Below are 114,248 nucleotides of genomic sequence, written 5' to 3' on the forward strand. Positions count from 1 at the left end.
GATTTGTTGTAATAACAACAGAAAAATTTTCGAAGACCAGCTAAACTTAAATCAAGAAATAAAAAACTTGAAGGGAGAAAATTATGAATAGACAAGATAGAATTGATTTAATTAAATCCTATTTAAAGAGACTAGGAGCAGGCGAAGACTTAAAAGTTTTAAGAAAAGAATTTAGGAATAACTTTAAGGATGTTGACCCAAGTGAAATCTTAGCAGCAGAAGAAAGCCTAATAAAAGATGGAGCGCCAATAGAAGAATTACAAAAACTTTGTGATCTTCACTCAGCCCTTTTCCACGAAGAAGATGACGATGAAGTCAAGGGCCAAGAAGAAAGACAAAAGACCTTTGAAAATAAAGATGAAATTACTGCAGAGTTAATTAAGGAAGACTTTCATCCCCTAAATACCTTTGAGCGTGAAAATCAAGCCCTTAAAAAATTAATTGCTCAGGCCAAGGATGCATTTGAAAATGGAAAAGATTTTTATCCAATATTTGCAGAGATGAAAGATTTAAGTATCCACTATGCAAAAAAAGGCGACCTTCTCTATCCGCTTTTAGAAGCAGGCTACGATATAGTTGGCCCATCAAATGTTATGTGGACAGTTGATGGAGAAATAAGATCAGACATAAAAAGACTTCTTAGAAATAAAGACCAGGCCAACGACAATATAGAAGACTTTAAAGACCTCTTAAATAGAATAGAGGAGATGATCTTTAAAGAAGAAAAGATTTTATTTCCAAACTGTGCCGTAAACTTTACAGAAGACCAGTGGATTGGAATTTATAAGGACATGAAGGACTACGATCCAGCCTTTGGAGTAGAGGGAACTTGGGCCAAGGGAGAAGAAGCAATAGATGATACTAAATTAGATTTTGCAGGTGAAGAGGTCCACCTATCTGGAGGATCTTTAAAGATAAATGAATTAAACGCCCTTTTAAATACCATTCCAGCTGAAATAACCTTTGTAGACAAGGACAATATAAACAAATACTTTAATGACGGCGAAAAATTAATGAAGAGACCAAAGATGGCCCTAGGTAGAAATGTTATGACCTGCCATCCACCTAAGGTCCAAGTTATGGTAAATTCAATAATTGAAGACTTTAGAAATGGCCTTAGGAACAATGTGCCTGTTTGGATGGAAAAAGCTGGCAAGACTCTTTATATAAACTATATAGCTGTAAGAGATGAAGAAGGTCAATATGTAGGAACCTTAGAACTAGTTCAAGATATGACTTTTGCCAAAGACCACTTTAAAAACTGCTAGACATAGCAGTTTTTTTCTGTCCTAAAATAATTTTATTTGATAAAATAAGCCTAGGTGATCTTATGAAAAGAGACGACTTATTAAAAAGAGAGAAGTATAAAAGTGATCTGTCAGGGGCAGAGAGATTGGAAAAATATTTACAAGGAGAGCCTGTAGACCACCAACCACTTTATCTCCACTATCCAGACTATGCCCTAGCCAATGTTTTAGGATTTTCAACTAGAGACTTTGAAGAAGACTTTGAAGTTTTTGAAAGTGTTATGGTCTACAATGCCAGAGAATATTTTAGTCCCTGGGCCAATGTTAGGCTGTCCTTAAGGACCCTAGGCCAGGCAGCAGGTTCAGACCTAGTATTTCCAAAAAATGGCATTGACTATGTAAGTTCATATTTTTTAGAAGACTATGACAGACTTAAAAATTTAAAGGACTTAGATCCTTATAAGGACAAGGTTTTAAGTAGAATTTTATCTCGAGCCTACAAGTTAAAGGAGAGAAATCCAGACTTAAATGTGACAACAGGAGTAGCTGGGCCTTTAACAACAGCTGTTTCACTTAGGTCCTATGGCAAGTTAATGGAAGACTTAAAAACAAATTCGGAAAATTTAAAAAGTCTTTTAACTTGGTCTGTAGAAAACTCGCTCAAATGGATTGAAGTTTTTACTAGAGAACTTGGTCCAGGTCTAGTTAGCATTTCTGATCCAATGTCTTCTTTAGATGTTTTAGACTTGAAAGACTTTAAAAAGTTTTCCTATCCCTATTTAAAAACTTTAGTTGATGAGACGAAAAAAATTTCAAAGGAAAAAGCCTTTGTCCATATTTGCGGAAAGACCCAAGGCCTTTGGCCTGATCTTTTAGATTTAGACCTAGGTTACTTTAGTCTAGGCAACACAGAAGACCTAAAGGCAGGAGCGAAAATTCTTGGAGAAAAATTTATTCTAGTCGGAAACATTGATCCAATTAAAGTGCTAAGAGATGGAAATCAAGATGAAATTATCCATGCAGTAAAAACTTGTTTGGATTTTGGAGCTGAAGCCAAGTCAGGTTTTATTCTTGCACCAGGCTGCCAAGTTCATTTGGAAACAAGGGAAGAAAATCTTCTGGCCTTTAAAAATGCAGTTTTAAAATATGGAACTAAGGCCCAAAGAGGATTGAAACCTCAAGGTTTAGACAAAGAAAAAAGCAGGCTATAAAAAAAGTCTGCTTTTTATTTTTACTTTTATTGGGGACATTCCTTTAGGTTTGTCTCCATTATATTTTGACTTAGGTGACATTCCTTTAGGTTTGTCCCCATTGTTTTTTTATGAAATTAATACAAAGGCCCTAAAGCCTCTAGACTCAAAATATGAATCGGCCTTGTTGTAGTAGAAAAAAGTTCTGCCATAGTGTTTGTTTGCAAAAATTGCTCCGCCTTTATTTCTAAAGTCATCTTCAGTCTTTAACCAAGATGTGGTTTTAGTATCAAAGTCTTCGACTTCTTGCATAAGAGAATATATTTTTTCATCAACTAAGTCCACTTGCATGTCTTCACACATTTCTTCAACGGAAGAAAGGGCAGGGCGGACTTTTCTATTTTCCCTAGCAGCCTTGTCATAGCAAAGAGACCTTCTCCCTTCAGGACTTTCTTTGGAACTATCAATAAAATAAATACCATCTTCAAGAACAAAGACATCAGGTTGGCCGCCAGTATCTTCCATGCCAGCAACTTTTTCTATTAAACTTGGATCGTTAGAAAAATATTCTTCAACTAAATCCCAAGTTAAGGACCTGTGCCTTTGCATGTTGGTTTCAAATCTATTTTTAAGTGTCTCAAGTAAATTTTCTCTAGTCATTTTCTCATCTCCTAGGTCTAGTATAACAAAAAAATTTAAATTATTGTGAAATTGTGAAAATCTTTTAAAAGCTAAGTCTTAAGAATTTTTTTACAAGTTTTTCCAAGCAAGATAGGCCTTGATGTGCTATAATTATAAAGATATGAAAACTAAAATTATTAAGGTTAAGGATGACAATTTTAATATTTTATCTCAAGCTGTAGAAATTTTAGATCGTGGAGACCTAGTGGCCTTTCCAACTGAAACAGTTTACGGCCTAGGAGCTGACGGCCTAAATCCTCAGGCAGTTGAAAAAATTTTCCTAGCCAAGGGCAGGCCCCAAGACAATCCGCTGATTTTACACATAAGCGATTTTAGAATGCTAGAAGATTTATCTTCAGGGGATTTAACCAAGGCGAAAATCTTGGCAGAAAAATTTTGGCCAGGGCCAATGACCTTGGTCTTGAAAAAATCAAATTTAGTGCCAGACATTATTACTGGAGGCCTAGACACAGTTGCCCTAAGACTTCCTGCAAATGAAATTGCAAGAAACTTAATTAGAAAACTTGGCAGGCCAATTGCTGCTCCATCTGCAAATATTTCTGGCAGACCTTCGCCAACTGATGCAAGGACTACCTTTGAAGACTTAGATGGAAAGATTCCACTAATTATTGATGGCGGTAGTACAAGAGTTGGCCTTGAGTCTACAGTAATTGATCTTACAGAAGATGAGCCAGTAATTTTAAGACCAGGGGCTATAACCCTAGAAATGTTAAGAGAGATTTTTCCATCTAGCTCAATTGACTTGTCCCTAGTTAGTGCCGACCAAGTTCCAAAGTCACCTGGACAAAAGTACAAGCACTATGCACCTAAGGCTGAAGCCTATTTGTTAAAGGGATCCCTTTTAGAAAAAGTCAACAAGCTTTCTGACTTTATAAAAGAAAATTCTGATAAAAAAATTGGCATCATGGGATCTTCTCAACTTCTTAGCCTCTTTCAGGCTAGTCAAATTGAAGCCATTGACCTAGGACCTTGGGAGGACTTGGACCAAGTCGCCTCAAAAATTTTTAAGGGCCTTAGAGACCTTGATAGAAAAAATGTAGACATTATTGTTGTAGAAGCTTTTTCAGAAGCAGGCCTAGGCCTTGCAATTATGAACAGGCTAAAAAAATCTACTGGAAATAAATATTTATAGGAGATGAAAATGAAAATTTCAATTGGCAGTGACCACGCAGGTTTTGATCTTAAAGAACAATTAAAAAACTATTTAGAAGAAGAAGGCTATGAAGTTATTGACGAGGGATGCTATTCCCATGAGTCAGTTGACTATCCAGACTTTGGAAAAAAAGTTGGCAAGAGGGTAGCAGACAAAGAAGCTGACAGAGGCCTAGTTGTATGTGGGTCTGGAATTGGAATTTCCATTGCAGCCAACAAGGTTTCAGGAATTAGGTGTGCACTTGTCTCTGAACCACTTTCAGCAAGACTTGCTAGACAACACAACGACGCAAATGTTCTTGCCCTAGGCGGCAGGTTAACTGGCCTAGAAATGGCCAAAGAATGCCTAAAAGTTTTTTTACAAACAGACTTTGAAGGCGGCAGGCACCAAAGACGTATTGATAAATTAGTGTAAAGGAGTAAATTATGTCTAATGTAATAGTATTTGACCATCCCTTAATCCAACACAAACTTTCAATTTTAAGGGACAAGGAAACAACATCTAAAGAATTTAGAGAATTAGTTACAGAAATTTCAACTTTAATGGCCTATGAAGTAACAAGAGACCTTGAACTTGAAGATGTAGAAATCACTACAGCCATGGGAGAAACAATTACTACCAAGAAAATTTCAGGCAAGAAACTTGGTATAATTCCTATCCTAAGAGCAGGTCTTGGAATGGTTGATGGATTTTTAAATATTGTTCCAAATGCCAAGGTAGGCCACATTGGTTTGTACAGAGACCCAGAGACCCTAGAGCCAGTTGAATATTATTCAAAACTTCCAAAAGACGTTAAAGATAGAACCCTTTATTTAATTGACCCAATGCTAGCAACTGGAGGATCTTTAATTGCTGCCATTGACGTCTTAAAAAAAGCAGGTTGTAAAAATATTAAAAGTGTAAATATAATAGCTGTTCCTGAAGGAATAGAAAAAGTTAAGGCTGCCCACCCAGATGTAGATATTTATGTGGCAGCAGTTGACGACCACCTAAACGACCACGCCTATATTATTCCAGGTCTTGGAGATGCAGGAGACAGACTATTTGGTACTAAATAGAAATAAAGAAGGAATATGTTAACTTATTTAAAAATATTTATTTTTGCCTTTGCTTGCTCTTATCTTTTGACACCATTAGTTAAGGCGCTGGCAATAAAATTTGGAGCCATAGATGTTCCTAAGGACAATAGAAGAATGCACAAGGAGCCAATTCCTCTTTTAGGGGGCTTGGCTATTTATGGTGGATTTTTATTTGCGACCTTGCTCTTTATGAGACCTCTTTCTAAGGAAGTCCAAGCTATAATTTTTGGCTCAGCTGTAATTGTAGTTTCAGGTTACTTAGATGACACAAAAGGCCTTAGTCCTTCAATGAAAATTATCTTCCAACTAATTGCTGCCTTTATAGCAATTTATGGCGGCCTCTATGTAGATAGTTTTTCTAATCTCCTTGGAGAAAGGGGTTCCACTATTAGTCTTGGATTTTTAGGCTATCCATTTACTATTCTTTGGATTGTTGGAGTGACCAATGCAGTAAATTTAATTGACGGCATGGACGGACTTGCAGATGGAATTTCACTAATAGGTGCAATTTCACTTTCTATTACTTCCTTTTTATTTGGCAATGCCCAAGTGGGAACTATGTTTTTAATTTTAGCAGGAGCTTGTTTAGGTTTTTTGCCTTACAACTTCAACCCGGCAAAAATTTTTATGGGAGACACAGGAGCCCTATTACTTGGCTACTTGTTTTCTGTTTTAACTATAGAAGGAGTTATGAAAACTGCAGCGACAGTGGCTATAGTTGTTCCGATTTTAGTCCTAGCTGTTCCAATTTCTGACACTCTCTTTGCCATAGTTAGAAGGACTTTAAGCGGCCAGTCATTTGCAGTAGCAGACAAGGGCCACCTCCACCACAAAATTTTACAAAGAGGCTACACTGTTAAACAGACAGTTTTGATCCTCTACATTATGGCAGCAATTTTAGGTATGTTAGCAATATTAGTAAGCCTAATTGGAGGCTTGTATGGCAACCTCTTAGCCCTTGGAATTATAATTTTAATAATTGTTGCAGCCAAGAGGATAGGAATTTTTCAAACAGACGATAAAAACAAAGAACAAACAAAGGAGCGAAAATGAAAATAGCTTTAATTTTTGGAACTAGACCAGAGGCAATTAAAATGGCCCCAATAGTTAAAGAACTAAAAAGACAAGATGACATTGAAACTATAGTTTGTGTAACTGGCCAGCACAGGGAAATGTTGGACCAGGTTTTAGATGTATTTAATATTGAGCCAGACTACGACCTAGATATTTTTAAACCAGGCCAAAGTCTAACAGATATTACAGTAAATTCCCTTCAAGGAATTGAAAAAGTTTTAGAAAAAGAAAATCCAGATGTGCTTTTGGTCCAAGGAGATACGACCACAGTATTTTCTGGAGCCCTGGCTGCCTTTTACCAACAAATAAAAATTGGCCACGTTGAAGCAGGACTTAGAACTGGAAATATTTATTCACCATATCCAGAAGAGGCCAACAGAAAAATGGTAGGAACAATTACCAACTACCACTTCTGCCCAACAGATGCCAACAGACAAAACCTTTTAAAAGAAGGCTACAAAGACGAAGACATTTATATAACAGGTAACACTGTAATAGACGCCCTTAAATACACAGTTAAAGACGACTATGTCTTTGCAGATGAAAAATTAAACGCCCTTGACTATGAAAATGAAAAAATAATTTTACTAACTTCCCACAGAAGGGAAAATCTTGGCCAGCCGATGAAAAATATTTTCTCAGCTGTTAGAGATGAAATAAAAGATAGAAAAGATGTAAAAGTAGTCTTTCCAATCCACCTAAATCCAAAGGTTAGAGACATAGCTCATGAAGTATTTGACGGCATTGACCAAGTTATTTTCATTGAGCCACTAGACTACCTGCCATTTACAAATCTTATGAACAAGGTTTATTTAGTAATGACAGACTCAGGAGGAGTCCAAGAAGAGGCACCATCACTGGGAAAACCAATTTTAGTTTTGAGAAATGAAACTGAAAGAATGGAAGGCATCGAAGCAAACACAGCCCGTCTTGTAGGCACAGACTATGAAGTCATTAGAAAAAATCTAAGAGAACTATTAGACGACAAGTCCGCCTATGATCAGATGGCTCATGCTCAAAATCCTTATGGAGATGGAACAGCCGCCGAGCAAATTGTAAAAATATTAAAAGACCTAGCTGCTAAATAAGGCAGCTTTTTTCTTTTTTTGGGGACATTCCTTTAGGTGTGTCCCCATTTCTTGGGAAAATTTTAAATTCAACTTTAAAAACTTTTCTCACTTTGTTATATTATAAAGAGAATGGAGGACCTATGAGCATATTAGAAGTTACAAACTTAAACCACTCTTATGGTGGCAGAGATATATTAAAAGACGTAAACTTTAGACTTTTAAAAGGCGAACACGTTGGACTAATTGGACCTAACGGCGAAGGCAAGTCGTCTTTTTTAAATATAATTACAGGCAAACTTCAACCTGACCAAGGAGAAATTGAGTGGGCCAAGAGAGTTCGTGTAGGCTATCTTGACCAGCACACATCTTTAAAGGCAGACATGACTATCAGAGATGTTTTAAAAGATGCCTTCTCTTATCTTTACGATATTGAAAGTGAAATCAACGACATATATATGAAAATGGGAGACTTAGACCAAGATGATCTTGACAAAATGTTAGAAGAAGTTGGAACTCTGCAAGACTACTTAGACCACCACGACTTTTATTTAATTGATGCAAAAATTGACGAAGTCTCAAGGTCCATGGGAGTTGATAAACTTGGCCTAGACAATTTAGTAAATGAACTATCAGGCGGACAAAGGTCCAAGGTTTTGCTTTGTAAATTACTTTTAGAAAAGCCAGACATTTTACTTTTAGACGAGCCCACCAACTACCTAGACGAAGAGCATATTAATTGGCTAAAGAGATACTTGCAAGAATATGAAAACGCCTTTATCTTAATTTCCCACGACATTTCATTTTTAAATTCAGTAATAAATTTAATTTATCATTTGGAAAACAACGAACTTAATAGATATGTCGGAGACTATGACGAATTTAAAAGACTTCACGCCCAAAGACAAGCCCAACTTGAAGCGGCCTATAAAAAACAGCAGCAAGAAATTGCCGACCTTGAAGACTTTGTAGCTAGAAACAAGGCCAGGGTTGCAACGAGAAATATGGCCATGTCCCGCCAAAAGAAGTTAGACAAAATGGATCTCATTGAACTTCCCAAAGAAAAAGTCAGGGCGTCTTTTGACTTTAAAGACAAGGCAGCTCCAGGCAGATTAATTTTTGAAACCAAGGATTTGGTCATTGGTTACGACAAGCCACTAACACGCCCATTAAATCTTAGAATGGAAAGAGGCCAGCGAATTGCAGTTGTAGGAGAAAACGGCTTAGGAAAAACTACTTTTATAAAAACTATCTTAGGCTATATAGAAGAGCTTTCTGGAACTATTGAAAGGGGACAGAATATTGAAATAGGTTACTTTGAACAAGAAGACTTGTCAGATAACAACAGAACTTGCATAGAAGAAGTTTGGGAAGAATTTCCATCTTATAACCAGGCTCAAATTAGAGGCATGTTAGCCAAGTGCGGCTTGACAACTGATAACATTGAAAGCAAGGTCAAGGTCTTATCAGGTGGCGAACAAGCCAAGGTCCGTCTCTGTAAAATTATGAACAAGGAGACCAACATCCTTATGCTAGACGAGCCTACCAACCACTTAGACCCTGAGGCCAAAGAAGAATTAAAGAGGGCCTTGAGAGCCTACAAGGGCGGCATCTTTTTAATTTCTCACGAAAGAGATTTTTATGAAGACATAGCTACAGATATTTGGAGAATGGAAGATTTTAAAGAATAGTTGAATTAGAAATAGTGGAAGATTAATTTCTCCACTATTTTTTAAATGAATGGGTATAGTAACTTTAAGAAAAGAAAAAGGAGCAGTTATGGAAATTAAAAAAATTAAGGGAGCCCTTCCCTATGGATTTTCAAATATTGAAGGGACAGACAGATGGATTTATCAAGTTGACACAACAGTTGATTTTTATGACAACAATATGCTGGCCCAAATTGGCCAGGACCTTCTAGGATCAGAAATATTATTTATTTCCTTTCCTGAGGGCAAAATTTACAAGCCCTTTGAAAGGGAAAGGGGAATTTACTATGACAAGCCAGCCTACTTTAACGGAAGATTGTTTTTTATAAAAGTTGATTTCAATAAGAGGGAAGTTTTCTTATTAAAATATTTTGTAGAAGAAAATACATGCCAGGAACTTTTTACAGCAGCCATAGATGAAATAGACCTTTATAATTTAAACTTAGCCAAGTCGCCGATAATGCTTTACAGCCAAGGCCAAAGTGTCGAAATCTATTATCCTCAAAGACTAAGCCTAAAAAAAGAAGCCAACGAATCCTTTATAATGAGAAAAGATGATGACTTTTATTTTTATAGCTGGGTTGAAGAAGGACTAGAGAGGTCTGGATCCTTAGGTGAAGACTATAAATACTATGAAGAAATAATAATTAAAGACAAGAACTCAAAAGTTTTGAAAAAAGAAAAAGGCAATATTTTTCAAATGCCAAATGGAGACTACTGGGCCTTTACAGAAGAATAAAAAAACAAGGTGGAGGAAAAATCCTTCACCTTATTTTTATTCCATATCCAATTCTTTAAACTTCCTTATATAAAGGCGAGTCAAAGGGAAAAATATAATTTCATAAATTGTCTCTAAAAGAGTCATTGAAAAAGCCATATAAATAATTTGAGTCACTTCCATTACTCCCAAGAAGGCAAGCGATGCAAAAATTAAATTGTCAGCAAGCTGGCCGACCATAGTGGAGACAACCGCTCTTGAAAAGAGTGAAGATGATCCCTTGTCTTTCATCTTAGCCATAATTTTTACATTTAAAGTTCCACCAATAAGATAGGCAGTTAAACTTGCAAACAAAATTCTCGGAACATTGCCTAAGATAATTTCAAAAGCCTCTTGGATAATAGGGGCAGAAGCATAAGGCAGGGCAATTGCAATTTGACAGGCCAGGGCCACAATGAGATTTAGAAAAAAGCCCCAGTAGATCATTCGCTTTGCGGAAATGTATCCCCGAGTTTCTGTCTCAACATCTTGGGCAATAAAGGTCACTGGCTCAAAAATATAGGCAGCAGGCGCAGTTAAAAATCCAATTTTCCAAGTCTTAGTTGCTAAAATATTTTTCATAATTACTGCCACAGCATAAAAAGACCAAAGCATTAGCCTGTAATAAATTTTTTTCTCTTCCTTAGTTTTTAATTTTAATGAATCCATAATGAACCCCTATCTATTGTCTACTTTTTCTGGGTAGAGGTCGTGGTGCTTTAATCTTTCCCAGGCTAGGTGTTCCCACTTGGTGCCCTTCATTCCATAATTGCAATAAGGGTCAATGGAAATTCCGCCACGAGGAGTAAACTTGCCCCAGACTTCAATGTACTTTGGGTCCATTAGCTTAATTAAGTCCTTCATAATAATATTCATACAGTCTTCGTGAAAGTCTCCGTGATTTCTAAATGAAAAGAGATAGAGCTTTAAAGACTTAGACTCAACCATTTTTATATTTGGCACATAGGAAATATAAATTGTGGCAAAGTCTGGCTGGCCAGTAATAGGGCACAGAGATGTAAACTCTGGACAATTAAATTTTACAAAATAGTCATTGTCAAGGTGCTTGTTGTCAAAGGCCTCTAAAACATTTGGGTCATAATCTGTAGGATATTTAACCCCTTGGTTGCCAAGAAGGCTAAGGTCATCCTTTAATCTTTCTTCATTTCTCATAAATTCTCCTTCTGACTAAGAGCAAAGAAAAAAGAGATGCTTATTACATCTCTCTAGAAACCAAATTAACTACAAAAATGCCAAAAAACTTTTCGGCTCTTTGCTTTCTTTACAATTAGTCCCTAGTTTTATTTTACGATAGGATGGTTACGAACTATCGGTCCTTGCTATTATAAGTTAAATTAAAATGATATTCAAGGAGGGAAGATGAAAATTACAAAATCTTAAAGACACCGACATTTTAAAAGTTGACAATTGTGGTATAATAGTTCAAGTTATTAATTTAAAAAGGAGAATGTACCTTGGAAAATAAGGAAATTGTATATATAAGCGGCCACAGAAACCCTGACTCAGATTCAATTTGTGCTGCTATTGCCTATGCAGATTTAAAAAACAGACGAGGCAAGGTTGAAGCTGTACCAATTCGCCTAGGAGAATTATCTAGGGAGACAAAATTTATTTTAGATTACTTTGGCATCGAGCCGCCTCTTTTAAAAGAGACTATGAAACCTCAAGTCAAAGATTTAAATATCGATCCGCCTTATAGGATTGCGCCGTCAACAACCTTGAGCAAGGCTCTTAACATAATTAAAAACGAAAAGATTTCAGCCTTACAAGTAGTTGATGAAAGCGACCAGCTTCTAGGAATAATTACCCTATCAAATTTAACAGACGGCTATATGGATATTTGGGACGACAATATTTTAGGAAGATCTGAAGCCACAATTGACAACATAGTTGAAGTCATGCGAGGAGAAATTCTCTATCAACCAGAAGACCCAAGGCCCTTAGACGGAAGAATGGCAGTTTATGCCATGGAACAAGCCAAGGACAACATTGATGAAGCTGACATAGTAATTGTCGGCAACAGAGAAGACGCCCAAAGAGATGCCATTCTTAAAAATGTTTCGGTTTTAATTTTAACAGTAGGCTCTCACATCTCCAAAGAAAACATTGAACTTGCAAAAAAACACGGAGTGACAATACTGACAACAGAGCTAGATTCATTTTTAGCAGCCAGGTTACTTCCACTTGCAGTTCCAGTTTCTTATGTAATGACAAAAACAGACCTAGTAGAATTTAAAATAGATGACTTTGTCGACGACATAGAAAACATAATGGGAAACACCAGGTACAGGTCCTATCCAATTATCGACCACAAAAACCAAGTTGTCGGATCAATATCCAGATACCACTTGCTTTCAAATAAGAAAAAGCCACTGATTTTAGTTGACCACAACGAGAGAAACCAATCAGTGCCAGACTTGGAATACGCAGAGATCATAGAAATAATCGACCACCACAGGGTGGCAAATGTTTCAACCTCACAGCCAATATTTTTTAGAAATATTCCAGTAGGATCAACATCTACAATAATATCCATGATGTACTTTGAACAAGGAGTTTCACCAGCAAAAGAAATAGCAGGCATCCTCTGCGGAGCAATAATATCAGACACCCTTCTTCTACGTTCACCAACAACAACAGATGAAGACAGAAGAATGTTAGACAGGATGGCAAAAATTGCAGGCATAGACATAGAAGACTTTGCAACTCAAATGTTTAGGGCAGGAACTTCCCTTGAAGGAAAAACCCCAAAAGAACTTCTGTCCCAAGACACAAAGGACTTTAACATCGAAGGCGAAAAAGTAAAAGTCGCCCAAGTCTTTACCATGGACAAGGACAACCTAGGCACAATAGAAGCAGACCTAATAGCAGAAATGAAAGAAGCAGTAGACCAAAAAGAAGTCTCAACCTATCTATTATTATTTACAGACATCCTAGAAGAATCATCAGAAATAATAGTAGTAGGCTATTACAAAGAACAAATCGCCTCAGCATTTGGCGCAAAATTAAAAAACAACTCCTTTACAGCCCCAGGAGTTTTATCTAGGAAAAAACAAGTAATCCCAACCCTGACCAAAGCTTTAGCAGCAAACGGCCAAGGAGCGTAGAAAAATAAGACGTCGCGATGGCGTCTTTTTTTAGTTTTGGGATATTGTAAGTGGGCCTTATATAAGGTAAGATAAAGTTAAATCTTTATTAGAAAAACAGAATTTAAATAATTAGTGCAAGTAAGAAAAAATATTTTCAGGAGATTTAAATGAGTAAATGGAAAGAAACTTCAAAGATTGATGCCCATATCCATCTGACACCAGATGATGTTATAGAAGCAAATAGTGATTTTGATGGAAAGTTTATTGTAAATGGATCCGCTAAAGACTATTTAAATCTTATGGAGAAATATAAAATTGAAAAAGCCTTCATTATGCCATTTAATGATCCATATATGCTTTCAATGGAATTTACAATTGAAGCAGTTCATAACAACTTGCTAAAAATAGCCAAGGAATATGAAGGAAAATTCCTATGCTTTGCTGATATAGACATTAGAAGAGATATTTTTGAAACGTTAAATGAATTTGACCGTGTTTTTAAAAATGAAAACTTTATTGGCATTAAAATTCACCCAACAAATACAGGCTATCCAATAGATGGACTTTATTATGATAAGATTTTCGAATATGCAGAAAAGAATAATCTTCTTTTAGAAATTCATTCATACCCAAGAGAATCCCTATTAGATGATGTATGTTCGCCACTAAGAATAAAAAAGATGTTAAGGAAATATCCAAATGCAAGAGTTTCAATAGCCCATCTAGGAGGATTTCAGTTTAATGAATTGATTGGCAGCGATATTTATGCAAATATTTCTGCAGTACTTCCAGATTTAGTTAAGCGACTTGGTTTAAAACAAACAAACAATATTCTACGATCATTTGGAGTCGAAAGACTGATTTTTGCAACTGATTATCCAGATAATAGGATATTAAAAGCAGAAGAAATATATGATAGCTATTTTGAGATTCTAGATAGTATGGATTTTAGTCAGGAAGAAATCATGAAAATCTGTAAGACAAATGCATTAAAGATGATAGGGAAATGATTAAAATTTAATGTTTGCTGATTATATTGGCAGAACATCTATAGAGCGTGAAACTGGATATACAATAAAAGTTACAAAAAGATAAAAGAATAAATGAGGTGTTTGAATATGGCGAAAATAAAAAATATCGCAACTATTATAATTATAATGTTGATGTTGGTAGGATGTAATGCAACTGAGAAAGATCAATTGAGAGTATATTCATTTGAAGGGGAAAATGAAAACTTTACAGTCTCTAATGGTATTATTATTTTGCATGATTCAGAAGAAATCTTTGATGGGGGCAAACTAAATACAACAGATAATTTTTTCAAAAATATAATATCATATACAACGACATTTTATACTGCTTCTGATAAAGGCAAGGAAGTTATTATGAAAAATAGTGTAGAAGATATGACTGGAGAAGCACTTAATGCTCCAAATGCTTTAGGTGGAATATCAGGAAATAGCATAATAAATTCAAAAGATGATTTAAACAATAATCTGTATTTTGAACTTGTTACAAAAGACAAAGATAACAATGAAAAAAGTTATCAAATACAATTGATTTTATCGGAAATAACAAAAAATGATAGCATTGAGTAAAGGACAAATACTTATTAAAGCATAAATAATTTTTATAGAAAAAAACAAGTAATCCCAACCTTGACCAAAGCTTTAGCAGCAAAGAGCCAAGGAGCATAGAAAAAATAAGACGTCGTGATGGCGTCTTTTTTTAATTTTGGGATATTGTAAATGGATGTTTTATAAGGTAAGATAAAAATAAGTTAAATAGAAAATTGAAGCAGAGATTAGAAATTATGTGAGGAATAAAATGAAATTTACAGCAGAAAATTTCGAACTAAAAGATGGAAGAGTTTGCATAGTTCGAGAGATTGAAGTTAAGGACGCTGCAGAAACAGTTGAATATTTAAAAACCATTATGGGAGAATCTGATTTTTTAAATTCTTATCCAGAAGAAATAACTATGTCTGCTGAAGACGAAGCAAAAATGATAAAGGCTTTTAATGATTCAGATGATATCCTTATGCTTGTTGTTGAAATGGACGGAAGACTTATAGCAAATGGAACTCTTGAAAGACTAAGAAAAAAGAAGATGCGCCATAGAGGTAATATTGCTGTCGCTGTCTTGAAAGAATTTTGGAATTTGGGAATAGGAAAAAAGATACTTCTTTGTCTAGAAGCATATGCAAAGGAATTGGGAGTCTCTCAGCTTGAGCTAGATTATTACTCAGGCAATGAAAGAGGCAGGGCTCTCTATGATAAAATGGGTTATATTCAAGTAGGCCAAAGTCCTAATGCCATAATTTTAAAAGACGGAAGATCATATAGCGATATAACAATGGTGAAGAGTATTTAAAAAACTAATTGAAAAAATTCAATATCACATTAAAGACTAGGATCAAAACCCTCCTAGTCTTTTTCATTTGCTCTTTCCTCTTATAATTTAATAAAACTATTTAATATGGGTATAAATAAAAGTATGAGAGGTGTCTTATGGAAAAAGGAAAAAATTTATTTGTAAACTATTTTAAAAGTAAAGAGAAAACTAAGGATGACCTGATGTTAGGTCCGGAGTTTGAACATATTATTGTTGACAGAAAGACTTATAAGTCTGTTTCTTATTATGGGGACAGAGGAGTTGAGTACATTTTTAAGCGTCTTGTGGATGCTGGTTTTGTTCCTGAGTATGAGGGAGACCATATTTTAGGTCTGGACCTTGATGATTTAAATATTGCAACTGAACCTGGTGGCCAAGTTGAACTTTCTATTGACAAAAAAGCCACTGTTATGGATATTGAAAAGTCTTATAAGAGATTTTTCTCCATTCTTCTTCCGATTTTAGATGAGGAAGATTATGACATTTTAGCAATTGCCTACCACCCTGTTACAAAAATTGACGAGATTAAACTTTTGCCTAAGAGCAGGTACGATTCTATGTTTGAATATTTTAAAAACCATGGAACAATGTCTCACAATATGATGAAGGGAACTGCTGGCTTACAACTTTCTATTGACTATGTTTCTGAAGATGATTTTAAGAAGAAGTTTTTCTTAGCCAATGTCCTTACAAATATTTTGTATTCAATTTTTGACAATGGCTATTTCTTTGAAGGGAAGCCAACCCACCACAACATCAGGGCTTTGATTTGGGAAAATACAGATCCAGCAAGGTCAGGGATTGCAAAAAATGTCTTTGAAAATAATTCTTATGAAGGCTATGCTGAGTATTTACTAAAGACTCCAGCAATTTTTGCCTACGTTGATGGAAAACTTCAAGCTGTTGGCGATAGACTTATTGGAGAATTTTTAGATGACAAGTCAACTAAAGAAGAAATTGAACATCTAATGACCATGGTCTTTCCAGATGTTAGACAAAAGGGCTATATTGAAATTAGAATTATGGACGCTGTTCCTTATCCTTATAATATGGCAGTCTTTGCCTTGATCAAGGGAATTTTTTATAATCAAATGAACTTAGATGCTCTGTACCAGCTTTTTGCCGATGTCAACTATGAAGATATGGAAAGAGTTAGGAAGGACATGTACACCCACGGCAACGAAACTATTTTTATGGAAAGGTCATTAAAGGCCTGGTCTTTAGCCTTAATTGATATGGCAAAAGACGGCTTGAGTGACGAAGAGGGAAAATATTTAGATCCTCTTAAGGACTTTATTATGACTGAGTCTAGTTTCTATGACAAGACTGAAAAACTTTATAAGGAAACAGGAGATGTAAAAAAAGCTGTGTCCTTTAATAAAATATCAATTGACTAAGAGATGGAGGAAAAATGCACGCAAGTAAAATAATTAATGAATACATTGACCTAATTAAGTCAGACCCAGAAAAATACTACAAGGACTTTTTAGTGACCAAGGAAATGGTAAAGAACTCTACAGCCTATTACAAGGGCCTGCCAGTTCCCTTTACCTACCAACCATTTTTTATAGATTCTCATGACGAGGAAAATTTTCAATATATTTTAGACATGATTCTTGGAATTTCAAAAAAGGTGACCAAGGAATATATTGCAAATCCAGAATACAGAAAGCTCTTTGGCTTTCCAAAGTTTATTGAAGACATGATCTTAGTTGACAATGGCTATGGAGTTGAAATTCCCATGGGCAGGTTTGATATTTTCTACGACAGCAGGGACAACTTTAAGTTTTGTGAAATAAATACTGACGGCTCTTCTGCCATGAACGAAGACATGGTTATAGGAAAAATTTTAAGCCAGTCTAAGGGGCTAAAGGATTTCTCAAAGACTTATAATCTTTCAACCTATGAACTTTTTGATTCTTGGGTTGCTGAATGTCTAGAACTTTATTCTAAATACGATCCTGATAACAAAAATCCAAATGTTGCCATTATGGACGTTATGGAGTCAGCTTCATCAAATGAGTTTAAAGAATTTAAAAGGGCCTTTGAAAGGGCTGGTTTAAACTGCGAAATTGTCGATGTTAGAAATTTAGAATACAGAGATGGCGCCCTTTACCATGAAGACTATAAAATCGACTTGATCTACAGAAGGCTGGTAACCTTTGAACTTATTAATTACAAGGATGAGTGCCAGGCCTTTATTGACGCCTACATGGACCAAAAGGTTTGTACCATTGGCTCAATTCAGTCTCAAGTTGTTCACAACAAGATCTTCTTTAAGATTTTATTTGACGAAGAGACCAAGGCTTTGTTAACTGACGAAGAAAATGATTTTGTCAAAAACCACATTCCTTATACGGGAATTTTAGGCGGTGATCGTAATGTTTTAGAAAAACTTAAAAAAGATAAGGATGCCTATATTATTAAGCCAATGGATAGAAATGCCTCAACTGGTGTCTATGTTGGCCTAGACCTTAGCCAGGAAGAATGGGAAAAAAATATTGAAAGAGACTTTGATCAGGACTTTATCTACCAAGACTTTGTAGACGATATGGACATTCCATTTATATTTTTTGACGAAGACGGAAAGCCTTATGTAAAAGAACTAATGAACACAACTGGAATTTTTGCTTATAACGAAAAGTTTGCTGGCCTTTATACTAGACTTGGTGACGAAAATATTATCTCTGGCCTAACTGACTACATTACTGGGCCAACAGTTTTAGCAGTTAAAAGGGACATGGACGACATCCTTCCAAGGATTAACGAACTAGCTAAAATCGCTAAGGAAAGACAGCTTACTGCTGAAGAAACCTTAGAGAGAGAAGACCTTAGAAAAGAATATATTTTTAGATTTAGGTCAGGTTTTAAATCTTCAATGAAAAACGTAAAAGTTGTGGACGAGGAAGGCACAGATGTGACCCCACAAAAACTAAAGGACTTAAAAGATAAATGATAAGTGATAAAATTTTGGCCCTAGCAGTTGGAAAAAATCCCAACTACAATGACACAATAATTAGAACTAGGCTAGGGTCTGTTGCTGGCCTTATTGGCATATTTTTAAATTTAGCCTTAACTGCCTTTAAGGCCACAATTGGTTTAGTAACTGGGTCTCTTTCAGTTTTTGCAGACGCCATGAACAATCTTACAGACACCCTTTCTTCAATTGTTTCCCTTGTAGGCATAAGAATGTCAGCCAAGGCCAAGGACGAAGACCACCCCTACGGCCACGGACGTATTGAATATGTGGCGACACTAATAGTTTCTCTTGGCGTTATTTTTGTTGGAGCTAGTTTATTTAAAAGTTCAATTGAGGGAATAATTAATCCCAAAGCTTTAAAGACAAATTTTATTGGACTTGTAGTTTTAATTCTTTCAATTGCAGTTAAGTATTGGATGTTTATCTTCTACAAAAAAGTTGGCAAGAAAATCAATTCAACAACCTTTATTGCAACTTCTGTAGATTCTCTAGGAGATGTTTTAGTTACTAGTTTAGTTTTAGTTTCCTACATTTTATCTAAGTTTTTAAGTTTTCCAATAGATGCAATTGGCGGAGCAGTAGTTTCAGTTTTTATTTTAAAATCTGGCTACGACCTAGTTAAAGATACAATTTCAGACCTAGTTGGCCGTGGACCTAATGAAGAATTTATCTCAGCCATTGACGAAATTTTTTCAAATAGAAAGTACATTCAGTCTACCCACGACCTGCAAGTCTATGACTTTGGCCACGGAAATTCTTTTGCAACAATTGACGTCGTTGTAGACAGGGACTCTGACATTGTCAGCCTCCACAGGATTTTTACAGAAATTGAACACGAGGTCTTAGACCGTTTTGGAATTCTCCTTACCATTCACATGGACGTCGATGTTGTTGAAGGTGTAGAAGACAAAAAACTTTGCAGGCTTTTAGATGAATTTTGTAAAATCGACGAGGCCGCAGTTTCCTATCACGACCCAGCAGTTTTAAAAAGAGATGGCAGGACCCATGTCCTTGCTCATCTAGTTGTCGATGGAGAAAAAATCGTCTCCTTAGAAGAAGAACATGCAAAAATTAAAAAATTACAAGACTTTTTGGACCAAGACTTTAAAGATTCAGAATACAATATTATTTTAGACAGACACTACGCCAGCTAAAATTTGTTTATAAAAATTTTCTTAAAGAAGCCTTAAAAAATTTTAGCCAATGGGTTATAATATAGGCGAAGAAAATGTTTTACTAATATATAAGATTAATGGAGGAAAAAATGGACAAAACAAAATTTAGGTTAGAACATGACTCTATTGGAGAAATGGAAGTTCCAAAGGATGCTTATTATGGAGTTCATGCCCTTAGAGGAAAAAACAACTTCCCAATAACTGGAGCCCACATGGACTCTTATATGATTAGGGGAGCAGCAGAAGTTAAAAAAGCAGCAGCTCTTACAAATGCAGCAGTTGGAAGAATGGACGAAAAAATTGCAAAGGCAATTGCAGAAGCTGCTGACAAAGTTATTACAGGTGACTATGACGACCAATTTATAGTTGACCCTGTTCAAGGTGGAGCTGGAACATCTTTTAACATGAACACAAACGAAGTTATTGCCAACCTTGCCATAGAAATTCTTGGCGGAGAAAAAGGCGACTATTCTCTTGTTCATCCTAATGACCATGTAAACTTTGGCCAATCAACTAACGACTCCCTTCCATCAGCTGGAAAAATTGCAATCCTAAGACACTTAATAGACGTTGAAGAAGAAGGTAGAAAACTAGTTGACGCCTTAGACAAAAAATCCAAAGAATTTGATTCTTATATAAAAATGGGTAGGACCCACTTACAAGACGCTGTTCCAATTAGACTTGGCCAAGAATTTGCTGCCTACAGAGATGCAGTAAAGAGAAATGTTGACCTTATTGAATCAGCAATTGCTGCAATGAGCGTAATGAACATGGGAGCAACTGCAGTTGGAACTGGCCTTAACGCCGACCAAAACTATGTAAAACAAGTTGTTCCAAAGCTTGCTGAAGTAACTGGACTTGACCTTGTTCAAACTGACAACCTAGTTGACGGAACTCAAGGAACAGACTCCTATGTTTATGTTTCTGGAATTTTAAAGGCCCTTGCCATGGCACTTTCAAAAATGTGCAACGACCTAAGACTTATGGCATCAGGACCAAGAACTGGCCTTGGAGAAATTAATCTTCCAGCCAAACAAGCAGGATCTTCAATTATGCCAGGTAAGGTAAACCCAGTTATAGCTGAAGTTACTAACCAAACAGCCTTCTTAGTAGCAGGAAATGATTTGACAATCACAATGGCTATGGAAGCTGCCCAATTTGAACTTAATGTAATGGAACCAGTTTTATTCTACAAGATGTTTGAATCCTTAAAGGCTTTAAGAGGAGCTATGTACACTTTAAGAGTTAACCTAGTTGAAGGCCTAGAAGCAAATGTTGAAAGAATGGAACATTTAGTAGAAAATTCTGTTGGAGTAATTACAGCAATTGTTCCTCACGTTGGCTACGAAAACGCAGCTAATATTGCTAAGAAGGCAATTAAAACTGGCAGACCAGTAAGAGAACTTGCCCTTGAATCTGGATTATTATCAGAAGAAGATTTAAATAAGATTCTTGACCCAATGGGAATGACTGAACCAGGAATTTCAGCAGCAGAATTATTAAACAAATAAAGATTTAAAATCAAGCCTAGGAGCCTTTGAGCTTTTAGGCTTTTTTTATTTTATAAAATTTTAACTCTTTTGCAACTTTTTTGCTTTAGAATAATATATAATTAAAACATGAAAAAGATTATTTTAAGCTTGTTGGTTCTGATGTTTATTTTAACAGGATGTTCAAAGACAAGGGTCATTGACTTTGATGAGAGCGGAGATTTAAAAGTCCAAGTCCTTGGGACAGATAAAACTTTTGGAGAGAAAATCCAAATTACAACTAAGGACCAGGATTTTAAAATTGATGTTAAAGGAATGAATCCTTGGAAAATAGAAATTTGTAATATAGATGGCGGCGATTTAGAACTTGCCATTGGCGTCTACAAGGAAAGTCCCCACCACAGAGAAAAGGCCAAAAGAGTTTTTCTCTACAACATCGACTATAAAAAGAAAAGACTCCAGCCGAAAATTAGAATTTCAAGGCTTAACAATCCTCTAGAAGATTTTATCATGAAAGACATTGACGAAAACGGCCAGGACAATATTATCGCCTTAGAAAAATTAAAAGACGGAACTTATCAGCTGGCGGCTTACAAGTGGACCAATTTTTCCTTTGACAGGCCCTACACCAGCGAAAATTTTTTAGAAAAAATAATCTTTTTAGACAAAGACGGAAGAATACAAATAGGAGAAGAAGAAAAAAACCTATACTTACAAGGAGGTCAAATACTATGGAAGTAAAGAAAAAATTAGCCCTAAGTCTTAGTTTACTTTTGCTTTTAGGATCTTTTACAGCTTGTAAAAAAATCGATGACCAAACAAGTACAAAAGAACCTAAAGAAGCAGAAACAGAAGTAAGCCAAGAAATAGAAGAAGAAGAAAAAGAAAAAGAAGATCCGCTAAAGGCCTATGCCTTTGCAGACACAAGTTTTTTAGATGCCTATAAGAAAGACTTAGTTGACGTAAATTTAAGCATGGAAAATTATAAGGCAAATATTTCCTCTTATAAAGTTGCAGACGATCTTTCCAACATAGAAAATATTTCCTATTTTGGAAACTTTACTGAAGGCCAAAAAAAGGCCCTAGTTGAAAACGCCTTTATGATTAGTCCGACCCTAACAAACTCTTATACTTGGGAAGGAAACACAAGTGTTGAATTTCAATATGACCAAATCCATCAAATTTACGAAAACAACGAATACAAAAACATACCGAGTTTTATAACTTCAGACTCTCTTACTCACATCTTCCACATTTTTTATGATAACTTTTTAAGAGAGTTAGAAAAAAATGAACTTTATCCAAAGGCCCAAAACTTGGCCCAAGGACTTTATGACAAGTGCTTAGAAAACTATGAGATGGTTACAGATGAAGAAGTTAAAGAAGCAGCCAAGAAAAATTTAGCCTTTGCAGGAGTTTTAGGAAATCTTGTGGGCTTAGACTTAAATATTCCAGAAGAAGTTAAGGACCTAGTTGATACTGAGCTTAAAAACATTGAAAGCCAAGCTCCTGGCAAATCAGAAATCACAGGCTCAGACCTAGACTATTCACAATTAATTCCAAGAGGCCACTACACAAGAGAAGAGACTTTAGAAAAATACTTTAAATTCACCATGTATGCAGGCCAAGGAGCTTTCTTTGCACAAAGCGGTGGTGCAATTAATAAAGAGGGTCTAATCCAATCCTTTATGCTAACTGATACAATCTTTTCAAATGAAGAATTGTATAAGGCTTGGTCAGACTTAGTTGACCCAATAGACTTTTTAGTAGAAAGTACAGACGATTTATCCATTAGAGAGTATGCAAGAATTTTCTATTCAGTTTATGGTAGAGACGTCGACCTTAATGACCTTGCTGACGACGAAAAAATCCAAGTTGCCTTTGAACTAATTAATAGAGAAGAGCCACCAAAAATTGCAGGCTTTTTAGGTTACTCCTTTAGATTAATTCCACAAAGGGCAGTTATAGATACAGCTCTAATGCAAAATGTTGTAGACATTAAAGGACCTGGTCATCCATCAGACAGACCAATTTATCAAGGCCTTGATTTAATGACCGCCTTTGGCAGTAAAAAAGCAAAAGAGATCCAAGATGCTGATCCATACAACAGCTATTGGGACAAGTACGAGGAAAGAACAGCAGATAACATAAAGGCAGTTGAAGAAATGGCAGACTCTGATTGGAACAAAAACCTTTATAGGGGCTGGCTATGGATGTTATCTTCCTATAAAAATGAATATGGCGAAGGCTATCCATCCTTTATGACCAACTCAGCCTGGCAGTTAAAAGACTTAGTTTCTGCTCTAGGTTCTTATACAGAATTAAAACACGATACAGTTCTCTATGGCAAGTCAGCCATGGCAGAAATGGGCGGCGGTGGACCAGTAGAAATTCCTAAGGGCTATGTAGAACCAAATATAGAACTCTTAGACAAATTAACCTGGCTATTAGAATTTACAAAAATTAATTTAAAGCACAGGGACATGTTAAATGAAGAAACAGAATTTAAGCTAGAAGACTTTGAAGACATGGTAGTAGACCTAAGGGCCATAGCCAAAAAAGAATTAGAAAACATTCCACTTTCTGAAGAAGATTTTAAGAGAATAAATTATATCGGCGGGGAAATGGAAGGCATTATGCTAAAATTTGCCCAAGGAGAGGAATATGGCCTAAGATATTGGTATGAAATTGAAAATCCAACTGACAGAAGGATGCCAGTAGTTGTTGACCTAATGAGAGTTGTTGAAAACACAACTGGCCTAGAAGAAGGAAAAATTTCCCAACTAGGAACAGGCAGGCCAGCAGAAATTTATGTAGTCTACCCACACGAAGGCAAACTTTATATGGGTAGAGGAGGAGTCTTCTCCTACTACGAATTTTTATCTGACCAAAGAATGACAGACGAACAGTGGCAAGGACAACTTTTGAAAAACGAAGAAGGCGAATTGCCATATTGGTACAAGGATATAATCCAAGAACCAAAAGAAGACTTTGAAGGAAATCTAGAAGGCTTTGAATGGTAAAATAAATTATAAGCAGCTTGTTAAAAAGACAGGCTGCTTTTTTTGGTATGACGGGCATGTTCTAATGCTGGGGTGCAAATCCCTACAGAGCGTAGTTACCGACGAATCTAATAGCGACTTGCAAGTTTTAGATGGCGACATCTAGGAGAGAAGAACGGGTAGCGAAATCGTGGCTTGACGAACAGGAATAGAATACAAGGCGTAAAAGGTGGCCAAGCTAGCCGAAGATAGCTTTTCTTGTTCTTTAAGATCTTTTTCATTTTCTAAAAGATCTCGGTACATTTTAATTTGATTTTTTAATTCTGTTTCTATATTTATTCCATCTTTTTCTATCTCATTAACGGTATCTTTTAAAGGTAGAGTTTGTATTCTATTTTCTTCTAAAGCATAAGCTGTATTTGAAAGTAGAAAAATACATGCCAATAAAGTGCAAACAAAATTTTTTAGATTCATAAGATTCCTCCTCATGCAAGCATATAAAATAACTATAACAAATATAACATACATATGATAATATATATGTTATAAAGTTGACAATAAGGAGTTTAAATGAAAAAGAAATTTTTTTTTAAAATAGTTACAATTATAGTAGTTATTTTTTTTGCAATATGTGTTTTAGACAATAGTCGGAAATATAATATTGTGAATGAAATAGAAGAAAAATATGGAATACAGTTTACTAGTGCTAGAATTTTAGAAGAAAGAAAGAGTGATGTAGGTTGGTATGGTGAGCAGCAAAAATTTATTTGTGTATGTAGTAGAGAACTAAGTACGTCATTTTATTATAGAGATCTCGGATTGGAACAAAAACAAAGAATAACTGAAATAGAGAAATCTTTAAACGTAAAACATAGTATAGATTTTAACGATATAGAGGGGTATAAGTTTTTTAAATTTAGTAAACCTGCTTTTGGTTTTGAAAAAACAGAGGATCATATATATGTATTATTTGATTTAGACAAACCTTTAAAAACTTATGTAATAGAAGACTTAAATGTTATTTCTAAGTAAAAATATATAAATTCTAAGATTGTTTGTTTTATTAATGAGAAGTCTAATTGTAAACGAGTATTTCTGACGTATATACCAAATGCGTTCTCTTATTTTTGTACGAAGTGCCGACGGAAGTCATTAAAAGCTTTGTTCTTAAAAACCCCGACAAATAGGAGAACACCTATAGTTGCCTAGATGTGTAAAATATATTAAAATTTGAAAAAATCTAACATATTGATATAATTAGATAAAATACTACGGAGGGAGAAATGATTAATAAAATAATAAAAAAGTCTAGGAAATATATTATATTACAAATATTTTTCTCTATACTATCGACTTTAGCCATAGCAATAATCCCTATATTACATAAAAGTTTAATAGACGATGTGATTCCGCAATTCTCGTTTATTTATTTGAAAAAAATATTTACATATTATTTGCTTGCAATTTTATCTTATTTATTATTTACTTTCTTGTCAGAAAAATTTGTTTGGCGTACAGCTATAGACTTTGAAAATCGAATGCAAAAGATAGTTTTTTCGAGATTTACAGACTTAAGTTATGATAAATATTCTAGTAAAAAGACAGAAGAATATTATGCAATATTGACCAAAAATATTACACAAATCGAACAAGATTATTTGACGCCTAAAATTTCTTTGTTTAAATCATTGTTTTCAATTTTAATATATGGAACAATAACATTTGTTTATAATAGATTGATATTTTTTATCATCGTAACATTATCTGTAGCTGTTGTATTTATTCCAAAAATCTTTAAAGGAAAACTTAAATCATCTGCATCTATATATATTAAGCAAAATGAAAAGTATGCTAATATAGTCAATGAATTGTTAAGAGCTTTTGATATGATTGATTCTAAAGTAAAAAAGTCTTTTAATAAAAAATTTTCAGATGAGACAACTTTATTAAGTAAGAAAAGATTAGCTTATGGATCAGTTAAAATAGTTAGTAATCTGCTATCAGGTGGTTTAATAATGATTCTGGAAATGCTTGTATTAATTATTTCAGTATATTTTTCTATGATAAATATTATTAGTATAGGTGAAGTAGTGATGTTCTTTTCGTATTCTAAGTCATTTACAGATCCTTTAACAGAAATTTTATATTGCATTAATGCTATTAATAGTACAGAAGATATCAGAAAAGACCTAAATGAATTTCTTAATCAAGAGTATCCTGATGACAATACGATTGATTTGTTCATTAATAAAAGATTAATTTTGGACAATGTTGAAGTTGTTTATCCAGAAAAGAAATATATTTATAACTGCGAATTTAGAGAAGGTGGTAAATATATTATTTTTGGAGAGAGCGGATCAGGTAAATCTACATTATTGAAATTATTAGCTGGAAAGATATCTAATAATGTAAAGATCACTCCAGATTTTAATTATTCGAATGATGAAATTTCATATTTATCTCAAGAACAAATAATCTTTTCGGATGATTTTTATAATAATGTAACATTGTATGGTGCATATAATTATAATAATATATTTTCAGATTGCAATTATGAAGATAAATACAGCAACAGAGAAGATGTATCATTAATGAGTGGTGGAGAGAAACAGTATATAAAAATAATAAGAAGCTTAATACAGAACAAAAAATTACTATTACTAGATGAACCAACTACAGGGATGGATGACACGACAGCAAAAAAGATAATGGAATCTTTATCCAAGTCAAGAAATACTATTATTGTAGTTACACATAACACTTCAATAATTAATAAAGATAAATGGTGCTTTTTGAATATCGATGAGGTGAGGAAAATAGTATGAAGGACTATCAATTATCAAAATCATTAGCGTGGCAAAAGTTGAAAAGTATGATTTAGTATATGTTTTAGATATTATAAGTGGAGATTTTTTTAAAATTAGAAAGTGGTTATGGGAAATTTAATTATGAAAAAGATAATCTTATAATTATTTCCTATATAGAAAATAATTTTGATAATAAAGATGAAAAATAAAGATTAAAAATTATATTCAAGCAGCTTGTTAAAAAGACAGGCTGCTTTTCTTTTCTTAACCCATTTATTCCTCATAAAAATTGAAAGATCTATGAATTAAGGGGGTGGGCTATTTATTTATTTTATAAAATATTGTATTATTATATAATAGGATTAAATTTTTGATTGAAAAAGTTATAGATTATGTAAGGAGTGATCTGATGAGAATAAAAGATTTGTTTAGAGACTATGAAAGTTTTTTAGACAAGGAGATAGAAGTTAATGGTTGGATTAGAAAATCCAGAGAGTCAAAGAATATTGGTTTTTTAGAAATCAATGATGGAAGTTTTTTTGATACTCTTCAAGTTGTTGTGGACGGAGATTTGGAAAATTTTAAGGAAGTTTTTCAACTTGGTCTGTCAGCTGCTGTTAGTGTTAGGGGAAAACTTGTTAAGGCCCAAGGTGGCAAGCAAAAGTTTGAGCTTGTTGCTGAGGAGATAAAGGTTCTTCACGATTCTGCCAAGGACTATCCTCTACAAAACAAGAGACACACTTTAGAGTTTTTAAGGACTATGCCTTCTCTAAGACAAAGAACTAATATTTATAACGCAACTTTTAGGGTTCGTTCTGAGCTGGCCTTTGCTATTCACAAGTTCTTTAATGAAAGAGGCTTCGTCTATGTTCACACCCCTCTTATTACTGCATCTGATGCTGAAGGTGCTGGTGAAATGTTTAGGGTTACTACTATGGACTTAGACAATCCTATTAAGGGAGATGATGGCAAGGTAGATTCTTCTAAGGACTTTTTTGGTGCTGAATCTCACCTAACTGTTTCTGGCCAACTTGAGCTTGAAGGTTTTGCTATGGCCTATGACAAGGTCTATACCTTTGGACCAACTTTCAGGGCAGAAAATTCTAATACTCCAAGACACGCAGCTGAGTTTTGGATGATTGAGCCTGAAATTGCCTTTGGCGACAACAATGCCAACATGGACCTAGCTGAAGACATGGTTAAATACATTATTAAATATGTTATGGAATCTCTGCCTGAAGAAATTAATTTCTTTAATAGCTTTGTAGACAAGGGACTTATTGATAGGCTTAACAATGTTGTTAATGCTGAATTTAAAAGAGTTCCTTATACTGAAGCCATTGAAATTTTAGAAAAAGCCGACGCCAACTTTAAATATCCTGTGTCTTGGGGAGTTGATTTACAAACTGAGCATGAAAGATATTTGACTGAAGAAGTCTTTAAGGGACCGATTTTTGTTACTGACTATCCAAAGGACATCAAGTCTTTCTATATGAAATTAAATGACGACGGCAAAACTGTTGCTGCTATGGACTTACTTGTTCCTGGCATTGGCGAACTTATTGGCGGATCTCAAAGGGAAGACGACGAAGAGAAACTTCTAAAGATGATGGAAGAAAAGGGAATTAAGGCTGAAGACTACAAGTGGTACACTGACCTTAGAAGGTTTGGTGGAGTTGTTCACTCTGGCTATGGTCTTGGTTTTGAAAGAATGGTTATGTATATGACTGGCATGAAAAACATTAGAGACGTTATCCCTTATCCAAGAACTGTAAACTCAATGTCTAAGGACAAGTAGGACAGAAGAAAGCGAGCTTATAGATGACTATTACAAGAGAAAAAATGGACGAACTGGCCTTACTTTATCAGTTTAAACTTTCTGATGAGGAGAAAGACCTCTTAGAAAAAGATTTTGAACTTTTAGAAGATGATTTAAGGCTTTTAGAAGAAATAGATACTGACGGCGTTGAGCCAATGATTTATCCCTTTGAAGATGAAACTTCTTATTTAAGAGATGATGAAGAGATAAAAACCCTAGACCTAGATGAAGTTTTAGAAAATGCTCCAACTAGGAAGAACTCATACTTTGTCGTTCCAAAGGTGGTGGACTAAAATGGACTTAAGAGAGAAACTTTTACAAAGCCAAGAAAGATTAAACGCTGTTGTTACAATAATTGACAAAGAAGAAAGCATTGGTGGACCACTTAAAGACATTCCAGTTGCTATAAAAGATAATTATTCGACAAAAGGAGTTTTAACAACTGGCGGATCTGAAATTCTAGACAACTATGTCCCAGTTTATGATGCAGTTTTAGTTGAAAGATTAAAAGCTGCTGGAGCAGACTTAGTTTGCAAGACGACCTTAGATGAACTAGGCATGGGTGGAACTGGAACTAACTTTAAAAAGGGACCAAGCAAAAACCCTTATGATCCTGAAAGAATTACTGGTGGATCCTCAGCTGGGTCAGCGGCCTTAGTTGGCGCCCACCTTCTTGACTACGCTTTAGGAACAGACACTGGCGACTCTATTAGAAAGCCAGCTGCCTATTGTGGTTGTATCGGTTTTAAACCGACCTATGGCCTACTACCAAGATATGGAATTATTCCCTACGCTTCGTCTCTAGATCATGCAGGATTTTTAACTAGGACAGTTGACCAAAGTGCCTTACTTTTATCTGTCTTAGCTGGTAGAGATGACAGGGACCTAACATCTTTAAAGGTAGAAAAAGAAGATTACACAAAGATAGATGAAAGTCTAGAAGGCAAGGTCTTTGGAGTAATTGAAGAAATTTTAGATGCAAAATCTGATGACCTATACAAAGAAAAATATTTAGAACTTTTAAGAAGACTAGAAGAAAAAGGAGCTGAAATTAAATATCTGTCAATAGATAGAAAACTTTTAGCTACCATTCTTCCAGTTTATAATATGATTGCCAACTGTGAAGCCACAGCCAACCACTCAAACCTTGACGGCGTTCGTTTTGGCCACAGAGTTGACGGAGCCAGCCTAAGTGATTTAATGATAAACTCAAGGACTAGAGGCTTTGGATCTCTACTAAAGAGAAGATTTGTCATTGGCGCCTATGGATTAGACGACGCCCACCAAGAAGATCTTTTTAGAAAGGCCCAAAGGGTGAGAAGACTTTTAGTTGAAGAATATAAAAAAGGCCTAGATCTTTGTGATGCAATAATTTTGCCAACAACAGATTCTATTGCTCCAAAGATTGCTGATTTAGGACCAGTAAAAGTTGACAGCGACAGAGAACTTATGGACTCACATTTAATTTTAGCAAACCTTGCTGGCAATCCATCTCTTTCATTGCCGCTTGGTTTTGAAGATGGGATGCCTATTTCTGTAAATCTTTCTGCCAAGGCCCTTGATGAAAAAAATCTTCTAGGACTTGCCAAGGGAGTGGAAAAATTAATTGACTTTGCAAGTGAAGAAAAGGAGGTAAACCCATGGCTTATTTAGTAACAATTGGTATTGAAATCCACGTAGAACTAAAGACTAAGTCTAAGATGTTTTCTCCTGGCAGGGTAGACTTTGACGCCGACCCTAATCTAAATGTAAATGAAATTGACCTGGCCCTTCCTGGCACTCTTCCTTCTATAAACAAGGAAGCAGTGAAGATGGCACTAAAAGTTTGTTTCGGCCTAAATATGGACGTGGACCCACTTTTAAAATTTGATAGAAAAAATTATTTCTACTCAGACCTGCCAAAGGGCTTCCAAATTACCCAACAATTCCATCCAATAGGATCTAAAGGTAAGTTAGTTTTATCTGACAATTCAGTAGTTGGAATTACTAGACTCCACATGGAAGAAGACACTGCTAAGCAACTCCACCTAGGAGATGAAACCCTAATTGACTTTAACAGGGCAGGAGTTCCCCTAATTGAAATTGTTTCTGAACCTGAAATCCACTCAGGCAAACAGGCAGCAGACTATGTAAGCACCCTTCGCCAACTTTTACTTTACTTAGGTGTAACAGATGGTAAAATGGAAGAAGGATCAATGAGATGCGACGTAAACATTTCTATTTCAAAAGAAGAGGGAGTTTTTGGAACCAAGGTAGAAATTAAAAACCTAAACTCAATTGCCAACGTCCAAAAGGCCATTGACTATGAAATAAAAAGACAAGAAGAAGTTTTAGAAGCTGGCGGGGAAATTGTTCAAGAGACCAGAAGGTTTGATGAACCAAGTCAGACTACAGTGTCAATGAGAAAGAAAGAAGGGGCAGTAGACTACAGGTACTTCCCAGAACCAAATATTGTGCCAATAAGACTAGCTCAAGATTTTTTAGACTCAGTTAAAGATTCGATGATAGAACTTCCTCAAGAAAGACTAGACAGGTACAAGAAAAATATTTCTGAAGATGACGCAAGAATTTTAGTTGCCAACATGGAAGCAGGAGACTTCTTTGATAAGGTTATGGAAGACTCGAAAAATTATCAAGAAGTTGCAAACTTTGTAATAACAAATGTAACTCCTCTTGGCTTCGATGTCTTTAAGCCAAAGGAAATCGCCAGCCTAGTTGACCATCTAAAGGCAGGCAAGCTTTCATCAAAACAAGGCAAGCAGGTTTTAAAATATTTAGAAAACTCAGATGCCACTGTTGAAGAAATAATTAAAGACCACGGCCTAGTCCAAGTTTCAGACGATGGAAAAATTTTAGAAATTATAGAAAAAATCCTAGCAGACAATCCCCAAGTAATTGTCGATTACAAAAACGGCAAGGATAACTCTATAAAATTCGTCATGGGCCAAGTTATGAAAGCAACTAGAGGCCAAGCAAATCCTGCCAAGGCCATGGAACTTGCAACAAAAATTTTAAAAAGCAAATAGAGTTAATTTGTAAAGAAGATCTTTTTAGGTCTTCTTTTTTTGTTCTTGGAAAAAAATTGAAAAGATGTGAGAAAAGTTAGGGGACATTTGAAGCCCTAGCCAAAATCTCTGATTTTGTAGCAGGTCTCATGCCAAGAATTCCCAAGAAATCGACCGAAAGGGAAGATTGATTGGTAAGAATTCAACGGCCTATTCAGGTTTGTCCCCGTTCTCAGCAAGATGGTGGTCTTACCGGGGACAGACCCAAAGGGACAGTCCCCTGCATCATCTGGGGACATTGCTTCAGCTGTGTCCAAAAAGAAAGCAAACTAGTTTTTTATTGATTTCTTGTTAGTGTAAAATATTTGACAGAGAAAAACTATTATGCTAATATGAGAGGGTCTAATAAATATTAGAAAAAATAAATGTAAGGGAAAGCGGTTTAAATCCGCTGCAGCCCCCGCTACTGTAAAGACTTTGATCTTATAATAAGCCACTGAATTTTATTTTGGGAAGGCATAGGATCTTATAAGTCTAAGCCAGGAGACCTATTTATTTTTTATTGGAAAACTTTCGGTGGGAAAGCAATTCTATAATTTAGATTTTAATTTTAAAGTCTTTATTTTGCTATTCCCAAAATTTAAGGAGGCAAAATGAAGACTTTTTTTATTTATTCATCCCTAACGGGAAATACAAAAAAATTGGCTGAGGCTGTTCACAGGGATATTAGTCCTGAAAGTGAACTTTATAATGTTAAAGACCTTCCAGCAAATATTGAAAACGAAGATGGAATATTTTTTATTTTCTACTGGAATGACAAGGGAACTGCAGATAAGTTAAGCATTGATTTTATGAAAAAACTTAAAAACAAAAAAGTTATAGCTATGGGAACCCTAGGAACTTATGATAATGGTCCTTCTGCAAAGAGAATGCTAGACAGAGTTAGAGATATTTTACAAGCAGGAGATAACGAAGTTTTAGAAGAATTTTGTTGCAGGGGAAAAATTGAAGTCTCTAGGACCTTGAGAAAATTACAACTTCCTGAAGGCCACAAGCAAAGGCTAACTAGAGAGGATACTATAAGACACTTATCTTCTCACTTCCACCCCAACCAAGAAGATTTTGAAAATGCTATAAAGGCGGCAAAGAATGGTATCTCAAAAGCAGAATGATGGCAAAAAAAGAAAACTTACTATTATTTTTATTTTATTTATTTTAGCTATTGGAACTTTTGTCTTTAGTATATCAAAGGGAGCCTTGTCTTTTACAACTAAAGAAGTTTTAGGTGCCCTAAGATCAACTGAAGAAAATAATGCCAGGCTGGTTATAGTTGGACTAAGACTTTCTAGAACTATTGTAGCTGCCCTTGTTGGTATGTCACTTTCAATTAGTGGATGTATTTTGCAGGGGATAATGAGAAATCATTTGGCCTCGCCTTCGACAATTGGTGTCACTAGTGGAGCCAGCTTTGTTGGTTACTTAACCTTGGTTGTCTTTCCTAATTATTATTACCTGCTACCAGTTGGTACTATTTTAGGGGCCTTTTTGACTACCATGTTAATTTATATCTTGGCCTATGACCAGGGAGTTAAGCCCTTGATGATGATTTTAGCAGGCCTTGCTGTAAGTGCTCTTTTTGGTGCATTTAACGATCTTATTAAGGTGTTTTTTGATGAAAGGATAAAAAATGTTCAAGGATTTTTAGTTGGTGGTCTAAATGGAACTACCTGGATCCAATTTAGACTTATTATACCCTTTGCCCTTATTGGAATAATTTTTATTCCCTTTATTGCTAGTAAAATTAATATTTTATTATTAGGGGATGAAACTGCATATTCTCTAGGTGTTGATGTTGAAAAGTTTAGATTACAGCTAATTGTAATTTCTTCTCTTTTATCTGGAGCTGCAGTGGCAGTAGCAGGTTTAATAAGCTTTGTTGGCTTAATTGTTCCTCATATTGCTAGACTTCTTGTAGGATCTGATTATAAGTTTTTATTGCCAGCTTCTGCTCTACTATCAATTGTTTTTGTCCAGCTTTGTGACACCATAGGCAGGCTTATAATAATGCCAGCTGAAATGCCTGCAGGTATTATTATTTCATTTATAGGCGCCCCTTTCTTTTTATTTTTACTGAGAAAACAAAGCAAGGAGATGAGAAAATGATACTTAGCTTTAAAAATCTCACAATAAAATACGGGGACAAGCTTGTTGTAAAAGATGTTAATATCGACATACCCAAGGGAAAGATAGTCTGCTTGGTTGGTAAAAACGGAAGTGGCAAGTCTTCGATTTTAAAGACCTTAACTAATACTGTTAAAATGAAAACTGGACAAATTCTTTTGAATAATGAAGATATAAAAACTTATAATAGAAAAGACTTGGCAAAGAAACTTGCTGTTTTACCACAAATCTACGATATCCCATCTGATATTGATGTTGAAACCCTAGTAAGCTACGGCAGGTATCCTTATAAAAAATTTGGTAAAAGTTTAAGTCCCAAGGACAAGGAAATTATTGAACAAACTATTGAAAGTATGAATTTACAAAATCTAAGATACCAAAAAATAAATTCTTTATCAGGAGGAGAGAGGCAAAGGGCCAGAATAGCTATGGCAATTTGCCAACAGCCAGAAGTTTTAGTTTTAGATGAGCCTACAACATATTTAGATATATCCTATCAATTGGAAATATTGCAGTTAATTTCTGACATTAATAGAGAGATGAACATGTCTATTTTAATGGTTCTTCACGACCTAAACTTTGCAGCCAAGTATTCTGATATTATTTATGTCCTTGATAAGGCAGAAGTTTCTAATGTAGGAAGTTCAGATTTAATTATAAAAGAAGATGTTTTAAACGAGGTTTTTAATATAGATGTAGCTATTTGGGAAGACAACCCATCAAAAAAGCCTTTCTTTATACCCCTGGGGGTATTGGAAAATAAAGAAAACAAATAAATGGAGGAAAAAATGAAAAAAAGAATTGTATTATTGCTAGCTTTAATTTTGTCACTAGGACTTTTAGCTGCCTGTGACAAAAAGGAGGATGTTTCTACAAAGGAAGAAACAAATGTTGAAAGCCAAGTAGCTGAAGAAAAACAAGAGACCAAAGAAGAAAAAGCAAGTGAAGTAAAGGAAGAAAATAATTTAGGCCAAGGTTTTTATACAGAAGAAACTCTACCAAACTATGAAGCCAAGGCTGATGAGGTAGTAATTACAGATGATTCTGTTAGCTTTGTAGATGGCCTAGGTACAGAAAAGACAATAAAGAAAAACCCACAAAGAGTTGTCGGCCTATACCCTAGCCATACTATTCTTTGGTATGAATCTGGCGGTGAAATGGTAGGAAGAGTAAGTACTAAAACTTCAGAAAGCCGTATGCCAGAAGAGTCTAAAAACATAGAGATTATCGGTGATACTATGAGTTCTGATAAACTAAGTATTGAAAAAATTATGTCTGTAAACCCAGAGTTAGTTATTCTTGGCTTAGGCAGTCAAGCTGATATGATTGAAACCTTCACTGAACTTGGAGTTGAAACAATAGTCATTGATAATGAAAATCTAGATGACTATTTAAAGTGGGTTAAGGTAATTGCAAATATTAACAACAAGCCAGAAATATATGATGAGGTTTTACAAACAGTTTTAGAACCTGTAAAAGAAATCCTACTAAAGGTTCCAAGTGACAACCATCCAAAGGCACTTATGATGCAAGCCAATGACAAGGGAACCTTAGTTGCCTATTTACCTGGCACAACTGCAGGTGGAATTATGGATGACCTAAAGGGAGAAAATATTGCAGTAGGTTTAAGTGATAAGGAGCACGACCCAACTAAGGGAGTAGATAAGATAGACCTAAGCTTTGAAATTTTACTAGAAAACCAACCAGACATAATTCTATTAAAACACAGTAAGGTGGAAGAAGATTTTGATGTCATAAAAATGGTTAAGGACACCCTAGCTAGTAATCCTGTTTGGACTTCTTTAGATGCAGTTAAGGCAGATGAAATATACTCTCTACCTGTAGACTATTTTTATTACAAAGCTACGCTAAAGTATCCACAAGCCTATGAATATATGGCGAAAATTTTATATCCAGAAATATTTGGCCAACAAGAAAAAAACGATAAAAAATAGAAATACCTAAAAAAAGCATACTATATTTTTAAGTGTGCTTTTTTTATAAACTTTTAATAGGAGAATTAATGACAAAAATTGTTTATTATACAGCTGTTGATGCAAACTTAACAGTTTTCGCCCAGGCTTATAAAAAATTAAATAAGAAAGAAGTCAGCCTAAAAGTTTACCACAGAAGGTCCCTACAAAGTCAAAGGCAAATAGAAAATCTAAAAAATGACCTGAAAGATGCAGACTTTTTTCTAATTCAACTTATGGGTGGGAAAAATAGCATGAGAGACTTTGATCAAATATTAAAAGAGCTTGCTGAAAAAATCAGGGTCTATATTTATGGAACAACAGCTGAAATTGAAGAACTAAGGGAAGAATATTCTAATTTTAATGAAGTTGAAAAAACAAATATATTTAAATACTTTTATTATGGTGGCGTAGCAAATATCTACCAGCTTCTAAGATATTTAGCTAACTTAAAAAATGAAAAACAAATAGACCCTCTTCCAGCAAAAGAACTTCCTATGGCAGGTATCTACTATGAAAGTCCCAACAAGAAAAATATAGGTGGGAAGACTATAGGCATTACTTTTTATAGAAATTATTTTATAAATGGAGACTGTAAATTTGTCGATAGCCTAATAAAAAATATTGAAGAAAAAGGCCATAGGGCCAAGGCTCTATATGTTTCTACAGTAAATAATGAAGACAAGGCCAGTACAGAAGAGGTCTTAAATAAATATTTTAAAGACCAGCAAGACAAGGAAAATATTGACGTCCTAATAAATCTTCTAATGTTTTCTAATGGAAACTCTGAAAAGTTATATTTAGGAGCCTTAGACCTTCCTGTTATACAGGGAATTTTAAATACTGACAGCCTTGTAGCCTGGGAAAGTGAAAACTATGGCCTAAATCCTTCTATTCTAACTATTGGTGTAGCCCTGCCTGAAGTAGATGGGTCTATAATTAGCCTGCCTATAGCTAGCAAAGAAATTAGAAAGGACCAAGAAAGTGGAATTGATATAATTTCCTATGAGCCAATTGAAGAAAGAGTGGACAAGATAGTAGACCTTGCAAATAACTACGCCAACTTAAGATTAAAAAACAACAAAGACAAAAAACTTGCAATAATTTTTCACAATTATCCTCCAACAAACGAAAACATTGGCTGTGCCTATGGCCTAGATAGTATGGCCAGTGTGTTTAATATTTTAAAAGCTTTGGAAATTGAGGGTTATAGTATTGATAAGACCTTTGAGAATTCAGAAGAAATTATAAAGAACCTTATGGCTAGGGTAACAAATGATGAAAATTGGACTGATGATGACAAAATATCCAAAACAATAAAACTCCCCTTAAAGTCTTATAGGGAATTTTATGAGAATCTTGATGTTTCTGTTAGAAGTAAAATTGAAGACTTTTGGGGGCAGGCTCCAGGAACTTGCTTGGTGGGAGAAGATGAAGAAATATTAATTCCTGGAATTATTAATGGAAACATCTTTATTGGAATCCAACCTCAGAGAAATAATAAAATGGACACAAGTTCTACTATTCACAGTCCAGACATTCCCCTTGGCCATCACTACTATGGATACTACCAGTGGATAAAAAATGTTTTTAAGGCAGATGCCATCATTCATATTGGCAAGCATGGGTCCTTAGAGTGGTTGCCAGGCAAGGCAGTAGCCTTATCAAAATACTGTCATCCAGACCTTGCCATAGACACTTTACCAAATTTTTATCCCTATATTATAAACAATCCAGGGGAAGGAACCCAGGCCAAAAGGAGAAGTTACGCCTGTTTATTAAGCCATCTCGAGCCAGTTATGGACAAGGCCGAACTTTATGATGACTACTATGAATTAGAAAAAGCCATTGACGAGTACATTGACAATAAGAGATTTGACAGAGAAATTTCTCAAAGTCTATATGAAAAAATAAACTCCCTTATTGAATCTACAGGTCTATCAAATGACCTAGATCCTAATATAGACTTTGAAGATAAATTAAACTATATCCATTCCTACCTAGAAGAGATGAAGGATAATTTAATTGCTGATGGCCTTCATATATTTGGTCAAAGTCCACAAGGAGAGAGAAAAATCAATTTTATTAATTCCCTAATGAGAATTCCATCAAAGGACTCTAAGTCAATAAGGGAACTAATGCTAAAAAAAAGAGCTTTGGACTTAGATGATCTTCTAGAAGAAAGAAAAAATGGAGACTTAAAAGCCAAACAGGAAGCAAAAAAAACTTTAGAAGAGGTAGAAAGTGAAGCCAAGGACTTTATAAAAGCTGTACTGGAAAAGAAGGCAAATGAAAGTCTAGACGAGGATTTAGAAATCTTACAGGCCCAAGTAGAAAAAATTTCAAGGGACTTAGATGGAACTGACAATGAAATAAATAATTTAATAAGAGGCCTATCAGGATTTTTTGTTCCTCCAGGTCCTTCTGGAGCTCCAACTAGAGGACAAGTAGAAATACTCCCAACGGGAAAAAACTTTTATACAATTAATCCAAAAATTATTCCAAGTGAAAGTGCCTGGAATACTGGGGTTAAACTAGCCGAGACTCTTTTAGTCACATATAAAAGGGAAAATGATGGAGCTTATCCAGAAAGTATAGGATATGTCCTATTTGCTAGCCCTACTATAAGAAGCAAGGGAGAAGATATAGGCCAAATTTTATATCTCTTAGGCGCTAGGCCAAAATATAAAAGGGGAACAAATCTTGTGGCAGGCTTTGAAATTATCCCCCTTGAAGAATTAAAAAGGCCTAGAATAGATGTGACTATAAGAATAACTGGATTTTTTAGAGACGCTTTTATGAATCTTGTAGAATATATAGATGAGGTTATTAATGAAATTGCCCTTTTAGATGAAAGTATAGAAGATAACTTTATAAAAAAACACTTTTTAGAAGATTTAAATTTATTTTTAGACCAGGACCTAGATGGGGAAGAGGCAAAAAGAAGGTCTTTATTTAGAATTTTTTCAGCTAAGGAAGGAGCCTATGGCACTGGAGTAAATACACTAATAAATGGCAAATCTTGGGAAGAGAAAAAAACTCTAGCAGACACCTATTTAGAATATGGAGGCTATGCCTATGGAAAAAATATTTATGGCACTAAGGCAAGAGATATATTTAAAAGTAAAATCGAAAAAATTGACTTGGCTGTAAAAAATATTGACACCAAAGAAACTGATGTTTTGATTAACGATGACAACTATTCATATCTTGGTGGGATGGTAGCCGCTGCAAAAACCTATGGAAAAAGTGATTTAGAAGCCTATGTAGGTGACTCCTCTGACCCTCAAAGAGTAGAAATTAAAAATATCGCAGAGGAAACAAGATTTGTAATTAGAAGCAAGGTCCTTAATCCTAAGTGGTATGACTCCTTAAAGAGACATGGCTTTAGAGGGGCTGGAGAAATTTCTGCCCACGTAGATCATATTTTTGGCTGGGATGCAACTACTGAAATTATTGATGACTTCACCTACCAACAAATAAAGTACAAGTTTGTAGACAATGAAGACTTTGCCAAATGGATGGAAAGTGTAAATCCTTGGGCTAGACAAAATATTATAGAAAGGCTTTTAGAGGCAATTAAAAGAGGTCTTTGGCAGGCAGACGAAAAGACAAAAGATGATCTTATAAAAAAATATTTAGAGAATGAGGGAATTTTAGAAGAATAAAAGTTTAGAAGAAAGGAATTTTTATATTGATACAGATAGAAGACCTAGTAAAATCCTATGGAGATTTAAATGCAGTTGACCATCTTAATTTAGCTATAGACCAAGGAGAGTTTTTTGGACTTTTAGGACCAAATGGAGCTGGAAAAACAACCCTTATTAGAATGATGAGTGCCTTAACACCAGTTACTTCAGGGAATATTTTTATAGACGGAGTTAGGATGAATAGGGATGAGTCAGAAATAAAATCTAAAATAGGCCTGGTCCCCCAACATATAAATTTAGAACTTGAACTTACAGTTGAAGAAAACTTAAGACTCCATGGAAAATTATTTAAGATGGAAAAAGAGGTAATGAATAAGAGAATAAAAGAGCTTTTAGACTTTACCGACCTTTATGAAAAGAAAAATGTTATTGTAAAAAAACTATCTGGTGGAATGAAGAGAAAGCTTATGATAGCCAGGGCTCTAATGCACGACCCTGATGTTTTACTTTTAGACGAACCAAGTGTAGGCTTAGACGCCCTATCTAGAAGGAAGGTTTGGGACCTTCTAAAAGCCTTAAAGCAAAATGGCTTGACAGTTGTTTTAACTACTCACTATATAGAAGAAGCTGAAAAATTATGTTCCTTAGTAGGCTTTATAGACAAGGGAAAGATTGTCTCTATAGACAGTCCAGAGAACTTAATAAAACAATCTGGGGAAGTGGCCTTAGAATGTTTTGATGAACAAAATGGAACAACAGAGACCTACTTTTTCCATCAAAGACAAGAGGCCCTAGAAAAAGCCAAGTCCCTAAAATTAAACTTCAATATTAGGCCAACAAACTTAGAAGATACATTTATAATGTTGGCAAATAGAAGGGTAGGTGAATAGAATGGGAGTTTTGACAGTTCTTTGGTATGAGTTACAGCTATTTAAAAAGAAGTTTGTTAGTATTACAAGTGGATCTATGATTTCTCCACTTCTTTATCTAGTTGCCTTTGGCTGGGGGCTTGGAAGTGGTGTAGATGTCAATGGCATGTCTTATATGAATTTTGTTATTCCTGGAATTATTGGTATGACAACAATGACAGTTAGCTTTTCTACTGTTGGCAACAGTTTAAACATTTCTAGGATGTACAATAAGACCTTTGAAGAATTTATGACCTCGCCAATTAAAATTTGGGAATATGCCCTAGGAAAAATAATAGCTGGAGCTTTTAGGGGGATGTACTCAGCAGCCCTGATGATTATATTCTCTCTTTTATTTAATCCTCAGCTAAATATAAGTATATACTTTATTTTTCTTGCCCTCACAAACTGCCTAGTATTTGCTGCCCTTGGCTTTATGGTTGGAATGCTTATTGATTCCCATACTGATATGAATAAGTTTACTAGCTTTATAATAACTCCTATGTCGTTTTTGTCGGGAACATTTTTCCCTATAGATAAAATGCCTTTTGTCCTTAGAAATATTATTTACTACTTGCCCTTAGCTCAGTCGACTTCTGCATTAAGATCAAGTGTGAATTTTGGAGACAAATCCTTAACTACTCCACTAATTTTATTTGGATATTTTCTAGTATTTTTGTTTCTTAGTATAAAGCTTTGTAAAAAGGCAGAATAAACTTTTAGAAGATCTTTTAAGGTCTTCTTTTTTTGTGCTTGAAAAAATTGAAATGATGTGAGAAAAGTTAGGGGACATTTTAAGCCCTAGTCAAAAAGTAAGGGGACATTGCTTTAGCTGTGTCCCCGATGAAAACGCGAAGAAGAGTAAGGGGTCTGTCCCTTGTGGACTGTCCCCGATGAAACAAGAAAAAAATTTTAAAAAAAGATATTGACAAGGATAGTTGTCAAATGCTAGAATAATGACAAAGATAGTTGTCAAAAAGGAGGCTCTTATGGCTTTAGAAAACAAATTAAAAGACCTTAGATCAAAAAAAGGCCTTAACCAACAAGACCTAGGCGCCTTAGTTGGAGTTAGCAGGCAGACAATTTCTCTAATTGAAAGAGGAGACTACAATCCATCAATTACAGTTTGTTTAAAACTCTCCCAGGTTTTAGAAGTAACTGTCGAAGATATTTTTACTTATGTAGAGGAGGAAGCAAATGGAAAATAACATGAAAACAAAAATGCAAACAAAGGACCAGCTTATAAAAAAATTTTTGCTAATAAATTTTGGCCTGACATTTTTATTTGGCCTTATATTACATTTTGCAAAGATCAGGGGAGGAAGTGGGGCAGACTTTGCCGCCTTACAAATGTACTTTCCAGCCCTGGCAGTAATTTTAACCCTAATGACTAGTGGCGTAGACCTTTCAAAGACGACAAAGAGAACTTATATAATTTATATTCTTGCGACTTGTGTCTTTGCCCTTGGATGTATAATTTCAATTTTTGTTCCTGACCTAAATCTTACTAATGGTTTAATTATAGGAACATCTGCTGTGGTTTTTATAGTCTTACTTACAGAGAAAAAAGACAAACGCCTAGTTGCAAATTTGAAGAGGGCGAAAATAAAAAATAGTCTGCCAGTGATTTTATTATTCTTGCTTTTATATTTTTTAAGACCAGGAATTTCGGCAGCCTTGGCTGGAGATTTTTCTAGCTTTAGCCAAGCTTTTAAAGTAGAAAAAATTGCCTACGCCTTGGGTCTAGTAGTTGGATTTCCACTTAGCTTTTTGCCATTTTTCGGCGAAGAGTATGGATGGAGATATTTTCTTCAACCACTAATGCAAGAAAAATACGGCATGAGAAAGGGCATAATCCTTTTAGGAATTATTTGGGGCCTTTGGCACCTGCCTTTAAATATCTTTTACTATTCAGCAGCTGGTAGCCAAGTCCAATCCCTAGTTAACCAAATTTTCCTTTGCATCGCCTATGCAATATTCTTTGGCTATGCCTATACAAAAACTGGGTCAATATGGACAGCTACTTTTATCCATTATCTCAACAACAATTTGATTTTAATGTTTACAGATATTATGGATCCGTCAGTAATAGAAAACCAAGTTATATCTTGGCCTGAAGTGGCTATGGGTTCACTTTTATCTTTACTTTTATTCGGCGGCTTTATTTTTTCTAAGTATTTAAGTCATAGAAAATTTTTACTAGCCAATCCTATAGAGAGATTTTATTCAAGTGAAGAAATAATTTTGGAGGAAGCAAATGAAAAATAAAAAGAATTCAACTATTAAATTTTTACTTATAGTTATATTTTTTATGTTTGTAGGTGGCCTTGCAGGAGGCCTTGGATCGAGAATAAGTTTGGGACTAAAGGTCTATGACCTAATTGAAGCCTTTGATGCCGCCTTAGTTAAAAACGCCATGGTGATTTTCTTAATAGTTATCTTAGGCTTAAGCCTTGGTTCTTGGATTTTATTTTTCTCAGGTAAGAAAAAAGTCGAGGACCAATTAGCCAGAGATGATGAATTAATTGATGACGGTTTAATTGCTTTTGCTTCTGCAATTAATAGCACAATTATAATTATTGGCATGGTTTTATATCTAAATTTTGTTAGGTCAGTGTTTTCTTATGACCTTGAAGCAGAAAAGTTTAACCTAGTAACAGGAGTATTTTTCGTCAGTATTCTTTGTTCGGTTTTACATGAAAAGAAAGTCTTAGACTTTTTAAAAACCTATAATCCAAACCTCTATGCCAATACCTTAGACCTAAAGTTTAATGGCAAGTATTTAGACAGTGTTGATGAAAGAGAAAAGTTTGAAATTTATAAGGCAGGCTACAAGGCCTATAAGCTTATGTTCAATTTACTATTTTTCTTCTTATTAGCTGGAACTATAATTTCCTTTGACACTGAAGGAAGTGGAATTTTTTCTTTGGTTATAGCTGTCGTCTTAGTGGCAGGAATTATTTCTTATACCCTAGAAGCTTTAAAAAAATAAATATATTAGATAGGTCCTTAGGGCCTATTTTTTTATTATAAACGATGAAAACGTTTAAAGTGGCTTAAAATCGGGAAAGTAGTTAATAGAGGCTCTTCTGTTCAAATTTATAAGAGGAGGAATAATATGAAAGTAACGATTTTAGGAACAGGAAATGCAGGAACCGCTATGGCAGCAGACTTAACTAATAAGGGGCACACAGTAAACCTTTTAAAAACGTCTGCTAGCAAAAGCGAAAACTTTACTTACTTAGAAAAAAACAGAACTGTAGAGGTTGATGACCTAAATAATACTTATAAGGCCAGACTAAATATGGTAACTAGAGATTTTAGTCAGGCCTTTAAAGAAAAACAAGACTTAGTTGTAATTTTTATTCAAACAAAATACCACGAAGAAGTAATAAAAAAACTTTTGCCATATTTAGACGATGGCCAAATTATTTATATCTTGCCTGGCTATCTTTCTACAGCCTATGTAAAAAAATATTCATCTAAAAACTTTATTGTCGTTGAAGGAGAATCATCTCCAATTGATTGTAGGCTAGTTGATCCAGGCCATGTAAAAGTACTTTTCAAAAATATTAGAAACCCAATTGGCATTTATCCTGCCAAGAAAAAAGACCAAGTTTTTAAAATAATGAATGAGTTAGACTACAACTTTACTTTACTAGATTCTGTAGTAGAAGCAGCCCTTCACAATCCAAATTTAATTGTCCACACTATTGGAGCCATTATGTCTATACCGAGAATAGAATATTCTGAGGGAAATTATTCTATGTACAAGGAAGTTTTCACTCCAACAATTATGAACTTAGTCAAGGAATTAGACAGAGAAAAAATTCAAATCCTAAAGGCTCTAGACCTTAAAGAACTTAACTATGTAGATGCCTGTAAGTTTAGAAACTCAAAAGACCTAAGTCTAGATTCTCTAGATGTGTTTTTTGATTATGCAGAAAATTTTTCACCAGAAGGACCCTTTATTGCAGCCAATAGATATATAACAGAAGATGTCCCAGAAGGCCTAGTTTTAATGGAATCATTAGGAAAAATTTTAGGAATTGAAACTCCAGTTGCAAGTGGCCTAATTGATATAGCAGGAGCTTGTTTGCAAAGAGACTTTAGACAAATGGGCAGGACAATAGATAGGCTAGGCAAGGACCAACTTAAGGAAATATTTTTAGACAGGTAAGTAAAATAAAGAAAGTATGACAAGAAGTAAATAAAGATATATAATAGAGACTATGGAACTTATAAATAAAACTATTAAAGATTACGGAAGACAATTAGCTGAGATTTTTTCTCTAAGGCCTGACCATGTAGAGGCGGCTCTTAACTTATACAAGGAAGACAACACTATCCCCTTTATAGCCCGTTATAGGAAGGACTTAACTGGCGCCATGGATGACGAGACCCTACGCAGGCTTTTTGACGAGTACAAAACTCAAGAGAACTTAGATGAGAGAAGAAATACAATAATAAACACCTTAAATGACTTAGGGGTAGATGATCCTAGCTTGGAGGAAAAAATAAAAAACGCTGGGAAGATGACAGACCTTGAAGACTTGTACAGACCCTATAAGCCAAAGAAACAAACTAGGGCGACTATTGCCAGGGACAGGGGAGTTGAAAAACTTGCCGCCAGTATTTTAGCTTTAAAGTCTGAAGAAGAAATTAAGGCTGAAGCGGAAGTGTTTTTAGCTGAGCAAAAAATTCCTGAAGGAAAAGAAAAATTAGAAAATTTCGACCAGGCTATGGAAGCTGCTAGCGATTATTTGGCAGGAGAAATTTCTGACAACCCAGACATTAGGAAGAAGTTAAAACTTCAGTGGTTAAACCATGGAGTTTTAAAAACTGAAGCCAAGACAGATGAAGATTCAGTTTATAGACTTTACTATGACTTTGAAGAGCCACTAAGAAAACTAAAAGATCACAGACTTCTAGCAATAAATCGAGGGGTCAAAGAAGACTTTTTAAAAGCGTCCATCGACCTTGAAGAAAGATATTGGAAGCCTCATATAGAATTAATTTTAGGAGTCTTACAAGGGGGAGGTTATGCCAAGGACTTTTTATCTACAGTAATTGACGACGCCTTTAAAAGACTTTTGCAGCCGTCACTTGATACAGAAATTATGGCAGACCTAACAGACCAGGCCCATGAAGGAGCCTTAAAGATTTTTGGCCTAAATTTAAAAAACGCCCTTTTAGTTCCGCCAATGAAGACCCAAATGGTTTTAGCCTTAGACCCAGGTTATAGAAACGGCTGTAAGTGGGCTGTTGTAAATGGCCAAGGAACTGTTATGGATGCTGGCCTAATTTTCCCAGTAATTTTTCCCAATAGACTAGCAGCTGCCAAGGAGACTATGGTAGATGTGATTTTAAAATACCAGGTTCAAACAATAGTCCTAGGAAACGGAACTGCTTCTAGGGAAACAGAAGAATTTTTATCAGACTTACTTAAGGAAAATAATTTAAAGGTCCCATATTTAATTGTCGACGAAGCAGGGGCATCAGTTTATTCAGCATCTCCAATTTCAAGTGAAGAGCTGCCAGATATGGAACTTAATTTAAGGTCAGCTGTGTCACTTGCCAGAAGAATTTTAGACCCTCTAGCTGAGCTAGTAAAAATCGATCCAAAGTCAATTGGAGTTGGTCAGTACCAACACGACATGAACCAAAAACGCCTAGACGAAATTCTAGCAGGAGTTACAGAAGGAGTTGTTAACCAAGTTGGCGTATCTTTAAATACTGCATCGCCGTCACTTTTATCCTATGTATCTGGCATCAACAAAACTACGGCCAAAAACATTGTGGCCTTTAGAGAAGAAGTCGGCGGCTTTAAGTCAAGAGACCAGCTTAAGGAAGTAAAAAGACTTGGGGCAAAAACCTTTGAACAATGTGCAGGTTTTTTACGAATTGCTGGCGGAGAAAATCCATTAGACAACACCTTTGTCCACCCAGAATCTTATAAGATTGCAAAAGAGATGATCGATAGCTTTGGCCTAAGCTTTAATAAAGAAAACAAAGTTGCCAGCGCAGACTTAGAAAAATTTGCTGCAGAAAAAAATGTGGGCCTTGAAACCCTTCAAGATATTGTGGCGGCAATTTCAAAACCAGCTAGAGATATTAGAGACGACTTTCCAGCTCCAGTTTTATTAACTGAAGTGAAATCTCTAGAAGATTTAAAGGAAGGTCAAGTTCTTACTGGCGTAGTTAGAAACGTAACTGCCTTTGGCGCCTTTGTCGACCTAGGCGTCCACCAAGACGGCCTAATTCACATTTCCCAAATGTCAGACAAGTTTATTAAAGATCCGACAACAGTTGTTTCAGTTGGCGATGTTGTCAAAGTCAGAGTAATTGAAGTTGATGTTTCTAAAAAGAGAATAGGACTTAGCCTAAGAAATGTAAATTAAAACGAAATAGATATAAAGACTGGAGAAATCTAGTCTTTTTTCTTTGACAGAAAATATATTTTTTGTTAAGATAGACTTACTTGAAGGGGGACTTTTTGTTGAGAAGGTAAAACCTGACCCTTTGAACCTGATGGTTAAAACCAGCGTAGGGATCAAGACTTTGAAATTTTGTCTCCCTAGGGAGACTTTTTTTATGGAATTTAATATTGTCCAGGGGAACTTTTTAGTTGAGAAGATAAAATCTGACCCTTTGAACCTGTTAGTTAATACTAGTGTAGGGAGCGAGAAGAAATTTTTTGTGCTTACAATAGTTGTAGGCACTTTTTTTATAAGGAGGAAGAAAAATGGAAGATATAAAAAGTAAAATTATTAAAGCTGTTGAAGATGTTAGAAAGACAAACCCAATGGCTCCGTCAATTACAAACACAGTTACAATAAATTTTGTAGCCAATGCCCAACTTGCTGTAGGCGGATCTGCTGCAATGATTTATTTGCCAGACGAGGCTGATTCTATGGCTAGGCTTGCAAGGTCTTTTTACATAAATGTTGGGACTATGTTTCCAATATATGAAGACACTTTTTCTAAAGTCACCGAGACTTTTAAGGAAGTAAAAACTCCTTGGGTTTTAGATCCAGTTGCTGTAGGAATTGGAGACCTGAGAGAAAAGTCTTTGAGAAAATTTAAAGAGGCCCCTCCAAAGATAATTAGAGGAAATGCCTCTGAAATTATTGCCCTATGTGGACTTTGGGGCTTAGATGGAGGAGAGATAGAATCAAAAGTAAGGGGAGTTGACTCTACTGACCAAGTTGAAGCAGCAAAAGATGCAGCAATTTCTCTAGCAAGGTTTACTAAGGGAGCAGTAGCAGTTTCTGGTCAGGTCGATTTAATTACAGATGGAAAAATTCTTGCCAGGTCCTATGGTGGATCTCACTTTATGGAAAAAATAACTGGGGCAGGTTGTTCCCTAGGTGGAGTTTGTGCAGTTTATGCCTGTGTAGCAGATCCATTTATTGCAGCCCTAACAGCTTCAGCAATTTATAATCTTGCAGGAGCTAGGGCGGAAGAAAAAGTTGACGGCCCAGGAGCCTTTGAAGTTGAATTTTTAAACGAACTATACAAGGCCAGCCCAGAAGAAGTTGCTAACAACAAATTAGAAATCGAGGTTTTATAGTGAATACATTAGTAGCAGTTGCCATTGCTCCAGTTGGACTTGGAGATGAATTAGCAAAAGACGTAGCAGAAGTTGTTAAAGTAATAAAAGAATCAGACTTGCCATCGAGAACTACTTCTATGTTTACAGAAATCGAAGGACCTTGGGACCAGGTTATGGATTTAGTAAAGAGAGCAACTTTTGTATTGGCAGAAAAAGGAATAAGAACAGAAGTAGTTTTAAAGGCAGACATTCGCCCAGGTTATGAAAACACCATAGATGGAAAATTAGACAGGCTAAATAAATATCTCTAGGAGGATCAAAATGGCAAAGAGAAATAATTTTAATATTAAGGCCTACTTGGTTGTTGGACCAGAAAATACCAAGGGCAGGGATGTAATTGAAATAAGTGAAGATGCAATAAAGGCAGGATTTACTTTTATACAAATTCGCTCCAAGGAAGCATCTGCTAGAGACTTAATTGATCTTAGCTTAAGGGCTTCAGAGTTAATAGATAAAATGGGAAAGCGAGACGAAGTGGCCTTAGTTGTTAACGACAGGCTAGATGTAATTTTAGCTGCCAGAGACTGTGGGGCAAACATTGACGGTATCCACATTGGCCAAAGTGACATTCCTGTAGATACTTGTAGAAAATACCTTGGACCAGATGCGATTATTGGCCTTTCAGCAGAAACATCAGATCTTTTAACCTATGTTGAAAAAGAAGATACAAAAAACATAGATTACTTTGGTGCAGGACCTCTTAGGTATACTGATACAAAACCAGATTGTGGCCTAGATGCGAAAGGAAACTTCCATCAAAGAAGCTTAGAAGAACTTACTGACCTTTCGAAAATTTCAAAGATTCCAGTAGTTGTAGGTGGAGGAGTAAAGCTTGCTGACATTGGGAACTTAAAGAAAACTGGAGTCGACGGATTTTTTGTGGTTTCTGCAGTTGCAGGAGCAGACAAGCCTTATGAAGCTGCCAAAGACTTAGTCACTGCCTGGGACCAAGGTGCAGGCAGAGATGACTAAAAAACTTAAAGTAGTTTTATCAATAGCTGGATCAGACCCGTCAGGTGGAGCAGGAATCCAAGCTGACCTAAAGACCATGGCAGCCCTTGGAGTTTATGGCATGAGCGTAATAACTTCTTTAACTGCTCAAAACACCCAGGGAGTTTTTGAAATCCTTCCTGTGCCAGTAGGATTTTTTAAAAAACAGCTCGACCTAGTTTTAAAAGACATAAGACCAGACGCTGTAAAAATTGGCATGGTTGGAAGGACAGATTTAATACTCGCCATTAAAGAAAGTTTAGAAATTTATAAAATAGAAAATATTGTCCTAGACCCAGTTATGGTTTCAAGCTCGGGGAAAAAACTTTTAGATCCAGAGGGACTTAAGGCCTTAGAAGGGCTTTTCAAAATTTCAAAGCTAATAACCCCAAATCTACTAGAAGCCCAGGTGCTTTTATATAGACAAATTAAGACGATAGAAGAAATAAAAATTGCAGCCAAGGACCTGGGAGAAAAATATAAAACAAACATCTTAGTAAAAGGCGGCCACAAAAACGGATCACCAGACGATGTTTTATATTCTAGAGGACAAATAAGAATTTTTCCAGGCCAGAGAATAAATAATCCAAACAATCATGGAACTGGCTGTACCCTGTCTTCAGCCCTAGCGTCACACTTGGCCCTAGGCTATGACCTAGACACAGCAGTAGAAAAATCCAAGGCCTATATGACAGGAGCCTTAAAGGCAGACTTAGATTTAGGTTTTGGACCAGGACCCTTAAACCACATGTGGAAATACCATAAAGGAGAAGAAAATGAAAACTTATAGCACACAAATGGAAGCAGCAAGAAGAAATATAGTTACCAAAGAATTAGAAATTGTTGCCAAAAAAGAAAATATGACAGTTGAAGACCTTATGCCTTTAGTAGCAGCAGGCAAGGTTGTAATCCCAGCCAATAAAAATCACAAGTGCCTAGACCCAGAAGGCATTGGCTCAATGTTAAGGACAAAGATAAATGTAAACTTGGGAATTTCAAAAGATGTAAAAGACTATGACATAGAAATGGAAAAAGTAAATTGGGCCATAGACCTAGGCGCTCATGCAATAATGGACCTTTCATCTCACGGCAACACCCAGCCCTTTAGAAAAAAATTAGTTGAAGAATGTCCAGCTATGCTAGGGACGGTTCCAGTTTATGATTCAGTTATCCACTACCAAAGAGACCTAAAGACCCTAACAGCCAAAGACTTTGTAGAAGTAATTAGACTGCACGCAGAAGATGGAGTTGACTTTGTAACCCTTCACTGTGGTATAACAAGAAATACAATTGACCAAATTAAAAAACACAAGAGAAAGACCAATATAGTTTCTAGAGGTGGGTCCTTGGTTTTTGCTTGGATGTCAATGACTGGAGAAGAAAATCCATTTTATGAATACTATGACGAGATTTTAGATATATGTAGAGAACACGACGTGACAATTTCCCTAGGCGATGCCTGCCGTCCAGGTTGTCTAGCAGATGCAACAGATGTTTGTCAAATTGAAGAGCTAGTTAGACTTGGCGAACTGACAAAAAGGGCCTGGGAAAAAGATGTTCAAGTTCTAGTTGAAGGACCAGGCCACGTTCCCCTAGACCAAGTTGCAGCCAATATGAAAGTCCAAGAAAGTCTTTGTATGGGAGCTCCGTTTTATGTTCTTGGACCAATAGTAACAGACATTGCCCCAGGTTATGACCACATTACTGCAGCTATTGGTGGAGCCCTTGCAGCAGCATCAGGAGCAGCCTTCTTGTGCTATGTAACTCCAGCAGAACACCTGGCCCTACCAAATGTCCAAGATGTTAAAGACGGAATAATCGCCTCAAAAATTGCAGCTCATGCAGCAGATATAGCCAATGGAATAAAAGGTGCCAGAGACATAGATGATCAAATGGCAGAGGCTAGAGCAAACTTAGATTGGGAAAGACAATTTGACCTGGCCATTGATCCAGAAAGAGCCAGACAAATTAGAGAAGACAGGGAGCCAGAAGATGACGACACCTGTTCAATGTGTGGAAAGTTTTGCGCCATTAGGTCAATGAATAAGGCCCTGGCAGGAGAAGAAATTGACATCCTATAATAAATAGTTTAAAGAAAAAAGTAGGCCCAGTTCAAAGAGCCTACTTTTTTCGTCTTATCATATAAACTTTTTTAACTCTAACATTCCGCCAGAAATTACTGTGACCTTGTAGCCAAGGTTATTTAAAAAATAAAATGCCTTGCTAGCCCTGTTTCCTGACCTACATAAAATATAGTAGTGAATATTTTTGTCTAGCTTTTTATAAGAATCAGCCAAGGTCGAAAGAGGGAGGAGCAAATAGTTTATAAAAAGCGCCTGCTCTTTCTTTGTTGGCTCATCAACTTCTCTAACATCTAAAACAAAAACATCATCAGAAATTTTTAAAAAATCTTTGGCAGAAACTGTGTCTGGTTTTTTTAAAAAATTAAACATAGGACCTCCTTAAGTTAATCTACTTACTTGTACCCTAAAATTTATCGCTTTAATAAAGATTAGTAAATAGGGTAAGAATCAATTGGTGATAAAAAATGAGATACACATACCAAGGAAAAATCTTGCAAGGAAAATTTGTATGTAGAAAAAATAGATTTATAGCTGAAGTTGAAGTTGACGGCGAGGTCGTTCTCAGCCATTTAAAAAACACAGGCCGCATGAGAGAACTTTTAGTAAAAGGGGCGACTTGTTATATAATGGAGGCGAAAAATAAAAATAGGAAGACCAAATACGACTTCCTATCAATTGACCACGAGGGCAGGCTTATAAATCTTGATTCCCAAGTTCCAAATAAAGTTATTGCAGATGGATTTTTAAATGGAGACATTGATGGCTGGGAAGAAATTGACTTTTTAAAAAGAGAAGTGCAAGTAGGAAGTTCAAGACTAGACATGGTCCTAGAAAAGTGCAGCGACAAACTCTATGTAGAAGTAAAAGGCGTCGACCTAATGTTGGGAAAGGGAAGAGCTAGCTTTCCAGATGCCCCAACGACTAGAGGCAGTAAACATCTAAAAGAACTTGCAGTTCTAGTAGAAGCTGGGGAAAAGGCCATGGTAATATTTTGCCTTCACAGAGATGATGCCGTGGACTTTAGACCAAATTATAAAATGGACCCAGAATTTTTTAATAACTTTTATGACGCCTTAGATAAGGGAGTTGAAGCCAGAGCCTACACCTGCAAGGTCGGACCAGACTATATAGAACTAGACAAGGAAATAAAAATATTAAGCCGAGACCAGGCGATAAAAGAACTTGAAGGAGAGAAAAACGAAAGCAGCTGTTAAAGCTCTAGTAGTAAAAACTCAACCAAAACCAATTGATCCAGAAAAACCAGTGGAACCATATTATCCACCTTACAACCCAATTCTTGACTGGATTTGGAGCGCACCATCAACAGGCTCAGTTCAACCATCAAAACCAGCAGTATCTAAGACAGTTGACTATGAAGTAAGACTTACTATTGGTCAAAAAGACTATGAAGTTATTATTGGTGATGTTGTTACTAAGGGTAAAATGGATGTCGAACCTTATATTAAAGAGGGAAGAACTATGCTTCCAATTCGCTATGTTGCAGAGGCTCTAGGCTTTGATGTTGAATGGGATAATCCAAACAGAACAGTAATTTTAACAGACAAGGAATATAAAATAGAAATTCCAGTTGATACTAACAAGATTATTGTAAACGGAAAAACTTATGAAAGTGATGTTAAGCCAGAAATAGTTAACGACAGAACTATGCTACCAATAGCAAACATTGCTAGAGCCCTAGGCCTAGTAGATGGCGAAGACATTATTTGGAATAATGAAAGTAAAGAAGTTATTATAAAGAGACAAGTTAAGTTTTAAAAAACTATTAAAGCTCTTTAAATAAGATTAAAAGACTCAGGATTAATTTCTTGGGTCTTTTATAAATAAAAAGGGTAATTATATACTAGTAAAGTTAATTAAGATAGAAGGAAAATTTTTAAATGAAAAAGGAGGACTATGAAAAGACTAGGAATAATTTTTCTGGCCTTGGTACTTATAGTAACAGCTACAGGCTTTATTATAAAAAACCAAGAGCCAGTTATAAATCAAGCAAACTTTAAAATTGCAAATGAAAAAATATCTCTAACTACTGTTAAGTACAAGGATGAAAACTATATTAAGCTAAGGGACTTTGCTTCTATTTGTAAAGACCGTCTTTTTGACTTTTCACTAGTCTATAAAGATGGAAAAATTCTCATAGACACAAGTAAGGTTTATGATGAGCTAAAAGATATAGTTTATCCTTTAGAAGACATTAAAGGATATAAAATAGGAAAAACTGATATATATGTAGATGGAGACAAGCACAATCTTTCAGGTATAAATATTAAAGACTATAATTATTTTAGACTAAGAGACTTAGGAGAAATTTTTAAAGTCGATGTTTCTTGGGAACAAGAGACCAAGGAAATTACTTTAAGTAAAAAGGGAGGGGAAGACTTGAATAGAGAAAAAATTGTAAGCTTTAGACAGGCAACTGACTACTCACCATTAGGCTATGCTGGCTATGAAACAAAAATCCTAGCAGATGGCAGCCTACAAATTATTTATGCTGTAAAGGCAAATACTGGCGGCTATAGCCTTTCTACTAAGGAAGTAAAGATCTCTGACGGAACAATTTATATCACTCCAGACCTAAGAGGACCAGGACCAAATCAAATGGTGACCCAAGTCATCTCCTATCCAACAACTTCTATTATTATCGATAAAAAGAATTTACCAGAAAAATATACAATTGAAATAGAAGGTTCAAATTCTGAACTCGTAGACAGATAAAAAAATCCCCTAGCCTAAAAGCTAGGGGTAAATTTTTGCTTTATTTGCTCATATATTCTAAGTAGCCTGTTGTCATATTAAAGATGTACTTGTTGCCAAAGTTATCTTTATAGGCCTTATAAGATCCATTTTGAAAGTCTCCAAAGAGAATGTTTTTATCTTCTTTAAGGTCTGAAATACTTTCATCGTATCCGAGGATTTCTTTCATAAAGAATTTTATTTCCCTTTGGGCGTAAGAATCTGTAAAAGATGCATAGGCTAGTTTTTTTGGATCTTCATAAAATTTTAAAAAATACTTTTCTAACTCCTTGTCTTTATTGTAAAACATTTCTAATTTTGAACTTAGTTTAGATGAAGTTCTGTCTATAAAGTTTGGCAGATAAATTTTTTGGCCTTCATTTTCTTCTCTAATATAAGTAAGAGTATTGTCAAAGTAAAACCATGGGGCTATTAGATTTTTTATTTTTTCTAGGTCTTTAATTTCTTTTATCTTTTTATCTGAAGATTTTAAAAGATCATAGCCCTTTACTTTTTTATCTAAGTCCTTGTAAATCTCAAGGCTTTTAAAGGCCTGAACATATTTTTCTTGAAGGTCATTCAACTCTTTTTCAAGGTCTTTTGGAAAAGAGTTTCTAGTTTGTTTTGTAAGGTATATAAATCTTTCTATAGAAGGATCATAGGCTAGGTTTAGGCCATGGGACTCAAGAAGGGGACTAGTTGAATTTTCTACTAGAAAAATTATTCCATCTCCATCTAAGTTGTTTTTTTCTAAATAGGTCTTTAGCTTTTTAGAAATTACAGCTAGGTCTCCTTGGTTTGCAAAGTCGTAGGAAAGTTCTATTTCGTCCTTCCAAGATTCAGGCAGAGTAACTTGAGCATAAAGAGGATCTAAGAAAACTTTTTTGCCTTTATAGACTTCGTTTTCTTTTGAATTTACTAAAATAGCTTGGGCCTTTTCGTTCCATTTTATATCAAGTCCAAGACTTTCTCCTAGAAATCTTAAAGGAACCATAGTCCTTCCATCTTTCAAATAAGGTTTTTCCTCTAGCTTAAGGTCTTTATTATTAAGTTTTGAAAGGTCGCTGTCTAAATTTAAAACAAGCTCTTGATCATCTTTAGAAATAATTATTTCCTTGGTCTCATCATTATAAGAAACTTCAAATCCTAATTCTTCTGCTAAAAATCTAAGAGGAACATAAGTCCTATAGTTTTTTGTCTCACTTAGGTTTTCGTTTGCATAAGATCCGTTTATAATTATATTTACTGAATTTGCCAAGGCCATAGGTGAAAATAAAAGTACTAATCCTAGGGCCAGGGTCAAAGTTTTAATAGTTTTTTTAAACATAAAAGTTCACTTTCCTTTTAATATTAGCTATTTTCTCTATTTTACCATTTATTGGCCTTTTCATCTAGGGCAAATTAAAAAAAGGACCTGTTCTTAGGTCCTTTAAAAGTTATTTTTTAGTCGTTAAGAGCTTGGGCAGCTGTAATTAGTGAAAGTTTATAAACGTCTTCTTCGCTACAACCTCTTGATAGGTCGTTAACTGGAGCGTTAAGTCCTTGTAGGATTGGTCCAACTGCTTCATAGCCACCAAGTCTTTGGGCAATTTTGTAGCCAATGTTTCCAGCTTCAAGTGATGGGAATACAAATACATTTGCATGGCCAGCAACTTTTGAATCTGGAGCCTTTGATTTTCCAACAGATTCTACATAGGCTGCGTCAAATTGCATTTCTCCATCTAGGGCAAGGTCTGGAGCATTTTCTTTGGCGATTTTTGTTGCTTCAGCAACTTTTGTAACTTCGTCAGATGCTGCAGATCCCTTAGTTGAAAATGACAACATGGCAACTTTTGGTTCGATGTTAAATTGCTTAGCAGTTTTAGCTGAAAGAATTGCAGTTTCTGCTAGGTCTTTAGCTTCTGGAGCAATTGTAATTGCAACGTCTGCAAAAACTAATTGTTCGTCATCTTTAATCATAATCATAACGCCAGAAGTTTTGCCATAGCCAGGTTGCATTTTTATAATTTGTAGGGCAGGTCTAACTGTATCACCAGTTGATCTTGTTGCTCCTGATACTAGTCCGTCAGCCTTTCCTGCATAAACTAACATTGTTCCAAAGTAGTTAGGGTCTTCAAGAAGTAATTTTCTAGCTCCTTCTTCGTCGATTTTTCCCTTTCTTCTTTCTACAAACTTTTCAATAAGTTCATCAATGCCACCGCATTTTGCTGGGTCCATTATTGTAAGTTTTGATGCGTCCTTGTTATTGTCTTTAGCAAGTTTTAAAACTTCGTCTTCTTTTCCAATAACTATTGGGTCTACTAGGCCGTCTTCTTTTAGTCTAATAGCTGCTCCTAAAACTCTCCAATCGTTTCCTTCTGGAAGGACAATTTTTACATTTTTTCCTTTTACTTTGTCTTTAATAAAATCAAATAAGCCCATTTTTTCCTCCTTGTGCTTTTTTCTATACTTTTATTATAATACATAATTTCAAAAATGTATAAAATTCTAGCTAAAAATTTAATTAAGCTAGTATCTTTTTTATTTTTATTATAAACTTGTTTTAGGAAAGTTATTAATGAAGGGAGCGACAAATGGAAAAATTAAAAGCTTACGATAGATTTATAAAAGATTTGATAAAAGAAATACCTGGCCTTATCTCTAGCATTGAAATGGGTCCAGTTGAAAACAAGTCAGGAGTTAGAGACCTAGTTACTGAAGTTGATAAGGGAGTAGAAAAGTTTTTAACTGAAAAAATTTTAGAAAAATTCCCCCACCACGAAATTTTAGGCGAAGAAACTTATGACAAAAATAAATCTTATGAGGGCAAAAATCTTTGGGTTATAGATCCAATTGACGGAACGACAAATTTTGTCAAACAGAGAAATGATTATTGTACTATTATCGCCTATTTTGAAAACGGAAAGCCAATGCTTTCATATATATATGAAGTTGAAAAAGATGATCTTTATTGGGCCATGGCAGGAGATAGGGTTTATTTAAATGACAGGGCCTTAGAAAGTCCAAAAGATAAAGCTTTAAATGAGGCCTTGGTTTCAACAGACATTAGAAGGATGAATGGCAACAGGCCAGAATTTTTTCAAGCTCTACTTAGAGAATCCTTTGGCATGAGATCAGTTGGAACTTCGGGCCTAGATGGCTCAAGAGTTTTAACTGGCAGGTTTGGTGGATATTTAAATTATAGGGGAGGGCCTTGGGACTTTGCTCCATTTTTCTTAATGGCTGAACTTTTAGATTTAGTTTTTGTAAACCTAGAAGGAGAAAAGCCAAATATGTTTAAGTATAGCGACTATATTATTGCTACAAAAAGTCTTTACGGGGATTTTGTGAAAATTAAAGACAAAGTTGGTCTTTAAGGGGGATCTATGGCAGACAAGTATGGCAGGCTTGATGAGTTTGAAGAAATTTTAAATGAAATTTATAGAGAAGTGCCTGAAGAATTTTATGAGGGTCTTAACCTTGGCGTTGTTATTGACGAAGAAGTAAACTACCATCCAAAAGGTCAAGATGGAGATCTTATAAACTTAGGCGCCTACCAAAGAGGACCTCTTGGCAGGGGAATTATAATTTATTACGGGTCTTTTATGGAACTTTTTGGATTTTTACAAAGAGAAGCTTTAAAAGAAGAAGTTCGAAAGACTTTTATTCACGAGCTTACCCACCACAGAGAATCCCTTGCACATTATGCGGATTTAGAAGTTGAAGATGCAGAGTTTTTAAAATCCTACGAAGAAGCCAAGAAGCTTTAGTCTTTCTTGGTTTTTTTAGTGAAAAGCTTGTGATTTTATAAGATTGTCTGTGATTAATATACTAAAAATCTTCTATATAAGGTATAATATTAGTGTTTATAAAGGAGGTTCTAATGACTATAAAGGCACTACATCTCATTAGTGGAGGAGATACTGGCGGAGCAAAGACTCACATCTTCTCTTTAATGAAAGGATTAGAAGACTTAGCCCAAACAAAAATTATTTGTTTTATAGATGATACATTTTATAGACAGGCCCTGGACCGGGGAATTGATATAGAGCTTTACCAGCAAAAGAGAAGGTCAGATATGTCTGTAGTAAAAAAAATAGCCGACCTAGTTAATAGGGAAGGCTATGACCTAGTTCACTGTCATGGAGCTAGGGCAAACACAATAGCAATTTTTCTAAAGGGAAAAATTAATGTCCCAATGCTTACTACAATTCATTCAGACTATCTACTTGACTTTAAAGATACCTTTTATAAGGATTTAATTTTTACGCCAATAAATACCTTTGCTTTAAAAAAATTTGACTATTATGTAGCTGTTACAGAAAATTTTAAGAATATGCTAGTAAGTAGAGGATTTACAGAAAATAAAATCTACACTCTTTATAACGGCATAGAAATGGAAAAGCCTAAGGATTTAATGTCCAAGGCAGAATTTTTAGAAAAGTATAAGCTGGCAAAATTAGCCCAAGGCAAGTTTTTAATTGGCCAAGCTGCAAGACTAGACAATGTAAAAAATGTTCAGATGACTATAAAGACATTTAAGAAAATTAGAGAACACAGGGACGACTTTTTACTTTTACTTGCAGGCACAGGTGAAGAAGACGAAAAATTAAAGAATATGGTAAGTGAATATGGCCTAGAAGATAGTGTAGTCTTTTTAGGTTTTGTAAAAGAAAATCTATCATTTTTTAATGCCATTGATTTAAATTTACTGACATCTATATCAGAGTCCTTTCCCTATGTAATCTTAGAGGCTGCAAAAATGAAAGTACCAAGTATAGCCACATCAGTTGGCGGCCTTTCTGAAATGATTCGCTACGGCGTTGATGGATATTTAGTTGAAGTAAATGACTACAAGGCCCTTGCAGAAAAGATCGAATTTTTAATGGACAACAGAGATGTCTTAGAAAAATTTGGCAGGTCAATTTATGACCGTGTAAGCAAAAACTTTTCATCTCAGGCCATGGCAAAAACCCAGGAAGAAATATATGCAGATATATTAAGGAGGACTGAAGATGGCAAGAGAGTTCGCTAAGTGGTTTTCAACTTTAGTAAGGCCACCAGTTCATCCATTTAACCTGGCCATAGAAGAAAATATTCCCTATTCAAAATGGCAGTATAAAATGGGCCAAAAGACCATTGAAAATTATTTGAACTTTACAACCAAGGACCAAATGTTTAAGGACAAGGAAGTCTTAGACATTGGCTGTGGAGCATCGGGAAAATCTCTTTACTATGCCAGCCTTGGAGCGAAAAAAGTTACAGGTATTGAAGTCGTTTCTTATTATAAGGAAGAAGCAGAAAACCTGGCAAATGAATTAGGACTTTCTGATAAGTTTGAATTTGTAATTGGCGATGCAGCTAAGATGCCTTTTGCTGACCAAAGTTTTGATACGGTAATTATGAACGACGCCATGGAACATGTTGACGATCCTCTTGGAGTCTTGGAAGAAATTAATAGGGTTTTAAAAGTAGGAGGCAGACTTTATGTAAACTTTCCTCCCTACTACCACCCTTACGGCGCCCATCTTTCTGATGTAATGGGAACTCCTTGGGTCCAGCTATTTTTTTCTGAAGAGACCTTGGCTGGAGTTTATAGGGACTTAGTTAAGGACCTGCCAGATGGGAAGAAGAGAATTGACTTTCGTATAGGAAAAGATGAAAAGGGCAAAGACTATTTTAAATACATTAACCACATGACTTTAAAGAGATTTAAAAAAATAAAAAAAGCCCAACCAATGAAAATTATTTACGAAAGAGAAATCCCACTAAGGTGGTACTTTACTCCACTGGCTAAAATCCCTCTAATAAAGGAAATGTTTGTAAAGATGTTTGTTTGTGTAATGGAAAAAGAAAAATAATAACGAGGTAAGAAATGACCATAATTGATAAAAAAGGAAAATTATTTGGCAAGATAAATATAATCGACTTGCTAGTTTTAATAATAGTTGTTGGCCTAATAGCCTTTGGAGCCAAGAGAATGGGCTCAGGCAAGGTTAGCCAATCAGAAACGAAGGAAGCCCTAGTAACTTATGAAATTGCAGAAATTAGACAGCTATCAGTTGACCAAATTAAAGTTGGTGACCCTCTTTATCACTATGACAAGGGAACCTATATAGGAACTATTGAAAGTGTTGATTCCGAGCCATATAGAGATGTCCTTGAATACAATGGTAGATGGGTTGAGGCAGAAGTACCTAAAAAGTTTGTTGCCAAAGTTGTCGTCAAGGCAAATATTGAAGAAACTGACCAATACTATTTAGTTGGTGGCGAACAAACCCGTGTAGGTATTCAATTTAGGCTAAAAAATAAAAACTTTGCAGCCTTTGGAACAGTTCTTGATGTAAAAGTAGAAGACTAGGAGAGATAAATGTATAATAGCGTTTTAGTAAGCTTTTGCCACAGCTTGGTAGTAAAATTTTCAAAGCTTTATAAGACCTCTTTCATACACAAAATTTCATCTAGCCTTAGAAAAAAACATGAAATCTACAAAGAGACCTCTCTTGTCTATAAAATTTTTAGAAACCTAAGAGGAGTTTTTGAAGATTCTATTATTTATAAGTTGTCTCTTGGACTTTTAAGGGCCATTGACAGGTTTTTTAAAGTCTTATTTACAAAAAAATCTAGGCTGACTAAAGGCTCAGACATAGCAAACAGCCTAGAGCTTTATAGCCTTGACCTTAGATATGGACTGAGATTATTTTACGAATCTCTAGTATTTTTAAGTTTATTTTTTATTCTAGGGAGAATTTTTTTCCATGGACCAAGTATAAAACTTTCTTTACTTTTACTTGTCCTAGGACTTTTAGGAATTTCTATATCAGGCAAGGAATTTCAAATTATAAAAACTTCTAAGACCTTAAATTTCTTTTTAGATATTTTTAGGCTAGACCAAGGTGGTGAAAGCTGGTGGTAAGAAAAATTTCTTCTAGTAGACTTATTCTTCCAGGCTTAATGGCTCTTATTATGGCCATGGTTTATTATCTTTTTGGAAGCAAGTTTTTTCTAGCTTCAATGGTATTATTTTTAGGAGGAATTTTAGCTCTAATTGATATAAGAGTTGGAATTTTTGCTATTACTTTTATGATGCCATTTTTGCCAAATACTTTAGCAGCTGGAGCTTATTTAGGTCTCTTTATAATTTACTTTTTTAGGAGAATTTGTATTAAAGACCAGCCTTCACAAAGGTCCCTTTACTTTGGAGTGATTTTTGTTTACTTAATAGTAATCTTGATCCAAACTTTTACATCTTATTATGTAAAAGGGTCTTTGAGAGATTTATTTTTACACGCCTGTGGACTACTATATTTATTTGTTCTAGTAAATTCTATAAAGACCAAGGAAGACTTAAATGCCTTTGTTACTATGCTGATTTTTACAGTTAGCATAGTTGCTCTAATTGGTCTTTTACAAGTTTTTACAGGTGTTGAAATCTCAAGAGAATGGCTGGATGTAGAAAACAATCCAGATATCCAAGTTCGTGTTTATTCAGTTTTTGGAAATCCTAACACTTTGGCAGAGTATTTAGTTTTCTTTACGCCCCTTACTATTTCTATGTTTTGGCATACTAAGAACTTAAAGAAAAAAATTGTCTTTGGCCTTAGTTCGGCAGTGATGATGTTAACTTTAGTTTATACTATGTCTAGGGGAGGTTGGATTGGCATTGCCATGGCAGCTCTTGTATTTTGTCTTTTAGTAGACAAGAGGCTTTTACTTTTATCAATACCTCTTATTTTTGGGGCCCTGGCTTTTTTACCTCCAACGATTTTAAATAGGATTTTATCTATTGGAAATTTCGCAGACACATCTAATGCCCACAGGTTTAATATTTGGGCTATAACTAAGGATTTAATTAGAGACCACAAGGTCGCTGGAGTTGGTTTTGGCTATATGCCTTTTAAGGAAGTTTATGAAACTTATTCAAGGACAATTAATTCCTACCACGCTCACAATACTTTTTTAGAAACTATTTCTGAGCTTGGCTATTTAGGTTTTAGTGTTTTTATAAGCATGCTTTTGACCTTTGTCTTTTATCCAATTTCAGCCTTAGTTAAGAGTCATAAAACAGGTGAAGATTCATTTTATAAGTATATTGGCGTAGGAGTTTCAGCAGGTCTTGTCGGCGTTTTTACCCACGGCCTAGTAGAAAATATTCTCTACCTGCCAAAAATCATCCTGGCCTTTTGGACCTTAGTGGCCCTAGGAGCAACTGCAATTAATGTTTACAAATTAACTAAGCCACTTGTAGTTTCTGAAAGGGACCAAGTTTATAAAATTTATAGGGGAAGTGAGATAGATGGCTAAAAAACTTTTGCTAGCTGGCTACTTTGGCTTTGACAATAGCGGCGACGATGCAATTTTAAAGGCTATGGTTGAAAATTTAAAAAGAGAAAATGACCTTGAGCTTACAGCCCTATCCAAGGACCCTGAAAAAACTTCTAAGGCCTATGAAATAAAGGCAGTAAACAGATTTTCCTTTAAGGAAGTTCGCAGGGAAATGAAGGAAACTGATATTTTTGTCTTTGGTGGAGGCAGTCTTTTACAAGATATAACTTCATCTAGGTCTCTTTACTACTACTTGTTTTTATTAAAAATGGCCAACCACTACAAGAAACCAGTATTTATTTTTGCAAACGGCATTGGCCCAATTAACAAGAGTTTTAATAGAAGACTTACAAGAAGACTTTTAGACAAGGCCGCCTTTATTACTTTAAGGGACCAGTCATCTTATAACTTTGTCAGAGCCATGGGTCTTTCAAATAAAAATATTGAAGTAACTGCCGACCCAGTTTTTATGATTGAATCATCTTCAGAAGAAAGAGTTGAAGAAATTTTAAAAGAACAAGATATTGAACTTTCAGAGAATGTTTTGGGGATTTCAATTAGACAGTGGAAAGACTCTCCAATGCTTGCTCGTGAACTTGCAAAGTTTTGCGACAGCCTTATAGGAGAAGACCTAGATATTTTAATTGTGCCTATGCACTATCCTTATGATGTAGAATATTCTGAACAGATAAAAATCCTTTCAAAAAATAAGAGGATCCACGTAATAAAATCAAAATACGAAGTTGAAGACCTAATTGGACTTTTAAAAAAATGCAAGTTGGTTTTGGCAATGAGACTCCACGCCCTAATTTATTCAGCCAAGGCAGGTGTTCCAATTATTGGACTAATTTACGATCCAAAGGTTGCAGGCCTAGTAGATGAGCTGTCAATTAGAGAGTACATTAGAGTTGAAGATTTAAATAGAGAAAATCTAAAAGACAAATACAAATCTGCCATGGATGGACTTGGCGAAAGAAGAGAGTCTATAGTTATAGCTAACAAGAGACAAGAAGACTTTTCAAAGAGGACTATAGAAATACTAAGGGAGACTTTGCTTTAATGAAAAAGGTAAATATTTTTGGAATTGAAATTGACAATGTAAGTTTAAAAGAGACAATGAATCTTTTAGAAGGTGAGTTAGATAATGACAGGCTCTTTACCATTGCCACTCCCAATACTGAAATTGCCATGGAGGCAAAAAATAAGCCAGACCTTGCAAGACTAATTAACTCCTTTGACCTAGTAGTTCCAGATGGCATTGGCCTAATAAAGGCATCGAAAATGAGAAAGTTACCTCTAAAGGAAAGGGTAACAGGCTTTGATATTTCTCTTGAACTTTTAAAGTTAGGAGCTAGAAGACCTCTTAGTTTTTATATTCTCGCATCAAAAGAAGGCAGGAGCCAAATGGCAGCAGATAATATTCACAAGACCTATCCAGGTGCAAGTGTTGTCGGCAATAGAAATGGATATTTTACTGAAGCTGATGAAGGAGAAATTATTGAAAAGATAAATGAATTAAATCCAGATGTAGTCTTTGTCGGCCTTGGTTTTCCAAAACAAGAAGACTTTATAGCTAGAAACAAAGACAAGATAAGAGCAAAAATAATTCTTGGCAATGGCGGAGTTACAGATATTCTCGCAGGAGTTTCAAAAAGGGCACCAGATATTTTTATTAAGCTCCACCTAGAATGGTTTTATAGACTCCTACAAGAACCATCTAGGTTTAAAAGACAGTTGGCTTTGCCAAAATTTATTTTAAGCGTCTTAGTTGACAAGGATTCAGTAAAAGAAGCATAAAAATTAAAAACTTAAAATTGCAAAAGCGATAAGGAAAAATTCGATAAGTAAAAAAACAAAAAATAGAAAATTGAAATGTGAAAATTGAAATTCAAATAAGATAAATTTGAATTTGAAGATTGAAAAAAATTCAAAAATAAAAATATATAAAATAAATCCCAGTAAATTTTTCAGTCACTGGGATTTTTACTTTTGTTTTAAATTTTTTCTCTAAATACTAGGTGGGTGTGTAATAGTTCGTGGGCTTTTTTGCCTCCAACTTCACCGATGTATTCGTCATAGATCTTTTGAATAGACTTATTGTGGTGGGCAAGTCTGTTTTCTTTAGACCTATCAATATTTTGAATAGCGTCTGTTCTCTTTTGGATTATAGAAACATCTCCGTGGATAAATGGTTGGCCTCCACCAGCAACACAGCCTCCAGGACAAGCCATAATTTCTATAATGTCAAAGTGTTCTCTCTTGTGTCTAATATCTTCAAGAAGTTTTCTAGCATTGCCTAGGCCTGAAGCAACTGCAGCTCTAATTTTTCTGCCGTTAATGTCAACTTCAGCTACCTTTAGACCACTTAGGCCTTCAAGGTCTTTAAATTCAACTTCTTCTAGGTCTTCGCCAGTAATCATATAGTAGGCAGTTCTTATTGCTGAAGTAGAAACTCCACCTGATGCTCCATAAATAGCTCCAGCGCCAGAAGATTCTCCCATTGGATCGTCAAAGTCCATTTCTTCAAGCTCTTCAAAGTTAATTGAGAACTCTTTAATAATTTCAGCTAACTCTCTAGTAGTTATAACCCTATCTACGTTAGAAATATCTCCTTCTAAAGTAAGCTCTGGACGTTTAGATTCATATTTTTTAGCAACACATGGCATAATTGAAACTACAACAATGTCTTCAGGGTCCTTGCCAATTTTTTCTGCAAAGTAAGTCTTAGCTACTGTACCAAACATTTCGTGAGGTGACTTACAAGTAGATGGAATGTGGAACATGTCTCCAAAGTTGTGTTCAATAAATTTTACCCAAGATGGACAACATGAAGTTAAAATTGGTAGGTTGTTGGATTCTAGTCTTTCAACAAACTCTTTGGCTTCTTCCATTGTTGTTAAGTCAGCTGCAAAGTTAGTATCAAAAATATAGTCAAAGCCAATGTGTTTTAAGGCTGCAACCATTTTTCCAGTAGTGATAGTACCAGGTTCCATACCAAAGGCTTCACCTAGGGCTACCCTTACTGCAGGAGCAACTTGAACAACAGTTGTCTTGTTCTTGTCTCTAATGGCATCGTAAACTTTTGTTATACAACATTTTTCAGTTAAGGCACCAGTTGGACAAACTGAAATACATTGGCCACAGAAAGTACAATTTGTTTCGAAAATTGGTTTTTGGAAGGCAGTTCCAATTACAGTTCCAAAACCACGACCAACATCAGTTAGGGTTCCAACAGTTTGAACTTCTGTACACATAGTTTCGCATCTCTTGCAAAGGATACACTTATTAGGGTCTCTAATAATTGATAGGGAAGAAGTATCTAAGTCAAAAGGAATTCTCTCTCCTTCAAATCTTAAAGTTGTAATGTTAGCATCCATTGCTAGTTGTTGCAGTTCACATTCGCCGTTTTTTTCGCAAATTAAACAGTCTTTAGGGTGGTTGGATAAAAGAAGCTCGATGTTAACTCTTCTAGATTGAACAACTCTCATTGTATCTGTTCTAATTTCCATACCTTCTTTGGCATAGGTAGAACAAGCAGGAATTAAATTTCCTTTTTTAACATCTTCAACCATACATACACGGCAGTTGGCATCTCTATTTACAAAGCCAAGTTTTCCTAGGTCAAGGTGACATAGGGTAGGAACTTTAACGTGGATGGCATTACAGGCATCTAAAACTGTTTGTCCATTTTCAACTTGAACATCTATATTATTTATCTTTAAATTAATCATTGCCGCCTCCTAAACTAATTCAATTGCATTAACTGGACAAGCATCCATACATGCACCACACTTAATACATATTGCATGGTCAATAGTATGTCTTTCTTTGACTTTTCCAGAAATAGCTTCAACAGGGCAAATTCTCTTACATTTTGTACAACCAATACATTTACTTTCTATATAGTAATTTAATAGTGACTTACAAGCTCCAGCTGGACAGTTTTTGTCTTTAACGTGGGCTAGGTATTCGTCATAGAAGTATTTCATAGTTGATTTAACTGGGTTGGTTGCAGTTTTTCCAAGTCCACATAGGGAAGTATCAGAAATTACATCAGAAAGAAGGGCAAGTTCTTTAAGGTCGTCTTCTGTTCCTGTTCCTTCAGTAATTCTATTTAAAATTTCTAAAACTCTCTTGTTTCCAATTCTACAAGGAGTACACTTGCCACATGATTCATCTACTGTAAAGTCCATAAAGAATTTTGCAATGTCAACCATACAGTCAGTATCGTCCATAACTACTAAACCACCAGAACCAATAATTGATCCAAGTTTATCTAAGTTTTCAAAATCAACTGGAGTGTCTAGGTAGTCAGCAGGAATACATCCACCAGATGGTCCACCAGTTTGGATGGCTTTAAATTTTCTGCCATTAGGAACGCCACCACCAATGTCGTAGATAATAGTATTTAAATCAACACCCATTGGAATTTCAATAAGGCCTGTGTTATTAATTTTTCCACCAAGGGCAAACACCTTAGTTCCTGGAGAATCTTCAGTACCAATTGATTTAAACCAGTCAGCACCTTTTTCTAAAATTACTGGAATATTAGCAAAGGTTTCAACGTTATTTAAAACAGTTGGTTTTTCGTAAAGACCCTTCTTAGTTGATCTTTCAAGTTTAACCCTAGGCATTCCTCTTTTACCTTCCATTGATTCCATTAAGGCAGTACCTTCACCACAAACAAAGGCTCCAGCGCCTAGTCTTAGTTCAATATCAAAAGAGAAATCAGAACCTAAAATGTTGTCGCCAAGAATTCCTAGTGATTCAGCTTGTTTAATGGCGGTTCTTAATCTATCAACAGCAATTGGATATTCAGCACGGATGTAAATATATCCCTTGCTGGCTCCTATACAGTAACCACAAATTGCCATTGCTTCTAAAACAGAGTGAGGGTCACCTTCAAGAATTGATCTGTCCATAAAGGCACCTGGGTCACCTTCGTCTCCGTTACAAATTACGTATTTTTGGTCAGCTTCGTTTTCGTAAGCTCCCTTCCATTTAATTCCAGTAGGGAAGCCTGCTCCACCTCTACCTCTAAGTTTTGAATCAATAATAGTTTGAATGATTTCCTCTCTTGGAGTTTGTTCGTGGATCATTTTTGCAAGCTGTTCATAACCACCTAAGGCTATGTATTCATCAATATCTTCTGGGGCAATAAGACCACAGTGTCTAAGGGCAACCCTTGTTTGGTGCTTGTAGAAGGAAACTTCTCCTACAGGTTTAACTCTTTTATCTACAAGGGCTTCTTTAAATAGTAGGTCTCTACAAATTTTGCCGCCAATAATATGTTCTTCAACTATTCTATCAATATCAGCAACAGTTAAGTGGCTGTAGAAAACTCCCTCTGGATAGATAACAACGTTTGGTCCAGATTCACAAAGACCAAAGCATCCTGTAAATACTACCTTTATATCTTCATCAAGGCCTTTTTCCTTAATAACCTTGTGGAATTCATCTGCTAGGTCTTCAGACTTACATGAATGACAACCAGTTCCTCCACAAATTAAAATGTGGTGCTTGTCGTGTTTAATAGACTCATCAATATATTCGTCATGAGAAATATCTAAAAGTCTTAGCTGGACCTTTCCTAGGCTTTCTTCTCTAATTTCTTTAATTCTTTCGTATGTTAGCATAGTCATAACTCCTATTTTCTAAGTTCATCAATTATCTTTGTCATGTCGCCTTTTTTAAGCCTGCCATGAACTTCTCCGTTAACAGTAACTACAGGGGCTAGTCCACAAGCTCCAATACATCTAGTTTCTACAATAGAAAATAGGCCGTCTTCAGTTGTTTCGCCGCTGTTAATACCAAGTTCTTTTTTAACTTCGTCTAAGATGTCACCTGCACCTTTTACATAGCAAGCAGTTCCCATACAAACACTAATTGAGTACTTACCAGTAGGAACTAGTGAAAATCTAGAATAAAAAGTGATAACACCATAAATTCTAGAAGGTGGTATATCCAAAGTTTTTGAAATTAAAGTTATCATGTCCTCTGGAATGTAACCATAAGTATTTTGTACTAAATGTAGGATTTCGATTAAATCTGAATCGTCTTTGTCTACCATAAAGTACTTGATTTTGTTTTGCATCATAAGTTCGTTATTTGCTTCCAAGATGTTTCCCTCCTAATATTAATTATTAAAAAACTAACCATATAAATTCTAACAAAAAACAATAAATTGTCAATGTTAATAGCAAATAAAGAATGAAAATAAAATTATGTATTTTGCAAAAAGATAAAAAAAAGCCGTCTACTAATATGTATATAATATAAAAATCAAAAAATAAAACTGTAAAAATAGAAAGACGAAAATTTGATATTTATTTAATTATATCTTACAAATTCAAAAAAAATCTTGTTAAAATATTAAAAGCTCAAAAGACTTATCTTGTGGTTAAAAAAATCTATAAGTGTTATAATAAAAATAGAAATCTTTAGTAAAGGGGAAAATGATGAATAAAGAAAATTTATTAGTAAACACTTTAAGGTTTTTATCAGCTGAAGCTGTAGAAAAAGCAAATTCTGGCCATCCAGGTCTACCACTTGGAGTTGCTCCAATGGCATATTCACTTTGGGGCAAGCACTTAAATATAAATCCTAAAGACGACAAGTGGATAAATAGAGATAGATTTATTTTATCTGCTGGCCATGGCTCAGCACTTTTATACAGCCTCTTACACCTTTATGGTTACGATGTAACAATTGACGATTTAAAAAACTTTAGACAAATTGGTTCAAAGACTCCAGGCCATCCAGAATATGGTTACACAAAAGGAGTAGAAGCGACAACAGGACCACTTGGCCAAGGTATTTCTATGGCAGTTGGTATGGCTATAGCAGAAGCTCACCTAGCAGCCAAGTACAACAAAGAAGACCTAAAATTAATTGACCACTACACTTATTCAATTTGTGGAGACGGGGACCTAATGGAAGGCATTGGATACGAGGCTATGAGCCTAGCAGGAACCCTAGGTCTTGATAAATTAATTGTTCTTTACGACTCAAACTCAATTACAATAGAAGGCTCAACTGACATAGCCTTTAAAGAAGATGTAGAAAAAAGATTTGAAGGTTTTGGCTTCCAAGTTTTAAAAGTTGCAGATGGCAATGACCTTGATGCAATAAATAAGGCTATCGAAGATGCGAAGAAAGAAAAAGAAAAACCATCTATAATTATAATCACAACTCAAATTGGCTACGGCTGTCCACAAAAAGTTGGATCTGCTTCATCTCACGGGGCCCCACTAGGAGCAGAAAACATTAAAGAGATGAGAGAGTATTTAGCCTGGGACTATGGTGACTTTGAAGTTCCAAAAGAAGCCTATGACCTAGCCAAAGACCAACTTTTAGAAAAAGAAAAAGTTTATGATGCTTGGAAGAAGTTGGAAGAAACTTATAAGAAAAAATATCCAGAAGATTATAAAAACTTAGAAAAGGCTCTTAATAAGGAACTTCCAGCAGACTTATTTGATGAAGACTTTTTTGATTTTAAAGATTCAATGGCATCCAGAAAGGCATCAGGCCTAGCCTTAAATAAAATTGCAGAAAAAGTTGATTACCTACTTGGCGGCTCTGCTGACCTTGGCCCATCAAATAATTCTGAAATAAAAGGTCAAACTTGGTTCACAGCTGAAAACAGGGCAGGAAGAAATATTCACTTTGGCGTAAGAGAACACGCCATGGCGGCAATAGCAAATGGAATTTTACTTCATGGCGGACTTTCATCTTATGTTGCAACCTTCTTAGTTTTCTCAGACTACATGAAGGGGGCCATGAGACTTTCTGCAATAATGAAGCTGCCACAAATTTATATCCTAACTCACGACTCAATTGGAGTTGGAGAAGACGGACCGACCCACCAACCAATTGAACAGCTTTCAATGATGAGGACTATGCCAAACTTTAATGTCATCAGACCAGCAGATGCCGTTGAAACTGCCTATGCTTGGAAGATCGCCATGGAATCCAAGGAGACTCCAACAGCCCTTTGCCTATCTCGTCAAGGTCTTCCAAACTTAGAAGGATCTGGCGAAGGAGTTGAAAGGGGAGCTTATATAATCTCAAAAGAAGAAAGGGACCTAGAATATATTATTTTAGCATCAGGGTCTGAAGTTGGCCTTGCCATTGAAGCCAAAGAAAGTTTAGAAAAAGATGGCCATGGAACAAGAGTTGTATCTGTTCCTTGTATGGAAATCTTTGATGCCCAAGACGAAACTTACAAAGAAGAAGTCCTACCAAAATCTATTAGAAAGAGACTGGCAGTTGAAGCTGGAGCCACAGGACTTTGGTACAAGTATGTCGGTCTAGATGGAAAAGTTTTAGGCTTAGATCGCTTTGGCGAGTCTGGACCTGGCTCTGAAGTTTATAAGCACTTAGACATTACTGCAGATAACCTAATAGAAATTGCGAAATCTTTGTAAAAGTTTTATAAAAAAATTAAAAAAAATCTTTGCCTAGACTTGAAAAAAATCAGTATTTTTATATAATTGTTATAAATGGAGGTGCAATATGAAAAGAAATATAGCAATACTAATGGTATTAGTTATTTCCCTATTTGCTTTAACAGCTTGTGGAGAAAAAACTGACGCCCCAGCAGAAGGCGGAGATGCCCCAGCAGCAGAAGCAGTTACTTTAACAGGAACAGCTGAAGGCTTTGGTGGACCACTAACTGTTGAAGTTACTAAAGAAGGTGACAAGATCACTAACGTAGTAGTAACTGACCATGCTGAATCAGCAGATGAAGTTCCAGAAGTAGCTGACGCTTTAGAAAAAGTTCCAGCAGCTATCGTTGAAGCAGGAACTGCTGACGGAGTTGAAGGAGTATCAGGAGCTACATTTACTAGCGAAGCTATTATTAACGCAGTAAAAGAAGCAAAATAACTTAAGCGTATTAAAGAGCTTGTTTAGGCAGGCTCTTTTTTGTTATAATAAAATCATGAAATATTACGCAGTTAAAGTTGGGAGAAGGCCTGGAATTTATTCTACTTGGCAGGAGTGCAAGGCCCAGGTAGATGGATATCCACAAGCCCAATATAAAAAATTTGCCAGTGAAGAAGAGGCCTTAGACTTTATTGGCAGGACAAATAGACAAATGGCCTTTGATGATTTAGAACCTTATAAGGCAAGGGGAGAAGGAAAAACTTTAGTGGCCTATGTTGACGGCTCCTTTGACAAGGAAGACGGATCTTATTCTTATGGGGCTGTATTTATTGACGGAGACGACATAAAAACTTTTTCAAAAAGATATCCTAAAGACCAGTATTCTGACCACAGAAATGTAATTGGAGAAATTAGAGGATCAGAATTTGCCTGCAAGTATGCAGTAGAAAATGCTTTCGAAAAATTAATCCTCCACTACGACTATGAAGGTATAGAAAAGTGGGCCACTGGCCAGTGGAAGAGAAATGTAGAAGCCACTAGGTCCTACCACGAATTTTTTTCTAAAATAAAAAAAGACTTAGAAGTTGACTTTGTAAAGGTAAAAGCCCACACAGGAAACAAGTACAACGAAATGGCAGACGACCTTGCAAAGAGTGCAAAAATTTAAAAGAAAATTAGAAAAAGCTAGGACTAAATTTTCCTAGCTTTCTTTTTATTTAAGTTTTTTCTTATCAGCGTTATAAGGGGACGTTCCTTCAGGTTTGTCCCCGTTGTTTTCATCAGGGATATTGCTTTAGCTTTGTCCCCCGTTATCATGTTTTTATTTTTTCACCAGGGGACATTCATTTCTGTGTGTCCCCATTATTTCTTTTAACCTAATCTAACAATCAATTTTTGTAAAAGGAATACCATTTTTTTCTAAAAGTTCAACAGCATATTCGTCAACCCTGTAGGCATTTAGATAATAAATTTCAGAAATCCCAGCTTGAATTAATGACTTAGTACAATTTAAACAAGGGAAGTGGGTTACGTAGGCCTTGGTTCCCTTGACAGAAATTCCCTCCTTGGCACAATATAAAAGGGCGTTCATCTCAGCGTGGATAGTTGCAATACAGTGGCCATCTCTCATAGTGTGGCCAATTTCGTCACAAGATGGATTGCCAGCAAGGGATCCGTTATAGCCAGTAGAGACAATTCTATTATCCTTATTTACTAAGACACAACCAACAAAGGCCCTGTCACAAGTTGACCTTTGGGCCACCATTTTACAAATTTCCATAAAATATTTATTCCAAGACATTCTAGTCAAAAAAATCACCTCTCTTCTATTTTATAAAAAGAAAAAATAATTACAAGAGAAAATATATAAATAAATTCACTAAAATTGCTTAAATTATAATATTGGGGTAAAATATAGATGATTAAAGAAAAAAAAGGAGAGGTAGATAATGATTAAGGAATTTAAAGAATTTATTTCTAAGGGCAATGTAATGGATATGGCCATTGGTGTTATTATCGGTGGAGCCTTTGGAAAAATCGTATCATCTTTAGTAGATGATGTACTAATGCCTTTAATTGGCCTATTAACAGGTGGAGTTAACTTTTCAGACAAGTTTGTTAACCTAAGTGGAGGCGACTACGCCACTCTTGCCCAAGCAGAAGAAGCTGGAGCAGCAGTTTTAAAATATGGTTCTTTTATCCAAGCAATAATTGACTTTTTAATTATTTCCTTAGTAATCTTCTTGGTTATTAAACAAATTAATAAGTTTAGAAAACCAGCAGAGGAACCAGCACCAACAACAAAAACTTGCCCATTCTGTAAAACAGATATTCCAATTGAAGCAAGTAGATGTCCACACTGTACATCAGAACTTAAATAAAGATAAGCAGGTTAATAGCCTGCCTACATAAGGAGAAAAATGAGAAGAAAAGACAGGCAAATGCCCAGAGACTTTGCCCTAAAAATTATAGATGAATCAGACTATGGAGTCCTAGGTCTAGGAGGAGAAGATCCCTACACCCTTCCTCTATCGATAATTAGAAAGGAAGACAATCTTTACTTTCATTCAGCCAAGGCAGGAAGAAAAGTTGAGAAAATTAAAGACGGCGATTTAGTATCAGTGACCTTTGTTGGCAGGGTTCAAGTCCCAAGACTCTATAGCAGAGAAGAAATAGAAGACCATATAAAGATGGGAAACTTTTCTCAAATCGGCTCAAAGATTTACACCACAGAATTTGAATCAGCCCATGTTAGCGGAAGAATTTATCAGGTCAATGACGAAGAAGAGAAGAAAGAAATCCTCTATAATATTGCAGAAAAATATACCAAAGACCTGGCAGACTTAAGCCTAGGATTTATAGAGGCATCCTTAGGAAGAACGGCAGTTTATAAAATCCAAATGCTGGAAGTAAATGGAAAACGAAAAAAATATGGCCCAGATGCTAAGGAGCTAAAATTTCAAAAATAAAAACACCTTCACTTGAAAAAATGAAGGTGTTTTTTAATGCCTAAACTAATTTAATTTGGTGGTAGGTCTTTTTGCCCTTTCTAACTAAAAGTTTGTCATCTTTAAAATCATCTAAAGTAACTTTTTTATTAAAGTCAGCAACTTTTTCGTCATTAAGTGAGATTCCACCATTTTGAATAAGTCTTCTGCCTTCGCCATTAGATTTAACAAAGCCAAGGTCTCTAATAAGTGCGATTATTTCCTTGCCGTTTTCAAAGTCGGATTTTTGGTATTCGGTAGTTGGAATATTTTCAGAGTCTTTGTTGCCAGCAAAAAGTGATCTTGCAGCACTTAAGGAAGCATCTGCATCTTCTTTTCCGTGAACCATCTTAACAACTTCATAAGCTAGAACTTCTTTGGCCTTATTAATTTCAGCTCCTTCAACATTAGTAAGCTTTTCAATTTCATCTAGGTCTAAGAAAGTTAAAAGTTTTAAAAATGGTTTAACATCAGCATCAGCAACATTTCTTAAATATTGGAACATGTCATAAGGGCTAGTTTTTTCTCTGTCTAACCAAATTGCTCCCTTGGCAGTCTTGCCCATTTTTATTCCATCTGCAGTAGTTAAAAGATTAAAGGTAAGGGCATAGGCGTCCTTTTCTTCAGTTTTTCTAATTAAGTTTACTCCAGCTAAAATATTAGACCATTGGTCAGAGCCACCCATTTGTAAGGAGGCTCCATACTTTCTATTTAAAACTAAAAAGTCATAGGCCTGCATAAGTATATAAGACATTTCAAAAAATGTTAGGCCGTCTTCAAGTCTATTTTTATAGGCATCAAGGGCAAGCATTTGGTTGACACCAAAGTGAACACCAACTTCTCTCATAAAGTTTACAAAGTTAAGGTCCAAAAGCCAGTTAGCATTATTTTCTATAACAGTGTGGCCATTTTCTACATCTAAGAATCTAGAAATTTGTTCTCTAAACTTTTCAGCATTGTGGTCAATTCTCTCCTTGGTCATAATTTGTCTCATGTCATTTCTGCCAGAAGGGTCACCAATCATTGTAGTTCCTCCACCTAAAAGGGCAATAGGCTTATGACCTGCTTTTTCCATGTGCATCATTGCCATAATAGTTACAAAATGACCAAGCGTCAAAGAGTCAGCAGTTGCATCAAAGCCAATATAAAATGTAAGACATTCATTGTTTAACTTTTCAATTACTTCGTCGTGACTATAATTATTAATATATCCACGTACTTTTAAGGTTTCAAATACTTTGTTCATCGTTACTCCTTATAAATTAAAAACAAATTGACCATAAACCATTTTGGCTAGGTTCATATCAATTATTAATAAGTAGAAATTTTACATAGGTCTTAAAGAAAAACCAACAAATTATTCTAAGAAAATTTGTTAAAAATTCAATCTAAGATTTTCTTTATTATATAGAAAGATCTGCCAATAGTCAATTAATGTCCTTTAAAGTCAGGGGCATTCTTGTTATTATAAAAGAGACATAAAAAACTATGACAAAAAAAGAGAGGAAGTTAATGAGATTTTTTATTATAGGAGCTATATTTATTGGAGCACTAATAACAAGTGTTTTATTTAGTTTGCCAATTTCTCTTGCCTTATTTCTAGGCCTAATACTCTTTACCTATGACGCGATAAAAAAGGGATTTAAAATTAGTGACCTAAGTAAAATGTATAAAAACGGTTTTAAACTTGTAGCAAACTTGGTTATAATATTTTCTTTAATTGGTTTTATTACAGCAGCTTGGAGGTTATCTGGAACAATTCCCTACTTGGTTTACTATGGGGCGAAATTTATAAACAAAAATTTGTTTTACTTATTTTGTTTCTTGTTAACTATAGGCATGAGTCTTTTACTTGGATCAGTTAATGGGACAATTACCACAATGGGAGTTGTTTTAATATCTCTTGCCCGAGCAAATGGAGCTGACCTACTTATATCAACTGGGGCAATCTTATCAGGAAGTATTTTTGGCGACCGCATTAGTCCAGTATCATCATCAGCAGTTTTAGTAGGAAGCTTGACCCAAACAAAGTTAATTGAAAACAGAAAAGCCATGGCTAGGACAACTTTAGTTCCGACACTTATAAGTGCGATTATATTTCTTCTTTTATCCTTATTTGGATCAAAAAACGAAGTAGATATAAACTTATTAAGAGATCTTAAAAGCCAACTGAATTTTTCTTTAATATGTATTTTACCTGCCCTAATAATTTTTATCCTTGCGGCCTTTAAACTTTCTACTAGAAAACTATTACTGGCATCTTGTGCTGTAAGCATTATAATTGCCATAGTCTATCAAGGTTTTAGTGCAAAAGATCTTGTAGTCGGTCTTATTAAAGGAGTTCAAGTACCAGCAAATACAGAAGCCGTTGCTAGAGTAGTTAACGGTGGCGGTATTTTCTCAATGCTATCTACAATTGTAAATGTAATAATCTCTGCAATATACTTTGGCATCTTTGAACAAACTGAATTTTTAAAACCCTTAGAAAAAATTGCAAAGACCTTAGAAGGACATTTTGGCTACTATCCTGTATTTGTATTAATGGCCCTTATATTTTCTATAATTTTTTGTACCCAATCAATAGTAGTTATATTGCTGGCACAAATGTATAGAGAAAAATTAACAGCTGACAGACAAAGTTTTATGCTAGACTTAGAAAATATTCCAATCCTAGTTCCGTCACTTATACCGTGGAATATGGCAGCCAACGTAGCCTTTACCGTATTTGAAGTATCTTACAAAGCAGTAATTTATAATCTCTTTCCGCTGATTATGGTTATTTGTTATGGATTTTATAGAAAAAAATAAAAAAGAAAGCTTCTATTATATAGGCCAATTAAAAGTAAAATAGAAAAAATAAAAAGAAAAAATCTTCAAAAAAGTTCTTGACAAAAGAATGGTGGCTTGGTAAGATAAATAAGCTGTCTCGAAAGGGAATGTAAGCCTTGAGTAAAGAAAATTAAAAAACTTTAAAAAAGGCCTTGACAAGATAAAATAGATTTGATAAGATAATCAAGCTAACCTTTTGGGAAAGCAAGAACCAAATAAATTGAATATAGTGTGAGAACGAAAAAAACACACAAGCGAAATAAAAGCGAACAAAGTCAGTTTTTAGATGAGCTTAAAGATTAAATGAACAAAAATTTTTTTGGAGAGTTTGATCCTGGCTCAGGACGAACGGTGGCGGAGTGGCTAACACATGGAAGTCGAGCGATGAAAGAAAAGCAGATCTCTTCGGAGTGACGCATTTCTGGATTAGCGGCGGACGGGTGAGTAACACGTGAGCAATCTGCCATACACATTGGGATAGCCTTGGGAAACTGGGATTAATACCAAATGAAACATAGAAGTAGCATTACTTTAATGTCAAAGAATTATCGGTGTATGATGAGCTCGCGTCTGATTAGCTAGTTGGTGAGATAAAAGCTCACCAAGGCCATGATCAGTAGCCGGCCTGAGAGGGTGAACGGCCACATTGGGACTGAGACACGGCCCAAACTCCTACGGGAGGCAGCAGTGGGGAATATTGCACAATGGGGGAAACCCTGATGCAGCGACGCCGCGTGAGCGAAGAAGGGATTCGTCTCGTAAAGCTCTGTCCTATGGGAAGATAATGACGGTACCATAGAAGAAAGCCCCGGCTAACTACGTGCCAGCAGCCGCGGTAATACGTAGGGGGCGAGCGTTGTCCGGAATCATTGGGCGTAAAGGGTTCGTAGGCGGTAATGCATGTCAGATGTGAAATCTTGTGGCTTAACCACATTGAGCATCTGAAACTGCATAACTTGAGTGAAGGAGAGGTAAGTGGAATTCCTAGTGTAGCGGTGAAATGCGTAGATATTAGGAGGAATACCAGTAGCGAAGGCGACTTACTGGCCTTTAACTGACGCTGAGGAACGAAAGCGTGGGTAGCAAACAGGATTAGATACCCTGGTAGTCCACGCCGTAAACGATGAGTGCTAGGTGTCGGGAGTCAAATCTCGGTGCCGCAGTTAACGCAATAAGCACTCCGCCTGGGGAGTACGTACGCAAGTATGAAACTCAAAGGAATTGACGGGGACCCGCACAAGCAGCGGAGCATGTGGTTTAATTCGAAGCAACGCGAAGAACCTTACCAGGACTTGACATACTAGTGCCAAGTGTAGAGATACACTGTTTTCTATGAAACACTAATACAGGTGGTGCATGGTTGTCGTCAGCTCGTGTCGTGAGATGTTCAGTTAAGTCTGGCAACGAGCGCAACCCCTGTGGCTAGTTACTAACATTTAGGATGAGGACTCTAGCAAGACTGCCGATAAGAAATCGGAGGAAGGTGGGGATGACGTCAAATCATCATGCCCTATATGTCCTGGGCTACACACGTGCTACAATGGTTGGTACAGAGAGCAGCAAAACAGCGATGTCAAGCAAATCTCAAAAAGCCAATCTCAGTTCGGATTGTACTCTGCAACTCGAGTACATGAAGTCGGAGTTGCTAGTAATCGCGAATCAGAATGTCGCGGTGAATGCGTTCCCGGGTCTTGTACACACCGCCCGTCACACCATGGAAGTTCGAGGGGCCCAAAGTAGGTGAGCTAACCATATGGAAGCAGCCTCCTAAGGCAAATTGAATGACTGGGGTGAAGTCGTAACAAGGTAGCCGTACCGGAAGGTGCGGCTGGATCACCTCCTTTCTAAGGAGTATATTCTTACACTATATTTAATATTTATTTGAAAAAATGGACCTGTAGCTCAGCTGGTTAGAGCGCACGCCTGATAAGCGTGAGGTCGGTGGTTCGAGTCCACCCAGGTCCACCAACCCTTGATATAAGGGCAAAAAAAGAAATTAAAGAATCCGATGCCAAAACCGATTCTTTAATATAGGTCGCATTAAAGCGACAAAAGAACCTTGACAACTACAAATCTAATCAAAGAAAATACGAAACGACAAACAAAAACAGTTTTTAAATGAAAAAACTAAGTTAAAGTCAAACGTGGAAAAACAAATTCATTAGGAAGTAAACAAAACTATTTACTAAAGAAGAATTTTCTTAAAAGAAGTTGATAGACAACTTTAGGTCAAATAACTAAGAGCATAAGGTGAATGCCTTGGCACCAAGAGCCGACGAAGGACGCGGTAAGCTGCGAAAAGCTACGTCAAGATGCAAACAATCGCTATTAGACGTAGATGTCCCAATGGGGAAACCCACTCTGTAAGAGTATCCATATATGAATAAAATAGTATATGCGAAGGAAGACCCGGTGAACTGAAACATCTAAGTAACCGGAGGAAAAGAAAGAAAAATCGATACCCTAAGTAGCGGCGAGCGAACGGGGTAGAGCCCAACATAACGACACGTACCTTAAAAGTTAGACGAATAATCTGGAAAGATTAGCAAAAAAAGGTGACAGCCCTGTAGTCGAAAACAAAAAAGGACCAGTTAGAAAGAGTAGCACAGGACACGAGAAATCCGGTGTGAAGACAGGAGGACCACCTCCTAAGGCTAAATACTACTTGGTGACCGATAGCGAACAAGTACCGTGAGGGAAAGGTGAAAAGAACCCCGGGAGGGGAGTGAAAGAGAATCTGAAACCTTATGTTTACAAGCAGACAAAGCACAAAAATTAAAGTGCAATGTCGTACTTTTTGTAGAACGGGCCAGCGAGTTACGATACTAAGCAAGATTAAGCATCACAGATGCGCAGTCGAAGAGAAATCGAGTCTTAACAGGGCGAAAGTTTAGTGTCGTAGACCCGAAACCGGGTGATCTATCCATGGGCAGAGTGAAGTTTAGGTAAAACTAAATGGAGGCTCGAACCGGGTAAGGTTTAAAACTTATCGGATGACCTGTGGATAGGGGTGAAAAGCCAAACGAACTCGGAGATAGCTGGTTCTCCTCGAAATAGCTTTAGGGCTAGCCTCTAGGAAAAGATAAGATGGGGGTAGAGCACTGAATTGTTGCGAGCCAATACGGTATCAAAACATATCAAACTCCGAATACCAACTTATAGCCTAGGGAGTCAGACATAGTGGGATAAGCTTCTATGTCGAAAGGGAAAGAGCCCAGACCACCAGCTAAGGTCCCAAAATTTTAATTAAGTGGTAAAGGATGTGGAGTTACGTAGACAACCAGGATGTTGGCTTAGAAGCAGCCACACATTTAAAGAGTGCGTAATAGCTCACTGGTCGAGTGATTCTGCGCCGAAGATTTCCGGGGCTAAATTAAATACCGAAGCTGTGGATTGGAAACAATGGTAGAGGAGCAATGTATGAGAGCAGAAGCATAATCGGAAGGATATGTGGATTTCATACAAGAGAGAATGCTGGCATGAGTAGCGAGAGGCAAGTGAGAATCTTGCCCGTCGAAAGCCTAAGGTTTCCTGGGGAAGGCTCGTCCCCCCAGGGTAAGTCGGGACCTAAGCCGAGGCAGAATATGCGTAGGTGATGGACAACAGGTTGAAAATCCTGTACTATTAAGATCAATTAGACGTGGGGACGCAGGAGGATAGCGAAGCGAGCAGAAGGACGCTCGTCCAAATACAAAGTCCGCTAAGTAGGCAAATCCGCTTAGCACTAAAGATGATGTATGATGGGGATCGAAAACTAAGTAGAGAAGGAAGTGATTTCACACTGCCAAGAAAAGCCACTATATACCCTTAATACCCGTACCGCAAACCGACACAGGTAGGCGAGAAGAGAATTCTAAGACGCGCGGAAGAACCTTTGTTAAGGAATTCGGCAAAATGACCCCGTAAGTTAGCGAGAAGGGGAGCCATAGCAATATGGCCGCAGTGAATAGGCCCAAGCGACTGTTTACCAAAAACACAAGTTTCTGCCAAATCGAAAGATGAAGTATAGGAGCTGACACCTGCCCGGTGCTGGAAGGTTAAAGGGAAGAGTTAGCGAAAGCGAAGCTTAGAACTGAAGCCCCAGTAAACGGCGGCCGTAACTATAACGGTCCTAAGGTAGCGAAATTCCTTGTCGGGTAAGTTCCGACCCGCACGAAAGGTGTAACGATTTGGGCACTGTCTCAACAAAGGATCCGGTGAAATTGTAGTATGCGTGAAGATGCGCATTACCCACGACAGGACGGAAAGACCCCATGGAGCTTTACTGTAGGTTGACATTGGGTTTTGAGGCTGAATGTACAGGATAGGTGGGAGACAAAGAAGCATGTACGCCAGTATGTGTGGAGTCGGCCTTAGGATACCACCCTTTCATCCTTAGAATTCTAACCGTGCACCTTGAACCAGGTCACGGGACACTGTCAGTCGGGCAGTTTGACTGGGGCGGTCGCCTCCCAAAGAGTAACGGAGGCGTTCAAAGGTTTCCTCAGCACGGACGGAAATCGTGCAAAGAGTGCAAAGGCAAAAGGAAGCTTAACTGTGAGAGCAACAACTCGAACAGATACGAAAGTAGGACTTAGTGATCCGGTGGTACCGCGTGGAAGGGCCATCGCTTAACGGATAAAAGCTACCCTGGGGATAACAGGCTTATCTCCCCCAAGAGTTCACATCGACGGGGAGGTTTGGCACCTCGATGTCGGCTCGTCTCATCCTGGGGCTGAAGTAGGTCCCAAGGGTTGGGCTGTTCGCCCATTAAAGAGGCACGCGAGCTGGGTTCAGAACGTCGTGAGACAGTTCGGTCCCTATCCGTCGTGGGCGTAGGAAATTTGAGAGGCTCTGTCCTTAGTACGAGAGGACCGGGATGGACAAACCAATGGTGTATCAGTTGTCGCGCCAGCGGCATAGCTGAGTAGCTAAGTTTGGCAAGGATAAGCGCTGAAGGCATCTAAGCACGAAACCACCCTCAAGATGAGATTTCCAAGGTAAGGAAGACCCCTTGAAGAAAACGAGGTAGATAGGACGCACGTGTAAGTGTAGCAATACACTCAGCAAAGCGTTACTAATAGGTCGAAAATTTGACCAATAAATTAGATTTGTAGCAAGGTAATCTGGTGATAAAAGCAAAAGGGAAACACCTGTATCCATACCGAACACAGAAGTTAAGCCTTTTAACGCTGAAAGTACTAGTTTGGAGACGAACTGGGAGGATAGGAAGTTGCCAGTAAAGGCTTTTAAGAAAGACTTAAAAGCCTACATAATTCTTAGGTAGCTCAACGGTGGAGCAACCGGCTGTTAACCGGTAGGTTGTGGGTTCGAGTCCCACCCTGAGAGCCATAAAAGAGGCCGGGGTGGCGGAACTGGCAGACGCACAGGACTTAAAATCCTGCGGTGGTAAAACATCGTGCCGGTTCGATTCCGGCCCTCGGCACCAAATCGCGGGATGGAGCAGTTTGGAAGCTCGTCGGGCTCATAACCCGGAGGTCGTAGGTTCAAATCCTACTCCCGCATCCATTTTAAACAAATGGCCCCATGGTCAAGCGGTTAAGACACCACCCTTTCACGGTGGTATCTCGGGTTCGAGTCCCGATGGGGTCACCAAGAGGGGAGTATAGCTCAGTTGGGAGAGCGCCTGCCTTACAAGCAGGATGTCATAGGTTCGAGTCCTATTACTCCCACCATAAGATTTATTAATGGCCTGGTAGTTCAGCTGGTTAGAATGCTAGCCTGTCACGCTAGAGGTCGAGGGTTCGAGTCCCTTCCAGGTCGCCAATTTTATTTAACTAACAAATGCTGGTGTAGCTCAATTGGTAGAGCAACTGACTTGTAATCAGTAGGTTGGGGGTTCAAGTCCTCTCACCAGCTCCAGAAGAATATTTATAAGGTGGAGTACCCAAGTTGGCCAAAGGGGACGGACTGTAAATCCGTTATCTTCGATTTCAGTGGTTCGAATCCACTCTCCACCACCATATTCTTTTCAAATTAATACTTGCGGGTGTAGCTCAGTGGTAGAGCCCCAGCCTTCCAAGCTGGTTGCGAGGGTTCGATTCCCTTCACCCGCTCCAAAAAGGCATCTATAGCTCAGTAGGATAGAGCAACGGACTTCTAATCCGTGTGCCGGGGGTTCGAATCCTCCTAGGTGCACCATATAATTGGGGTGTCGCCAAGTCGGTAAGGCACAAGACTTTGACTCTTGCATTCCACAGGTTCGAGTCCTGTCACCCCAGCCAACGTGATTCATTAGCTCAGTCGGTAGAGCACCTGACTTTTAATCAGGGAGTCCCGGGTTCGAGTCCCGGATGGATCACCATTTTTGGAGAGGTACCGAAGTGGTCATAACGGGGCGGTCTTGAAAACCGTTAGGGTGCAAGCCCACGTGGGTTCGAATCCCACCCTCTCCGCCACTTTTTATTTTTTGTAGTATAATCCAGAGAGGAGAAATACTCAAGAGGCTGAAGAGGCTCCCCTGCTAAGGGAGTAGGTCCCGTCATAGGGGCGCGAGGGTTCAAATCCCTCTTTCTCCGCCAAATAGCTTTGTGGGCCTTTAGCTCAGTCGGTTAGAGCGCCCGGCTCATAACCGGTAGGTCCGGGGTTCGAGTCCCTGAAGGCCCACCACAAACTTACTTTTAAAATGGTTTTATAAAAGCCCAGATAGCTCAGTCGGTAGAGCAAAGGACTGAAAATCCTTGTGTCGCTGGTTCGATTCCGGCTCTGGGCACCATTTGTACCATTTGCAAATATGTAAATGGTACTTTTTTATAGGGGCATGGTTCAATGGTAGAATAACGGTCTCCAAAACCGCTGATGAGGGTTCGATTCCTTCTGCCCCTGCCATAAGAGAAATGGTTTAGATGAAAAAATTCGTCTAGGCCATTTTTTTTTTAAAATAATAAAATAGAATTCAAATATAATCTTAAAAAAATAGATTTATAATTATATTTGATCTATTTATTTCCTAACTCTTCTATAGATCAGTACAAATAGACAAGATAAATTTTCTATGCTACTATTAAAAAAATAAGATTTGAAGGAGACTTTAATGAAAAAGAAAATCCTATTAATTTTAATCTTGGTCTTGTCCTTGGTGCCTCTTAGGACTCAAGCGCTGACAGATGGAAATGGCATGGATTTAGATTCTTATGAAGATAAGTTTAATGGCCTTAACCGTGGCTATATCTATCCTTTAATCAAGGACTTTTCTTTTGACGAATATGGAAACTTCGCAACAATAAAACCAGTTGATATAAATATAGATACAGTTGATGACCAAGCCTATTTAGACCAGGCCTTAGAAATTGAAGATGAAAATGGAAGGCTTCTCTATTTAGTTTTAAGGCAAAGAGTTGCCTATGAAAGTCTTAGCTACAAAATTTATGGACAAATCAATAAAAAGGGTGTGGAAATTTTAGAAATTTCCCATCCATCTTATGTGAATTACTTTAGAAGCTATGGGAATATTGAATTTTATACAGATGGCCAGGCTGACTATGTCAAAATACAATTTACAAACAGCTATCCAGCCACAGAAGACTATGATGGCGGACCTGTTGTTGAAGAATCTTACGTCTTTAAGATTTCCAAGCAAGGTCTTAGTGAAATAGATTCACTTCCAGCAGACCTAAAACCTTTAGAATCCTATGATACTAGCGATTTGCCAATAGGAGATTGGGCCTACATTGATGAAAGAACCTGTCTGGACTTTTATAACAAATGTCTAATTGATTCAAAAGCCTTAAGCGATCAAGAATACTTTAAAGGAGCTAGCCAAAAAAGCATAGAAGAACTTTATGAGGCCCTAGTTCCATTAATGGATGCAAATATAAGGCCAGGAAAAATTGGCGGCGACCTAACATATCCAATATATAAACTGGCAATAACAAATCAGCTTGTAGGACCATGGATAGAAAACACTGAAGATCAAAACTTTAGTAGAATAAACATTTATAAGAAATTAGAAGACCAAGTAATAGGCAAAGATGAGGAAATATTTTTTCCAGAAGAAAATAAATGGACCTTAAGCGCAAGTCTTTTAAAAGAATTTTTTGAGAGACAATATGAAGTTGACCTTGAAGACGGATTTTACAAGTATGGAGATGGAAATCAAGTTGAAGTTGAAATAAAAGAAGACCAGGCAGACTTTACTTTTTCTGAAAATCAAATAAGACTGGTATCTTTTCCAGAAATTATTGGCCTAAGAGATCTTGAAACTTATGGAACTTATGCCCTTTTAAAAGTTGGGCTTTTATCAACTGAAGGTTACTATGCCACAGACTTTCAATACAAGGACGACTCCTACAAAAATATTTTAGTCACAAAAACTAAGGACTCAGAAGGACAAGTTAGATTTATTCCCTTATATACAAGTGAGGAAGATCTAGACGAGAATAAAGTCAAAGAGCTAATAGAAGAATTTAAAATGCTTAGAGAAGAAGCTTCGCCAGACCAAAGCCAAGTAAAAATCCAGGAAGATGAAATTTTATCTGATCAAGAAACTGCCAAAGACTTGGACAAAGAAGAATTAAGAAATAAAGACCAGGGAAGGAAGACTTCACTAATAAAAATTATTGCTATCCTAGGTCTTGGAGTATTAATTGGCTATATGTTAGTCTATATAAAAAAGAAAAAATAAAAACAAGCAAATGAAACCCCGGCTAAAAAATCAGTCGGGGTTTTTTAAAGAAAAAAGATTTAAGAACATTTTTTAGTCTGCAAAAATCTCAGTTAAGATTTTTTCGAAATATGTTTTTATATTTAGATTTAGTTGGGTTTTGTCGTGTTTGAGTAGATAAATTTCATCTGGACAGGGGATATTATAATTGCAAATTAAATCCATACCGTTTTTTTCTAGGTAGATGCAGGTTGTCTCTTCATCGTAGGGACCAGATTTTACTAAACTTTCGAAGAAAAAGCTTTTATCTTTTATTTGCAATTTAAAATTTTGAGAATTTAAAAAGGCTAGAGGGATAGTGCTTAAGCCTGTAAGCTCTAGCTTATTTTTCTTTAGGGAAATTTTTTCTATTGTGAAGCTTTGGCCTGCGACTCTTATTGTGTTAGTTTTTTCTAAGTGGTCTAAAAATCCATACAAGTTTGGCATATTTAGTATGTCTTCTTCGTTGTGAAGGAGGAGAATATTTTCTAAATTTTTATCGCCATTTTCGTACTCGTAGTAAAGGCTAATTAGGTCTCCGCCAGAAAACAAGTCTTCTCGGTAGATACCCATGTAATTTTCAATGGTCTTTAGCTTGTAATTTTCTAGACTTACAAAAAGGGACTTTGCTTTTATTTCCTTATAGAGGTCTAGGGACTGAATTTCATCTAGAATCTTGCAGTCGATTTTATATTTTTCGCATCTGGCTTTTATAAAGGGCAGGTCAAAGCTTTCGCCGTTAAAGGAAATTAGCAAGTCTTTCTTTTTTATCTGTTCTAAAAAATTTTTAAGGAGGACCTTCTCATCTGCTTGGGTCTCTGTTAGGTATTGGCGGAAGATATTATTCTCTTTTCCAATTTCTAAGGTTCCTATTAAATAAATTCTAGCAGATTGACGGGAAAAACCTGTTGTTTCAATGTCGAAAAACACCGAATTTTTTGTAAGCGCACTTGTATCTGAGATTTGAATTTCTTTTTCTATTATTTTCATAGTAGTATTATAGCAGAAATTTCCCTCTCTAGTTTAATGAATTTTATTTTCTTTTATAGTATAATTTAAAGTCGAGGTGGCTTATGATTTATTTAGATAATTGTGCAACAACAAAAGTTAGACCAGAGGTCAGGGATTTTCTTATTGAGTCCTTGGATGCAGACTTTGCAAATCCGTCTGCCCTCCACAGCTTTGGCATGAAAGCTGAAGAATCTATGGAAGAAGCGAGAAAAACTATAGGAGACTTTTTAGGAGTTAGGCCTAAGGAAATTTTCTTCACATCAGGGGGAACTGAGTCTGACAACACTTTTATAAGCTCAGCAATTGAAAAAAATAAAAAGTTTGGCAAAAAAATTATTACAAGTAAACTGGAACATGATGCTGTTCTAGAGGTCTATAAAAAATACGAAAGTCTTGGCTATGAGGTCCACTATTTGTCTTGTGATTCCTATGGCCGAGCTGATCTTGATGAGCTTTCAGACCTTATGGACGAATCGGTGATTTTAGTTTCTTTAATTCACGTTAACAATGAACTTGGAACTGTCAACGACATAAAAAAGGCTGTAGAAATTGTAAAATCAAAAAATAAAAATACTCTTTTCCACTCTGACGGCGTCCAAGCCTTTGGAAAAATTAAAGTTGACCTTAGGGACCTAGGTGTTGACGGCTATTCTATTTCTGGCCACAAGGTCCACGGACCAAAGGGAACAGGTGCTTTGTTCGTAAAAGAAGGGACTAACTTAGAGCCCTTTATTTTAGGCGGCGGCCAAGAAGGCGGCTTTAGGTCTGGAACTGAAAACACCAATGGGATCTTTGCCTTTGCCAAGGCTGTTGAAATATTAGCAAAGAATTTTGATGCAGAAACCAGGCACAAGGAAGCTTTAAAAAAGCAAGTTTTAGACTTTGTTAAGACAATTGATGACGTAGTAATTAATTCTCCCAAAGATGCTCCAGGCTGTATTTTGAATTTATCTTTTCTGGACACTAGGGGAGAGGTTATTTTGCACTACTTAGAACAAGACCAGATTTATATTTCGACAGGGTCTGCCTGCCACTCAAATAGAAAGTCTCAGACAAATTTAGAAAAAATTGGCCTAGATCCAAGGATAGCCGATGGATCAATTAGGATTTGTTTTTCCTATGAAAACACCAAGGAAGACATAGATTTATTTTTAGAAAAATTAAAGTTTGCAGTAGAAGATATTAGAAAGATAACCACAAAGAGGAAAAGATGAGACAAGTAATTTCAATTAGTGTTGGAGAAATTGTCCTAAAGGGCAAAAATAGAAAAAACTTTGAAAACGCCTTAATAGATAAAATTCGCAGGGCCTTAGTTGATATTGAAGTTGAAAAAGTCTACAAGGAAATTGGAAAAATTTTTGTAGAATTGAAAAACGACGAGGACATAGATAGGGCTATTGCCAGAGTAAAAAATGTCTTTGGCATAGTTTATATTTCCAGATGCTTTAGGGTTGACAAGGACTTAAAACTAGCAGAAGATGCAATTATGGCAGCCATTTCTCATGCAAATATAAAAGACGACTTTACTTTTAAAATCATAGCATCAAGGGCTGATAAAAACTTCCCACTGACAAGTCCAGAAATCAATAGGCACTTTGGTGGCTTTGTTTTAAAAAACTATGATGGAGCTAAAGTTGACGTTCACGAACCAGAGTTTCCAATTTATATAGACATAAGAGAGTATATTTATGTCTATATTGGAAGAGAAAAGGGCCTAGGCGGCATGCCAATGGGAACTAATGGAAGAGGCTTAGTTTTACTTTCTGGGGGAATTGATTCGCCTGTTGCTGCCTTTATGATGGCCAGAAGGGGAATTAGAATAAACGCCGTTCACTTCCACACCTATCCTTACACTTCAGAAAGGGCAGAGAAAAAGGTCTTAGACCTGGCAGAAATTGTATCTCGCTACACCGGGCCAATGACTGTCTACTCTGTAAATATTTTGGAGATCAACAGGGCCATAGCTGAAAACTGTTACGAAAACAATATGACCATTCTCTCAAGGAGGATGATGATGCGAGTGGCTGAAAAAATTTCTAGGCTCAACAAGTACGATGCATTAATAACTGGTGACAACTTAGGCCAAGTTGCTTCACAGACAATAAAGTCCCTAAAAGTAATAGACAAGGCAACTGACATGTTAATTTTCAGGCCTCTAATAAGTTTTGACAAGCAACAAATTATAGATATTTCAGAATCCATTGGAGCCTTAGAAACTTCCAACCTGCCTTTTGATGACTGCTGTACAATTTTTGCACCAAAACACCCAAATCTAAATCCAAGGTTAGAACAAATTTTAAAAGAAGAGGAAAGATTGGATATAGATAACTTAGTAAATCGTGCAGTTGAATCAGCTAAAGTTATAAAAATTGATTAAAAAAATCCACTTAGTAAGTGCATTACTAGGTGGATTTTTTCTTGCTTAAATTTATTTTACAAGTTCGATAGCTCTTTGTGGGACATAAATTGTTTTAGTGTTGTAGATTACAAGTCCACCAAGATCGACCTTTTCGCCATTAACTAGGGCATAAGATTTTGAAACTGGGAAGGTAATTGTCTTTCCATCTTTTGTAACTTCAAGTTTATGATTGGTTGATTTGTCGTAGACAAATTTTACACTTGCTCCTTCTTTTTCAAAGCCTTGTCTGGCTGGGACATAAAGGTCAGTTGTTAGCTTGTCTAAGTCTAGGTCTAAAACAGCTGCTAAATATTTTCCAATTTCATTGTTGTGAACTGTTCCAGAAAGTTTTTTAATATTTGAACCAGATGTGTAGCAGTATAAGGCAACATCTCCGCCTACATGGCCGCCTGTTGTCCAGCCAATGTTAGACCTGTTAGAAATAACGTGGCCAATTGCCATTTGTACATCTTTTGCTTCTTTAATTGAAGCTAGCTCTTCATCTGTTAGGTCGATGTTGTAGTAGTCTTTGGCTAGGTCCTTTGCATTTGAAAAGTCTTCTTTTAGGTCAGCTGCAAACTTTGAGCCAGTGTATTTGGCGTCTTTAATAATGTGGGTAAAAGATTCTAGCGGAGCCTTGTCATAGCCCTTGGCAATGTTGTTGTTGGCAAAGGTCATTCCACCAGTTCCATGGTCAGTTGCTACTAAAACTAAAGTGTCAGGGTTTTTGTCTGCAAAGTCTTTTGCAACTTTTACAGCCTTGTCAAAGGCAAGAACTTCACTTCTAATTCCTACTGGGTCGTTGGCATGGGCTGCCCAGTCAACTTGAGATCCTTCTACCATTAAGAAGAAACCGTTTTTGTTTTTTTCTAGTACTTCTAGGGCCTTAGTTGTCATTTCTGCTAGAGATGGTTCTTTTGCTGGGTCTCTATCAATATCATAGGCCATGGCTTTTTTAGCAAACATGCCCCAAAGTTTATCGGAAGATGAGTTTTTCATTGAAGCTGTATCTTCTACATAATCGTAACCAAGACTTTTTATTTCAGAAATTAAATCTTCGCCATCTTTTCTTGAATCAGCTGAAAGATATTGATATCCTCCACCTAGGACCACGTCCATACCTTGGTAAACTTGTTGTTCGCCTAGGTCTTCATAGTTGTTTCTATTTGGGTTGTGGGCTGAAAAGTCTGCAGGTGTTGCGTGTTGGATTTGAGATGTAGCAATAATTCCTGTAGCTTTTCCCATTTTCTTTGCTCCTTCTAGGACATTTGCTAGAGGCATCATAGCTTTTGCTGGGTCAAAATTTTCTGCTCCTGGCATTGAAGACTTTGTTGGGTAGGTTCCTATAAAAGGTGATTCTGTTTTGTAGCCAGTTGCCATTGCTGTTCCAGCTGGAGCTGAGTCGGCGATAGGTGTGTTTGAGTTATTAGTGCGAACAAGACCAGTAGCCATATCGTCAAAGCTAAAAGAGAAAGTATCAGTCATCCACCTAGCTGAGGTTGAAGCTTCTACACTCATTCCATCTGGAATTAAAAGGATAACATTTTTTGCCTTACCATAATCACTACTTGCTGCTAGTCCAAGACTTGGCAATAAAAGTATAAGTGCCAAAGATAGACATAGAATTTTCTTTAAATTTTTCATAATTCCTCCTAAAAATTTTCTTTACTTAAGTTTAGGAAAAAACTATTAGAAGCTTACTAAGTAAATGTAAAAGAACTAATAAGAATTGTTAGAAAAGAACCAAAGAAATAAATTGTGTAAATAACGAGAAAAGTTTTTTAAAAACTTGAAAATGCTAGAATAACCATGTATAATACTAGTAGAGTTTCTGCGGTGCACGTAAGTCTATGCTTAATTCAACCGACATATCAGACACGGGAATTTGTGTTTGAGCGATATGACAAGCCTCCTTTGAGGGGAAGTCAGATTCAATCAACAGGATACCCACCTTATTTTAAGGCGGGTCTGAATTAACTAATGACTACGACACCCGCGGATTATGCGGAAATGGCTCAGTGGTAGAGCATCGCCTTGCCAAGGCGAGGGTCGCGAGTTCGAATCTCGTTTTCCGCTCCATTTGAATTTTTTCGCTTGAAGGCGACAGTATAGGCAGAGAAATCTGCCTATATTTTTTAGACTTTGTTTAACTTTAAATTATAAGGGGTATGACCTACTTATGGAAAGAGAGATATAAATGGAGAAGTTAAAAAAGTTTTTTGAAAAAATTTCTGCAGGAAGATATGGCATGGATCATTTAAATGTCTTCCTTATATACTTGGTCTTTGTCCTAAGTTTTGTTGGCATTTTTGTAAGATCTGCTAGGGCCTTTACAGTTTTAAGAACCCTAGCAGCCATTTTAAGTGTCTATGCAATTTTTAGAATAACGTCTAAGAAAATAAATGATAGATATCAAGAAAACATCAAGTACTTAAAGGCAACAAAACCTATAAGGGCAGAAGCAGACCTGCTAGCTCTTAGGTGGAAGGACAGAAAGACCCACAAGTATATAAAATGTCCAGTTTGCAAGAAAGTAATGCGAGTGCCAAAGAAGGCGGGAAAAATTAAAATAAAGTGTCCAAGGTGTGGCCACGAATTTATAAAAAGAGTTTAGTAGACTTTAATAGGGGCGAGAAAACCCTTATAAAAATAAGAATTTTAACCATAGAAGGCTAAAATGTTGGGATAAAAGATATTTTTTCAGCTATAAGTTAGTAAATCTTAACCATTAAGAGCTTTTATGGTATAATAATAAAGATATTTTACATGGGAGGAATTAAGGTGACAAAAGAATTTAAAAGAGAAGGAAATACTGTTAGTTTTCAAATGGTAATTCCTAGTGACCAAATAGAAAAAAGCATGCAAGAAGTTTATTTAAAAAGCAGAAAAAGCTTTCAACTTCCTGGCTTTAGAAAGGGAAAGGCTCCAAGACAACTTCTAGAAAGAACTTATGGAGCAGACCTATTTTTTGAAGATGGAGTAAATGAATGTATTCCAAAAATTTACGAAGAAACTACAGAAGAAATGGGCCTAAAACTTGCTGGCCAACCACAAATTTCTCTTAGCGCCCCTTACACAAAAGGCGAAGACGTAGTTTTAAATGTTGAAGTTGAAGTTCTACCAGAATTTGAAGTGAAGGACTATTCAAAAATTGAAATTCCAGAAATCAAATACGAAGTTACAGACGAACTTATTTATAACAAGATGCAAGAAGAAAAAGAAAAGTCTAAAAGAGCTATTCCAGTTGAAAGAGCAGCTAAACTTGGCGATGTAACTGTTATAGACTTTGAAGGCTTTATTGGCGATGTGGCCTTTGACGGTGGAAAGGGAGAAGACTTCCAACTTGAACTTGGTTCAGGTCAGTTTATTCCAGGGTTTGAAGACCAATTAGTAGGAGCCAAAGCTGGAGATGAAGTTGACGTAAATGTTACCTTCCCAGAAGAATATGGCTCTGAAGAACTTTCTGGCAAGGATGCAACTTTTAAAGTTACAGTAAAGGAAGTTCAAGAAATTGAATATCCAGAAATTGACGACGACTTTATTAAAGACATTTCCGAATTTGACACAGTAGAAGAATACAAGGCTGACCTAAGAAAGAACTTAGAAAAAGAATTTGAAGAAAGAACCAACAATGAAATTAGAAATGCAGTTTTAAGAAGGGTAGCTGACCTTGCTGACTTTGAAGTTCCAGAGGCTATTGTAGAAAATGCCATTGACAGAGAAATAGAAAACTTCTCAGCCAACCTAAGACAATACGGCATTGACTTTGACCAATATGCTGAAATGTCAGGAACAAATAAATACGACATTAGAAATGATTTTAGAGAAAACGCCCTTATTAATTCAAAAATCCAATTAATAATGGAAAAGATCATTGAAAAAGAAAAACTTGATGCAAGTGATGATGAACTTAAGGCAGAAATTGAAAGACTTGGCAAACTTTATTTCCCAACAAATGAAGAAGAGCAAAAGAAATTCATAGACCTTTATTCTTCAAATGCTGACTTTGTAAAAGACGACCTAGTATTTAACAAGGCCTTAGACATGTTAGTTGAAAATGTAGTTTTTGTTGAGCCAAAAGAAGTAGAAGAAAACAAGGCTGAAGAAAAGCCTAAAAAAGAAGCAGCTAAAAAAATAGAAAAGTCTGCTGAAAAATCAGGCAAGGAAACTATAGAAGAAAGAAATAAGAGAATAGTAGAGCTTTATGAAACAGGCGACTATACTCAAGAACAACTAGCTGAAAAGGAAGACCTATCTCCTTCAACAATTTCTAGAATAATTAGAGAAGCAAGAAAAGACAAGTAGGAAGGAATATTTTATGAGTCTAATACCAATGGTAGTAGAGCAAACTAGTAGAGGCGAAAGGTCCTATGATATTTATTCCAGACTTTTAAAGGACAGGATTATCTTTTTAAGTGGAGAAATTACAGACCAAGTAGCAGACCTAGTTGTTGCCCAACTTTTGTTTTTAGAATCTGAAGGGCCAGACAAGGATATTTCTATTTATATTAATAGTCCTGGCGGATCAGTTTCTGCAGGCCTTGCTATTTATGATACTATGCAGTATATAAAATCACCTGTATCTACAATTTGTGTAGGAAGGGCAGCGTCTATGGGAGCATTTTTACTTGCAGCAGGAGAAAGGGGCAAGAGATATGCCCTACCTAATGCTGATATTATGATTCACCAACCCCTAGGCGGAACCCAAGGCCAGGCTTCAGATATAAAAATTCAAGCTGAAAAAATTCTTCAAACTAGAGAGCTTTTAAATAAAATCCTAGCTGAGAGAACTGGTCAAGACCTAGAGAGAATTTCCTTAGATACAGATAGAGATTATTATATGTCTGCTAAAGAGGCTGTTGACTACGGCCTTATAGACAAGGTAATTGAATCAAAATAAGGAGTACTATGACTAAAGAAAATAACCACGACCATGACCTATTAAGGTGCTCTTTTTGTGGCAAAAGCCAAAACGAAGTAGAGAGAATAATAGCAGGTCCCAATGTTTATATATGTAATGAATGTATAGAACTTTCTGAAGAAATAATTTCTATGGATATTATGCAGCAGGAAGAAAAGCAGGTAGAAAATTATTATCTGCCAAAACCTGCTGAAATTAAAAGAACTTTAGATGAGTATGTAGTCCACCAAGACCAGGCCAAGAAGATTTTATCAGTGGCAGTTTATAACCACTACAAGAGAATTTATTCTACTAGGACTGACGATGTAGAACTTGAAAAGTCTAACATCTTAATGGCTGGACCAACAGGATCAGGAAAGACCCTCCTTGCTCAAACACTGGCAAAGATTTTAGATGTGCCAATTGCCATAGCAGATGCCACTACCTTAACTGAAGCTGGCTATGTTGGAGAAGATGTAGAAAATATACTACTAAAACTTCTGCAAGCTGCTGACTATGACATTGAAAGAGCAGAAAAGGGAATAATTTATGTAGACGAAATCGACAAGATTTCAAAAAAAAGTGAAAATGTATCTATAACCAGGGATGTTTCTGGCGAAGGCGTTCAACAGGCTCTTTTAAAAATGATCGAAGGCACTGTTGCCTCAGTTCCACCTCAAGGTGGTAGGAAGCACCCCCAACAAGAATTTATCCAAATTGATACAAAAAATATTCTCTTTATAATGGGCGGAGCCTTTGTTGGCCTAGAAAAAATTGTAGAAGACAGAACCAACAAGAAGAACATCGGTTTTGGCAAAGACATGGCTGCGAATATGGAAGAGTCTATTGGGGAAATCTTAAAAAAGGTTGAGCCACAAGACTTGCAAAAGTACGGACTTATTCCAGAATTTATTGGCAGGTTACCAATTTTTGTAACCCTAGAAGAGCTAGATGAAAAGGCCTTGGCAGAAATTTTAACTAAGCCAAAAAACGCCCTAGTAAAACAATACAAGGCCCTCTTAAAAATGGACGGCGTTGACCTTGACTTTGAAGACCAAGCTTTAATAGAAATTGCCAAGAAGGCAGTTGAAAGAAAGTCAGGAGCCAGAGGTCTAAGAGGAATTGTTGAAGAGGCCATGTTAGATATAATGTACCAGGTCCCATCAGACCCAAGCATTAAAAAGATTACTATTACAGGAGAGGCCATAAAAAATGGAGCCCAACCTATAATAGAAAAAACTAGTGAAAAAAGCCAAATAAAAGAAGCTAGTGTTTAAAAATTTTATTAAAAGGTATATATAAAATGTAAGTCCACTGGTTTTTGGTGGACTTATATTTATTAATGATAGCTTTATTCTTAAAAGAATTTTTAAAATTCAAATAAATGGAGGGAAGAATATGGACGAAAACAAAGAAATATTAACACTTCCTGTTATTCCGCTTAGGAATCTAGTAGTGTTTCCCCAAATGGTTACACACTTTGATGTAGGTAGAGACAAGTCAATAAAGGCCATTGAAGAGGCAGAACTTGAAAATTCAAAAATCCTACTTCTCAGCCAAAAAGATGCCAAGATTATGGAGCCAACAGCTGATGACATTTACAAGTATGGAACTGTAGCCAACATAAGACAAATTTTAAAACTACCTCACGGGCAAATGAGAGTTTTAATTGAAGGCGAATACAGGGCCAAGACCACATCTATCCAAGAAAGTGAAGACATGATTTCTGCTAGCTTTGTAGTAATTGAAGCAGATGAAAGTGAACTTACAATAGATGAAGAGGCAGCTTTTAGACTAGTAAAACAAGACCTAGAGGCCTATATAGCAGCTAATTCAAAAATAAACTCAACTGCCATAGATATGTTAAATGAAATGGAAACTCCAGACCTTTTAATAGACATGGTAGCATCTTATTTGCCATTAAGGTTAGAAGATGCCCAAAGCCTACTAGAAGTTACTAATAGGTTTTCTAGACTGGAAAAATTCCACGCAATTTTGCAAAAGGAAATTGAACTTTTAGGCATAGAAAATAAAATTAACCAAAGAGTTAAAAACCAAATGGGCCAAGTTCAAAAGGAATATTATTTAAGAGAACAGCTAAAGGCCATCCAAGCTGAACTTGGAGATGGCGACGAAGAAAGCGAAGCTGACTCTTATATAGAAAAAATTAAAAAACTTGATATGCCTGAAGAGACTAAGGAAAAGGTAATTAAAGAAGCCAACAAGCTCAACAAAATTAATCCTTCCTCTGCAGACTATGGAGTTTTATTAAACTATCTAGACTGGATAGTTTCTATTCCTTGGGGCCAAGAAACTTTAGAAGAAAGTATTGACCTAGACAAGGCAGAAGATATTTTAGACGAAGACCACTACGGCCTTAAAGATGTTAAAGAGAGAATTGTAGAATTTTTGGCTCTAAGAAAGCTAAACGATTCTTCAAAGGGACCAATCCTATGTCTAGTTGGACCTCCAGGAGTTGGTAAAACATCTATAGCAAAATCTGTAGCCAGGGCCCTAGACCGTGAGTTTGTAAATATGAGTTTAGGTGGAGTTAGAGACGAGGCAGAAATTAGAGGTCACAGAAGGACCTATGTTGGCGCCCTTCCAGGTAGGGTAATTTCTTCAATGAAAAAAGCAGGATCAGTAAATCCAGTTTTCTTACTCGATGAAATTGACAAGGTTGGATCAGACTATAGGGGAGACCCATCGTCAGCCCTTTTAGAAGTTCTAGATCCAGCACAAAACTACCACTTTACCGACCACTATTTAGACGTGCCTTATGACCTATCAAAGGTACTGTTTTTAACAACAGCCAACACAACAGCAACTATTCCTGGTCCGCTTTTAGACAGAATGGAAGTTATTAGACTAGATGGCTATACACCTTTTGAAAAATTACAAATTGCCAAGAGATATATTTTGCCAAAACAATTAAAGGAAGCTTCTATAAGAGAAGACCAGTTAGAAATTTCTGACAATGCTCTTTTGACAATTATAAATTCTTATACTAGGGAATCTGGAGTTAGAAACCTAGAAAGAACTATTCAAAAAATTATTAGAAAGGCAGCAGTGCTCTTTGTTAGAGGTGAAAAGGACTCAATAAGAGTTAATGTTGGTAACCTAGAAAAGTATTTAGGACCAAAAATTTATCTTTACGATGTCTTAGACGAAGCCAACCAAGTTGGAGTTGTAAATGGACTTGCTTGGACTAGCGTTGGTGGAACTACACTAAAAGTCGAAGCCAATGTTACAGACGGTAGCGGCAAGGTTCAACTGACAGGAAAACTTGGAGACGTAATGAAAGAGTCTGCCCAAGCTGCAATAACCTACATTAGGTCAGTAGCTGAAGACTATAAAATTGCAGACGACTTCGCCTCTAAAAAGGACATCCACTTACACGTTCCAGAAGGAGCAACTCCAAAAGACGGCCCATCTGCAGGTGTAACTATAGCAACAGCAATACTGTCAGCCTTAACAAAAAAACCAGTTAGAAATGACATAGCCATGACTGGAGAAATTACCCTTAGGGGAAGAGTCCTACCAATTGGTGGTCTAAAAGAAAAACTTCTAGCAGCAAATCGAATGGGAGTAAAGACAGTTTTAATTCCACACGAAAATGCCAGAGAACTAGATGAAATTGAAGAGATCATTAAAAGACCTCTTGAAATAATTCCAGTTAAGGAAGTAAAAGAAGTATTTAAATACGCCTTAGTAGATGGTGAAGATGAAAATAAATAATCCGACTTTAGAAAAAATTGCAGTAAAGAAAGATCAGTATCCAGCTGAAAACTTAAAGGAAATTGCCCTTGCAGGCAGGTCCAATGTTGGTAAGTCTTCTTTTATTAATACGCTAATAAATAGGAAAAATCTGGCTAGAACTTCATCTCAGCCGGGAAAGACTAGGACCATAAATTTTTATAATATTGACGACAAGTTTAGGCTAGTAGACCTGCCAGGCTATGGCTATGCCAAGGTTTCAAAAAGTGAAAGAGAAAAGTGGGCAGGCTATATAAATTCATATCTTTCTGAGAGAAAAAACCTAGTAGATGTGTTTTTAGTAATTGACTTTCGCCATGGACCAACAGAGCTGGACCTTATTATGTATGACTATATAATCCAAAATGGATTTTCAGGAACAGTTATAGCCAGTAAGTTCGACAAGGTGAAAAAATCTCAGCAGGCTAAAAACTTAAAGATGATTTATGATAAGTTTGGAATAACAGACAAGTCTCTCATTATTCCTTTTTCATCAGAAACTAAATACAACAAGGACCTGGTTTTAAAAAAATTAGACCAGCTAATAGAAGAATAAAATATTAAAGACTAGAAGACAAAAATCCTCTAGTCTTTTTTCTTTGCTAAAAATTAAAAAGGAAAAATAAAAAAGCTAGAGATCAAAGTCCCTAGCTTTATAAAAATTTAATTTATTCTTCTTCTGGTACATAAACAGGATTGCCATCTCTGTCTGGTACTTTTTTAAATAATCCAGTAACCATAAGGGCAATAGCACCGTCGCCTGTAATGTTACAAGCTGTTCCAAAGGAGTCTTGAAGGGCAAAAATTGATAGCATTAGGGCAACACCAGTGTCATCAAAGCCTATAATTGAAGTTATAAGTCCAAGGGAAGCCATTACAGTTCCACCAGGTACTCCAGGTGCAGCAATTGCAAAAACTCCAAGTAAGAAAATAAAGATTAACATATTTGAAGTTGGAGGAATAGATCCTGTTAAAATTTGAGAAACTGTCATTACAAAGAAAACTTCAGTTAAAACAGATCCACAAAGGTGGGTGTTCGAACCTAGAGGAATGACAAAGTCTCTAACTGTTGGGTCTAAAGTCTTTGCCTTAGATGCACATCTTAGTGAAACTGGAAGAGTTGCAGCAGAAGACATAGTTCCTAGGGCAGTAACATAGGCAGGTCCATAGTGTTTTAAAACTTCTCTTGGATTTGTCTTTGACATGGCTCCACCAATACTATATAAAAGTGCCAACCAAATGTAGTGGCCAATAATTACAATTACAATAACCTTTAAGAAAACTGGAAGTTCATATAAGACTACACCTTCATAAGAAAGTTCTGCAAAAGTTGTAGCTATATAGAATGGTAGAATTTTAATAATAACCTTGTTTACAATTTCTAAAACGATGTTGTTAAATTCCATAAGCAACTTTTCCCAGGTTTCAGACTTAGTCCATAGAACTGCAAGACCAATTAGAATTGAAGTTACTAGGGCTGTCATTACTGGCATAATTGGGCTAATAGAAAGTTTAAATAAAGATTCAGGAATTTCGTTGCCAACTCCAGTTGTTGAAGCAATATTTAAATGTGGAATAATAGCCCTTCCAGCTAGCCAAGAGAATAGGGCTGCACCTACAGATGATAGGTAGCAAATAAGTAGGGTTACACTTAGGATTCTTCCAGCATTTTCTTTTAGTGAAACAATAGCTGGAGTTACAAAACCTAAAATAATAAGAGGTACAATATAGCCAATTAGGTCGCCGAAAATTGCCTTAATAGTGTGGATAACAACAATAAGTCCTTCATTAGCAAGGGAACCTACAAGAATACCAGCTACAATACCAATGACAAGTTTAACTACTAAACTGTCAAAAAAATTAGATTTCTTCATAGCAAATCTCCTTAAAATATTTTTAAGACCACATGATCTTAAAGTGCTAATAAAACGAAATAAAAATTCTAGGCTTGAAGAAAGATTAATTCATTTTATATTGATAATATTATAGCTTATTTTTTACTTTAAATCCAAAGTATTTTTCTTCAAAGAAAAAGTCTCAGGAATATTTAAGAAAAGACCAATCTTGTGGTATACTTTTATTTAGAAAAAGCTAATTTAAAAAAGAACTAGGAGGAAAAAATGGAAAATAAACAACTAGCAAAAGACTTAATTGACTTTATTGACAAAAGTCCATGTTCATATTATTCAGTAAAAAACACTGAAGACTTTTTAAAGGACCATGGCTTTAAAAAATATTGTCTTAAGGAAAAATTAAATTTAAAAACTGGCGACAAGGGTTATTTTGTAATAAACGACTCAGGAATTTTAGCCTTTGATATTGGCTCAGAAAACATTGAAGAAAAAGGCTTTAGCCTAGTAGGATCTCACACAGACTCACCAGGCTTTAGAATAAAATCAAATCCTGTAATGAAAAATGCAGGGCTAATAAAATTAAACACAGAAGTTTATGGGGGACCAATTTTTTCAACTTGGTTAGACAGAGTTCTATCTTTAGCAGGAAGAGTGTCACTAAAAACTGACAAGGCCCTAGAACCAGAACTAAGACTTGTAAACATTGACAAGGACCTATTAATTATTCCAAACCTGGCCATCCACATGAACAGGGAAGTCAACAAGGGCTTTGAATACAACCAACAAAAGCACCTACTTCCAATTATGGCCCTTGACTCAAATGAAAAAGTTGATAACGACTATTTAACTGAACTTTTAGCTGACGAACTTAAAGTTAAGGCTGAAGATATTTTATCTTACGACCTTTACCTCTATGACAGACAAGGCGGAGCTTTAGTAGGCGCCAATGAAGAATTTATATCTGTTGGCAGACAAGATAACCTTTCAATGCTCTACTCATCACTTAGGGCCTTTGTTGAAGGATCTCCTAAGGGAGTAAATATACTACTTGCAACTGACAACGAAGAAGTAGGATCAAGGTCTATCCAAGGGGCAGACTCACCAATGCTAGGCGACCTTTTAGAAAGAATTGCCATCGGTCTTGGAAAAACTAGGGAAGACTACTACAGGGCTATGGCTAACTCCTTTTTAATTTCATCAGACATGGCCCACGCCCTTCATCCAAACTTTGAAGAAGTTGCAGACCCAACTAACAGACCGATTTTAGGAAAAGGTCCAGTTATTAAATACGCTGCCAACAAGTCCTACACTTCAGATGCCTTGTCAGCAGGAATCTTTAAAAACCTTTGTGCCAAAGCGAATGTTAACTGCCAAGACTTCCACAACAGGTCAGATAGAGCTGGAGGATCAACTATTGGACCAATTTCAGAAACTCATCTTTCTATAAAGGCAGTAGATATTGGTGGACCAATGTTTGCCATGCATTCAATTAGAGAGTTAGGAGCTGTTAGCGACCTTATGGACTTTTATAAGGTCTTTAAAGAATTCTATAGTCTATAAGTGAATTATTTTTCTATGACCTTGAAATACTAGAGAAAATTTAGTATTATGAACTTGTAAGAAATATATAAATCAGGGTAGGTACTTGGCGTCAAGTGACTGAGAATGGGACGTTGTCTCAGTACGAAAAATTATTTTACGATCAAGTAACCGCGTTCACTGCTTAATAAGGACCTCCTTACTAAGCAGTAGTGAAGGAGGAAAAAATGAAGACAGATATTTCTAGAAAGTCCTGGATTACAATTGTAATCTTAGGTATTTTAAGTGCCCTTACAATTAGGTTTAATACCAAGCCTGAAATTTATACAGGTTTAATATTTGCCTTAGTAGGAGTGCTATTTGTAGGATTTTATGCAGAAGATAAGACCCTTGGTGGAATTTTAGGGGCGGCTATTATTGGCCTAGGCCTTTTAATTAGAAACTTTTGGCCACAAATTCCAACCCACAAGGACCCAGAAAAACTGGCAGCCTTAATGGACAAGTACAATGCCTATAAAGACTTTATTTCTAAGTACTTTATAGTTTTAATTTTAGCAGGAGCCCTAGTAGGACTTATTGGCGGAATAATCGGCAAGGCCATAGAAGAAGATAGAAAGCTAAATAAAAAGTTTTCAACTTATAGAATAACTTATTTGGCAATTTTCGTAGCTCTTTCAGTTGTTATTAACACAGCTAGAATTGGCTCTGTATCCTTTGGAGGTTTCCCAATTGTTTTATCAGGCTACTTCCTTGGACCAGTTAATGGCTTTATAGTTGGAGCAGTTTCTGACCTTGTTGGTTTTATAATTAGACCATCATCATCTGGTGGCTTTAATCCACTATTTGTTTTAACCTCTGCCCTAACAGGGTTAATTCCAGTTTTAATTACTAGACTTTTAAAAGAAGAATATCCAAAATATTCTTTTATGAAAGTTTTAGCAGGAGTCTTTGTTGGCCAAATAATAACATCAGTTATTATGGTTCCAATATTTAGAGTAATCCTTTACGGAGGAAATACTTTTATCTACTTTGCATCAAAGGCCTTTGTAAAACAAATTGTTTCTATTCCAATTTATGCTTTCTTAGTTGTAACTATAGCAGAAAAGGTTGGAGCAAATTTAAACTTTAAGAAGATAAGAAATACAAACGAAGCTTAAATAAAAAATAAACACCTTTAGTCCGAAAATGGATTAAAGGTGTTTTTTTAATTCTCTTATTTTATAAATGCCTTGTAGGCCTTGTAGGTCATATAGGCGTCAGCCTTTGAAACTAGTTCAATTGGTGCGTGCATTGATAGCATTGCAGTTCCAATATCTAGAACTTCTGCGCCGTATTTGGCTACATAGGCAGCAATTGTTCCGCCGCCGCCTTGGTCAATTTTTCCAAGTTCGCCAGTTTGGTAAATTACCTTATTTTCCCTAAAGGTCTTTCTAACTTCTCTCAAAAATTCTGCATTGGCATCATTTGATCCGCCTTTGCCTCTGGCACCTACATATTTTGACATGCAAATACCATGGCCTAGGTAGGCAGAGTTTAGTGGGTCCATTGTGTCCTTGTAGTCAGGATCCATTGCAGGAGAAACGTCAGCTGATAAGCACTTAGAATTTGCTAGAGCCCTTCTAACTAAAAGGTTAGAGTGGTGGCCTAGGCCTGCAGACACTTCAGCAACCATATTTTCAAAGAACTTGGCTTGCATGCCAGTGTTTCCAACTGAGCCGATTTCTTCCTTGTCAACTAAAAGAACAGCAGCAGTTTTTTCTGGATTTTCAATTTCCATAATTGCCTTAAAGGCTGCATAAGAACAAACTCTATCGTCGTGGCCGTGGGCAGCAATCATAGACCTATCAAAGCCTACGTCTCTAGCCTTGCCAGCAGGAACAGCTTCTAGTTCAGCAATTTGAAAGTCTTCTTCAACTATTTTGTAGTCATCGTATAACTTCTTTAAGATGGCTTTTTTAATTGGATTTTCTTTATCTTCAATGGCAAAAGAAGAGTGACCTGCTAGTAGGTTTAGGGATTCACCAGTAATTCCTTCAGCCATAGTTTTTTTATTTAAGTCAGCAGACAAGTGGGCTAGAAGGTCAGTAATGTAAAATACTGGGTCGTCTTCCTTGTCGCCAATAGAAATTTCTATCATCTCATCTTCAGAGTTTACAATAACTCCATGAAGGGCTAGGGGAATAGTTGTCCATTGGTATTTTTTAATGCCGCCATAGTAGTGGGTCTTAAGTAGGGCAAGGTTTGAATCTTCGTAAAGTGGGTTGGCCTTTAGGTCTAGCCTTGGAGAGTCAATGTGGGCTCCAACTATGTTCATACCTTTTTCTAAATCCTCTTTTCCTAAAACCATTAGAACCAAGGACTTGTCCTTGTTGTTTAAATAAATTTTGTCGCCAGCCTTTAGGCCATTTTTAACAGCTTCATCTAAAGGAACAAAACCGTTTTTCTTGGCCTCAGCCAAAAGGAATTTTGTAGCCAGTCTTTCAGTTTTGCCATAGTCTAAAAAGTTTTTGTAGTCTTCGCAATAAGAAAAGATCTTATCGTGTTCTTCTTTAGAAACTTCTTGCCAAATGTTTTTCTTTTTTAATTGTAAATCTTCTAAGTTCATAAAAACCTCCTATAATTCTTCTTCGCTAATTACTTTAAAATTTTCTCTCAAAAGGGCCTGGCAGGTAATGCCATCTCCTTTTATCAGCCTTTTAGAAAAGCTGCCGTCATAAATTTTTCCTCTGCCACAAGAAGGGCTTTTTGCTTTTAAAATAGCCAAATCGACCTTATAAAGTCTAGCTAGCTTTAAAGTCTCTTCGGCACCTTTTTGAAACTCTCTTGTAAAATCTTTACCAAGTTCATTTATGACTTTGCCATCTTTTATTTCACAAGGCAGCCTTGGTGTAGGCAGGCCTCCTAAAACTTCTGGACAAACTGGAATTAAAATATAATCATCCATAAGCCTTAAAATTCTAGGATCAGTTTTTTCCTTTTGGTCATACCTGCAAGTAACTCCTAAAAGACAGGCAGAAACTAAAATTTTTTTCATAAGAGCCTCCAGAAGTATTTTAACACAAATTTCGCAAATTCGAAAAATTAATGAAAGAAAATTTAAATTGATTTTTTTAAAGCCTTGCTGGTTATAAATATATCAGAAAGAAAAAAGGAGGGTAAAAAATGCTTCTAAAAAGAAGATCCTATGGTAATCATGTAATTACTAAACAAGAAGAGGTCCAAATAGAAAAAGTCACTAAAATAATTCCTGAAGTAGAATCTAAACTAAGAGGGAAAATGATTAAGGTTCCTGAAATTATTTATAAGTGTTCAGGAATAAAAGTTTTAGGCAAGAGAATTAAGTCTTTAATTTTTACTACAGATGCAGCAATTATTAAAAACAACAATGCCCAAGCTACAATTGGGGTTTATCCCTTTACTCCTCAACTAGCTGTAATGGAAGCAGTAATAGAACTATCCTCAGTCCCAGCCTTTGTTGGAGTAGGCGGTGGGCCAACACCTCCTAAAAGAGCAGTGGAAATGGCTTTGACTGCAGAATTAAAGGGAGCCTATGGAGTAGTTTTAAATGCACCAACAAAGCTAGAGACAATTAAGGCTGTAGCAGAAAATGTAGACATAGCAGTAGTGTGTACAGTTGCATCAGTTAATGACGACTTTATGAAAAAAGTTAAAGCAGGAGCCAACATTTTAAATATATCAGGAGGCAAGGACACAACGAAAATTGTAAAAAATGTTAGAGAAAAACTTGGACCAGAATTTCCAATAATTGCAACAGGTGGGCCAACAGACGAAACAATCCTTGAAACAATAATGGCAGGAGCCAATGCTATAACCTATACACCACCAACAACTGCAGAAATTTTTGAAGTGGTAATGGAATCTTATAGAGATAAAATTGAAGATTAAAAAGTTAAGAAGACAAAATAAATCCTAGACCAAAAACTGGCCTAGGATTTTTACTTGTACATATTAAATTGAAATCCCTTTGGTTAAATAAGTTTTTCGCCACAAGATTTACAAAAACTTGCGTCTTCGTCGTTAAGGGTCTTACACTTTGGACATCTGACCATAATTTTTTCTTTTTGAGAAACTCTCACTCTTTCTAAGTCCTCGTGAATCTTACTTTCGTTTCTAAATTCGTCATAGCTATCGGCGAACTTTCCGCCCTTGGACCTAGAGAATGGCTCTGCATCTCTTCTTTCTCTTTCAGGATCTAAAATTATACCAGCTCCTGCAAGTCCTCCTCTGCCTAAGGCCTTTAAAAGGGAACCGACAAAGATTAAAGCAAAACCAAAAACAGGTAAAAACATAAAGGATCCTACAAAACCAAGCCTTTCTATAAATTCAAACCTACCTTGAAAAAATCCAAAGGAAGTGAAAAAGCTTGACATAAATAAAATCACTCCAACAACTAAAAAAATATTTCCTATTATATATACAACTTTTCTCCAAGTCTTTAATTCTCTATTGTCATTTTTATTATTAGTATTTTTATTTTCAGTCATAAGAATCCTCCTTTAATTATTCTTATTTCATTTATAACCAAAAAAATCAATTTTATTGTAAAAAACAAGTAAAAAAAATTAAGAAAAGCCTTGAAATAAAAATGTTTTGTGGTATTATATTAAAGCTGCAATTTTAAAAGTAGGATAAATAGAGAAAGTTTCATAAAGATTTCACATTAAATCTTGAAAAAACCTTCTATATATTATACAATAATTGGAGCGGAAAATTTTTATGCGATGATGCAAAAGGTGGCTTAGGCCTAGGTACTCTACTAAACAGCAAGGAGATAGAACCTAGACTTAAGGGAATTTTTGCGGAGTAGGTTCGATTTAAAATCGGGCGATTCGACTTTGCTGTTTTTTTAATCGGAAATTTACAAACACCCGGTTAAGTGTATCGGCGAAAGCGAGTCGTAAGTGTTACTTGCGATAGGAGGAAATGTATGTCAAACACACAAAAGATTAGAATCAGATTAAAGGCTTATGATCATGAATTGGTAGATGCATCTGCACAAAAAATTGTTGATGCAGTTAAGGCTACTGGAGCTGAAATTTCAGGTCCTATACCTCTACCAACAGAAGTTGAAATTGTAACAATTTTAAGATCTGTTCATAAACACAAAGATTCTAGAGAACAATTTGAACAAAGAACCCACAAGAGACTAGTTGATATTATTAGTCCAAATCAAAAAACTGTGGATGCTTTGATGAAATTGAATTTGCCAGCAGGCGTTGATATTGAAATAAAGTTATAATTTTTAGATAGAATTATTCCTTTATATGATTACACTAGATGTAATCCGCTATAATTTTGGAGGTGCAAAGTGAAGTACGTAATTGGTAGAAAAGTTGGCATGACTCAAATTTTTACTGAAAGAGGAGATTTAATTCCTGTTTCTGTAATTGCAGTTGAGCCAAGTGTAGTTGTTCAAAAGAAAACAACTGAAAATGAAGGTTATGAAGCTATTCAAGTTGGCTTTGGCGAAGCTAAGAAACACAAAATGACTAAGGCTTTAGCAGGTCACTTTGATAAGGCTTCTGTTGACTATAAGAAGAACTTAAAAGAAATCCGTGTTGACAAGGCAGATGACTACAACATTGGTGATGAAATTCTAGCTGGAGTTTTTGAAGCTGGAGACTATGTTGATGTTACTGGAACTTCAAAAGGAAAAGGAACCCAAGGTATCGTTAAGAGACATGGTTTCTCAAGAGGAAGAATGTCCCACGGTTCTAAGATGCACAGAACAGCTGGTGGTATGGGAGCTTCTGCTTATCCAGGAAGAGTTTTCAAAAACCACAGAATGTCTGGAAAAATGGGAAATGAAAAAGTAACTGTACAAAACCTAGAAGTAGTTAGAGTAGATGCTGATAACAGCTTCATCTTATTAAAGGGTGCTGTTCCAGGACCTAAAAAGGGAATTTTGTACATTAAAGAAACTGTTAAGAGAAAATAAGGAAGGAGGATCTAGATGCCTAAAATTAATATGTTAAACATGAATGGCGAAAATGTTGGAGAAATTGAATTAAATCCAGAAATTTTCGATGTTGAAATAAATGAGCATGCTGTTTATACAGTAGTTAAGAACCTTCTTGCTAACAGAAGACAAGGTACTCAATCTGCTAAGACTCGTGCAGAAGTTAGAGGTGGAGGCAAAAAGCCTTGGAGACAAAAAGGAACTGGTAGAGCAAGACAAGGATCTATTAGATCACCACAATGGAAGGGTGGCGGCGTAGTATTTGCTCCAAAACCAAGAGATTACAGCTATACTACTCCTAAAAAAGTAAGAAGAGTAGCTTTAAAATCAGTTTTAACTTCAAAGTTACAAGAAAAAGAACTTATTGTACTTGATGAACTTAAATTAGACCAAGCTAAGACTAAAGAAATGGTTAAAGTTTTAAAGGCAATTAACGCTGACGAAAAAGCTTTAGTAGTAATTAAAAGACCAGATGAAAACATCATTAGGTCTGCAAGAAACTTACCTACAGTTTTAACTACTAATGCTAACACTTTAAATGTTTATGACATTTTAAAGTACAACTCTTTAATTATTACTAAAGAAGCCCTTGAAGAAATTGAGGAGGTATTCGCATAATGGAAAGATATTATGAAATAATTAGAAGACCTCTAATTACAGAGGACTCTGTAGATAAAATGGAAGAAAACAAATATACTTTCGAAGTTTCTAAAGATGCTAATAAAACAGAAATCAAAAAAGCTGTTGAACACATTTTTGGAGTAAAGGTTGAAAAAGTATATACACAAAATATGTTAGGAAAAATTAAAAGACAAGGAATGACTTCTGGTAGAAGACCAAGTTGGAAAAAAGCAATTGTTAAATTAACTGCTGATTCTAAACCAATTGAGTTCTTTGAAGGAATGTAAGAGCTAGGAGGAAATACTAATGGCAATAAAATCATATAAAGCGACCACTCCTGGACGTAGAGGAATGACAGGACTTTCTTATGCAGACCTTTCTAAAGTAGCTCCAGAAAAGAGCTTACTTGCTCCACTAAAGAGCAAGGCAGGAAGAAATGCTCAAGGAAGAATTACAGTTCGTCATCAAGGTGGCGGAGTAAAGAGAAAATATAGAATTATCGACTTCAAAAGAGATAAAGACGGAATAATTGGAAATGTTGCTTCTATTGAATACGATCCAAATAGAACAGCAAACATTGCACTTATTAACTATCTTGATGGAGAAAAAAGATATATTATCGCTCCAAAAGGACTAAAAGTTGGAGATAAAATTGAATCTGGACCTGAAGCAGATATTAAAGTAGGTAACGCACTACCACTTAGATATATGCCTGTTGGTACAGTAGTTCACAACGTTGAACTTGCAGTTGGTCAAGGCGCTCAATTAGTTAGATCAGCTGGTTCATCTGCCCAATTAATGGCTAAGGAAGGAAGATATGCAACTCTAAGACTTCCTTCTGGAGAAATGAGACTTGTTCTTCTTGATTGTAAGGCAACTGTTGGTACAGTAGGAAATGCTGAACACGAACTAGTTAACGTTGGTAAGGCTGGTAGAAATAGATACAAGGGAATCAGACCTACAGTTAGAGGTTCTGTAATGAATCCAGTAGATCACCCTCACGGTGGTGGTGAAGGTAGGGCTCCTATTGGTAAGCCAGGACCTGTTACTCCATGGGGCAAGAAGGCTCTTGGACTTAAGACTAGAAAGAAAAACAAAAAGTCAAATAAATTTATCGTAAGAAGAAGAAAGAAATAAGGAGGATAAATAATGGCAAGATCCTTAAAAAAAGGACCATTCGCAGATGAGCATCTATTAAAGAAAATAGACAAGCTTAATGAAACAAATTCAAAAGAAGTTATTAAGACATGGTCTAGAAGATCTACAATCTTCCCAGAAATGGTATCACACACAATTGCTGTGTACGACGGTAGAAAACATGTACCTGTATATATTACAGAAGACATGGTTGGACATAAATTAGGTGAGTTTGTTCCTACAAGAACATTTAGGTCTCACACAGGAACTGATGCAAAATCTGAAAAGGCATCAGAATTAAAATAGGAGGAATATGAATATGGAAGCTAGAGCAATAGCAAAGTATGTTAGAATATCACCTCTTAAAGTAAATTATATCTGTTCAGAAATTCGCGGTAAGCAAGTTGACGAAGCTTTAGCTATGCTAAAAGTTACTCCTAAAAGAGGAGCTAGAGAACTTTATAAAGTTCTTAACTCTGCCGTAGCAAATGCAGAACACAACCTACACTTAGACAGAGGAAATCTCTTTGTAAAAGACGCTAAGGCAAATGATGGTCCTACAATGAAGAGAATTAGACCAAAAGCCAAAGGATCGGCTTATCCAATCCTTAAGAGAAGCAGCCACATTAGTGTAGTAGTAGCTGAAAGAGATTAATAAAGGAGGATATAATGGGTCAAAAAGTACACCCACACGGACTTAGAGTTGGAGTTATCAAAGACTGGAGTTCGAGATGGTTTGCAGATAAGAAAGACTTCGGAGACTTACTTGTTGAAGATAATAAAATAAGAGAATATTCTAAAGAAAAATTATACATGGCTGGAATTTCTAAAGTTGATATAGAAAGAGCAGCTAACAAAATAAAAGTAACTGTTTACACTGCAAAACCAGGAATGGTTATTGGTAGAGGTGGAGCAGGAGTTGAAGAATTCAGATTAGAACTAGAAAAATTAACAGGAAAAAGCGTTGTTGTTAACGTAGAAGAAGTAAAATATCCTGATTTAGATGCTCAACTAGTAGCAGAATCAATTGCCCAAGCACTAGAAAGAAGAATTTCTTTTAGAAGGGCTATGAAACAAGCTATGCAAAGAACAATGAGAATGGGCGCTCTAGGTATTAAAACCCAAGTATCAGGAAGGGTTGGAGGAGCTGATATGGCTAGAACAGAAGGCTATTCAGATGGAACTATTCCTCTACAAACACTAAGAGCAGACATTGATTATGGTTTTGCTGAAGCTGACACAACTTACGGAAAATTAGGCGTTAAGGTATGGATTTATAAGGGAGAAGTTCTTCCTGGCCAAAAATCTGCACCTCCAATTGGACCAAAAAAAGACGACCGTAAGGGCAAGAGAAGAAACAACAGACGTAGAAGAAACGACAACAAACAAGACCAATAATATTGGTTATGTAGGAAGGAGGAGCATTTAAATATGTTAATGCCTAAAAGAGTAAAATACCGTAGAGTTCACAGAGGTAGAATGAAGGGTAAATCACATAGAGGAAACACTCTTACCTATGGAGATTACGGTCTACAAGCTCTAGAACCAAGTTGGATAACATCAAACCAGATAGAAGCTGCTAGACGTGCAATGACTAGAAGTATTCGTCGTGGTGGTAATATATGGGTAAAAGTATTCCCAGACAAATCAGTAACAAGAAAACCTGCAGAAACTCGTATGGGTTCTGGTAAGGGCTCACCTGAATACTGGGTAGCAGTAGTAAAACCAGGTAGAGTTTTGTTCGAAATGACAGGTGTTTCAGAAGAAGTAGCAAGAGAAGCAATGAGACTTGCAGCTATGAAACTTCCAATAAAGACAAAATTTATAATGAAGGAAGAGGAAGGTGAAGCTAGTGAAGACTAATGAAATTCGTAAATTGTCACAAGAGGACCTAGAAAAAAAGGCTTTAGAATTAAAAACTGAATTATTCAATTTAAGATTTCAATTAGCCACTGGACAACTTGATAATCCTAGCTATATAAAATCCGTTAAAAAGGATATAGCCCGCGTTAAAACAATTATGAGAGAACGTGAACTGGGCATCAGGAAGGAGGCTTAATCTTAAATGGAAAGAAATCAAAGAAAAACTAGAATAGGTGTTGTTGTAAGCGACAAAATGGATAAAACAGCCGTTGTAGAACTTCATACTGTTTCAGTTCATAGATTATATGGAAAACACATCAGAAATACTGAAAGATTTAAGATTCATGACGAAAACAATGAATGTGGTATTGGTGATACAGTAAAGATAATGGAAACTAGACCACTTAGCAAAGATAAGAGATGGAGATTAGTTGAAATAATCGAAAAAGCTAAATAAGCTAGATTATTTAGATTGGAGGAACTTTATGATACAAGTAGAGAGCCGCCTAAAAGTAGCAGACAACTCTGGTGCTAGAGAAGTATATGTAATAAGAGTGCTTGGTGGAACTAAAAGAAGATATGCCAGTATCGGTGATGTAGTAGTTTGTTCAGTTAAACAAGCAATCCCAGGCGGAGTTGTAAAAAAAGGCGATGTAGTAAAAGCAGTTGTTGTTAGAACTAAAAAAGGTCTACAAAGACCAGACGGTACAAAGATCAGATTTGATGACAATGCAGCTGTTATAATAAAAGACGACAAGAGTCCAGTAGGAACACGTATATTTGGACCTGTAACAAGAGAGTTAAGAAATAAAAACTATATGAAGATTATTTCTCTAGCTCCAGAAGTATTATAGGAGGAGTTAAACTATGCGTATAAAATCCGGAGACACTGTTATTGTAATAGCAGGTAAGGAAAAAGGAAAAACTGGCAAGGTACTAAGAACTCTTCCAAGAGAAGAAAAAGTAATTGTAGAAGGTTTAAACATTGTAACCAAACACATGAAAATGAGAGGACCTGGCCAACCAAGCGGAATACAAAAGGTAGAAGCACCTATTCACGTATCAAATGTTATGTACTATGATGGAAAAAGCAAAAAAGGTACAAAAATTGGATACACTTTTGACGGCAAGAAAAAAGTAAGAGTAGCTAAGTCTACCGGTTCAAAAATAGACTAGGCGGAAGGAGGTAAACATGGCTTCCAGATTAAGAGAAAAATATAATGATGAAGTAGTTTCTGCCTTAACTGAAAAATTTAGCTACGAAAATGTAATGCAAGTTCCAAAACTTGAAAAAGTAGTAGTAAACATTGGTGTAGGAGAAGCAAAAGACAATCCAAAGACACTAGAATCTGCAGTTAGGGATTTAACTACAATAACTGGACAAAAACCAGTAGTAACTAGAGCAAAAAAATCAATTGCAAACTTTAAAATTCGTGAAGGAATGAACCTAGGATGTAAGGTAACACTTAGAGGCGAAAAGATGTATGAATTCCTGGACAAGCTAATGAACATAGCTCTTCCAAGAGTTAGAGACTTTAGAGGTGTTTCTGACAAATCCTTCGACGGTAGAGGAAATTATTCTTTAGGACTTAAAGAACAATTAATTTTCCCAGAAATCGAATATGATGATATAGATACCCTAAGAGGAATGAACATAGTCGTAGTAACAACTGCTGAAACAGATGAAGAAGCTAAGGCTCTATTAGAAGAGCTAGGCATGCCATTTGTAAAGGCACAATAGACTAAGGAGGATTAAATGGCTAAGAAATCAAAAATTGCCATGCAAAAAAGAAAGCCAAAATATAGTACACAGGCATATTCAAGATGTAAAATATGCGGAAGACCACATGCATATCTAAGAAAATACGGAATTTGCCGTATCTGCTTTAGAGAGCTAGCCTATAAGGGAGAAATTCCTGGAGTAAGAAAAGCTAGTTGGTAATACGCTGGAAAGGAGATAAAACACTATGATGACAGATCCAATTGCTGACATGCTTACAAGAATTAGAAATGCCAGCAGTGCAAAACACAAATCAGTTGAGGTTCCAGCTTCTAAAATCAAAAAAGATATAGCGGAAATTTTACTAAGCGAAGGCTTTATTAAGAGCTATGAACTAGAAGATGATGGCAAGCAAGGAATTTTAAAAATAGATTTAAAATACGGACAAAACGAAGAAAGAATTATCAGTGGAATTAAGAGAATATCTAAACCAGGACTTAGAGTTTACGTTAAAGCAAACGAACTTCCAAAAGTACTAGGAGGTCTAGGTATTGCTATAATCTCAACATCTAAAGGCGTTTTAACTGATAAAGAAGCAAGAAACCAAGATGTAGGCGGAGAAGTTATCTGCTACGTTTGGTAATGTACTAGGAGGAAAGAAATGTCAAGAATTGGAAAATTACCAATTGAAATACCAGCTGGAGTTGATGTAAAAGTATCAGACGACAACGTGGTAGAAGTTAAAGGTAACCTAGGAACTCTTTCTCAACAAATCGACAAAGATTTATTAGTTAAAGTTGAAGATGGACAAATTATCGTGGAAAGACCATCTGATTCAAAAGAACATAGATCAATCCACGGCCTTTATAGAACACTTATTAACAACATGATTGAAGGTGTTACTAAGGGATATCAAAAAGAGTTAGAGATAATAGGTACAGGCTATAGAGCTGCAAAAACTGGAAAAACTTTAAATCTGACCCTAGGATTTTCTCATCCACTAGATCTTGAAGATCCAGAGGGAATTGAAGTAGAAGTTCCATCAGCAAACTCAATTATAGTAAAAGGTATAGATAAACAACAAGTAGGCCAATACGCTGCTAAAATTAGATCTTACAGACAACCTGAACCTTACAAAGGAAAGGGAATTAGATACAAAGATGAATATGTAGCAAGAAAAGTTGGTAAAACAGGTAAGTAGAAAGGAGAGAAACTAAGTGATTAAAAAAATCGACAAAAATGCTAATAGAAAAGCAAGACACATGAGAATTAGAAATAAAGTTTCCGGAACTACTTCAGTGCCAAGACTTTGCGTATTTAAATCAAATGCTCATATTTATGCACAAATCATTGATGATGTAAATGGAAAAACACTAGTTTCAGCATCCTCTCTTGAAAAAGATTTAGGACTAGAACAAACAGGCAACAAAGAAGCAGCTAAGGCTGTTGGTGAATCAGTAGCTAAAAAAGCACTAGATGCAGGAATCGAACAAGTTGTGTTTGATAGAGGCGGATATATTTACCACGGTAAAGTAAAAGAATTAGCAGAAGCTGCTAGAGAAGCTGGTCTAAAATTCTAAGGAGGAAACATGCGAAAAAAATATGTAGATACTAGCGCAATGGAACTTAACGATAGAGTTGTTGCGATAAATAGAGTAGCTAAAGTTGTTAAAGGTGGACGTAACTTTAGATTTTCAGTATTAGTAGTAGTAGGAGATGGAAACGGCCACGTTGGAGTAGGATCTGGAAAGGCAATGGAAATTCCAGAAGCTATTAGAAAGGCCATCCAAGATGCTAAAAAGCATGTAGTAAAAGTTTCCCTATTAGACGGAACAGTTCCTCATATTTCTGAAGGAATAAGCGGAGCAGGAAGAGTACTACTTAAACCAGCTCCAGAAGGAAACGGAGTTATTGCTGGTGGTGCTGTTCGTGCAGTATGCGAAATGGCAGGAATCACAGATGTAACTACTAAAAACTTAGGATCAAACAATCCAAAAAATACAGTAATGGCAACAATGAATGCCTTAGAAAATCTAAAGAACGCTGAAGAAGTTGCAAGACTTAGAGGCAAAACAGTAGAAGAACTATTAGGTTAAGGAGAAGCCATGAGTACAATTAAAATAAAATTGACTAAAAGCCCTATAGGAAAAATCGAAAGTCATAAAAGAACTGTTAAGGCTCTAGGATTTAGAAAAGTAGGACAGATAGTCGAAAAAGAAGACACACCTCAAATTAGAGGAATGATTGACAAAATCGATTATATGGTTGAGATAGTAGAGTAGGAGGTGTCTAATGAAACTGCATAATTTAAGACCTGCAGAAGGCGGAGGCGTAAAGAAGAGAAAAAGAGTTGGTAGAGGAATCGGTTCTGGACTTGGAAAAACTTCAGGAAGAGGACACGACGGCCAAAAA

General features: G+C 36.1%; 112 protein-coding genes, 19 tRNA genes, 3 rRNA genes, 1 other RNA gene and 4 riboswitches (2 of these 139 running past the window's edge). Of the genes, 117 read left to right on the top strand and 18 right to left on the bottom strand.

Annotated elements, in window-relative coordinates; all coding sequences use genetic code 11:
* The 3 genes from BN2667_RS01030 to BN2667_RS01040 form a co-directional block, all read left to right on the top strand.
* Positions 1–12: the 3' portion of a Crp/Fnr family transcriptional regulator gene (locus BN2667_RS01030; RefSeq protein ID WP_054251488.1), read on the top strand. The gene continues 666 nt to the left of window position 1, outside the view; 12 of the gene's 678 nt are visible here — the last part of the coding sequence; the start codon falls outside the window, past its left edge; its stop codon occupies positions 10–12.
* A gap of 71 nt (positions 13–83) precedes the next feature.
* Positions 84–1,268: a DUF438 domain-containing protein gene (locus BN2667_RS01035; RefSeq protein ID WP_054251489.1), complete on the top strand. Its 1,185-nt coding sequence runs from the start codon at positions 84–86 to the stop codon at positions 1,266–1,268.
* A 62-nt stretch (positions 1,269–1,330) separates the two neighbouring features.
* Positions 1,331–2,458, top strand: a complete 1,128-nt coding sequence (locus BN2667_RS01040; RefSeq protein WP_054251490.1) for a uroporphyrinogen decarboxylase family protein — start codon at positions 1,331–1,333, stop codon at positions 2,456–2,458.
* Positions 2,459–2,566: 108 nt separating this feature from the next.
* Here the strand turns inward: BN2667_RS01040 and BN2667_RS01045 are convergent, their stop codons facing one another.
* Positions 2,567–3,097: a DUF4256 domain-containing protein gene (locus tag BN2667_RS01045; protein WP_054251491.1), complete on the bottom strand. Its 531-nt coding sequence runs from the start codon at positions 3,095–3,097 to the stop codon at positions 2,567–2,569.
* A gap of 142 nt (positions 3,098–3,239) precedes the next feature.
* Here BN2667_RS01045 and BN2667_RS01050 point away from each other — a divergent pair, with 142 nt between their 5' ends.
* The 7 genes from BN2667_RS01050 (at position 3,240) to BN2667_RS01080 (ending at position 9,960) form a co-directional block, all read left to right on the top strand.
* A complete protein-coding gene (locus BN2667_RS01050) occupies positions 3,240–4,271 on the top strand; it encodes an L-threonylcarbamoyladenylate synthase (RefSeq protein WP_054252137.1) in 1,032 nt (343 codons plus the stop codon).
* Between the two features lie 9 nt (positions 4,272–4,280).
* Positions 4,281–4,706, top strand: coding sequence for a ribose 5-phosphate isomerase B (gene rpiB, locus BN2667_RS01055; RefSeq protein WP_054251492.1), 426 nt, complete (start codon positions 4,281–4,283; stop codon positions 4,704–4,706).
* Between the two features lie 11 nt (positions 4,707–4,717).
* A complete protein-coding gene (gene upp / locus BN2667_RS01060; protein ID WP_054251493.1) occupies positions 4,718–5,350 on the top strand; it encodes a uracil phosphoribosyltransferase in 633 nt (210 codons plus the stop codon).
* 15 nt (positions 5,351–5,365) lie between these two features.
* Positions 5,366–6,424 (top strand): glycosyltransferase family 4 protein, encoded by a 1,059-nt coding sequence (locus tag BN2667_RS01065; RefSeq protein ID WP_054251494.1) that lies wholly within the window; start codon positions 5,366–5,368, stop codon positions 6,422–6,424.
* Positions 6,421–7,533: a non-hydrolyzing UDP-N-acetylglucosamine 2-epimerase gene (gene wecB, locus BN2667_RS01070; RefSeq protein WP_054251495.1), complete on the top strand. Its 1,113-nt coding sequence runs from the start codon at positions 6,421–6,423 to the stop codon at positions 7,531–7,533. Before BN2667_RS01065 ends, wecB begins: the two co-directional genes overlap by 4 nt.
* 122 nt (positions 7,534–7,655) lie before the next feature.
* Complete coding sequence (locus BN2667_RS01075; RefSeq protein ID WP_054251496.1) at positions 7,656–9,203, top strand: ABC-F family ATP-binding cassette domain-containing protein; 1,548 nt, start codon at positions 7,656–7,658, stop codon at positions 9,201–9,203.
* Positions 9,204–9,291: 88 nt separating this feature from the next.
* Positions 9,292–9,960, top strand: a complete 669-nt coding sequence (locus tag BN2667_RS01080) for a hypothetical protein (RefSeq protein WP_154865133.1) — start codon at positions 9,292–9,294, stop codon at positions 9,958–9,960.
* A 36-nt stretch (positions 9,961–9,996) separates the two neighbouring features.
* Here BN2667_RS01080 and BN2667_RS01085 read toward each other — a convergent pair whose 3' ends face one another.
* Positions 9,997–10,647: a queuosine precursor transporter gene (locus tag BN2667_RS01085; protein WP_054251498.1), complete on the bottom strand. Its 651-nt coding sequence runs from the start codon at positions 10,645–10,647 to the stop codon at positions 9,997–9,999.
* Between the two features lie 9 nt (positions 10,648–10,656).
* A complete protein-coding gene (queF, locus tag BN2667_RS01090) occupies positions 10,657–11,151 on the bottom strand; it encodes a preQ(1) synthase (RefSeq protein ID WP_054251499.1) in 495 nt (164 codons plus the stop codon).
* 302 nt (positions 11,152–11,453) lie between these two features.
* Here queF and BN2667_RS01095 point away from each other — a divergent pair, with 302 nt between their 5' ends.
* The 10 genes from BN2667_RS01095 to BN2667_RS01140 all read left to right on the top strand — a co-directional run bounded on the left by BN2667_RS01095 (position 11,454) and on the right by BN2667_RS01140 (position 24,150).
* Positions 11,454–13,106, top strand: a complete 1,653-nt coding sequence (locus tag BN2667_RS01095) for a putative manganese-dependent inorganic diphosphatase (RefSeq protein ID WP_054251500.1) — start codon at positions 11,454–11,456, stop codon at positions 13,104–13,106.
* A 149-nt stretch (positions 13,107–13,255) separates the two neighbouring features.
* Positions 13,256–14,098, top strand: coding sequence for an amidohydrolase family protein (locus tag BN2667_RS01100; RefSeq protein WP_054251501.1), 843 nt, complete (start codon positions 13,256–13,258; stop codon positions 14,096–14,098).
* A gap of 108 nt (positions 14,099–14,206) precedes the next feature.
* Entirely contained in the window at positions 14,207–14,686 is a 480-nt protein-coding gene (locus BN2667_RS01105) for a hypothetical protein (protein WP_054251502.1), read from the top strand.
* A 229-nt stretch (positions 14,687–14,915) separates the two neighbouring features.
* Positions 14,916–15,461: a GNAT family N-acetyltransferase gene (locus BN2667_RS01110; RefSeq protein WP_054251503.1), complete on the top strand. Its 546-nt coding sequence runs from the start codon at positions 14,916–14,918 to the stop codon at positions 15,459–15,461.
* A 137-nt stretch (positions 15,462–15,598) separates the two neighbouring features.
* Positions 15,599–16,879: a glutamate--cysteine ligase gene (locus BN2667_RS01115; RefSeq protein WP_054251504.1), complete on the top strand. Its 1,281-nt coding sequence runs from the start codon at positions 15,599–15,601 to the stop codon at positions 16,877–16,879.
* A gap of 14 nt (positions 16,880–16,893) precedes the next feature.
* The gene (locus tag BN2667_RS01120; protein WP_054251505.1) at positions 16,894–18,438 is read left to right on the top strand and encodes a DUF896 domain-containing protein; all 1,545 of its coding nucleotides are present in this window, start codon (positions 16,894–16,896) and stop codon (positions 18,436–18,438) included.
* Positions 18,435–19,616, top strand: coding sequence for a cation diffusion facilitator family transporter (locus BN2667_RS01125; protein WP_054251506.1), 1,182 nt, complete (start codon positions 18,435–18,437; stop codon positions 19,614–19,616). The genes BN2667_RS01120 and BN2667_RS01125 overlap by 4 nt, the downstream gene beginning before the upstream one ends.
* A gap of 110 nt (positions 19,617–19,726) precedes the next feature.
* Positions 19,727–21,148 (top strand): aspartate ammonia-lyase, encoded by a 1,422-nt coding sequence (locus tag BN2667_RS01130; RefSeq protein ID WP_054251507.1) that lies wholly within the window; start codon positions 19,727–19,729, stop codon positions 21,146–21,148.
* 108 nt (positions 21,149–21,256) lie between these two features.
* Positions 21,257–21,868: a membrane lipoprotein lipid attachment site-containing protein gene (locus tag BN2667_RS01135; RefSeq protein ID WP_075967846.1), complete on the top strand. Its 612-nt coding sequence runs from the start codon at positions 21,257–21,259 to the stop codon at positions 21,866–21,868.
* A complete protein-coding gene (locus BN2667_RS01140) occupies positions 21,859–24,150 on the top strand; it encodes a DUF3160 domain-containing protein (RefSeq protein ID WP_054251509.1) in 2,292 nt (763 codons plus the stop codon). Before BN2667_RS01135 ends, BN2667_RS01140 begins: the two co-directional genes overlap by 10 nt.
* A 141-nt stretch (positions 24,151–24,291) precedes the next feature.
* Here the strand turns inward: BN2667_RS01140 and BN2667_RS01145 are convergent, their stop codons facing one another.
* Positions 24,292–24,603 carry a hypothetical protein gene (locus BN2667_RS01145; protein WP_054251510.1) on the bottom strand — a complete coding sequence of 104 codons (312 nt, stop codon included), beginning with the start codon at positions 24,601–24,603 and terminating at the stop codon, positions 24,292–24,294.
* A gap of 96 nt (positions 24,604–24,699) precedes the next feature.
* Here BN2667_RS01145 and BN2667_RS01150 point away from each other — a divergent pair, with 96 nt between their 5' ends.
* The 23 genes from BN2667_RS01150 (at position 24,700) to thiC (ending at position 51,158) form a co-directional block, all read left to right on the top strand.
* The gene (locus BN2667_RS01150; RefSeq protein ID WP_054251511.1) at positions 24,700–25,161 is read left to right on the top strand and encodes a hypothetical protein; all 462 of its coding nucleotides are present in this window, start codon (positions 24,700–24,702) and stop codon (positions 25,159–25,161) included.
* Positions 25,162–25,412: 251 nt separating this feature from the next.
* Positions 25,413–26,954, top strand: a complete 1,542-nt coding sequence (locus tag BN2667_RS01155) for an ATP-binding cassette domain-containing protein (RefSeq protein ID WP_054251512.1) — start codon at positions 25,413–25,415, stop codon at positions 26,952–26,954.
* Positions 26,955–27,345: 391 nt separating this feature from the next.
* Positions 27,346–28,734, top strand: a complete 1,389-nt coding sequence (asnS, locus tag BN2667_RS01160; RefSeq protein ID WP_054251513.1) for an asparagine--tRNA ligase — start codon at positions 27,346–27,348, stop codon at positions 28,732–28,734.
* A 23-nt stretch (positions 28,735–28,757) separates the two neighbouring features.
* A complete protein-coding gene (gatC, locus tag BN2667_RS01165) occupies positions 28,758–29,048 on the top strand; it encodes an Asp-tRNA(Asn)/Glu-tRNA(Gln) amidotransferase subunit GatC (protein WP_075967847.1) in 291 nt (96 codons plus the stop codon).
* A 1-nt stretch (position 29,049) separates the two neighbouring features.
* Positions 29,050–30,408, top strand: coding sequence for an amidase family protein (locus tag BN2667_RS01170; RefSeq protein WP_054251515.1), 1,359 nt, complete (start codon positions 29,050–29,052; stop codon positions 30,406–30,408).
* Positions 30,396–31,781: an Asp-tRNA(Asn)/Glu-tRNA(Gln) amidotransferase subunit GatB gene (gatB, locus tag BN2667_RS01175; RefSeq protein ID WP_054251516.1), complete on the top strand. Its 1,386-nt coding sequence runs from the start codon at positions 30,396–30,398 to the stop codon at positions 31,779–31,781. Before BN2667_RS01170 ends, gatB begins: the two co-directional genes overlap by 13 nt.
* 385 nt (positions 31,782–32,166) lie before the next feature.
* A riboswitch (cobalamin riboswitch) is annotated at positions 32,167–32,330 on the top strand.
* Positions 32,331–32,413: 83 nt separating this feature from the next.
* Positions 32,414–32,932 (top strand): flavodoxin family protein, encoded by a 519-nt coding sequence (locus BN2667_RS01180; RefSeq protein WP_054251517.1) that lies wholly within the window; start codon positions 32,414–32,416, stop codon positions 32,930–32,932.
* Positions 32,910–33,923, top strand: a complete 1,014-nt coding sequence (locus BN2667_RS01185; protein WP_054251518.1) for a FecCD family ABC transporter permease — start codon at positions 32,910–32,912, stop codon at positions 33,921–33,923. Before BN2667_RS01180 ends, BN2667_RS01185 begins: the two co-directional genes overlap by 23 nt.
* The gene (locus tag BN2667_RS01190) at positions 33,920–34,717 is read left to right on the top strand and encodes an ABC transporter ATP-binding protein (RefSeq protein ID WP_054251519.1); all 798 of its coding nucleotides are present in this window, start codon (positions 33,920–33,922) and stop codon (positions 34,715–34,717) included. The genes BN2667_RS01185 and BN2667_RS01190 overlap by 4 nt, the downstream gene beginning before the upstream one ends.
* Positions 34,718–34,729: 12 nt before the next feature.
* On the top strand, positions 34,730–35,896 hold the full coding sequence (locus BN2667_RS01195) for an ABC transporter substrate-binding protein (RefSeq protein WP_054251520.1): 1,167 nt from the start codon (positions 34,730–34,732) through the stop codon (positions 35,894–35,896).
* A gap of 68 nt (positions 35,897–35,964) precedes the next feature.
* The gene (gene cobN, locus BN2667_RS01200; protein ID WP_054251521.1) at positions 35,965–39,582 is read left to right on the top strand and encodes a cobaltochelatase subunit CobN; all 3,618 of its coding nucleotides are present in this window, start codon (positions 35,965–35,967) and stop codon (positions 39,580–39,582) included.
* A 26-nt stretch (positions 39,583–39,608) separates the two neighbouring features.
* Positions 39,609–40,454: an ABC transporter ATP-binding protein gene (locus BN2667_RS01205; RefSeq protein WP_054251522.1), complete on the top strand. Its 846-nt coding sequence runs from the start codon at positions 39,609–39,611 to the stop codon at positions 40,452–40,454.
* A gap of 1 nt (position 40,455) precedes the next feature.
* Positions 40,456–41,187: an ABC transporter permease gene (locus BN2667_RS01210; protein ID WP_054251523.1), complete on the top strand. Its 732-nt coding sequence runs from the start codon at positions 40,456–40,458 to the stop codon at positions 41,185–41,187.
* 274 nt (positions 41,188–41,461) lie between these two features.
* Positions 41,462–41,680 carry a helix-turn-helix transcriptional regulator gene (locus BN2667_RS01215; RefSeq protein ID WP_054251524.1) on the top strand — a complete coding sequence of 73 codons (219 nt, stop codon included), beginning with the start codon at positions 41,462–41,464 and terminating at the stop codon, positions 41,678–41,680.
* The gene (locus tag BN2667_RS01220; RefSeq protein WP_054251525.1) at positions 41,670–42,740 is read left to right on the top strand and encodes a CPBP family intramembrane glutamic endopeptidase; all 1,071 of its coding nucleotides are present in this window, start codon (positions 41,670–41,672) and stop codon (positions 42,738–42,740) included. Before BN2667_RS01215 ends, BN2667_RS01220 begins: the two co-directional genes overlap by 11 nt.
* Positions 42,730–43,464 (top strand): DUF3169 family protein, encoded by a 735-nt coding sequence (locus BN2667_RS01225; protein WP_054251526.1) that lies wholly within the window; start codon positions 42,730–42,732, stop codon positions 43,462–43,464. Before BN2667_RS01220 ends, BN2667_RS01225 begins: the two co-directional genes overlap by 11 nt.
* Before the next feature lie 126 nt (positions 43,465–43,590).
* The gene (locus tag BN2667_RS01230; RefSeq protein ID WP_054251527.1) at positions 43,591–44,652 is read left to right on the top strand and encodes an NAD/NADP octopine/nopaline dehydrogenase family protein; all 1,062 of its coding nucleotides are present in this window, start codon (positions 43,591–43,593) and stop codon (positions 44,650–44,652) included.
* Positions 44,653–44,704: 52 nt separating this feature from the next.
* Positions 44,705–46,873, top strand: coding sequence for a helix-hairpin-helix domain-containing protein (locus BN2667_RS01235; protein ID WP_054251528.1), 2,169 nt, complete (start codon positions 44,705–44,707; stop codon positions 46,871–46,873).
* A 74-nt stretch (positions 46,874–46,947) separates the two neighbouring features.
* Positions 46,948–47,042, top strand: a riboswitch (TPP riboswitch).
* 33 nt (positions 47,043–47,075) lie between these two features.
* Positions 47,076–47,172, top strand: a riboswitch (TPP riboswitch).
* Between the two features lie 45 nt (positions 47,173–47,217).
* On the top strand, positions 47,218–48,045 hold the full coding sequence (gene thiM, locus BN2667_RS01245; RefSeq protein ID WP_054251530.1) for a hydroxyethylthiazole kinase: 828 nt from the start codon (positions 47,218–47,220) through the stop codon (positions 48,043–48,045).
* On the top strand, positions 48,045–48,338 hold the full coding sequence (locus BN2667_RS01250; protein WP_054251531.1) for a thiamine-binding protein: 294 nt from the start codon (positions 48,045–48,047) through the stop codon (positions 48,336–48,338). Before thiM ends, BN2667_RS01250 begins: the two co-directional genes overlap by 1 nt.
* A gap of 10 nt (positions 48,339–48,348) precedes the next feature.
* On the top strand, positions 48,349–49,059 hold the full coding sequence (locus tag BN2667_RS01255; protein ID WP_054251532.1) for a thiamine phosphate synthase: 711 nt from the start codon (positions 48,349–48,351) through the stop codon (positions 49,057–49,059).
* The gene (gene thiD / locus BN2667_RS01260) at positions 49,052–49,867 is read left to right on the top strand and encodes a bifunctional hydroxymethylpyrimidine kinase/phosphomethylpyrimidine kinase (RefSeq protein ID WP_054251533.1); all 816 of its coding nucleotides are present in this window, start codon (positions 49,052–49,054) and stop codon (positions 49,865–49,867) included. The genes BN2667_RS01255 and thiD overlap by 8 nt, the downstream gene beginning before the upstream one ends.
* Entirely contained in the window at positions 49,854–51,158 is a 1,305-nt protein-coding gene (thiC, locus tag BN2667_RS01265; RefSeq protein ID WP_054251534.1) for a phosphomethylpyrimidine synthase ThiC, read from the top strand. The genes thiD and thiC overlap by 14 nt, the downstream gene beginning before the upstream one ends.
* A 57-nt stretch (positions 51,159–51,215) precedes the next feature.
* Here thiC and BN2667_RS01270 read toward each other — a convergent pair whose 3' ends face one another.
* The gene (locus tag BN2667_RS01270) at positions 51,216–51,530 is read right to left on the bottom strand and encodes a rhodanese-like domain-containing protein (protein ID WP_075967848.1); all 315 of its coding nucleotides are present in this window, start codon (positions 51,528–51,530) and stop codon (positions 51,216–51,218) included.
* Between the two features lie 95 nt (positions 51,531–51,625).
* On the opposite strand from BN2667_RS01270, the gene sfsA reads away from it, so the two are divergent.
* The 3 genes from sfsA to BN2667_RS01285 all read left to right on the top strand — a co-directional run bounded on the left by sfsA (position 51,626) and on the right by BN2667_RS01285 (position 53,894).
* Positions 51,626–52,375, top strand: a complete 750-nt coding sequence (sfsA, locus tag BN2667_RS01275; protein WP_054251535.1) for a DNA/RNA nuclease SfsA — start codon at positions 51,626–51,628, stop codon at positions 52,373–52,375.
* Positions 52,344–52,937: a copper amine oxidase N-terminal domain-containing protein gene (locus BN2667_RS01280; RefSeq protein ID WP_054251536.1), complete on the top strand. Its 594-nt coding sequence runs from the start codon at positions 52,344–52,346 to the stop codon at positions 52,935–52,937. The genes sfsA and BN2667_RS01280 overlap by 32 nt, the downstream gene beginning before the upstream one ends.
* Positions 52,938–53,075: 138 nt before the next feature.
* A complete protein-coding gene (locus tag BN2667_RS01285) occupies positions 53,076–53,894 on the top strand; it encodes a protease complex subunit PrcB family protein (RefSeq protein WP_054251537.1) in 819 nt (272 codons plus the stop codon).
* Between the two features lie 40 nt (positions 53,895–53,934).
* Here BN2667_RS01285 and BN2667_RS01290 read toward each other — a convergent pair whose 3' ends face one another.
* Both BN2667_RS01290 and pta read right to left on the bottom strand, forming a co-directional pair.
* Entirely contained in the window at positions 53,935–55,239 is a 1,305-nt protein-coding gene (locus BN2667_RS01290; RefSeq protein ID WP_054251538.1) for a copper amine oxidase N-terminal domain-containing protein, read from the bottom strand.
* A gap of 116 nt (positions 55,240–55,355) precedes the next feature.
* Entirely contained in the window at positions 55,356–56,333 is a 978-nt protein-coding gene (pta, locus tag BN2667_RS01295; RefSeq protein ID WP_054251539.1) for a phosphate acetyltransferase, read from the bottom strand.
* A gap of 152 nt (positions 56,334–56,485) precedes the next feature.
* On the opposite strand from pta, the gene BN2667_RS01300 reads away from it, so the two are divergent.
* From BN2667_RS01300 to BN2667_RS01340, 9 genes are all read left to right on the top strand, one after another.
* Positions 56,486–57,268, top strand: a complete 783-nt coding sequence (locus BN2667_RS01300; protein ID WP_054251540.1) for an inositol monophosphatase family protein — start codon at positions 56,486–56,488, stop codon at positions 57,266–57,268.
* 9 nt (positions 57,269–57,277) lie between these two features.
* Positions 57,278–57,661, top strand: coding sequence for a metallopeptidase family protein (locus tag BN2667_RS01305; protein WP_054251541.1), 384 nt, complete (start codon positions 57,278–57,280; stop codon positions 57,659–57,661).
* 113 nt (positions 57,662–57,774) lie between these two features.
* A complete protein-coding gene (locus BN2667_RS01310) occupies positions 57,775–58,926 on the top strand; it encodes a glycosyltransferase family 4 protein (RefSeq protein ID WP_054251542.1) in 1,152 nt (383 codons plus the stop codon).
* Complete coding sequence (locus tag BN2667_RS01315) at positions 58,907–59,752, top strand: class I SAM-dependent methyltransferase (RefSeq protein WP_054251543.1); 846 nt, start codon at positions 58,907–58,909, stop codon at positions 59,750–59,752. The genes BN2667_RS01310 and BN2667_RS01315 overlap by 20 nt, the downstream gene beginning before the upstream one ends.
* A gap of 14 nt (positions 59,753–59,766) precedes the next feature.
* Positions 59,767–60,252, top strand: coding sequence for a DUF4330 domain-containing protein (locus BN2667_RS01320; RefSeq protein WP_054251544.1), 486 nt, complete (start codon positions 59,767–59,769; stop codon positions 60,250–60,252).
* Positions 60,253–60,261: 9 nt separating this feature from the next.
* The gene (locus tag BN2667_RS01325; protein ID WP_054251545.1) at positions 60,262–60,807 is read left to right on the top strand and encodes a hypothetical protein; all 546 of its coding nucleotides are present in this window, start codon (positions 60,262–60,264) and stop codon (positions 60,805–60,807) included.
* The gene (locus tag BN2667_RS01330) at positions 60,801–62,195 is read left to right on the top strand and encodes an O-antigen ligase family protein (protein ID WP_054251546.1); all 1,395 of its coding nucleotides are present in this window, start codon (positions 60,801–60,803) and stop codon (positions 62,193–62,195) included. The genes BN2667_RS01325 and BN2667_RS01330 overlap by 7 nt, the downstream gene beginning before the upstream one ends.
* Positions 62,188–63,276 (top strand): polysaccharide pyruvyl transferase CsaB, encoded by a 1,089-nt coding sequence (gene csaB / locus BN2667_RS01335; RefSeq protein ID WP_054251547.1) that lies wholly within the window; start codon positions 62,188–62,190, stop codon positions 63,274–63,276. The genes BN2667_RS01330 and csaB overlap by 8 nt, the downstream gene beginning before the upstream one ends.
* Positions 63,276–64,013 (top strand): WecB/TagA/CpsF family glycosyltransferase, encoded by a 738-nt coding sequence (locus tag BN2667_RS01340; protein ID WP_054251548.1) that lies wholly within the window; start codon positions 63,276–63,278, stop codon positions 64,011–64,013. Before csaB ends, BN2667_RS01340 begins: the two co-directional genes overlap by 1 nt.
* A gap of 197 nt (positions 64,014–64,210) precedes the next feature.
* Here the strand turns inward: BN2667_RS01340 and BN2667_RS01345 are convergent, their stop codons facing one another.
* Genes BN2667_RS01345 through nuoE form a run of 3 tightly spaced genes read right to left on the bottom strand, consistent with a single transcriptional unit; the run spans position 64,211 to position 68,334 of the window.
* Positions 64,211–65,947: an NADH-dependent [FeFe] hydrogenase, group A6 gene (locus BN2667_RS01345; protein ID WP_054251549.1), complete on the bottom strand. Its 1,737-nt coding sequence runs from the start codon at positions 65,945–65,947 to the stop codon at positions 64,211–64,213.
* A gap of 9 nt (positions 65,948–65,956) precedes the next feature.
* On the bottom strand, positions 65,957–67,852 hold the full coding sequence (locus BN2667_RS01350; protein ID WP_082380156.1) for an NADH-quinone oxidoreductase subunit NuoF: 1,896 nt from the start codon (positions 67,850–67,852) through the stop codon (positions 65,957–65,959).
* A gap of 11 nt (positions 67,853–67,863) precedes the next feature.
* Positions 67,864–68,334, bottom strand: a complete 471-nt coding sequence (nuoE, locus tag BN2667_RS01355) for an NADH-quinone oxidoreductase subunit NuoE (RefSeq protein WP_242848702.1) — start codon at positions 68,332–68,334, stop codon at positions 67,864–67,866.
* Between the two features lie 340 nt (positions 68,335–68,674).
* On the opposite strand from nuoE, the gene tkt reads away from it, so the two are divergent.
* From tkt to BN2667_RS01370, 3 genes are all read left to right on the top strand, one after another.
* Positions 68,675–70,642, top strand: coding sequence for a transketolase (gene tkt, locus BN2667_RS01360; RefSeq protein ID WP_054251550.1), 1,968 nt, complete (start codon positions 68,675–68,677; stop codon positions 70,640–70,642).
* A gap of 88 nt (positions 70,643–70,730) precedes the next feature.
* Positions 70,731–71,102, top strand: coding sequence for an FMN-binding protein (locus BN2667_RS01365; RefSeq protein WP_054251551.1), 372 nt, complete (start codon positions 70,731–70,733; stop codon positions 71,100–71,102).
* 55 nt (positions 71,103–71,157) lie between these two features.
* Positions 71,158–71,769, top strand: a complete 612-nt coding sequence (locus BN2667_RS01370; RefSeq protein WP_054251552.1) for a ribonuclease H1 domain-containing protein — start codon at positions 71,158–71,160, stop codon at positions 71,767–71,769.
* A 213-nt stretch (positions 71,770–71,982) separates the two neighbouring features.
* Here the strand turns inward: BN2667_RS01370 and BN2667_RS01375 are convergent, their stop codons facing one another.
* The gene (locus tag BN2667_RS01375) at positions 71,983–72,402 is read right to left on the bottom strand and encodes a deoxycytidylate deaminase (RefSeq protein WP_054252141.1); all 420 of its coding nucleotides are present in this window, start codon (positions 72,400–72,402) and stop codon (positions 71,983–71,985) included.
* 148 nt (positions 72,403–72,550) lie between these two features.
* Here BN2667_RS01375 and mscL point away from each other — a divergent pair, with 148 nt between their 5' ends.
* Together mscL and BN2667_RS01385 are read left to right on the top strand one after the other, a co-directional pair.
* Positions 72,551–72,982 (top strand): large conductance mechanosensitive channel protein MscL, encoded by a 432-nt coding sequence (gene mscL, locus BN2667_RS01380; RefSeq protein ID WP_054251553.1) that lies wholly within the window; start codon positions 72,551–72,553, stop codon positions 72,980–72,982.
* A 39-nt stretch (positions 72,983–73,021) separates the two neighbouring features.
* A complete protein-coding gene (locus tag BN2667_RS01385; RefSeq protein ID WP_054251554.1) occupies positions 73,022–73,570 on the top strand; it encodes a pyridoxamine 5'-phosphate oxidase family protein in 549 nt (182 codons plus the stop codon).
* Positions 73,571–73,610: 40 nt separating this feature from the next.
* On the opposite strand, the gene tyrS is transcribed toward BN2667_RS01385, so the two are convergent.
* Entirely contained in the window at positions 73,611–74,834 is a 1,224-nt protein-coding gene (gene tyrS / locus BN2667_RS01390) for a tyrosine--tRNA ligase (protein ID WP_054251555.1), read from the bottom strand.
* Between the two features lie 266 nt (positions 74,835–75,100).
* Between tyrS and BN2667_RS01395 the strand changes: the two genes are divergently transcribed.
* The 23 genes from BN2667_RS01395 to BN2667_RS01505 all read left to right on the top strand — a co-directional run bounded on the left by BN2667_RS01395 (position 75,101) and on the right by BN2667_RS01505 (position 85,040).
* Complete coding sequence (locus BN2667_RS01395) at positions 75,101–76,396, top strand: Na+/H+ antiporter NhaC family protein (RefSeq protein ID WP_054251556.1); 1,296 nt, start codon at positions 75,101–75,103, stop codon at positions 76,394–76,396.
* Positions 76,397–76,733: 337 nt separating this feature from the next.
* Positions 76,734–78,261: ribosomal RNA gene (locus tag BN2667_RS01400) — 16S ribosomal RNA — on the top strand.
* Positions 78,262–78,308: 47 nt separating this feature from the next.
* Positions 78,309–78,385: transfer RNA gene (locus BN2667_RS01405), tRNA-Ile, on the top strand.
* A gap of 259 nt (positions 78,386–78,644) precedes the next feature.
* A 23S ribosomal RNA gene (locus BN2667_RS01410) occupies positions 78,645–81,497 on the top strand.
* 24 nt (positions 81,498–81,521) lie between these two features.
* A 5S ribosomal RNA gene (gene rrf, locus BN2667_RS01415) occupies positions 81,522–81,638 on the top strand.
* Together the 16S, 23S and 5S rRNA genes with 18 tRNA genes alongside form the textbook arrangement of a ribosomal RNA operon.
* A 35-nt stretch (positions 81,639–81,673) precedes the next feature.
* Positions 81,674–81,748 (top strand) — tRNA-Asn (locus tag BN2667_RS01420).
* 8 nt (positions 81,749–81,756) lie between these two features.
* Positions 81,757–81,845: transfer RNA gene (locus tag BN2667_RS01425), tRNA-Leu, on the top strand.
* Positions 81,846–81,848: 3 nt separating this feature from the next.
* Positions 81,849–81,925 (top strand) — tRNA-Met (locus tag BN2667_RS01430).
* A gap of 12 nt (positions 81,926–81,937) precedes the next feature.
* Positions 81,938–82,012, top strand: a tRNA-Glu gene (locus BN2667_RS01435).
* A gap of 4 nt (positions 82,013–82,016) precedes the next feature.
* A tRNA-Val gene (locus tag BN2667_RS01440) sits at positions 82,017–82,092 on the top strand.
* 14 nt (positions 82,093–82,106) lie between these two features.
* Positions 82,107–82,183: transfer RNA gene (locus BN2667_RS01445), tRNA-Asp, on the top strand.
* Between the two features lie 20 nt (positions 82,184–82,203).
* A tRNA-Thr gene (locus BN2667_RS01450) sits at positions 82,204–82,279 on the top strand.
* A gap of 15 nt (positions 82,280–82,294) precedes the next feature.
* Positions 82,295–82,380, top strand: a tRNA-Tyr gene (locus BN2667_RS01455).
* A gap of 22 nt (positions 82,381–82,402) precedes the next feature.
* Positions 82,403–82,476 (top strand) — tRNA-Gly (locus tag BN2667_RS01460).
* Between the two features lie 5 nt (positions 82,477–82,481).
* Positions 82,482–82,558: transfer RNA gene (locus tag BN2667_RS01465), tRNA-Arg, on the top strand.
* Between the two features lie 6 nt (positions 82,559–82,564).
* Positions 82,565–82,641 (top strand) — tRNA-Gln (locus BN2667_RS01470).
* Positions 82,642–82,645: 4 nt separating this feature from the next.
* Positions 82,646–82,721: transfer RNA gene (locus BN2667_RS01475), tRNA-Lys, on the top strand.
* Between the two features lie 5 nt (positions 82,722–82,726).
* Positions 82,727–82,815: transfer RNA gene (locus tag BN2667_RS01480), tRNA-Ser, on the top strand.
* 30 nt (positions 82,816–82,845) lie between these two features.
* Positions 82,846–82,938, top strand: a tRNA-Ser gene (locus BN2667_RS01485).
* A gap of 11 nt (positions 82,939–82,949) precedes the next feature.
* Positions 82,950–83,026, top strand: a tRNA-Ile gene (locus tag BN2667_RS01490).
* 30 nt (positions 83,027–83,056) lie between these two features.
* Positions 83,057–83,132, top strand: a tRNA-Phe gene (locus BN2667_RS01495).
* 39 nt (positions 83,133–83,171) lie between these two features.
* A tRNA-Trp gene (locus BN2667_RS01500) sits at positions 83,172–83,245 on the top strand.
* A gap of 205 nt (positions 83,246–83,450) precedes the next feature.
* Complete coding sequence (locus BN2667_RS01505; protein ID WP_054251557.1) at positions 83,451–85,040, top strand: hypothetical protein; 1,590 nt, start codon at positions 83,451–83,453, stop codon at positions 85,038–85,040.
* 72 nt (positions 85,041–85,112) lie between these two features.
* Here the strand turns inward: BN2667_RS01505 and BN2667_RS01510 are convergent, their stop codons facing one another.
* The gene (locus BN2667_RS01510) at positions 85,113–86,048 is read right to left on the bottom strand and encodes a ribonuclease H-like domain-containing protein (protein ID WP_054251558.1); all 936 of its coding nucleotides are present in this window, start codon (positions 86,046–86,048) and stop codon (positions 85,113–85,115) included.
* Between the two features lie 83 nt (positions 86,049–86,131).
* Between BN2667_RS01510 and BN2667_RS01515 the strand changes: the two genes are divergently transcribed.
* Together BN2667_RS01515 and thiI are read left to right on the top strand one after the other, a co-directional pair.
* Positions 86,132–87,283, top strand: coding sequence for a cysteine desulfurase family protein (locus tag BN2667_RS01515; protein ID WP_054251559.1), 1,152 nt, complete (start codon positions 86,132–86,134; stop codon positions 87,281–87,283).
* A complete protein-coding gene (gene thiI / locus BN2667_RS01520) occupies positions 87,280–88,446 on the top strand; it encodes a tRNA uracil 4-sulfurtransferase ThiI (RefSeq protein ID WP_054251560.1) in 1,167 nt (388 codons plus the stop codon). The genes BN2667_RS01515 and thiI overlap by 4 nt, the downstream gene beginning before the upstream one ends.
* A gap of 51 nt (positions 88,447–88,497) precedes the next feature.
* Here the strand turns inward: thiI and BN2667_RS01525 are convergent, their stop codons facing one another.
* Complete coding sequence (locus BN2667_RS01525) at positions 88,498–90,111, bottom strand: alkaline phosphatase (protein ID WP_054251561.1); 1,614 nt, start codon at positions 90,109–90,111, stop codon at positions 88,498–88,500.
* A 181-nt stretch (positions 90,112–90,292) separates the two neighbouring features.
* Here BN2667_RS01525 and ssrS point away from each other — a divergent pair.
* From ssrS to yihA, 8 genes are all read left to right on the top strand, one after another.
* A non-coding RNA gene (ssrS, locus tag BN2667_RS09115) (6S RNA) lies at positions 90,293–90,473 on the top strand.
* A tRNA-Gly gene (locus tag BN2667_RS01530) sits at positions 90,472–90,546 on the top strand. The genes ssrS and BN2667_RS01530 overlap by 2 nt, the downstream gene beginning before the upstream one ends.
* 118 nt (positions 90,547–90,664) lie before the next feature.
* Positions 90,665–91,081: a hypothetical protein gene (locus BN2667_RS01535; protein ID WP_054251562.1), complete on the top strand. Its 417-nt coding sequence runs from the start codon at positions 90,665–90,667 to the stop codon at positions 91,079–91,081.
* A 167-nt stretch (positions 91,082–91,248) separates the two neighbouring features.
* Positions 91,249–92,772 carry a trigger factor gene (gene tig, locus BN2667_RS01540; RefSeq protein WP_054251563.1) on the top strand — a complete coding sequence of 508 codons (1,524 nt, stop codon included), beginning with the start codon at positions 91,249–91,251 and terminating at the stop codon, positions 92,770–92,772.
* Positions 92,773–92,785: 13 nt separating this feature from the next.
* Complete coding sequence (gene clpP, locus BN2667_RS01545) at positions 92,786–93,367, top strand: ATP-dependent Clp endopeptidase proteolytic subunit ClpP (protein ID WP_054251564.1); 582 nt, start codon at positions 92,786–92,788, stop codon at positions 93,365–93,367.
* A gap of 8 nt (positions 93,368–93,375) precedes the next feature.
* Positions 93,376–94,644: an ATP-dependent Clp protease ATP-binding subunit ClpX gene (gene clpX / locus BN2667_RS01550; RefSeq protein ID WP_054251565.1), complete on the top strand. Its 1,269-nt coding sequence runs from the start codon at positions 93,376–93,378 to the stop codon at positions 94,642–94,644.
* 121 nt (positions 94,645–94,765) lie between these two features.
* Positions 94,766–97,105 (top strand): endopeptidase La, encoded by a 2,340-nt coding sequence (gene lon, locus BN2667_RS01555; RefSeq protein ID WP_054251566.1) that lies wholly within the window; start codon positions 94,766–94,768, stop codon positions 97,103–97,105.
* On the top strand, positions 97,092–97,679 hold the full coding sequence (gene yihA, locus BN2667_RS01560) for a ribosome biogenesis GTP-binding protein YihA/YsxC (RefSeq protein WP_054251567.1): 588 nt from the start codon (positions 97,092–97,094) through the stop codon (positions 97,677–97,679). The genes lon and yihA overlap by 14 nt, the downstream gene beginning before the upstream one ends.
* A 112-nt stretch (positions 97,680–97,791) precedes the next feature.
* On the opposite strand, the gene BN2667_RS01565 is transcribed toward yihA, so the two are convergent.
* Complete coding sequence (locus BN2667_RS01565; protein ID WP_054251568.1) at positions 97,792–98,997, bottom strand: dicarboxylate/amino acid:cation symporter; 1,206 nt, start codon at positions 98,995–98,997, stop codon at positions 97,792–97,794.
* Between the two features lie 246 nt (positions 98,998–99,243).
* Between BN2667_RS01565 and BN2667_RS01570 the strand changes: the two genes are divergently transcribed.
* Together BN2667_RS01570 and BN2667_RS09235 are read left to right on the top strand one after the other, a co-directional pair.
* Entirely contained in the window at positions 99,244–100,536 is a 1,293-nt protein-coding gene (locus BN2667_RS01570) for a M18 family aminopeptidase (RefSeq protein WP_054251569.1), read from the top strand.
* 71 nt (positions 100,537–100,607) lie between these two features.
* Positions 100,608–100,700: riboswitch (THF riboswitch) on the top strand.
* Between the two features lie 42 nt (positions 100,701–100,742).
* Positions 100,743–101,672: a folate family ECF transporter S component gene (locus BN2667_RS09235; protein WP_054251570.1), complete on the top strand. Its 930-nt coding sequence runs from the start codon at positions 100,743–100,745 to the stop codon at positions 101,670–101,672.
* A 56-nt stretch (positions 101,673–101,728) separates the two neighbouring features.
* On the opposite strand, the gene BN2667_RS01580 is transcribed toward BN2667_RS09235, so the two are convergent.
* Together BN2667_RS01580 and BN2667_RS09300 are read right to left on the bottom strand one after the other, a co-directional pair.
* Positions 101,729–103,120 carry an aminopeptidase gene (locus BN2667_RS01580; RefSeq protein ID WP_054251571.1) on the bottom strand — a complete coding sequence of 464 codons (1,392 nt, stop codon included), beginning with the start codon at positions 103,118–103,120 and terminating at the stop codon, positions 101,729–101,731.
* A gap of 9 nt (positions 103,121–103,129) precedes the next feature.
* Positions 103,130–103,549 carry a 2-thiouracil desulfurase family protein gene (locus BN2667_RS09300; RefSeq protein ID WP_054251572.1) on the bottom strand — a complete coding sequence of 140 codons (420 nt, stop codon included), beginning with the start codon at positions 103,547–103,549 and terminating at the stop codon, positions 103,130–103,132.
* A 242-nt stretch (positions 103,550–103,791) separates the two neighbouring features.
* Between BN2667_RS09300 and BN2667_RS01590 the strand changes: the two genes are divergently transcribed.
* Entirely contained in the window at positions 103,792–104,421 is a 630-nt protein-coding gene (locus BN2667_RS01590; protein WP_075967879.1) for a hydrolase, read from the top strand.
* A gap of 83 nt (positions 104,422–104,504) precedes the next feature.
* Here the strand turns inward: BN2667_RS01590 and BN2667_RS01595 are convergent, their stop codons facing one another.
* Positions 104,505–105,020, bottom strand: a complete 516-nt coding sequence (locus BN2667_RS01595; RefSeq protein ID WP_054251573.1) for a zinc ribbon domain-containing protein — start codon at positions 105,018–105,020, stop codon at positions 104,505–104,507.
* Between the two features lie 443 nt (positions 105,021–105,463).
* Between BN2667_RS01595 and rpsJ the strand changes: the two genes are divergently transcribed.
* The 21 genes from rpsJ to rplO form a co-directional block, all read left to right on the top strand.
* A complete protein-coding gene (gene rpsJ / locus BN2667_RS01600) occupies positions 105,464–105,775 on the top strand; it encodes a 30S ribosomal protein S10 (protein WP_054251574.1) in 312 nt (103 codons plus the stop codon).
* Between the two features lie 69 nt (positions 105,776–105,844).
* Complete coding sequence (gene rplC / locus BN2667_RS01605) at positions 105,845–106,474, top strand: 50S ribosomal protein L3 (RefSeq protein WP_075967850.1); 630 nt, start codon at positions 105,845–105,847, stop codon at positions 106,472–106,474.
* Between the two features lie 15 nt (positions 106,475–106,489).
* Positions 106,490–107,113 (top strand): 50S ribosomal protein L4, encoded by a 624-nt coding sequence (gene rplD / locus BN2667_RS01610; RefSeq protein ID WP_054251575.1) that lies wholly within the window; start codon positions 106,490–106,492, stop codon positions 107,111–107,113.
* The gene (rplW, locus tag BN2667_RS01615) at positions 107,110–107,403 is read left to right on the top strand and encodes a 50S ribosomal protein L23 (protein ID WP_411913847.1); all 294 of its coding nucleotides are present in this window, start codon (positions 107,110–107,112) and stop codon (positions 107,401–107,403) included. Before rplD ends, rplW begins: the two co-directional genes overlap by 4 nt.
* Positions 107,404–107,422: 19 nt before the next feature.
* Positions 107,423–108,253 (top strand): 50S ribosomal protein L2, encoded by an 831-nt coding sequence (gene rplB, locus BN2667_RS01620; RefSeq protein WP_054251577.1) that lies wholly within the window; start codon positions 107,423–107,425, stop codon positions 108,251–108,253.
* 12 nt (positions 108,254–108,265) lie between these two features.
* The gene (gene rpsS, locus BN2667_RS01625) at positions 108,266–108,559 is read left to right on the top strand and encodes a 30S ribosomal protein S19 (RefSeq protein WP_054251578.1); all 294 of its coding nucleotides are present in this window, start codon (positions 108,266–108,268) and stop codon (positions 108,557–108,559) included.
* Between the two features lie 13 nt (positions 108,560–108,572).
* The gene (gene rplV / locus BN2667_RS01630) at positions 108,573–108,908 is read left to right on the top strand and encodes a 50S ribosomal protein L22 (protein ID WP_054252144.1); all 336 of its coding nucleotides are present in this window, start codon (positions 108,573–108,575) and stop codon (positions 108,906–108,908) included.
* A gap of 14 nt (positions 108,909–108,922) precedes the next feature.
* The gene (gene rpsC, locus BN2667_RS01635) at positions 108,923–109,651 is read left to right on the top strand and encodes a 30S ribosomal protein S3 (RefSeq protein ID WP_054251579.1); all 729 of its coding nucleotides are present in this window, start codon (positions 108,923–108,925) and stop codon (positions 109,649–109,651) included.
* A gap of 33 nt (positions 109,652–109,684) precedes the next feature.
* Positions 109,685–110,116 (top strand): 50S ribosomal protein L16, encoded by a 432-nt coding sequence (gene rplP, locus BN2667_RS01640; RefSeq protein WP_054251580.1) that lies wholly within the window; start codon positions 109,685–109,687, stop codon positions 110,114–110,116.
* Positions 110,106–110,312, top strand: a complete 207-nt coding sequence (rpmC, locus tag BN2667_RS01645) for a 50S ribosomal protein L29 (protein ID WP_054251581.1) — start codon at positions 110,106–110,108, stop codon at positions 110,310–110,312. The genes rplP and rpmC overlap by 11 nt, the downstream gene beginning before the upstream one ends.
* A 6-nt stretch (positions 110,313–110,318) precedes the next feature.
* Positions 110,319–110,573 carry a 30S ribosomal protein S17 gene (rpsQ, locus tag BN2667_RS01650; protein WP_054251582.1) on the top strand — a complete coding sequence of 85 codons (255 nt, stop codon included), beginning with the start codon at positions 110,319–110,321 and terminating at the stop codon, positions 110,571–110,573.
* 28 nt (positions 110,574–110,601) lie between these two features.
* Positions 110,602–110,970 carry a 50S ribosomal protein L14 gene (gene rplN, locus BN2667_RS01655; RefSeq protein WP_054251583.1) on the top strand — a complete coding sequence of 123 codons (369 nt, stop codon included), beginning with the start codon at positions 110,602–110,604 and terminating at the stop codon, positions 110,968–110,970.
* Between the two features lie 13 nt (positions 110,971–110,983).
* Positions 110,984–111,292: a 50S ribosomal protein L24 gene (rplX, locus tag BN2667_RS01660; protein WP_054251584.1), complete on the top strand. Its 309-nt coding sequence runs from the start codon at positions 110,984–110,986 to the stop codon at positions 111,290–111,292.
* A gap of 16 nt (positions 111,293–111,308) precedes the next feature.
* Positions 111,309–111,857, top strand: coding sequence for a 50S ribosomal protein L5 (rplE, locus tag BN2667_RS01665; RefSeq protein ID WP_054251585.1), 549 nt, complete (start codon positions 111,309–111,311; stop codon positions 111,855–111,857).
* 15 nt (positions 111,858–111,872) lie between these two features.
* Positions 111,873–112,058 (top strand): type Z 30S ribosomal protein S14, encoded by a 186-nt coding sequence (locus BN2667_RS01670; RefSeq protein WP_054251586.1) that lies wholly within the window; start codon positions 111,873–111,875, stop codon positions 112,056–112,058.
* A 28-nt stretch (positions 112,059–112,086) separates the two neighbouring features.
* On the top strand, positions 112,087–112,479 hold the full coding sequence (gene rpsH, locus BN2667_RS01675) for a 30S ribosomal protein S8 (protein ID WP_202903558.1): 393 nt from the start codon (positions 112,087–112,089) through the stop codon (positions 112,477–112,479).
* 18 nt (positions 112,480–112,497) lie between these two features.
* On the top strand, positions 112,498–113,037 hold the full coding sequence (rplF, locus tag BN2667_RS01680) for a 50S ribosomal protein L6 (RefSeq protein WP_054251588.1): 540 nt from the start codon (positions 112,498–112,500) through the stop codon (positions 113,035–113,037).
* 16 nt (positions 113,038–113,053) lie between these two features.
* Complete coding sequence (gene rplR / locus BN2667_RS01685; RefSeq protein ID WP_054251589.1) at positions 113,054–113,416, top strand: 50S ribosomal protein L18; 363 nt, start codon at positions 113,054–113,056, stop codon at positions 113,414–113,416.
* Between the two features lie 9 nt (positions 113,417–113,425).
* Positions 113,426–113,932, top strand: coding sequence for a 30S ribosomal protein S5 (gene rpsE / locus BN2667_RS01690; protein ID WP_054251590.1), 507 nt, complete (start codon positions 113,426–113,428; stop codon positions 113,930–113,932).
* Between the two features lie 9 nt (positions 113,933–113,941).
* Entirely contained in the window at positions 113,942–114,118 is a 177-nt protein-coding gene (gene rpmD / locus BN2667_RS01695) for a 50S ribosomal protein L30 (RefSeq protein ID WP_054251591.1), read from the top strand.
* Between the two features lie 10 nt (positions 114,119–114,128).
* Positions 114,129–114,248, top strand: the start of a protein-coding gene (gene rplO, locus BN2667_RS01700) for a 50S ribosomal protein L15 (RefSeq protein ID WP_054251592.1). The gene runs 330 nt beyond the window's last position; only the first 120 of its 450 coding nucleotides appear in the window; the start codon lies at positions 114,129–114,131; its stop codon lies beyond the right edge, outside the window.

This window comes from Neofamilia massiliensis (assembly GCF_001299475.1).
GTDB lineage: Bacteria > Bacillota > Clostridia > Tissierellales > Peptoniphilaceae > Neofamilia > Neofamilia massiliensis.

Bases quoted from the DNA above. Each gene is read 5' to 3' on its own strand.
- BN2667_RS01155 (WP_054251512.1), top strand. From the start codon at position 25,413: ATGATTAATAAAATAATAAAAAAGTCTAGGAAATATATTATATTACAA.
- BN2667_RS01590 (WP_075967879.1), top strand. From the start codon at position 103,792: ATGATTAAGGTTCCTGAAATTATTTATAAGTGTTCAGGAATAAAAGTT.
- gatB (WP_054251516.1), top strand. From the start codon at position 30,396: ATGGCTTATTTAGTAACAATTGGTATTGAAATCCACGTAGAACTAAAG.
- thiM (WP_054251530.1), top strand. From the start codon at position 47,218: ATGGAAGATATAAAAAGTAAAATTATTAAAGCTGTTGAAGATGTTAGA.
- BN2667_RS01570 (WP_054251569.1), top strand. From the start codon at position 99,244: ATGGAAAATAAACAACTAGCAAAAGACTTAATTGACTTTATTGACAAA.
- BN2667_RS01255 (WP_054251532.1), top strand. From the start codon at position 48,349: ATGGCAAAGAGAAATAATTTTAATATTAAGGCCTACTTGGTTGTTGGA.
- BN2667_RS01075 (WP_054251496.1), top strand. From the start codon at position 7,656: ATGAGCATATTAGAAGTTACAAACTTAAACCACTCTTATGGTGGCAGA.
- BN2667_RS01565 (WP_054251568.1), bottom strand. From the start codon at position 98,997: ATGAAGAAATCTAATTTTTTTGACAGTTTAGTAGTTAAACTTGTCATT.
- BN2667_RS01315 (WP_054251543.1), top strand. From the start codon at position 58,907: ATGGCAAGAGAGTTCGCTAAGTGGTTTTCAACTTTAGTAAGGCCACCA.
- rpsQ (WP_054251582.1), top strand. From the start codon at position 110,319: ATGGAAAGAAATCAAAGAAAAACTAGAATAGGTGTTGTTGTAAGCGAC.
- BN2667_RS01080 (WP_154865133.1), top strand. From the start codon at position 9,292: ATGGAAATTAAAAAAATTAAGGGAGCCCTTCCCTATGGATTTTCAAAT.
- sfsA (WP_054251535.1), top strand. From the start codon at position 51,626: ATGAGATACACATACCAAGGAAAAATCTTGCAAGGAAAATTTGTATGT.
- rplN (WP_054251583.1), top strand. From the start codon at position 110,602: ATGATACAAGTAGAGAGCCGCCTAAAAGTAGCAGACAACTCTGGTGCT.
- BN2667_RS01120 (WP_054251505.1), top strand. From the start codon at position 16,894: ATGCACGCAAGTAAAATAATTAATGAATACATTGACCTAATTAAGTCA.
- rpsH (WP_202903558.1), top strand. From the start codon at position 112,087: ATGACAGATCCAATTGCTGACATGCTTACAAGAATTAGAAATGCCAGC.
- BN2667_RS01100 (WP_054251501.1), top strand. From the start codon at position 13,256: ATGAGTAAATGGAAAGAAACTTCAAAGATTGATGCCCATATCCATCTG.
- thiI (WP_054251560.1), top strand. From the start codon at position 87,280: ATGAGACAAGTAATTTCAATTAGTGTTGGAGAAATTGTCCTAAAGGGC.
- BN2667_RS01525 (WP_054251561.1), bottom strand. From the start codon at position 90,111: ATGAAAAATTTAAAGAAAATTCTATGTCTATCTTTGGCACTTATACTT.
- clpP (WP_054251564.1), top strand. From the start codon at position 92,786: ATGAGTCTAATACCAATGGTAGTAGAGCAAACTAGTAGAGGCGAAAGG.
- BN2667_RS01180 (WP_054251517.1), top strand. From the start codon at position 32,414: ATGAAGACTTTTTTTATTTATTCATCCCTAACGGGAAATACAAAAAAA.
- BN2667_RS01185 (WP_054251518.1), top strand. From the start codon at position 32,910: ATGGTATCTCAAAAGCAGAATGATGGCAAAAAAAGAAAACTTACTATT.
- BN2667_RS01050 (WP_054252137.1), top strand. From the start codon at position 3,240: ATGAAAACTAAAATTATTAAGGTTAAGGATGACAATTTTAATATTTTA.
- thiD (WP_054251533.1), top strand. From the start codon at position 49,052: ATGACTAAAAAACTTAAAGTAGTTTTATCAATAGCTGGATCAGACCCG.
- BN2667_RS01270 (WP_075967848.1), bottom strand. From the start codon at position 51,530: ATGTTTAATTTTTTAAAAAAACCAGACACAGTTTCTGCCAAAGATTTT.
- BN2667_RS01130 (WP_054251507.1), top strand. From the start codon at position 19,727: ATGGACAAAACAAAATTTAGGTTAGAACATGACTCTATTGGAGAAATG.
- BN2667_RS01195 (WP_054251520.1), top strand. From the start codon at position 34,730: ATGAAAAAAAGAATTGTATTATTGCTAGCTTTAATTTTGTCACTAGGA.
- BN2667_RS01320 (WP_054251544.1), top strand. From the start codon at position 59,767: ATGACCATAATTGATAAAAAAGGAAAATTATTTGGCAAGATAAATATA.
- BN2667_RS01505 (WP_054251557.1), top strand. From the start codon at position 83,451: ATGAAAAAGAAAATCCTATTAATTTTAATCTTGGTCTTGTCCTTGGTG.
- BN2667_RS01285 (WP_054251537.1), top strand. From the start codon at position 53,076: ATGAAAAGACTAGGAATAATTTTTCTGGCCTTGGTACTTATAGTAACA.
- BN2667_RS01190 (WP_054251519.1), top strand. From the start codon at position 33,920: ATGATACTTAGCTTTAAAAATCTCACAATAAAATACGGGGACAAGCTT.
- rpsJ (WP_054251574.1), top strand. From the start codon at position 105,464: ATGTCAAACACACAAAAGATTAGAATCAGATTAAAGGCTTATGATCAT.
- BN2667_RS01215 (WP_054251524.1), top strand. From the start codon at position 41,462: ATGGCTTTAGAAAACAAATTAAAAGACCTTAGATCAAAAAAAGGCCTT.
- BN2667_RS01310 (WP_054251542.1), top strand. From the start codon at position 57,775: ATGACTATAAAGGCACTACATCTCATTAGTGGAGGAGATACTGGCGGA.
- clpX (WP_054251565.1), top strand. From the start codon at position 93,376: ATGACTAAAGAAAATAACCACGACCATGACCTATTAAGGTGCTCTTTT.
- BN2667_RS01035 (WP_054251489.1), top strand. From the start codon at position 84: ATGAATAGACAAGATAGAATTGATTTAATTAAATCCTATTTAAAGAGA.
- rplV (WP_054252144.1), top strand. From the start codon at position 108,573: ATGGAAGCTAGAGCAATAGCAAAGTATGTTAGAATATCACCTCTTAAA.
- asnS (WP_054251513.1), top strand. From the start codon at position 27,346: ATGAGAATAAAAGATTTGTTTAGAGACTATGAAAGTTTTTTAGACAAG.
- BN2667_RS01105 (WP_054251502.1), top strand. From the start codon at position 14,207: ATGGCGAAAATAAAAAATATCGCAACTATTATAATTATAATGTTGATG.
- tkt (WP_054251550.1), top strand. From the start codon at position 68,675: ATGAATAAAGAAAATTTATTAGTAAACACTTTAAGGTTTTTATCAGCT.
- BN2667_RS01220 (WP_054251525.1), top strand. From the start codon at position 41,670: ATGGAAAATAACATGAAAACAAAAATGCAAACAAAGGACCAGCTTATA.
- BN2667_RS01085 (WP_054251498.1), bottom strand. From the start codon at position 10,647: ATGGATTCATTAAAATTAAAAACTAAGGAAGAGAAAAAAATTTATTAC.
- BN2667_RS01225 (WP_054251526.1), top strand. From the start codon at position 42,730: ATGAAAAATAAAAAGAATTCAACTATTAAATTTTTACTTATAGTTATA.
- mscL (WP_054251553.1), top strand. From the start codon at position 72,551: ATGATTAAGGAATTTAAAGAATTTATTTCTAAGGGCAATGTAATGGAT.
- BN2667_RS01365 (WP_054251551.1), top strand. From the start codon at position 70,731: ATGAAAAGAAATATAGCAATACTAATGGTATTAGTTATTTCCCTATTT.
- rplD (WP_054251575.1), top strand. From the start codon at position 106,490: ATGCCTAAAATTAATATGTTAAACATGAATGGCGAAAATGTTGGAGAA.
- cobN (WP_054251521.1), top strand. From the start codon at position 35,965: ATGACAAAAATTGTTTATTATACAGCTGTTGATGCAAACTTAACAGTT.
- BN2667_RS01235 (WP_054251528.1), top strand. From the start codon at position 44,705: ATGGAACTTATAAATAAAACTATTAAAGATTACGGAAGACAATTAGCT.
- rplX (WP_054251584.1), top strand. From the start codon at position 110,984: ATGCGTATAAAATCCGGAGACACTGTTATTGTAATAGCAGGTAAGGAA.
- BN2667_RS01510 (WP_054251558.1), bottom strand. From the start codon at position 86,048: ATGAAAATAATAGAAAAAGAAATTCAAATCTCAGATACAAGTGCGCTT.
- BN2667_RS01135 (WP_075967846.1), top strand. From the start codon at position 21,257: ATGAAAAAGATTATTTTAAGCTTGTTGGTTCTGATGTTTATTTTAACA.
- BN2667_RS01290 (WP_054251538.1), bottom strand. From the start codon at position 55,239: ATGTTTAAAAAAACTATTAAAACTTTGACCCTGGCCCTAGGATTAGTA.
- BN2667_RS01045 (WP_054251491.1), bottom strand. From the start codon at position 3,097: ATGACTAGAGAAAATTTACTTGAGACACTTAAAAATAGATTTGAAACC.
- BN2667_RS01230 (WP_054251527.1), top strand. From the start codon at position 43,591: ATGAAAGTAACGATTTTAGGAACAGGAAATGCAGGAACCGCTATGGCA.
- BN2667_RS01300 (WP_054251540.1), top strand. From the start codon at position 56,486: ATGGAAAAATTAAAAGCTTACGATAGATTTATAAAAGATTTGATAAAA.
- BN2667_RS01125 (WP_054251506.1), top strand. From the start codon at position 18,435: ATGATAAGTGATAAAATTTTGGCCCTAGCAGTTGGAAAAAATCCCAAC.
- BN2667_RS09235 (WP_054251570.1), top strand. From the start codon at position 100,743: ATGAAGACAGATATTTCTAGAAAGTCCTGGATTACAATTGTAATCTTA.
- csaB (WP_054251547.1), top strand. From the start codon at position 62,188: ATGGCTAAAAAACTTTTGCTAGCTGGCTACTTTGGCTTTGACAATAGC.
- rpsE (WP_054251590.1), top strand. From the start codon at position 113,426: ATGCGAAAAAAATATGTAGATACTAGCGCAATGGAACTTAACGATAGA.
- BN2667_RS01110 (WP_054251503.1), top strand. From the start codon at position 14,916: ATGAAATTTACAGCAGAAAATTTCGAACTAAAAGATGGAAGAGTTTGC.
- thiC (WP_054251534.1), top strand. From the start codon at position 49,854: ATGAAAACTTATAGCACACAAATGGAAGCAGCAAGAAGAAATATAGTT.
- queF (WP_054251499.1), bottom strand. From the start codon at position 11,151: ATGAGAAATGAAGAAAGATTAAAGGATGACCTTAGCCTTCTTGGCAAC.
- BN2667_RS01325 (WP_054251545.1), top strand. From the start codon at position 60,262: ATGTATAATAGCGTTTTAGTAAGCTTTTGCCACAGCTTGGTAGTAAAA.
- rpiB (WP_054251492.1), top strand. From the start codon at position 4,281: ATGAAAATTTCAATTGGCAGTGACCACGCAGGTTTTGATCTTAAAGAA.
- BN2667_RS01595 (WP_054251573.1), bottom strand. From the start codon at position 105,020: ATGACTGAAAATAAAAATACTAATAATAAAAATGACAATAGAGAATTA.
- BN2667_RS01170 (WP_054251515.1), top strand. From the start codon at position 29,050: ATGGACTTAAGAGAGAAACTTTTACAAAGCCAAGAAAGATTAAACGCT.
- tyrS (WP_054251555.1), bottom strand. From the start codon at position 74,834: ATGAACAAAGTATTTGAAACCTTAAAAGTACGTGGATATATTAATAAT.
- BN2667_RS01350 (WP_082380156.1), bottom strand. From the start codon at position 67,852: ATGCTAACATACGAAAGAATTAAAGAAATTAGAGAAGAAAGCCTAGGA.
- yihA (WP_054251567.1), top strand. From the start codon at position 97,092: ATGAAAATAAATAATCCGACTTTAGAAAAAATTGCAGTAAAGAAAGAT.
- pta (WP_054251539.1), bottom strand. From the start codon at position 56,333: ATGGGCTTATTTGATTTTATTAAAGACAAAGTAAAAGGAAAAAATGTA.
- rplE (WP_054251585.1), top strand. From the start codon at position 111,309: ATGGCTTCCAGATTAAGAGAAAAATATAATGATGAAGTAGTTTCTGCC.
- BN2667_RS01115 (WP_054251504.1), top strand. From the start codon at position 15,599: ATGGAAAAAGGAAAAAATTTATTTGTAAACTATTTTAAAAGTAAAGAG.
- BN2667_RS01385 (WP_054251554.1), top strand. From the start codon at position 73,022: ATGAGAAGAAAAGACAGGCAAATGCCCAGAGACTTTGCCCTAAAAATT.
- BN2667_RS01345 (WP_054251549.1), bottom strand. From the start codon at position 65,947: ATGATTAATTTAAAGATAAATAATATAGATGTTCAAGTTGAAAATGGA.
- BN2667_RS01535 (WP_054251562.1), top strand. From the start codon at position 90,665: ATGGAGAAGTTAAAAAAGTTTTTTGAAAAAATTTCTGCAGGAAGATAT.
- BN2667_RS01305 (WP_054251541.1), top strand. From the start codon at position 57,278: ATGGCAGACAAGTATGGCAGGCTTGATGAGTTTGAAGAAATTTTAAAT.
- BN2667_RS01370 (WP_054251552.1), top strand. From the start codon at position 71,158: ATGAAATATTACGCAGTTAAAGTTGGGAGAAGGCCTGGAATTTATTCT.
- BN2667_RS01670 (WP_054251586.1), top strand. From the start codon at position 111,873: ATGGCTAAGAAATCAAAAATTGCCATGCAAAAAAGAAAGCCAAAATAT.
- rplF (WP_054251588.1), top strand. From the start codon at position 112,498: ATGTCAAGAATTGGAAAATTACCAATTGAAATACCAGCTGGAGTTGAT.
- BN2667_RS01515 (WP_054251559.1), top strand. From the start codon at position 86,132: ATGATTTATTTAGATAATTGTGCAACAACAAAAGTTAGACCAGAGGTC.
- BN2667_RS01140 (WP_054251509.1), top strand. From the start codon at position 21,859: ATGGAAGTAAAGAAAAAATTAGCCCTAAGTCTTAGTTTACTTTTGCTT.
- BN2667_RS01395 (WP_054251556.1), top strand. From the start codon at position 75,101: ATGAGATTTTTTATTATAGGAGCTATATTTATTGGAGCACTAATAACA.
- BN2667_RS01145 (WP_054251510.1), bottom strand. From the start codon at position 24,603: ATGAATCTAAAAAATTTTGTTTGCACTTTATTGGCATGTATTTTTCTA.
- rplB (WP_054251577.1), top strand. From the start codon at position 107,423: ATGGCAATAAAATCATATAAAGCGACCACTCCTGGACGTAGAGGAATG.
- wecB (WP_054251495.1), top strand. From the start codon at position 6,421: ATGAAAATAGCTTTAATTTTTGGAACTAGACCAGAGGCAATTAAAATG.
- rpsS (WP_054251578.1), top strand. From the start codon at position 108,266: ATGGCAAGATCCTTAAAAAAAGGACCATTCGCAGATGAGCATCTATTA.
- gatC (WP_075967847.1), top strand. From the start codon at position 28,758: ATGACTATTACAAGAGAAAAAATGGACGAACTGGCCTTACTTTATCAG.
- lon (WP_054251566.1), top strand. From the start codon at position 94,766: ATGGACGAAAACAAAGAAATATTAACACTTCCTGTTATTCCGCTTAGG.
- BN2667_RS01040 (WP_054251490.1), top strand. From the start codon at position 1,331: ATGAAAAGAGACGACTTATTAAAAAGAGAGAAGTATAAAAGTGATCTG.
- BN2667_RS01375 (WP_054252141.1), bottom strand. From the start codon at position 72,402: ATGTCTTGGAATAAATATTTTATGGAAATTTGTAAAATGGTGGCCCAA.
- rplP (WP_054251580.1), top strand. From the start codon at position 109,685: ATGTTAATGCCTAAAAGAGTAAAATACCGTAGAGTTCACAGAGGTAGA.
- rpmD (WP_054251591.1), top strand. From the start codon at position 113,942: ATGAGTACAATTAAAATAAAATTGACTAAAAGCCCTATAGGAAAAATC.
- BN2667_RS01210 (WP_054251523.1), top strand. From the start codon at position 40,456: ATGGGAGTTTTGACAGTTCTTTGGTATGAGTTACAGCTATTTAAAAAG.
- BN2667_RS01340 (WP_054251548.1), top strand. From the start codon at position 63,276: ATGAAAAAGGTAAATATTTTTGGAATTGAAATTGACAATGTAAGTTTA.
- BN2667_RS01150 (WP_054251511.1), top strand. From the start codon at position 24,700: ATGAAAAAGAAATTTTTTTTTAAAATAGTTACAATTATAGTAGTTATT.
- rpsC (WP_054251579.1), top strand. From the start codon at position 108,923: ATGGGTCAAAAAGTACACCCACACGGACTTAGAGTTGGAGTTATCAAA.
- BN2667_RS01065 (WP_054251494.1), top strand. From the start codon at position 5,366: ATGTTAACTTATTTAAAAATATTTATTTTTGCCTTTGCTTGCTCTTAT.
- upp (WP_054251493.1), top strand. From the start codon at position 4,718: ATGTCTAATGTAATAGTATTTGACCATCCCTTAATCCAACACAAACTT.
- BN2667_RS09300 (WP_054251572.1), bottom strand. From the start codon at position 103,549: ATGAAAAAAATTTTAGTTTCTGCCTGTCTTTTAGGAGTTACTTGCAGG.
- BN2667_RS01580 (WP_054251571.1), bottom strand. From the start codon at position 103,120: ATGAACTTAGAAGATTTACAATTAAAAAAGAAAAACATTTGGCAAGAA.